The 111,827-nt window shown below is 73.4% G+C and carries 108 protein-coding genes and 1 tRNA gene (2 of these 109 cut by a window edge); 67 read left to right on the top strand and 42 right to left on the bottom strand.

Annotated features, from left to right (window positions below; genetic code table 11):
* The 3 genes from ACQ1X7_RS17015 to ACQ1X7_RS17025 form a co-directional block, all read left to right on the top strand.
* Positions 1-25, top strand: partial view of a hypothetical protein gene (locus ACQ1X7_RS17015; protein ID WP_432479419.1) — the final stretch only. The gene continues 881 nt to the left of window position 1, outside the view; 25 of the gene's 906 nt are visible here — the last part of the coding sequence; its start codon lies beyond the left edge, outside the window; it ends in the stop codon at positions 23-25.
* Positions 26-105: 80 nt separating this feature from the next.
* Complete coding sequence (locus ACQ1X7_RS17020; protein WP_432479420.1) at positions 106-960, top strand: hypothetical protein; 855 nt, start codon at positions 106-108, stop codon at positions 958-960.
* 4 nt (positions 961-964) lie between these two features.
* Positions 965-1,303: an MGMT family protein gene (locus ACQ1X7_RS17025; protein ID WP_432479421.1), complete on the top strand. Its 339-nt coding sequence runs from the start codon at positions 965-967 to the stop codon at positions 1,301-1,303.
* Positions 1,304-1,345: 42 nt separating this feature from the next.
* Here ACQ1X7_RS17025 and ACQ1X7_RS17030 read toward each other — a convergent pair whose 3' ends face one another.
* From ACQ1X7_RS17030 to ACQ1X7_RS17040, 3 genes are read right to left on the bottom strand one after another with little or no spacing between them, the layout of a single operon-like run.
* Positions 1,346-2,749 carry a DUF1116 domain-containing protein gene (locus ACQ1X7_RS17030; RefSeq protein WP_432479422.1) on the bottom strand — a complete coding sequence of 468 codons (1,404 nt, stop codon included), beginning with the start codon at positions 2,747-2,749 and terminating at the stop codon, positions 1,346-1,348.
* Positions 2,746-4,155 carry an FdrA family protein gene (locus tag ACQ1X7_RS17035; protein ID WP_432479423.1) on the bottom strand — a complete coding sequence of 470 codons (1,410 nt, stop codon included), beginning with the start codon at positions 4,153-4,155 and terminating at the stop codon, positions 2,746-2,748. Before ACQ1X7_RS17035 ends, ACQ1X7_RS17030 begins: the two co-directional genes overlap by 4 nt.
* On the bottom strand, positions 4,152-4,901 hold the full coding sequence (locus ACQ1X7_RS17040) for a DUF2877 domain-containing protein (RefSeq protein WP_432479424.1): 750 nt from the start codon (positions 4,899-4,901) through the stop codon (positions 4,152-4,154). The genes ACQ1X7_RS17035 and ACQ1X7_RS17040 overlap by 4 nt, the downstream gene beginning before the upstream one ends.
* Positions 4,902-4,977: 76 nt before the next feature.
* Here ACQ1X7_RS17040 and ACQ1X7_RS17045 point away from each other — a divergent pair, with 76 nt between their 5' ends.
* The gene (locus tag ACQ1X7_RS17045; protein ID WP_432479425.1) at positions 4,978-6,240 is read left to right on the top strand and encodes a PucR family transcriptional regulator; all 1,263 of its coding nucleotides are present in this window, start codon (positions 4,978-4,980) and stop codon (positions 6,238-6,240) included.
* A 47-nt stretch (positions 6,241-6,287) separates the two neighbouring features.
* Positions 6,288-6,764: a hypothetical protein gene (locus ACQ1X7_RS17050; RefSeq protein WP_432479426.1), complete on the top strand. Its 477-nt coding sequence runs from the start codon at positions 6,288-6,290 to the stop codon at positions 6,762-6,764.
* 13 nt (positions 6,765-6,777) lie between these two features.
* Here ACQ1X7_RS17050 and ACQ1X7_RS17055 read toward each other — a convergent pair whose 3' ends face one another.
* Positions 6,778-7,800, bottom strand: a complete 1,023-nt coding sequence (locus ACQ1X7_RS17055; RefSeq protein ID WP_432479427.1) for an App1 family protein — start codon at positions 7,798-7,800, stop codon at positions 6,778-6,780.
* A gap of 90 nt (positions 7,801-7,890) precedes the next feature.
* Between ACQ1X7_RS17055 and ACQ1X7_RS17060 the strand changes: the two genes are divergently transcribed.
* The 10 genes from ACQ1X7_RS17060 (at position 7,891) to ACQ1X7_RS17105 (ending at position 18,351) form a co-directional block, all read left to right on the top strand.
* Entirely contained in the window at positions 7,891-9,012 is a 1,122-nt protein-coding gene (locus ACQ1X7_RS17060; RefSeq protein ID WP_432479428.1) for an aminotransferase class V-fold PLP-dependent enzyme, read from the top strand.
* Positions 9,013-9,063: 51 nt separating this feature from the next.
* Positions 9,064-9,573, top strand: a complete 510-nt coding sequence (locus ACQ1X7_RS17065) for a hypothetical protein (protein ID WP_432479429.1) — start codon at positions 9,064-9,066, stop codon at positions 9,571-9,573.
* 126 nt (positions 9,574-9,699) lie between these two features.
* Complete coding sequence (locus ACQ1X7_RS17070) at positions 9,700-11,070, top strand: uracil-xanthine permease family protein (protein ID WP_432479430.1); 1,371 nt, start codon at positions 9,700-9,702, stop codon at positions 11,068-11,070.
* 9 nt (positions 11,071-11,079) lie between these two features.
* Positions 11,080-11,925 (top strand): FAD binding domain-containing protein, encoded by an 846-nt coding sequence (locus tag ACQ1X7_RS17075; RefSeq protein WP_432479431.1) that lies wholly within the window; start codon positions 11,080-11,082, stop codon positions 11,923-11,925.
* Complete coding sequence (locus tag ACQ1X7_RS17080) at positions 11,918-12,406, top strand: (2Fe-2S)-binding protein (RefSeq protein ID WP_432479432.1); 489 nt, start codon at positions 11,918-11,920, stop codon at positions 12,404-12,406. Before ACQ1X7_RS17075 ends, ACQ1X7_RS17080 begins: the two co-directional genes overlap by 8 nt.
* A complete protein-coding gene (gene cutA, locus ACQ1X7_RS17085) occupies positions 12,403-14,793 on the top strand; it encodes an aerobic carbon-monoxide dehydrogenase large subunit (protein ID WP_432479433.1) in 2,391 nt (796 codons plus the stop codon). The genes ACQ1X7_RS17080 and cutA overlap by 4 nt, the downstream gene beginning before the upstream one ends.
* Complete coding sequence (locus tag ACQ1X7_RS17090; protein WP_432479434.1) at positions 14,790-15,395, top strand: SRPBCC family protein; 606 nt, start codon at positions 14,790-14,792, stop codon at positions 15,393-15,395. Before cutA ends, ACQ1X7_RS17090 begins: the two co-directional genes overlap by 4 nt.
* A gap of 7 nt (positions 15,396-15,402) precedes the next feature.
* Positions 15,403-16,797, top strand: a complete 1,395-nt coding sequence (locus ACQ1X7_RS17095) for an amidase (protein ID WP_432479435.1) — start codon at positions 15,403-15,405, stop codon at positions 16,795-16,797.
* A 572-nt stretch (positions 16,798-17,369) separates the two neighbouring features.
* A complete protein-coding gene (locus ACQ1X7_RS17100) occupies positions 17,370-17,615 on the top strand; it encodes a hypothetical protein (RefSeq protein ID WP_432479436.1) in 246 nt (81 codons plus the stop codon).
* Positions 17,616-17,670: 55 nt separating this feature from the next.
* Positions 17,671-18,351 (top strand): lysophospholipid acyltransferase family protein, encoded by a 681-nt coding sequence (locus ACQ1X7_RS17105; protein ID WP_432479437.1) that lies wholly within the window; start codon positions 17,671-17,673, stop codon positions 18,349-18,351.
* Here the strand turns inward: ACQ1X7_RS17105 and ACQ1X7_RS17110 are convergent.
* Positions 18,324-18,860, bottom strand: coding sequence for a 2'-5' RNA ligase family protein (locus tag ACQ1X7_RS17110; RefSeq protein WP_432479438.1), 537 nt, complete (start codon positions 18,858-18,860; stop codon positions 18,324-18,326). The two genes, ACQ1X7_RS17105 and ACQ1X7_RS17110, sit on opposite strands and share 28 nt — an antisense overlap.
* Before the next feature lie 114 nt (positions 18,861-18,974).
* On the opposite strand from ACQ1X7_RS17110, the gene ACQ1X7_RS17115 reads away from it, so the two are divergent.
* Positions 18,975-21,107 carry a hydantoinase/oxoprolinase family protein gene (locus tag ACQ1X7_RS17115; RefSeq protein WP_432479439.1) on the top strand — a complete coding sequence of 711 codons (2,133 nt, stop codon included), beginning with the start codon at positions 18,975-18,977 and terminating at the stop codon, positions 21,105-21,107.
* Positions 21,104-23,047, top strand: a complete 1,944-nt coding sequence (locus tag ACQ1X7_RS17120) for a hydantoinase B/oxoprolinase family protein (RefSeq protein WP_432479440.1) — start codon at positions 21,104-21,106, stop codon at positions 23,045-23,047. Before ACQ1X7_RS17115 ends, ACQ1X7_RS17120 begins: the two co-directional genes overlap by 4 nt.
* On the opposite strand, the gene ACQ1X7_RS17125 is transcribed toward ACQ1X7_RS17120, so the two are convergent.
* Positions 23,048-24,166 carry a 5-methyltetrahydropteroyltriglutamate--homocysteine S-methyltransferase gene (locus tag ACQ1X7_RS17125; RefSeq protein ID WP_432479441.1) on the bottom strand — a complete coding sequence of 373 codons (1,119 nt, stop codon included), beginning with the start codon at positions 24,164-24,166 and terminating at the stop codon, positions 23,048-23,050.
* A 156-nt stretch (positions 24,167-24,322) separates the two neighbouring features.
* Between ACQ1X7_RS17125 and ACQ1X7_RS17130 the strand changes: the two genes are divergently transcribed.
* A complete protein-coding gene (locus ACQ1X7_RS17130; RefSeq protein WP_432479442.1) occupies positions 24,323-27,004 on the top strand; it encodes a M14 family zinc carboxypeptidase in 2,682 nt (893 codons plus the stop codon).
* A 17-nt stretch (positions 27,005-27,021) separates the two neighbouring features.
* Complete coding sequence (locus ACQ1X7_RS17135; RefSeq protein ID WP_432479578.1) at positions 27,022-27,483, top strand: nucleoside deaminase; 462 nt, start codon at positions 27,022-27,024, stop codon at positions 27,481-27,483.
* A 15-nt stretch (positions 27,484-27,498) separates the two neighbouring features.
* Here ACQ1X7_RS17135 and ACQ1X7_RS17140 read toward each other — a convergent pair whose 3' ends face one another.
* The gene (locus ACQ1X7_RS17140; protein WP_432479443.1) at positions 27,499-28,143 is read right to left on the bottom strand and encodes a response regulator; all 645 of its coding nucleotides are present in this window, start codon (positions 28,141-28,143) and stop codon (positions 27,499-27,501) included.
* Positions 28,140-29,105: a sensor histidine kinase gene (locus ACQ1X7_RS17145; RefSeq protein ID WP_432479579.1), complete on the bottom strand. Its 966-nt coding sequence runs from the start codon at positions 29,103-29,105 to the stop codon at positions 28,140-28,142. The genes ACQ1X7_RS17140 and ACQ1X7_RS17145 overlap by 4 nt, the downstream gene beginning before the upstream one ends.
* Positions 29,106-29,354: 249 nt before the next feature.
* Here ACQ1X7_RS17145 and ACQ1X7_RS17150 point away from each other — a divergent pair, with 249 nt between their 5' ends.
* From ACQ1X7_RS17150 to ACQ1X7_RS17160, 3 genes are all read left to right on the top strand, one after another.
* On the top strand, positions 29,355-30,863 hold the full coding sequence (locus ACQ1X7_RS17150) for a potassium/proton antiporter (protein ID WP_432479444.1): 1,509 nt from the start codon (positions 29,355-29,357) through the stop codon (positions 30,861-30,863).
* Between the two features lie 69 nt (positions 30,864-30,932).
* Positions 30,933-31,865 carry a carbamate kinase gene (locus ACQ1X7_RS17155; RefSeq protein WP_432479445.1) on the top strand — a complete coding sequence of 311 codons (933 nt, stop codon included), beginning with the start codon at positions 30,933-30,935 and terminating at the stop codon, positions 31,863-31,865.
* Between the two features lie 22 nt (positions 31,866-31,887).
* Positions 31,888-32,982: a ring-opening amidohydrolase gene (locus tag ACQ1X7_RS17160; protein ID WP_432479446.1), complete on the top strand. Its 1,095-nt coding sequence runs from the start codon at positions 31,888-31,890 to the stop codon at positions 32,980-32,982.
* 103 nt (positions 32,983-33,085) lie between these two features.
* Here ACQ1X7_RS17160 and ACQ1X7_RS17165 read toward each other — a convergent pair whose 3' ends face one another.
* Both ACQ1X7_RS17165 and ACQ1X7_RS17170 read right to left on the bottom strand, forming a co-directional pair.
* The gene (locus ACQ1X7_RS17165; RefSeq protein ID WP_432479447.1) at positions 33,086-33,619 is read right to left on the bottom strand and encodes a TIGR03086 family metal-binding protein; all 534 of its coding nucleotides are present in this window, start codon (positions 33,617-33,619) and stop codon (positions 33,086-33,088) included.
* Between the two features lie 18 nt (positions 33,620-33,637).
* A complete protein-coding gene (locus tag ACQ1X7_RS17170; protein ID WP_432479448.1) occupies positions 33,638-34,801 on the bottom strand; it encodes a CaiB/BaiF CoA transferase family protein in 1,164 nt (387 codons plus the stop codon).
* A 49-nt stretch (positions 34,802-34,850) separates the two neighbouring features.
* On the opposite strand from ACQ1X7_RS17170, the gene ACQ1X7_RS17175 reads away from it, so the two are divergent.
* Together ACQ1X7_RS17175 and ACQ1X7_RS17180 are read left to right on the top strand one after the other, a co-directional pair.
* Positions 34,851-38,105 (top strand): ATP-dependent helicase, encoded by a 3,255-nt coding sequence (locus ACQ1X7_RS17175; RefSeq protein WP_432479449.1) that lies wholly within the window; start codon positions 34,851-34,853, stop codon positions 38,103-38,105.
* Positions 38,102-41,290 carry an ATP-dependent DNA helicase gene (locus ACQ1X7_RS17180; protein ID WP_432479450.1) on the top strand — a complete coding sequence of 1,063 codons (3,189 nt, stop codon included), beginning with the start codon at positions 38,102-38,104 and terminating at the stop codon, positions 41,288-41,290. Before ACQ1X7_RS17175 ends, ACQ1X7_RS17180 begins: the two co-directional genes overlap by 4 nt.
* Here the strand turns inward: ACQ1X7_RS17180 and deoD are convergent.
* On the bottom strand, positions 41,268-41,963 hold the full coding sequence (gene deoD, locus ACQ1X7_RS17185) for a purine-nucleoside phosphorylase (RefSeq protein WP_432479451.1): 696 nt from the start codon (positions 41,961-41,963) through the stop codon (positions 41,268-41,270). The two genes, ACQ1X7_RS17180 and deoD, sit on opposite strands and share 23 nt — an antisense overlap.
* Positions 41,964-42,006: 43 nt before the next feature.
* On the opposite strand from deoD, the gene nudC reads away from it, so the two are divergent.
* Complete coding sequence (gene nudC / locus ACQ1X7_RS17190; protein WP_432479452.1) at positions 42,007-42,909, top strand: NAD(+) diphosphatase; 903 nt, start codon at positions 42,007-42,009, stop codon at positions 42,907-42,909.
* A gap of 22 nt (positions 42,910-42,931) precedes the next feature.
* On the opposite strand, the gene ACQ1X7_RS17195 is transcribed toward nudC, so the two are convergent.
* Positions 42,932-43,177, bottom strand: a complete 246-nt coding sequence (locus tag ACQ1X7_RS17195; RefSeq protein ID WP_432479453.1) for a mycoredoxin — start codon at positions 43,175-43,177, stop codon at positions 42,932-42,934.
* 78 nt (positions 43,178-43,255) lie between these two features.
* Between ACQ1X7_RS17195 and ACQ1X7_RS17200 the strand changes: the two genes are divergently transcribed.
* The 5 genes from ACQ1X7_RS17200 to ACQ1X7_RS17220 all read left to right on the top strand — a co-directional run bounded on the left by ACQ1X7_RS17200 (position 43,256) and on the right by ACQ1X7_RS17220 (position 46,730).
* Positions 43,256-45,292 (top strand): UvrD-helicase domain-containing protein, encoded by a 2,037-nt coding sequence (locus ACQ1X7_RS17200; protein WP_432479454.1) that lies wholly within the window; start codon positions 43,256-43,258, stop codon positions 45,290-45,292.
* A gap of 187 nt (positions 45,293-45,479) precedes the next feature.
* Entirely contained in the window at positions 45,480-45,707 is a 228-nt protein-coding gene (locus tag ACQ1X7_RS17205) for a hypothetical protein (RefSeq protein WP_432479455.1), read from the top strand.
* Between the two features lie 111 nt (positions 45,708-45,818).
* Positions 45,819-46,148, top strand: coding sequence for a WhiB family transcriptional regulator (locus ACQ1X7_RS17210; RefSeq protein WP_432479456.1), 330 nt, complete (start codon positions 45,819-45,821; stop codon positions 46,146-46,148).
* A gap of 97 nt (positions 46,149-46,245) precedes the next feature.
* Entirely contained in the window at positions 46,246-46,410 is a 165-nt protein-coding gene (locus ACQ1X7_RS17215) for a hypothetical protein (protein WP_432479457.1), read from the top strand.
* 158 nt (positions 46,411-46,568) lie between these two features.
* Positions 46,569-46,730, top strand: a complete 162-nt coding sequence (locus ACQ1X7_RS17220; protein ID WP_432479458.1) for a hypothetical protein — start codon at positions 46,569-46,571, stop codon at positions 46,728-46,730.
* Between the two features lie 16 nt (positions 46,731-46,746).
* On the opposite strand, the gene ACQ1X7_RS17225 is transcribed toward ACQ1X7_RS17220, so the two are convergent.
* Together ACQ1X7_RS17225 and ACQ1X7_RS17230 are read right to left on the bottom strand one after the other, a co-directional pair.
* Positions 46,747-47,547: a hypothetical protein gene (locus tag ACQ1X7_RS17225; RefSeq protein ID WP_432479459.1), complete on the bottom strand. Its 801-nt coding sequence runs from the start codon at positions 47,545-47,547 to the stop codon at positions 46,747-46,749.
* 132 nt (positions 47,548-47,679) lie between these two features.
* On the bottom strand, positions 47,680-47,838 hold the full coding sequence (locus tag ACQ1X7_RS17230; protein WP_089503918.1) for a DUF5679 domain-containing protein: 159 nt from the start codon (positions 47,836-47,838) through the stop codon (positions 47,680-47,682).
* A 232-nt stretch (positions 47,839-48,070) separates the two neighbouring features.
* On the opposite strand from ACQ1X7_RS17230, the gene ACQ1X7_RS17235 reads away from it, so the two are divergent.
* The 3 genes from ACQ1X7_RS17235 (at position 48,071) to ACQ1X7_RS17245 (ending at position 50,857) form a co-directional block, all read left to right on the top strand.
* Positions 48,071-48,865: an enoyl-CoA hydratase/isomerase family protein gene (locus ACQ1X7_RS17235; RefSeq protein WP_432479460.1), complete on the top strand. Its 795-nt coding sequence runs from the start codon at positions 48,071-48,073 to the stop codon at positions 48,863-48,865.
* A gap of 390 nt (positions 48,866-49,255) precedes the next feature.
* Positions 49,256-50,302, top strand: coding sequence for a PHP domain-containing protein (locus ACQ1X7_RS17240; protein ID WP_432479461.1), 1,047 nt, complete (start codon positions 49,256-49,258; stop codon positions 50,300-50,302).
* 24 nt (positions 50,303-50,326) lie between these two features.
* Positions 50,327-50,857 carry a M48 metallopeptidase family protein gene (locus ACQ1X7_RS17245; protein ID WP_432479462.1) on the top strand — a complete coding sequence of 177 codons (531 nt, stop codon included), beginning with the start codon at positions 50,327-50,329 and terminating at the stop codon, positions 50,855-50,857.
* Between the two features lie 6 nt (positions 50,858-50,863).
* On the opposite strand, the gene ACQ1X7_RS17250 is transcribed toward ACQ1X7_RS17245, so the two are convergent.
* Together ACQ1X7_RS17250 and ACQ1X7_RS17255 are read right to left on the bottom strand one after the other, a co-directional pair.
* Complete coding sequence (locus tag ACQ1X7_RS17250; protein ID WP_432479463.1) at positions 50,864-51,424, bottom strand: NUDIX hydrolase; 561 nt, start codon at positions 51,422-51,424, stop codon at positions 50,864-50,866.
* Positions 51,421-52,713 (bottom strand): zinc-dependent metalloprotease, encoded by a 1,293-nt coding sequence (locus ACQ1X7_RS17255; RefSeq protein ID WP_432479464.1) that lies wholly within the window; start codon positions 52,711-52,713, stop codon positions 51,421-51,423. Before ACQ1X7_RS17255 ends, ACQ1X7_RS17250 begins: the two co-directional genes overlap by 4 nt.
* A 57-nt stretch (positions 52,714-52,770) precedes the next feature.
* Between ACQ1X7_RS17255 and ACQ1X7_RS17260 the strand changes: the two genes are divergently transcribed.
* From ACQ1X7_RS17260 to ACQ1X7_RS17285, 6 genes are all read left to right on the top strand, one after another.
* Complete coding sequence (locus ACQ1X7_RS17260) at positions 52,771-53,211, top strand: molybdenum cofactor biosynthesis protein MoaE (protein ID WP_432479465.1); 441 nt, start codon at positions 52,771-52,773, stop codon at positions 53,209-53,211.
* A gap of 36 nt (positions 53,212-53,247) precedes the next feature.
* Complete coding sequence (locus ACQ1X7_RS17265; protein ID WP_432479466.1) at positions 53,248-53,529, top strand: hypothetical protein; 282 nt, start codon at positions 53,248-53,250, stop codon at positions 53,527-53,529.
* A 37-nt stretch (positions 53,530-53,566) separates the two neighbouring features.
* Positions 53,567-54,631 (top strand): YlbL family protein, encoded by a 1,065-nt coding sequence (locus ACQ1X7_RS17270; protein WP_432479467.1) that lies wholly within the window; start codon positions 53,567-53,569, stop codon positions 54,629-54,631.
* The gene (locus ACQ1X7_RS17275; protein WP_432479468.1) at positions 54,624-55,169 is read left to right on the top strand and encodes a PPA1309 family protein; all 546 of its coding nucleotides are present in this window, start codon (positions 54,624-54,626) and stop codon (positions 55,167-55,169) included. Before ACQ1X7_RS17270 ends, ACQ1X7_RS17275 begins: the two co-directional genes overlap by 8 nt.
* The gene (locus ACQ1X7_RS17280; protein ID WP_432479469.1) at positions 55,166-58,171 is read left to right on the top strand and encodes a UPF0182 family membrane protein; all 3,006 of its coding nucleotides are present in this window, start codon (positions 55,166-55,168) and stop codon (positions 58,169-58,171) included. Before ACQ1X7_RS17275 ends, ACQ1X7_RS17280 begins: the two co-directional genes overlap by 4 nt.
* A gap of 71 nt (positions 58,172-58,242) precedes the next feature.
* Positions 58,243-58,319, top strand: a tRNA-Met gene (locus ACQ1X7_RS17285).
* Between the two features lie 70 nt (positions 58,320-58,389).
* On the opposite strand, the gene ACQ1X7_RS17290 is transcribed toward ACQ1X7_RS17285, so the two are convergent.
* From ACQ1X7_RS17290 to ACQ1X7_RS17325, 8 genes are all read right to left on the bottom strand, one after another.
* A complete protein-coding gene (locus tag ACQ1X7_RS17290; protein WP_432479470.1) occupies positions 58,390-58,692 on the bottom strand; it encodes a hypothetical protein in 303 nt (100 codons plus the stop codon).
* A 54-nt stretch (positions 58,693-58,746) separates the two neighbouring features.
* Positions 58,747-59,178 carry a DUF1641 domain-containing protein gene (locus ACQ1X7_RS17295; protein WP_432479471.1) on the bottom strand — a complete coding sequence of 144 codons (432 nt, stop codon included), beginning with the start codon at positions 59,176-59,178 and terminating at the stop codon, positions 58,747-58,749.
* Positions 59,178-62,279, bottom strand: coding sequence for a formate dehydrogenase subunit alpha (gene fdhF, locus ACQ1X7_RS17300; protein ID WP_432479472.1), 3,102 nt, complete (start codon positions 62,277-62,279; stop codon positions 59,178-59,180). The genes ACQ1X7_RS17295 and fdhF overlap by 1 nt, the downstream gene beginning before the upstream one ends.
* Positions 62,280-62,499: 220 nt before the next feature.
* The gene (locus ACQ1X7_RS17305) at positions 62,500-62,835 is read right to left on the bottom strand and encodes a CinA family protein (RefSeq protein ID WP_432479473.1); all 336 of its coding nucleotides are present in this window, start codon (positions 62,833-62,835) and stop codon (positions 62,500-62,502) included.
* A gap of 136 nt (positions 62,836-62,971) precedes the next feature.
* Complete coding sequence (locus ACQ1X7_RS17310; protein WP_432479474.1) at positions 62,972-63,562, bottom strand: response regulator transcription factor; 591 nt, start codon at positions 63,560-63,562, stop codon at positions 62,972-62,974.
* A 181-nt stretch (positions 63,563-63,743) separates the two neighbouring features.
* Positions 63,744-64,784, bottom strand: a complete 1,041-nt coding sequence (locus ACQ1X7_RS17315; protein WP_432479475.1) for a 1-aminocyclopropane-1-carboxylate deaminase — start codon at positions 64,782-64,784, stop codon at positions 63,744-63,746.
* Positions 64,775-65,458 (bottom strand): GntR family transcriptional regulator, encoded by a 684-nt coding sequence (locus tag ACQ1X7_RS17320; protein ID WP_432479476.1) that lies wholly within the window; start codon positions 65,456-65,458, stop codon positions 64,775-64,777. The genes ACQ1X7_RS17315 and ACQ1X7_RS17320 overlap by 10 nt, the downstream gene beginning before the upstream one ends.
* A 108-nt stretch (positions 65,459-65,566) precedes the next feature.
* On the bottom strand, positions 65,567-67,714 hold the full coding sequence (locus ACQ1X7_RS17325) for an MMPL family transporter (RefSeq protein WP_432479477.1): 2,148 nt from the start codon (positions 67,712-67,714) through the stop codon (positions 65,567-65,569).
* Between the two features lie 131 nt (positions 67,715-67,845).
* Between ACQ1X7_RS17325 and ACQ1X7_RS17330 the strand changes: the two genes are divergently transcribed.
* The 6 genes from ACQ1X7_RS17330 to ACQ1X7_RS17355 all read left to right on the top strand — a co-directional run bounded on the left by ACQ1X7_RS17330 (position 67,846) and on the right by ACQ1X7_RS17355 (position 77,670).
* Positions 67,846-68,991: a sensor histidine kinase gene (locus tag ACQ1X7_RS17330; RefSeq protein ID WP_432479478.1), complete on the top strand. Its 1,146-nt coding sequence runs from the start codon at positions 67,846-67,848 to the stop codon at positions 68,989-68,991.
* Positions 68,988-69,638 carry a response regulator gene (locus ACQ1X7_RS17335; protein WP_432479479.1) on the top strand — a complete coding sequence of 217 codons (651 nt, stop codon included), beginning with the start codon at positions 68,988-68,990 and terminating at the stop codon, positions 69,636-69,638. Before ACQ1X7_RS17330 ends, ACQ1X7_RS17335 begins: the two co-directional genes overlap by 4 nt.
* Before the next feature lie 24 nt (positions 69,639-69,662).
* Positions 69,663-70,826 carry a YibE/F family protein gene (locus ACQ1X7_RS17340; protein ID WP_432479480.1) on the top strand — a complete coding sequence of 388 codons (1,164 nt, stop codon included), beginning with the start codon at positions 69,663-69,665 and terminating at the stop codon, positions 70,824-70,826.
* Positions 70,827-71,189: 363 nt separating this feature from the next.
* The gene (locus ACQ1X7_RS17345; protein WP_432479481.1) at positions 71,190-74,735 is read left to right on the top strand and encodes a BTAD domain-containing putative transcriptional regulator; all 3,546 of its coding nucleotides are present in this window, start codon (positions 71,190-71,192) and stop codon (positions 74,733-74,735) included.
* Positions 74,736-74,811: 76 nt separating this feature from the next.
* Positions 74,812-76,200: an FAD-binding oxidoreductase gene (locus ACQ1X7_RS17350; RefSeq protein ID WP_432479482.1), complete on the top strand. Its 1,389-nt coding sequence runs from the start codon at positions 74,812-74,814 to the stop codon at positions 76,198-76,200.
* An 87-nt stretch (positions 76,201-76,287) separates the two neighbouring features.
* Positions 76,288-77,670 carry an FAD-binding oxidoreductase gene (locus ACQ1X7_RS17355; protein ID WP_432479483.1) on the top strand — a complete coding sequence of 461 codons (1,383 nt, stop codon included), beginning with the start codon at positions 76,288-76,290 and terminating at the stop codon, positions 77,668-77,670.
* Positions 77,671-77,727: 57 nt separating this feature from the next.
* On the opposite strand, the gene helR is transcribed toward ACQ1X7_RS17355, so the two are convergent.
* Entirely contained in the window at positions 77,728-79,878 is a 2,151-nt protein-coding gene (gene helR, locus ACQ1X7_RS17360; protein WP_432479484.1) for an RNA polymerase recycling motor ATPase HelR, read from the bottom strand.
* 215 nt (positions 79,879-80,093) lie between these two features.
* On the opposite strand from helR, the gene ACQ1X7_RS17365 reads away from it, so the two are divergent.
* Entirely contained in the window at positions 80,094-80,252 is a 159-nt protein-coding gene (locus ACQ1X7_RS17365; protein ID WP_432479485.1) for a hypothetical protein, read from the top strand.
* Between the two features lie 25 nt (positions 80,253-80,277).
* Here the strand turns inward: ACQ1X7_RS17365 and paaZ are convergent, their stop codons facing one another.
* The gene (gene paaZ, locus ACQ1X7_RS17370) at positions 80,278-82,323 is read right to left on the bottom strand and encodes a phenylacetic acid degradation bifunctional protein PaaZ (RefSeq protein WP_432479486.1); all 2,046 of its coding nucleotides are present in this window, start codon (positions 82,321-82,323) and stop codon (positions 80,278-80,280) included.
* A 132-nt stretch (positions 82,324-82,455) separates the two neighbouring features.
* Between paaZ and paaA the strand changes: the two genes are divergently transcribed.
* From paaA to paaE, 5 genes are read left to right on the top strand one after another with little or no spacing between them, the layout of a single operon-like run.
* The gene (paaA, locus tag ACQ1X7_RS17375) at positions 82,456-83,496 is read left to right on the top strand and encodes a 1,2-phenylacetyl-CoA epoxidase subunit PaaA (protein WP_432479487.1); all 1,041 of its coding nucleotides are present in this window, start codon (positions 82,456-82,458) and stop codon (positions 83,494-83,496) included.
* A 14-nt stretch (positions 83,497-83,510) separates the two neighbouring features.
* The gene (paaB, locus tag ACQ1X7_RS17380; RefSeq protein WP_432479488.1) at positions 83,511-83,807 is read left to right on the top strand and encodes a 1,2-phenylacetyl-CoA epoxidase subunit PaaB; all 297 of its coding nucleotides are present in this window, start codon (positions 83,511-83,513) and stop codon (positions 83,805-83,807) included.
* Positions 83,808-83,825: 18 nt separating this feature from the next.
* Positions 83,826-84,779 (top strand): 1,2-phenylacetyl-CoA epoxidase subunit PaaC, encoded by a 954-nt coding sequence (gene paaC, locus ACQ1X7_RS17385; RefSeq protein WP_432479489.1) that lies wholly within the window; start codon positions 83,826-83,828, stop codon positions 84,777-84,779.
* Positions 84,776-85,294 (top strand): 1,2-phenylacetyl-CoA epoxidase subunit PaaD, encoded by a 519-nt coding sequence (paaD, locus tag ACQ1X7_RS17390; protein WP_432479490.1) that lies wholly within the window; start codon positions 84,776-84,778, stop codon positions 85,292-85,294. The genes paaC and paaD overlap by 4 nt, the downstream gene beginning before the upstream one ends.
* A gap of 2 nt (positions 85,295-85,296) precedes the next feature.
* Positions 85,297-86,361 (top strand): 1,2-phenylacetyl-CoA epoxidase subunit PaaE, encoded by a 1,065-nt coding sequence (paaE, locus tag ACQ1X7_RS17395; protein ID WP_432479491.1) that lies wholly within the window; start codon positions 85,297-85,299, stop codon positions 86,359-86,361.
* 30 nt (positions 86,362-86,391) lie between these two features.
* Here paaE and ACQ1X7_RS17400 read toward each other — a convergent pair whose 3' ends face one another.
* Positions 86,392-87,042 carry a TetR family transcriptional regulator gene (locus ACQ1X7_RS17400; protein ID WP_432479492.1) on the bottom strand — a complete coding sequence of 217 codons (651 nt, stop codon included), beginning with the start codon at positions 87,040-87,042 and terminating at the stop codon, positions 86,392-86,394.
* A gap of 156 nt (positions 87,043-87,198) precedes the next feature.
* On the opposite strand from ACQ1X7_RS17400, the gene ACQ1X7_RS17405 reads away from it, so the two are divergent.
* On the top strand, positions 87,199-88,656 hold the full coding sequence (locus tag ACQ1X7_RS17405; RefSeq protein WP_432479493.1) for a sodium:solute symporter family protein: 1,458 nt from the start codon (positions 87,199-87,201) through the stop codon (positions 88,654-88,656).
* A gap of 55 nt (positions 88,657-88,711) precedes the next feature.
* The gene (locus tag ACQ1X7_RS17410) at positions 88,712-89,122 is read left to right on the top strand and encodes a hypothetical protein (RefSeq protein ID WP_432479494.1); all 411 of its coding nucleotides are present in this window, start codon (positions 88,712-88,714) and stop codon (positions 89,120-89,122) included.
* Here ACQ1X7_RS17410 and ACQ1X7_RS17415 read toward each other — a convergent pair.
* The gene (locus ACQ1X7_RS17415) at positions 89,109-90,059 is read right to left on the bottom strand and encodes an NAD(P)/FAD-dependent oxidoreductase (protein WP_432479495.1); all 951 of its coding nucleotides are present in this window, start codon (positions 90,057-90,059) and stop codon (positions 89,109-89,111) included. The genes ACQ1X7_RS17410 and ACQ1X7_RS17415 overlap by 14 nt on opposite strands.
* Before the next feature lie 66 nt (positions 90,060-90,125).
* Between ACQ1X7_RS17415 and ACQ1X7_RS17420 the strand changes: the two genes are divergently transcribed.
* Positions 90,126-90,719 carry a helix-turn-helix domain-containing protein gene (locus tag ACQ1X7_RS17420; protein ID WP_432479496.1) on the top strand — a complete coding sequence of 198 codons (594 nt, stop codon included), beginning with the start codon at positions 90,126-90,128 and terminating at the stop codon, positions 90,717-90,719.
* A gap of 67 nt (positions 90,720-90,786) precedes the next feature.
* Positions 90,787-92,001 carry an endonuclease/exonuclease/phosphatase family protein gene (locus ACQ1X7_RS17425; protein WP_432479497.1) on the top strand — a complete coding sequence of 405 codons (1,215 nt, stop codon included), beginning with the start codon at positions 90,787-90,789 and terminating at the stop codon, positions 91,999-92,001.
* 9 nt (positions 92,002-92,010) lie between these two features.
* Here the strand turns inward: ACQ1X7_RS17425 and ACQ1X7_RS17430 are convergent, their stop codons facing one another.
* Positions 92,011-92,409, bottom strand: a complete 399-nt coding sequence (locus ACQ1X7_RS17430) for an adenylyltransferase/cytidyltransferase family protein (protein ID WP_432479498.1) — start codon at positions 92,407-92,409, stop codon at positions 92,011-92,013.
* A gap of 48 nt (positions 92,410-92,457) precedes the next feature.
* Between ACQ1X7_RS17430 and ACQ1X7_RS17435 the strand changes: the two genes are divergently transcribed.
* The 3 genes from ACQ1X7_RS17435 (at position 92,458) to ACQ1X7_RS17445 (ending at position 95,923) form a co-directional block, all read left to right on the top strand.
* Entirely contained in the window at positions 92,458-93,744 is a 1,287-nt protein-coding gene (locus ACQ1X7_RS17435) for a DUF445 domain-containing protein (protein WP_432479499.1), read from the top strand.
* Positions 93,745-93,764: 20 nt separating this feature from the next.
* The gene (locus tag ACQ1X7_RS17440) at positions 93,765-93,989 is read left to right on the top strand and encodes an RNA-binding S4 domain-containing protein (RefSeq protein ID WP_432479580.1); all 225 of its coding nucleotides are present in this window, start codon (positions 93,765-93,767) and stop codon (positions 93,987-93,989) included.
* 89 nt (positions 93,990-94,078) lie between these two features.
* Positions 94,079-95,923: a bifunctional metallophosphatase/5'-nucleotidase gene (locus tag ACQ1X7_RS17445; protein WP_432479500.1), complete on the top strand. Its 1,845-nt coding sequence runs from the start codon at positions 94,079-94,081 to the stop codon at positions 95,921-95,923.
* Between the two features lie 75 nt (positions 95,924-95,998).
* Here ACQ1X7_RS17445 and ACQ1X7_RS17450 read toward each other — a convergent pair whose 3' ends face one another.
* From ACQ1X7_RS17450 to ACQ1X7_RS17465, 4 genes are read right to left on the bottom strand one after another with little or no spacing between them, the layout of a single operon-like run.
* Complete coding sequence (locus ACQ1X7_RS17450; protein ID WP_432479501.1) at positions 95,999-96,367, bottom strand: FKBP-type peptidyl-prolyl cis-trans isomerase; 369 nt, start codon at positions 96,365-96,367, stop codon at positions 95,999-96,001.
* Between the two features lie 27 nt (positions 96,368-96,394).
* The gene (locus ACQ1X7_RS17455; protein WP_432479502.1) at positions 96,395-97,147 is read right to left on the bottom strand and encodes a ZIP family metal transporter; all 753 of its coding nucleotides are present in this window, start codon (positions 97,145-97,147) and stop codon (positions 96,395-96,397) included.
* A gap of 35 nt (positions 97,148-97,182) precedes the next feature.
* Positions 97,183-97,614 carry a CBS domain-containing protein gene (locus ACQ1X7_RS17460; RefSeq protein WP_432479503.1) on the bottom strand — a complete coding sequence of 144 codons (432 nt, stop codon included), beginning with the start codon at positions 97,612-97,614 and terminating at the stop codon, positions 97,183-97,185.
* A 44-nt stretch (positions 97,615-97,658) separates the two neighbouring features.
* On the bottom strand, positions 97,659-98,522 hold the full coding sequence (locus ACQ1X7_RS17465; RefSeq protein ID WP_432479504.1) for an inositol monophosphatase family protein: 864 nt from the start codon (positions 98,520-98,522) through the stop codon (positions 97,659-97,661).
* A 104-nt stretch (positions 98,523-98,626) separates the two neighbouring features.
* Between ACQ1X7_RS17465 and ACQ1X7_RS17470 the strand changes: the two genes are divergently transcribed.
* Complete coding sequence (locus tag ACQ1X7_RS17470; RefSeq protein ID WP_432479505.1) at positions 98,627-99,079, top strand: hypothetical protein; 453 nt, start codon at positions 98,627-98,629, stop codon at positions 99,077-99,079.
* Positions 99,080-99,086: 7 nt separating this feature from the next.
* Here the strand turns inward: ACQ1X7_RS17470 and rsgA are convergent, their stop codons facing one another.
* The 3 genes from rsgA to ACQ1X7_RS17485 form a co-directional block, all read right to left on the bottom strand.
* Positions 99,087-100,088 carry a ribosome small subunit-dependent GTPase A gene (rsgA, locus tag ACQ1X7_RS17475; protein ID WP_432479581.1) on the bottom strand — a complete coding sequence of 334 codons (1,002 nt, stop codon included), beginning with the start codon at positions 100,086-100,088 and terminating at the stop codon, positions 99,087-99,089.
* Positions 100,089-100,173: 85 nt separating this feature from the next.
* Positions 100,174-101,445, bottom strand: a complete 1,272-nt coding sequence (gene aroA, locus ACQ1X7_RS17480; protein ID WP_432479506.1) for a 3-phosphoshikimate 1-carboxyvinyltransferase — start codon at positions 101,443-101,445, stop codon at positions 100,174-100,176.
* A 164-nt stretch (positions 101,446-101,609) separates the two neighbouring features.
* On the bottom strand, positions 101,610-102,140 hold the full coding sequence (locus ACQ1X7_RS17485) for a DoxX family protein (protein WP_432479507.1): 531 nt from the start codon (positions 102,138-102,140) through the stop codon (positions 101,610-101,612).
* An 80-nt stretch (positions 102,141-102,220) separates the two neighbouring features.
* Here ACQ1X7_RS17485 and ACQ1X7_RS17490 point away from each other — a divergent pair, with 80 nt between their 5' ends.
* From ACQ1X7_RS17490 to mmuM, 6 genes are all read left to right on the top strand, one after another.
* Positions 102,221-102,976 (top strand): SOS response-associated peptidase, encoded by a 756-nt coding sequence (locus tag ACQ1X7_RS17490; protein ID WP_432479508.1) that lies wholly within the window; start codon positions 102,221-102,223, stop codon positions 102,974-102,976.
* A complete protein-coding gene (locus ACQ1X7_RS17495) occupies positions 102,973-103,626 on the top strand; it encodes an alpha/beta hydrolase family protein (protein WP_432479509.1) in 654 nt (217 codons plus the stop codon). Before ACQ1X7_RS17490 ends, ACQ1X7_RS17495 begins: the two co-directional genes overlap by 4 nt.
* A 63-nt stretch (positions 103,627-103,689) precedes the next feature.
* Positions 103,690-104,340, top strand: a complete 651-nt coding sequence (locus tag ACQ1X7_RS17500; protein WP_432479510.1) for a sigma-70 family RNA polymerase sigma factor — start codon at positions 103,690-103,692, stop codon at positions 104,338-104,340.
* Positions 104,337-104,606 (top strand): mycothiol system anti-sigma-R factor, encoded by a 270-nt coding sequence (gene rsrA / locus ACQ1X7_RS17505; RefSeq protein WP_432479511.1) that lies wholly within the window; start codon positions 104,337-104,339, stop codon positions 104,604-104,606. Before ACQ1X7_RS17500 ends, rsrA begins: the two co-directional genes overlap by 4 nt.
* A gap of 59 nt (positions 104,607-104,665) precedes the next feature.
* Positions 104,666-104,740 (top strand): 50S ribosomal protein bL37, encoded by a 75-nt coding sequence (locus ACQ1X7_RS17510; protein WP_432479582.1) that lies wholly within the window; start codon positions 104,666-104,668, stop codon positions 104,738-104,740.
* Between the two features lie 38 nt (positions 104,741-104,778).
* Entirely contained in the window at positions 104,779-105,729 is a 951-nt protein-coding gene (mmuM, locus tag ACQ1X7_RS17515; RefSeq protein WP_432479512.1) for a homocysteine S-methyltransferase, read from the top strand.
* On the opposite strand, the gene ACQ1X7_RS17520 is transcribed toward mmuM, so the two are convergent.
* From ACQ1X7_RS17520 to ACQ1X7_RS17535, 4 genes are read right to left on the bottom strand one after another with little or no spacing between them, the layout of a single operon-like run.
* Positions 105,677-106,057: a thioesterase family protein gene (locus tag ACQ1X7_RS17520; protein ID WP_432479513.1), complete on the bottom strand. Its 381-nt coding sequence runs from the start codon at positions 106,055-106,057 to the stop codon at positions 105,677-105,679. The two genes, mmuM and ACQ1X7_RS17520, sit on opposite strands and share 53 nt — an antisense overlap.
* Positions 106,054-106,536, bottom strand: coding sequence for a GNAT family N-acetyltransferase (locus ACQ1X7_RS17525; protein WP_432479514.1), 483 nt, complete (start codon positions 106,534-106,536; stop codon positions 106,054-106,056). Before ACQ1X7_RS17525 ends, ACQ1X7_RS17520 begins: the two co-directional genes overlap by 4 nt.
* The gene (locus ACQ1X7_RS17530) at positions 106,536-108,239 is read right to left on the bottom strand and encodes an acetolactate synthase (protein ID WP_432479515.1); all 1,704 of its coding nucleotides are present in this window, start codon (positions 108,237-108,239) and stop codon (positions 106,536-106,538) included. The genes ACQ1X7_RS17525 and ACQ1X7_RS17530 overlap by 1 nt, the downstream gene beginning before the upstream one ends.
* Positions 108,240-108,281: 42 nt before the next feature.
* Positions 108,282-109,121: a DUF2785 domain-containing protein gene (locus tag ACQ1X7_RS17535; protein ID WP_432479516.1), complete on the bottom strand. Its 840-nt coding sequence runs from the start codon at positions 109,119-109,121 to the stop codon at positions 108,282-108,284.
* Positions 109,122-109,211: 90 nt separating this feature from the next.
* On the opposite strand from ACQ1X7_RS17535, the gene ACQ1X7_RS17540 reads away from it, so the two are divergent.
* A complete protein-coding gene (locus tag ACQ1X7_RS17540) occupies positions 109,212-110,681 on the top strand; it encodes a histidine kinase N-terminal domain-containing protein (RefSeq protein WP_432479517.1) in 1,470 nt (489 codons plus the stop codon).
* 3 nt (positions 110,682-110,684) lie between these two features.
* Here the strand turns inward: ACQ1X7_RS17540 and ACQ1X7_RS17545 are convergent, their stop codons facing one another.
* Positions 110,685-110,936 carry a WhiB family transcriptional regulator gene (locus ACQ1X7_RS17545; protein WP_135074688.1) on the bottom strand — a complete coding sequence of 84 codons (252 nt, stop codon included), beginning with the start codon at positions 110,934-110,936 and terminating at the stop codon, positions 110,685-110,687.
* 174 nt (positions 110,937-111,110) lie between these two features.
* Between ACQ1X7_RS17545 and ACQ1X7_RS17550 the strand changes: the two genes are divergently transcribed.
* Positions 111,111-111,491: a hypothetical protein gene (locus ACQ1X7_RS17550; protein ID WP_432479518.1), complete on the top strand. Its 381-nt coding sequence runs from the start codon at positions 111,111-111,113 to the stop codon at positions 111,489-111,491.
* Here ACQ1X7_RS17550 and ACQ1X7_RS17555 read toward each other — a convergent pair whose 3' ends face one another.
* Positions 111,492-111,827 carry the 3' portion of an ATP-binding protein gene (locus tag ACQ1X7_RS17555; RefSeq protein ID WP_432479519.1) on the bottom strand. Its footprint extends 66 nt past the window's final position, so only the last 336 of its 402 coding nucleotides appear in the window; its start codon lies beyond the right edge, outside the window; its stop codon occupies positions 111,492-111,494.

The following is a 111,827-nucleotide window of genomic DNA, read 5'->3' on the forward strand; positions in this document are numbered from 1 at the left end:
CGAGCCGTTCGAGCCCATCCTCTGATCGATCGACCGGACGACCGCGCGACTGCACCGGGAGCCGCTCCATCCGTGACCGGATGGGGCGGTTCTCGTTGTGCCGGCATGAAGACCACGGCTCCCGGAGTCCTCGCCGCCCTCGCCCTCGCGCTGGCCTCCGCCACCGCACCGGTCGCCGCCGCGTCCGCGCCACGCGGGGCCGGCTGGGCCCCGGCGGGCTCGGCGACGATCACGCCCGGCGTCCAGATGTTCACCCGGGGAGCACAGTGCACCGGCAACTTCGTGTTCCGTGACGGCGCCGGCCGGACCTACGTCGGGTACGCCGCCCACTGCGCCGGTCGGGGCGCCGCCACCGACACCGACGGGTGCCGCACCCGGTCGGTCCCGCTGGGCACCTCGGTCCGGTTCGCCCACGGCGCCACCGCCGCGACCGGTGGCGACACGGTCGGACAGGGCTCGCTCGCCTACAGCTCCTGGCGGACCATGCGGTCCCGTGGAGGCGGCAGCGGCCCGGCCTGCGCCGCCAACGACTTCGCGCTGGTGCGGGTCGACGCCGGCGACGTCCGCAAGGTCAACCCGTCGGTGCCCTTCTGGGGCGGGCCGACGGGCGTGTCCCGCAGCGCCCCCACGGGCACCCGGGTCCACTCCTACGGCAGCTCCAGCCTGCGTCCGACCGAGCTGCTCTCGCCGAGGACCGGCGCCTCCCTCGGTCGCACCCACGGCGGCTGGGGGTTCGACGCGTTCACCGCGACCCCGGGGATCCCGGGCGACTCCGGCTCGGGCTTCCTCGACGCCCGGGGCCGCGCCGTCGGCACCCTGTCGACCGTCGCGGTCGCGCCGGTGGCCGGCTCCAACGGCCTCGGCAGCCTCGCCCGCGAGCTCGACTACGCCCAGGCGCACTCCGGCCTCGCCGGCCTCCGCCTGGTCCGCGGCACCCGGGACTTCTCCCCGCTACCGTGACCGCGTGCCGCGCGTCGACCCCGAGGAGTACGTCGAGCTGGTGCTGCGGTGCGTCGAGCAGGTGCCCCGCGGGCGGGTGACGACGTACGGCGCGGTGGCCGAGGCCGTCGGCGTGCTCGTCGGTGGCGGCGGGCCCCGTCAGGTCGGCTCGGTGATGGCGGCGTACGGCGGTCCGGTGCCGTGGTGGCGGGTCGTGCGCGCCGACGGGTCGCTGCCGCCGAGCCACCAGGGCGAGGCGCGCCAGGCCTACCTCGAGGAGGCCACGCCGCTGCGGCCCTCCGGCAACGTGGACCTCAGGCGAGCGTTCTGGCAGCCGCAGGCGCTCGACCCGCCCGACGGCTGATCGCCCCAGGGCGGCGAGCGGTCGTGCGTGCGCGGGACGACCTCATCGCTCCTGACGGGCGAGCTGGGCGAGCCGCGTCAGCGCCTGCGGGAAGATCTCGGCCGGGGGAGTGACCAGCCCGGCGCCGACCTGGCCGACGCCGGCGACCCGGCCCGCCATGCCGGTGTTGATCTGGGGCAGGATCCCGGTCCGGCACACCTTCGTCACGTCGATGCCGGTCGGCACGCCACGGAAGTCGAGCACCGGCACCGACCAGCGCGGGTTGTCGCCCAGGGTGATCTCGTGCATCCGCTGGGTGGTGGCCAGCGCGTCGGGCACGGTGCCACCGACGAACCGGACGATCGCGGGCGCGGTCGCCATCGCGAAGCCGCCAAGGCCCGCAGTCTCGGTGATCGCGGAGTCGCCGATGTCGGGGTTGGCGTCGTCGGGGCCGTAGTCGCCGAGGTAGAGCCCGTCGGCGACCTGGGCCGGGCCGGTGAACCACTCGTCGCCGGTGCCGGCGACCTGGATGCCGAAGTCGGTGCCGTTGCGGGCCATCGCGACGACCATCGTCGAGCCCTCGGTGCCGCGCGCGGCGTCGAGCGCGAGCTTGCACGCCGGCATCGCGAGGTTGAGGAAGAAGTGGTCGTTGCCGCCGACGAACCGGAGCGCCTCCGCGACGTCGTCGGCGTCGTACCCGCTGCCGACCATGGCGGGCGAGAGGTCGCGCAGCAGCATCAGGGTGCCCGCCCGGTTGCGGTTGTGGGCCTCGTCGCCCATCTGCAGCATCTGGGTCAGGATGCCGGTGACGTCGACGGGTCCGGCGGTGTCGCGGACGGTCCGCACCGCGCGCTGCAGCAGCGGCCCCAGCACCCCGCCCAGCCAGCGGAGCCGGGCGAGCACGTCGGGGGAGTAGGCGCCGTAGCGCAGCACCTTGCCGAGCCCCTCGTTGAGCGTGCAGTGGGTACGCCGACCGGTCGCGGGGTCCTCGAGCACGAACATCCACATCGACGGTGTCACCACGCCCGCCATCGGGCCGACGGCGCCCCGGTGGTGGCACGGCTCCAGGGAGACCGAGCGACCGTCCTCGAACAGCGCGACCGCGTCGTCGGGGTCGTCCACCAGTCCCTCGAGGGCCGCGCCCCCCAGCAGCGCGCCGCGCAGCGGCCCGGAGGCCCGCTCCCATGCGATCGGGGGACCCGCGTGCAGGAACTCGCCACGCTGGAGGCCGAGCAGCTCCGAGGCGGGTGCGACGTCGACCAGGTGGGCGGTGACGTCGAGCACGGCCGCCAGCGCGCGGGCGTTGGCGTCCCGGCGGCGCGGGTCGGCCGCCACGGCGACCAGGTCGTCCTCGGTGCCGGGCATCGGCGGTCGCCAGTCGACCCGCGTCACCTCGACGGCCTGCGCGGCGAGCGCGTCGGCCAGCAGGTCGGCACCGGCCGTCACCACCCGTTCGGGGGTCCTCATCGGGCACCTCCGGCGAGCTCGACCGCACGACGGGTCGCGGTCGCGTTGGACAGGTGGACCTCGGCGCCCGCGTCGACCAGGGCGGCCACCTGCCGGTCGCGGTCCTGCGGGTCGAGGACGGTGCCGACCACGGTGACCACGGAGGGCACGTCGACCTCGGCCAGCGCCGGCGCGAGGGTCGCCGCGGGGTCGGCGTCGGCGCCGTGGCCGAGCACGACGTCGAGCAGCACCACGCCGGTGGTCGGGTCGGCGGCGAGCCGGCCCAGCTCCTCGAGCCGCAACGTCGGGTCGATCATCGGGTGGGCGCGGCCGGCGGTGTAGTCGTCGTCGCCGAAGTCGGTGAACGAGCTCCCTTCGGAGGGGACCCCGGCGCCGGCCGCGATCAGCCGAGCCTCCTCACACAGCGTGCCGCCGGCGAACAGCCCGTGCAGCCGTCCGCCCGACCCGGGCCGGGCGGTGCCCGCGACCGGCCACGTGGGCGGCGTGACTCCGAGCGCTCGCAGGGTCGCCTCGGCGGCCGCGGTGAGGTCGGGACGTCCGGGTCCGAGCAGCGCGGTCTCGACCGGGGTGGCCAGCCCGCCGGTGTACGCCTCGACGCGGGTGGCGACCTCGGGGGCCGGTGGCTTGGAGACCAGCAGGACCAGCTCCACGGAGTCGTCGGCGTCGAGACGGCGGAGCGCCTGCATCGTGGCCAGGCCCCCCACGTCGTCCGACAGGTCGCGGCCGCCGACGCCGAGGGCGTGGGTCACGCCGACGCCGGCGTGGTCGAGGAGCGCGAGCAGCTGTTGGCAGCCGGTGCCGGAGGCGGCGACCAGGCCGACCGGGCCGGGCCGGGTCACGTTGGCGAAGCCGAGCCCGAGACCGCCCACGACCGCCGTTCCGCAGTCGGGGCCCATCACCAGCAGGTCGCGCTCGTGGGCGACCTGCTTGAGCGTGACCTCCTGGGCCAGGGGGACGTGGTCGCTGAAGACCATCACGTCGCAGCCCGCGTCCAGCGCGTCCATCGCCTCCACGAAGGCGCTCGGTCCGGGCACCGACACGAGCACGGCCGCCTCGCCCCCGCCCAGCGCGGACCCGGTGGTGCGTGGCGCGACCGCAGGAGCCCCCGCGGTGTCGCTCGGCGCCGGCTGCGGGGCGAGCGCCCGGTCGACGGCGGCCAGTGCGGTGTCGAGGTCGCCGTCGGGCCCCGTGCGGATCGCGACGACCATGTCGTGGGGCGAGGCGCTCCCCGGGACGTCGAAGCCCAGGCCCGTGATCACCTCGAGGTTGAGGGGCGTGGCCATCGCCACCTGCGCGGTGACCACCCCCGGGACCGCCTGCACGTCGCGGCTCACCTGCAGCAGCGCCACCGAGTCGGCGTAGGCCGCGCGCAGCTCGACGTGGTCGGTGGGGTCGGACGAGATCACGCGGCCTCCCGGAGCTGGTTCAGGGCGAGCACCCCACCGACGTGGAGCCCGGCGCCGGACGTGGCCCCGACGGCGTGCAGCGCCCGGACCGCGGCGGGTTCGCGGTCGGTGCCGACCGTCCGCACCCAGTCGGCGAACTCGGGCAGCACCTCGCCGTGCCGTGCGCAGTCGAGCAGCGTCGCCGACAGCAGGGTGGTGCGGTCGCGGGCCTGCCCGGCCACCTCGTCGACCGCGGGCGTGGGCGCGCCGGCGGCCCGGTGCATCGCCAGCCACCCCGCGAGCACGTCGTCGCCGAGCGGCGTCAGCCCCTCGCCGCGGCCCACGAGCCGGGCGGCGGCGGCCGCATCGATCCCCCCTCGCGGCACGAGCTCCACGACGAGCCCGGCCACCGTGGCCGGGGGGGTGGCCTGGACGGTGACCGGACCCGTCTTGCGGGTCGCTCCGTCACCGAGAGGCGGTACGTACGCTCCCACCAACCGGCCGATCGACAGCGTGCCGCTGCCGACGTGGAGCTTCCCGTACCCAAGGTACGCGGTCGACGGCGGGACCGTACCGCCGATGTCCCGCATGTCGGTCACTCGCAGCGCGCACGGCACCTGGGCCGCGCCGGGTCCGACCACGCCGACGCACCACCCGCCGACCTCGACGTACAGGGCGTGGACCCCGGCGTGGAGCACCCTCACCGGCCCGTCGGGTGCGGTGCGCAACCGGTCGCGCACGCGGGGTGGGGCGCTGGCCGGGGTCACGGCACTCGACGCTATCCGCACCCCGCTACCTTGTGCGATGTGAGGTTGTGCCAAGGACGGCGAGGATCCGGGACACATGGTGACAAGGCCCGCTGACGGTCGCGATGCCGGCGCGGCGCTCGCCCGCGCCGACGCGCTCCACACCGCCCTCACCGAGATGGTGCTCGAGGGTGGCGACCTCGCTCGCATCGCCGGCGAGGCGTCGGGCGTCCTGGGGTGCGGCGTCGCCGTGACCTCCACGGACGGCCGGGAGCGTGCGGCCGCCCTGTCGTCGGAGGACCGCGAGGCGCTGGCGGGCGCCGACCTGCTGGATCCCACCGGTCGGGTCCGGGTGGAGCGGGTGCCGGCCGACGGGGTGGCCCTGCGCGGCTCCACCGACGGCGAGGTGCGTGCGCTCCGGGTCGCGGCCGGCGGCACGGACCTGGCGCGGCTGGTCGCGGTGCGCCGGGGCAGCCCGATCCCTGCGGACGACGTCCACGCCCTCGAGCGGGCCGCGACCGTGGCCGCGCTCCTCATCACCCGCGAGGAGGCGATCACCGCGGTCGAGAACAAGTACCAGGGCGACTTCCTGCGGGAGGTGTTCTCCGGCCGGGTCCGCGACGAGCAGTACGTCGACGAGCACACCGCCGCCTTCGGCTGGGACCTCCACCGGCCGCTCGTGGTGGTGGTCGCCGAGCTGGACCCCTCCGGCACCGAGGAGGACCCGTCGCGGGCGCGGCGGCGCAGCTGGCAGGAGCGGTTCTCCGCGGCCTGGCGACAGGTCTGCGCGACCGTCGACCCCGGCGTCCCGGCCGTGGACTTCTCCTCCGAGGTCGTCGCGCTGCTCCCCGTGGACCGTCTCGGCGACGGTGACGGTGTCGTGGCCCGGGTGGTGGCCGACGTGCGCGGCGACCGCGGAGGCGGCCGGCGGCCGTTCTCCGTGGGCGTCAGCCGGGTGTCCCACGGGCTGGGGGACCTGCCCGACGGCTACGCCCAGGCACGGCGGGCCGTCGAGGTGGGTCGGCGTGTGGGCGGCGGCGGGTCGACGACGTACTTCGACCAGCTCGGGCTGCACCGGCTGATCGCGCTGGTGCCCGACCCGGCCGAGCTGCGCGCCTTCGCCCACGACGTCCTCGGCCCGCTCGCCGCTCCCGAGGGCGCGGAGCTGCGGGAGACGCTGCAGGTGCTGCTCGACGCCAACTTCAACCTCGCCGAGGCCGCGCGGCAGCAGTTCTTCCACTACAACACGATGCGCTACCGGGTGGCGAAGCTCGAGCGGATGCTCGGTCCGCTCACGTCCGACCCGCACCTGCGGCTGGACGTCGCGGTCGCGCTGCGGGTGCTGGAGGTCAGTGGGTGAGTACCCGTCCTCAGGCGGGCGACGACCGGCGCTGCCACGCTGAGGTCATGACCGACGCTCCCGAGCTCAGCTCCTCCGTCCCCGAGCGCCGAACGGCCTCTCGCCCCCGGCCGTGGCTGCCGTTCCTGTCGCTGGCCGCGCAGGTCGCCGTCGTCGGTGTGGGCGCGCAGGCACTCGACTCCTCGGACCTCTACCAGTCCACCGACTCGTGGGGGTTCGTCTTCGCCTTCGCCATCCTGGCCATCTTCTACGCGAGCTGGCCGCTGCTGGCCACGCTCGTCTGCGGCGTGGTCGCCACGGTCACCCGCGGCGAGACCGTCGAGCGTCGTGCCGCGCTGGTCGGCGCCTGGGTGGCAGGAGGGTTCGGGGCCATCGGGATCGTGACGGGCACCGTGGCCATGGCGACGGGCGACCACGCCGCGGACCAGGCCTTCGGCGTGGTCCTGGCGGCCGCGAGCGTGCTGCCGCTGCTCCTGTTGGTCCGCATGGTGGTCCCCCGCCAGGGCTCACCGGCGCACCCGTGACGGCGGCTCGACCTCAGAGCAGGCCGGCGCCGGCCGCGTGCCGGCGGACGCCGTCGCTGTCGGCGGCCAGCACGAACGGCACGTCGTCGTGGTCCCAGCCGCCCGACACCTTCTCGACCCGGCCGTCGCCGGGATCGAGCCGGACCTCGCGGATGTAGACCGCACGGATCCGGCCGGGGTGCGCCCGCACCACCTGCGCGTAGACCTGCGGGTCCTTCTCGCCGGAGTCGCCGATGAGCACGAAAGGCAGCTCCGGGTGGAGCTCGAGGACCTCGTCGATGCGGCCACCCTTCTGCTCACGTCCCTGCGCGGTCCCGAGCAGGTCGCGCAGCAGCACGGGGCCGAGCGGGAAGTCGCGGTGCCTCAGGAAGGCGACGAGGAAGGAGTGGAGGTTCCACGGGCTGGAGGACACGTAGAAGAACGGGTTGGTACCGGCCGCGAGGTCGCGGTAGAGCTCGGCCGCGCCCTCGAACGGCGTGCGGGTCAGCGCCGAGCCGGTGAAGGTCCGCCGGATCATCTGGCCGACCCGCTGCACGCCGGTCTCGAGGATGGTGTCGTCGACGTCCGAGACCACCCCGAACCGTGCGCCCGGTCCCGGCACGAGCACGTCGACCGGTGTCGTGTGGGCACTCCGGACGCCGCGGTAGTCGCCCGCGAGCTCGACGGTCCCGCTGGTCCAGGGACTGGTGAGGGACGCGGGGTCGGGCCGGAGCCGGACCTTGAAGTACCCGTCGTGGTCGGTCGCGGTCTCGGCCGTGACGTCGCCGACGGTCACCCGCAGCGGCACGCCGGGCAGGTCGTCGGTCGCGAAGTGGCGCAGCACGCGGCCGACGGCCGCGCGGACACCTTCGTCCTCGACCGCCTCGCTCGGCTCCGGGTCGTCCACGACGCGGCCGCGCACCACGACCCCTACCGGTCCGCCGTGGCCGACGTAGCACTCGATCCGGAAGTGCGCCGGCGGCCGGTCACCCGCGCGGCGGCGACGCCACCCGTCGTACGCCCGCTCCAGCCGGACCAGCCAGGAACCCAGATCCATGGGTGCACCCTAGGTGGCCGGACCCCGCCTTCCTGCCGTCCTCGGCGACCACGAGGTCCCGAGCTCCCGCGGTTGTGGCAACCTGCGGACGTGACCCTTCCTCGCCCGGACGTCGATCCCGAGGGGCTGCTCGAGTACTCGGTGGTCTTCACCGACCGGTCCCTGAACCACATGTCCCAGCGGTTCGTCGGCGTGATGGCGGACATCCGCGACGTCCTCCTCGAGACCTACGGCGCCGAGACGGTCGCGGTGGTCCCGGGTGGCGGCACCTACGCCATGGAGGCCGTGGCCCGGCAGCTCGCCACGGGGCGTCGCTGCCTCGTCGTCCGCAACGGGCTGTTCTCCTACCGGTGGTCGCAGATCTTCGACGCCGGGTCCGTCCCGGCCGAGGCCACGGTCTGTCGTGCCCGCCCGGTGTCCGACGCGCGGCACGCACCCTGGAGCCCGCCTCCGGTCGAGGAGGTGGTCGAGACGATCGAGCGGGTTCGTCCGGAGGTCGTGTTCGCAGCCCACGTCGAGACCGCCGCCGGCATCGTGCTGCCCGACGACTACGTCCGCGCGGTCGCCGCGGCGACGCACTCGGTCGGCGGGCTCGTCGTCCTCGACTGCATCGCGTCGGGGGCGCTCTGGGTGGACATGACCGAGCTCGGTGTCGACGTGCTGCTGAGCGCCCCGCAGAAGGGGTGGAGCGGCTCCCCGTGCGCCGGCTACGTGATGCTCGGCGACGCCGGGCGGGAGGCCGTCCTGTCGACCACCTCGACGAGCTTCGCGGTCGACCTCCAGAAGTGGTTGGCCATCTCGGAGGCATACACCCGGGGCCAGACGCCGTACCACGCCACGATGCCGACCGACACGCTCGCGCACGACGCCGCGCTCATGGTGGAGACCCGGGCCGCAGGGCTCGCCGAGCTGCGCCGGGCCCAGGTCGCGCTCGGCACGCGCGTGCGCGCGCTGCTCGCCGAGCGGGGGTTCCCGTCGGTCGCGGCCGAGGAGTGTTCCGCCCCCAGCGTCGTCGTGGCCTACACTGACGACCCCGACGTCCGGAGCGGCGCCACGTTCCGGCAACGGGGCCTCCAGGTGGCGGCCGGCGTACCGCTGATGTGCGGTGAGCCCGACGACTTCTCCACGTTCCGGGTCGGCCTCTTCGGCCTCGACAAGCTCGGCGACGTCGACGGCACCGTACGACGGCTCGAGGCGCACCTCCGGGACTGAGCACCACCGACGGCCCCTCCGCGGGAGCCCCGGCGGTCCTAGGGTGTGGCCATGGACGGCGACGCAGCGCCGGGGCCGCAGGAGCTCCAGGAGCAGGCGGACCAGCTCAAGGAGCGCGTCTACGTCACCTTCACGGCGCTCGCCGTGGTCCTGGCCCTGCGCGGTCACGAGGTCGAGGCCGCGCGGGCGCTCAGCCTGCTCGGGATCACGGTGCTGGGGACGGTGCTCGCCGTGTTCACCGCTGACGTCGTGTCGCACATCGCCGTGCACGCGCAGGTCCCGCACCGCGCGGCGCTGCGCCACATGGTGCGGGTCAGCTTCGGTGCCCTGGGTGCGGTCGCCCTGCCGTTCGGCTTCCTGCTCCTCGCCGCCCTCGAGGTGTGGGAGGTCGCGGTCGCGCTGCGCGCCTCGAGCATCGCGCTGGTGGCGGCCCTGGTGGCGATCGGCTACCTCGCGGCGCGCCGGGCCCGGCTGAGCGCCGTCCAGCGAGCGGTGGTGCTGCTCGCGGAGTTCCTGCTCGGGGTCGCCGTGATCGGCCTCGAGCTGCTGGCCCACGCCTGACGCGGAACCCGGGGCAAGGCTTGCCAGCGGGAGCGGCGTTCCTCCGGCACTTCTCGCCGTCGAGGGTGTCCAATGTGCGGAACTACCGTGTGCAGCCTCGGGCTGAGCAGCGCCAAGGAGGTCACCATGTCGATGTTCACGTGGGAGGTCGTCGATCCCGCACCGGGCGAGGCGGTCGCTCCTCACCAGCGCCTCGCGTGGGGCAAGACCATCGGGCTGGGCGCCCAGCACGTGGTCGCGATGTTCGGCGCGACCTTCGTCTTCCCGCTCGTGATGGGCCTGGACGCCAACCTCGCCATCATGTTCTCGGGCATCTGCACGATCCTGTTCCTGCTGATCTGTGCCAACAAGGTGCCGAGCTACCTCGGCACCAGTGCCTCGTTCGTCGCCAGCGTCGCGGCCATCCGCGCGCAGGGCGGCGACTCCGCCGACGTGACCGGGGCGATCCTGCTCGGCGGCGTCGTGCTCGCCCTGGTGGGCGTCCTGGTCCACGTCTCCGGGTCGGGGCTGATCCACCGGATCCTGCCACCGGCCGTCACGGGCGCCGTCGTGATGCTGATCGGCTTCAACCTCGCGCCGGTCGTCGCCGACATCTACTGGCCGCAGGACCAGTGGATCGCGCTCGCCACCGCCACCTTCATGGTGATGGCCGCGGTCATGCTCCCCGGCTTCTGGTCGCGCATCGCGGTGTTCCTGGCGCTGATCTTCGGCTACGCCGTCTCCTGGGCGGCCGACAACCTGTTCGGTCCGATCACCTCGGTGCTGCCCACCGGCCCGGACCCGGTGGAGCACGACCGGGTGTCCTGGGCCGCCGTCGAGGCCGCTGACTGGATCGGGCTGCCCAGCGGCACCCTCGCCGACGGTGTCTCCGCGGTGCACGCCCCGTCGTTCTCGCTCACCTTCTTCCTGCTCGTGCTCCCGGGCGTGATCGCCCTCGTTGCCGAGAACACCGGTCACGTCAAGGCCGTCGCCGAGATGACCGGCGAGGACCTCGACCCCTACATGGGCCGCGCGATAGGTGCCGACGGGCTCGCGACCGCCCTGGCCTCGGCGTTCGGCGGCTCCCCGACCACGACGTACGCCGAGAACATCGGCGTCATGGGCGCGACCCGCGTCTACTCGACCGCCGCCTACTACGTCGCCGCCGCGGTCGCGATCCTGCTGGGGCTGTGCCCCAAGTTCGGCGCGATCGTGAACGCCACCCCCGGCGGGGTGCTCGGCGGGATCACCGTGGTCCTCTACGGCATGATCGGCCTGGTGGGGGCCAAGATCTGGGTCGAGAACGGCATCGACTTCGGCGACCCGGTCAACCTCGTCGGCCTCGCCGCCGGCATCATCGCCGGGGTCGGCGACGTCACGCTGCAGATCACCGACGACTTCTCGCTGACCGGCATCGCGCTGGGCACGATCCTGGTGATCGTCTACTACCACGTGGTCAACACCCGTCGTGGGCCCGGCACCGGCCACACCACCCAAGCCCTGTCGCACCGGGAATAGCGGGACCACGTGAAGCCCGCACCCTTCGCCTACCGTCGGCCGGAGACCCTCGAGGCGGCGCTCGAGGCCCTCGCCGGCGAGTCGGGGGCCAAGGTGCTGGCGGGCGGGCAGAGCCTGGTCCCGCTGCTCTCGATGCGGCTCGCCGCGCCGACGGTGCTGGTCGACGTCAACCGGCTCCCGGGCCTCGACGAGGTGTCGGTCACCGACGACGAGGTCCGGGTCGGGGCGCTGGTGCGCCACGCCGACCTGCTGGTGGACGAGCGGGCCCGCGCGGTCCAGCCGTTGCTGGCGATGGCGCTCGCCCACGTCGCCCACGCCACGATCCGCAACCGCGGCACCACGGTCGGCTCGATCGTGCACGCCGACGCGGCCGCCGAGATGCCGACGGTGCTCGCGCTCCTGGGCGGCTCGGTCGAGGTCGCGTCGCTGCGCGGCCGCCGGACGATCGCAGCCGGTGACCTGTTCGCCGGTCCGCTGGAGTCGACCCTGGCCGCCGACGAGCTCGCCCTCGCGGCGGCGTTCCCGGTGCTGAGGCCGGGGGAGGGGGTCGGCTTCGCCGAGATCGCGCGGCGGCACGGCGACTACGCGCTGTGCGGCGTCGCCGGCGTCGTCCGGCTCGAGGAGGGTCGCGCCGCCGAGGCCCGGCTCGGCTACCTCTCGGTGAACGACGTCCCGACGGTCGTCGACGTCACCGGCCTCGACGCCGAGGCCGCCGCGGAGCGGGCCCTCGAGCGGCTCGAACCCGCCGACGACGTCCACGCGACCGCGGCCTACCGCGCCCAGCTGGTGCGGGTGCTGACCAAGCGCGTGCTGGCCGCCGCGACCGACCACGCCCGCGGGAGGGCCGATGGCTGAGGAGCTCCACGACGTCCGCCTCCGGGTCAACGGCGCCACCCACGACGTATCGGTGCCGGCCCGACGGCTGCTCTCCGACGCGCTGCGCCACGACTGCGGGCTCACCGGCACCCACGTCGGCTGCGAGCACGGAGTGTGCGGCGCGTGCACGGTGCTGCTCGACGGACGCCCGGTGCGCTCCTGCCTGATGCTCGCGGTCACCGTGGACGACGCCGAGGTGACGACCGTCGAGGGGCTGACCGAGGCCGACGACTCGCTCTCGCCGGTCCAGCAGGCCTTCGCCGACACCCACGGCCTGCAGTGCGGCTTCTGCACCCCCGGCTTCCTCACCACCATCACGGCCGGGCTCGAGGAGAACTCCGACCCCACCGAGGACGAGGCGCGGGACATGGTCGCCGGCAACCTGTGCCGCTGCACCGGCTACCAGAACATCGTCAGGGCGGTGCTGCGCGCCGCCGAGCTCCGGAGGGAGCGCGGATGACCACGAAGCTGTTCGGGTCGAAGGTGCCGCGGGTCGAGGACCAGCGGCTGCTCCGGGGACGCGGGCGCTACGTCGACGACGTGCTCGTGGGCCAGCGGGTGCTGCACGCCGCCGTGCTGCGCTCGCCCCACGCCCACGCCCGGATCCTCGACATCGACGTCACCGACGTGCTCGACGTCGAGGGGGTCCACGTCGTGTGGACCTTCGAGGACCTGGCCGACCTCTCCGGGAGCATGGCCGAGCCGCTGCCGCTGCTGATCCCGCACCCGACGCTGACCCACGGCCGCACGCAGTACGCCCTGGCGAAGGACGAGGTCAACTACGCCGGCGAGGCGATCGCCTTCGTGGTGGCCGACGACCGCTACGTCGCCGAGGACGCGGTGTCGCGGATCCGGGTCGACTACGAGCTCCTCGAGCCGGTGGTCGGCATCCCGGCGGCGAGGGCCGCCGACCGGCTGGTGCACGACGACGTGCCCGGCAACGTCGGAGCCCGGATGGAGCAGGAGAACGGCGACGCCCGCGCCGCCATCGCCGCGGCGCCCCACACCCTGGAGCTCGACCTGACCATCGAGCGCTCGGCCTGCCAGCCGATGGAGGGCCGCGGCGTCGTCGCCCGCTGGGACCCCGACACCGGCCGGCTGACGGTGTGGTCGTCGACCCAGACCTCCACCGGCGTCCGGGGCTGCGTCGCCGCCAAGCTGGGGCTCGACCTCGGCCAGGTCGACGTCGTCACCCCCGACGTCGGCGGCGGCTTCGGGGTCAAGATCAACCACCCGTGGCCCGAGGAGCTGCTGGTGCCACTCGCCGCCCGCACCCTCGACGTACCCGTGAAGTTCACCGAGGACCGCCGCGAGCACTTCATCTCCTCCGCCCACGAGCGCGGGCAGGTCCACCACGTCACGGTGGGCTACGACGACGACGGGCGGGTGCTCGGGCTCGACGTGGAGTTCTGGCACGACCACGGCGCCTACACGCCCTACGGCCTGATCGTGCCGATCATCACCTCGACCCAGCTGCTGGGTCCCTACAAGCCCGGCGCCTACCGGGTGGTGTTCGAGAGCCTCTACACCAACACCGTGATGGTCACGCCCTACCGCGGCGCCGGGCGTCCCCAGGGGTGCTACGTCATGGAGCGCACCATGGACGCCATCGCCGCCGCGCTCGGCAAGGACCGCACCGAGGTGCGCGCCACCAACTTCATCCAGCCCGACGAGTTCCCCTACGACCACGGGCTGGTCTTCCAGGACGGCCGCGAGCTCGAGTACGACTCCGGCGACTACCCCGCCTCGCTCGCCAAGCTCAAGGAGCTCGTCGGCTGGGACGAGTTCCCGGCGTTCCGGGAGGAGATGGCGGCGCAGGGGCGGCGGGTCGGCATCGGCCTGGCCTGCTACGTCGAGGGCACGGGCGTCGGCCCCTACGAGGGCGCCCACGTGCACGTCGAGACCTCCGGCAAGGTCAAGGTCTCCACCGGCCTCACCACCCAGGGCCAGGGCCACCAGACGGTGCTCGCCCAGATCGTGGCCGACGAGCTCGGGGTGCGGTTCGAGCAGGTCGAGGTGACGACCGGCGACACCCGCCGGATGCCGTACGCCGTCGGCACCTTCGCGTCCCGCACGGCCGTGATGAGTGGTTCGGCCGTCCACCTCGCCGCGCAGCGGGCGAAGGAGAAGGCGCTGCGGATCGCCGCCGAGGCGCTGGAGGCGTCGGTCGACGACCTCGAGATCAGTGACGGCGTCGTCCGGGTGAGGGGCACCGAGTCGGCCATCGACCTCGGCACCGTCGCCGTCCTCTCCAACCCGCTGCGCTACGCCTTCGACGAGGCGTCCAAGGCCGCCACCCAGTTCTCGGTCGGCGACCCCGGGAAGCCGCCGGTCGCCGAGGACGACGAGCCGGGCCTCGAGGGCCGTGACTTCTACTCACCGGAGCGCTCGACCTTCGCCTCCGGCATGCACGCGGTCGTCGTCGAGACCGACCCCGACACCGCCGAGGTCCGGATCCTGAAGTACGCCGTGGTCCACGACTGCGGCCACCTGATCAACCCGATGATCGTCGAGGGCCAGATCCACGGCGGCGTGGCTCAGGGGGTCGGCGGCGCGCTGTACGAGCGGATGGCCTACGACGAGTCCGGCCAGCTGCTCAACGCGTCGTTCATGGACTTCCTGATGCCCTACGTCACCGAGGTGCCCGAGCGGATCGACATCGACCACCTCGAGACCCCGTCGCCGCTCAACCCGCTCGGCATCAAGGGCGCCGGCGAGGCGGGCGTGATCCCGTCGGCCGCCGTCTTCGCGGCCGCGATCGAGGACGCGGAGGGCATCCGGATCACCTCGATGCCGATCTCGCCGTCAGAGCTGTTCCACCTGCGCGACCAGAAGGAGCCGTCATGAAGTTCACCGGCGAGAACACCCTCGCGGCCCCCGTCGAGCAGGTCTGGGACGCCCTGCTCGACCCGGCGGTGCTGGTGCGCACCATCCCCGGTTGCGAGCGGCTCGAGGCGACCGGTGAGAACGCCTACGCGATGACCGTGACCGCCGGTGTCGCCGCGATCAAGGGCACCTACGCGGGCTCCTGCGAGCTCTCCGACCTGGTGCCCCACGAGTCCCTGACGATGCGTCTCGACGGTGCCGGCGCGCCGGGCACGGTCGGAGCGACGGTGCAGGTGCGGTTCGCCGAGGAGGGCGGGTCGACGGTGGTCACCTACGACGCCGACGCGGTCGTCGGCGGCATGGTCGGCGGGGTCGGCCAGCGGATGCTGACCTCGGTGTCCCGGCGGATGGCGGGGGAGTTCTTCGGCAACGTCGGCGGGGTGCTGAGCGGCGTGACGGCGCCCGGCGCGGCCGAGGCGCGGGAGCCCGGCGCGGTGGGGATGCCGCAGGTCTACACCGACGCCCGCCCGGCCCGGGTCGACTCCCAGCGCGACTTCCTCACCGGGATCGCCGTCGGCGCCGGACTGGTCCTGCTCGGCGTGCTGCTCGGCCGTCGGCGATGATGGCCGGGTGACGATCACTGTCGACTGGCCGGCCTGCGACCAGGCCGAGGCCGTACGCCGCCGCGAGATCTCCGCACGCGAGCTGCTCGACCTGCACCTGCAACGGATCGCCGCCCTCAACCCGCGGCTGAACGCGATCGTGTCCCTCGACGAGGAGCGCGCCCGGGCAGGGGCGGCCGCGGCCGACGACCACCTCGCGCGCGGCTACCCGGTCGGCCCGCTCCACGGTCTGCCGTTCGCGGTCAAGGACACCCATGATGTCGCGGGGTGGCGCACGACGTACGGGTCGCCGCTCTTCGCCGACCACGTGCCCGACCGCGACGACCTGGTCGTCGAGCGGATCCGGCGTGCCGGGGCGGTGCTGCTCGGGCGGACCAACGTGCCGGAGTTCGCGGCCGGGTCGCACACCTTCAACCGGGTCTTCGGCACGACCCGCAACCCGCGCGACCCCAGCCGTTCGGCGGGTGGGTCCAGCGGGGGTGCGGCCGCGGCGCTCGCCTCGGGGATGGTGCCGCTCGCCGACGGCTCCGACATGGGCGGCAGCCTGCGCAACCCGGCGTCGTTCTGCGGCGTCGTGGGGCTGCGGCCGTCGCTGGGCCGGGTGCCCTCGTGGCCGTCGACCAACCAGTGGGAGACCACGTCGGTCAGCGGGCCGCTCGCGCGCAACGTCCGCGACGTCGCGCTGCTGCTCTCGGTGATGGCCGGGCCCGACCCGCGGGTCCCGATGGCGCTCGGCGACCCGGGTGGGGCCTTCGGCCCGCCGCTGCGCGGCAACCTGGTGGGCCTCAGGGTCGGCTGGACCAGCGACCTGGGCGGGCTGCTGGAGGTCGACGAGCGGGTCGCGGCCGTCGTGGAGGAGGCGGGCCGGACCATGGTCCGCGCCGGCGCCCACGTCTACTCGGGCCACCCCGACCTCGGCCCGGCCGACGAGTGCTTCCGCACCCTCCGCGCCTGGCACTTCCAGGCTGCGCTGGGGCCGCTGCTGCGGGAGCACCCCGACGCCCTCAAGCAGAGCCTCGCGGACAACATCCGGGCGGGGGAGTCGCTCACCGGCGCCGACGTCGCCCACGCCTACGAGCAGCGCACGGCCCTCTCGGAGACGATGCGGCAGTTCTTCACCGACTACGACGTGCTCGCCATGCCGGTCTCGCAGGTGCCGCCCTTCCCGGCGGACGAGGAGTACCCCACCGAGATCAACGGCAAGCCGATGGACGACTACCTGGCGTGGATGCGGTCGGCGTACGTCGTCAGCGTCACCGGGTGTCCCGCCGTGTCGGTGCCGGCCGGCACCACTCCCGAGGGCTGGCCGGTCGGCGTCCAGCTGGTGGCCGCCCACGGCCAGGACCGGCGGCTGCTCGAGGTCGCCGCGGCGTTCGAGAACGCCCGGGCGGTGGGGGTCTGAGGCTCGTCCGTCGTCCACAGGCGGTGTGGAGAACGTGTGGAGGGGCGGGCCCGATCTGGGGACGATCCGGGGCGTGTCTGGGGACGACACGCCGGAACCCGGAGTATGTGAAGAAATGTCGCGTGAACCCCTTGCGACGTCCGGCCGACACGACATAGAACTTCTCCCACGCACTCCCCTCGGGGAGAGCGGGACGGCTCGGAGACGAGGGTCCGCACGACGGGAACTGGTTCGCCCAGGGAACGTCGCAGCCGCCGGGTGATGCGGAGGCTGGGACCGGGGTCGAGGGGCCGTCGACCGGGAGCATCACCAGTACCGGTCGCCGGTGAGCGGGCCGGCTTCGGCCGGACCGCGCACCACCCGGAGGGCCCTTGTAGCTCATACCTGCAAGGGCCCTTCACCTATTTCCGAGCCCGCGTGGCCCGGCGGAGCCGGGACACGCGAAGGGGCGAGGAGATTGAGGAGGGTCGGCTCGGGCCGTCGCGGCAGCGACGGAACGAGCGAGCCGTCTCGAAATCCACGCACGGCAATCCAGTGGCCGAGCTTGGCGCTCCTTCTCTACCGTCGCTCACATGCCCACCCTGACCGACCTGCTGCGCCGCTCGCTCCTCGACGCCCGCCGCGAGGGTGACCGGGCCGCGGCCGCGGCGTTACGACGTGAGCTCACCGCCGAGGAGCAGCGCGCGGTGGTGCACGAGGAGGTCGCCGACCTCGACGCCGCGGCCACGACGTACGACGGCGTCGACCCGGTCCGCGCGGACGCCGCCGTCGCCGGTGCGCGGGTGCTGCGCGAGCTGCTCGGGCAGCACACCGCCTGATGCCGCGCCCGCCGGGTTCGGACCTGCGTCCACGGCCGGTCGCGGACCCGGCATGATGGGCGCCGTGCTGTACGAGGTGATGCACGCCGTCATCCCACCCGTGACGCGTGCCCTGTGGCGCCCGACGGTGGAGGGGCTCGACCACGTACCGGCGACCGGGCCGGTGATCCTGGCGAGCAACCACCTGAGCTTCGTCGACAGCATCGTGATCCCGTGCATCGTGCCCCGCAAGGTGACCTACCTCGCCAAGTCCGACTACTTCACGGGCACCGGGCTCAAGGGGACCGCGCAGCGGATGTGGTTCGAGGGCCTCGGGATGCTGCCGATCGACCGCGACGACACGCGCGCCGCGCTGGCCAGCCTCGACACCGCACTGGAGGTGCTCGGGCGCGGCGAGGCGTTCGGCATCTACCCGGAGGGCACCCGGTCCCGCGACGGCCGGATCTACAAGGGCCGGACCGGGGTCGCCCACCTCGCGCTCACGGCCGGCTGCCCCGTGGTCCCCGTCGGCCTGATGGGGACCCAGGACATCCAGCCGGTCGGGTCCAACCGCCCCCGGCTGGCGGCCGACGTCACGGCCCGGTTCGGGGAGCCGCTCCACTTCACCAACCGGTTCGCCGGCGTCCCGTCCGGACGCGCACGCCGCGAGGTGACCGACGAGATCATGGCCGCGATCGGCCGGCTCTCCGGCCAGGAGCCCGCGGGCGTCTACAACGACCGGCCCGTCGAGGCCTGAGGGACCACGTCCCAGGCCTCACCGGCGGCCTGGTCCCAGCGCCGCAGCCGCAGCGCCCGCGCGGTGAACGGCGGCGACTCCGCCACCAGCTGCAGGGCGTCCGGCAGCTGGTCGTCGGTGACGCCGCGCGCCAGCGTCAGGTGCGGGACCCACCGTCCCGGCTCCGTGAGCGGCGAGCCGCCCGGGCCGAGCACGGCGGCGACGTGGGAGTGGAGGTCGAGCAGCGCACGGTCGACGACGACGTGCCGGGCGAGCACCCACCGCTGCTTGGCGTGGAAGAGCACCAGCGTCCCGACCCGTACGGCGAGCGGCAGCCGCCGGGCGACGGCCCCCAGCGCAGCCTCCGCCTGCGGCGACACCCGGTCCCGGCTGTCGAGCGTGAGGTGGGGCCGGTTCGTGGCCCCCGTGTGCCGGGCCAGGCTGGGCAGGCCGGCCCCGCGCAGCACCTCCCACTCGACGCGCACCCGGTCGTCGGTCGGCTGGTCGAAGGTCAGGTCGAGGGCCTGCACCGTGCGAGTGTCCCAGCACGCCACCCTCGGCTGGCACGTTGTGCCAACACCCTCGGGCCCGGTTGGCACGTGGTGCCCTCGCCGCGTGGGTGCCGGACCGGTTGAATCGTGGTCATGGCGCGGCGGATCCGGATCGGCATCGACACCGGCGGCACGTTCACCGACGTCGTGGCGCTCGACGAGGAGTCCGGCGAGGTGGTCACCACCAAGACCCCGTCGACGCCGGCCAACCCGGCCGACGGGTTCCTCGCCGGCATCGAGAAGGTCCTGACCACCCTCGGCGCCGAGGGGGACGCGATCGGCGCCGTCAGCCACGGCACGACCGTCGCCACCAACCAGCTGCTCGAGGGCAAGGTCGACCGGCTGGGGTTCATCACCACGGCCGGCTACGAGGCGATGCTCGAGATCGCCCGGCAGTCGGTCCCGGACGGCTACGGCAACTCCTACTTCTGGGTCAAGCCCGACCGGATCGTGCCGCGCGACCTGGTCCGCGGCGTCGAGGGCAGGCTGGACTTCACCGGCGCCGAGGTCCGCCCCTTCGACGAGGACGGCGCCCGCGAGGTGGCCCGCTGGTTCCGCGACCGCGGCATCGACACCCTCGGCGTCTGCTTCCTGCACGCGTACGCCGAGCCCGCCCACGAGGAGCGGATGCGCGCGATCCTGCGCGAGGAGCACCCCGACGCGGTCGTGTCGGTCTCCAGCGAGGTGCTGCGCGAGTACCGCGAGTACGAGCGCGCGATGACCACCCTGGTCGACGCGGCCGTCAAGCCGCGGCTCTCGGCGTACGTCACCAACATCGCGCAGCGGCTGACAGCGTTCGGCGACCGCCAGGTCCCGTTCTACGTCATGAAGTCCAACGGCGGCGTCCTCAGCGCCGACGAGGTCGTCCGCCAGCCGATCACCACGGTGCTCTCCGGCCCGGCCGCGGGAGCGCTCGGCGCGGCGCTGATCGCCGAGGTCGCGGGGTTCGACCGGGTCCTCACCTCCGACGGCGGCGGCACCTCGACCGACGTGTGCGTCGTCATCGACGGCGAGCCCACGCTGACGACCGAGGGGAGCGTCGGGGTCTACCCGTCGAAGATCCCGATGATCGACGTCGTCACCGTCGGCGCGGGCGGGGGCTCGATCGCCTGGCTGTCGCCCGAGGGGACGCTGAAGGTCGGACCGCAGTCGGCCGGTGCCGACCCGGGGCCGCTCTGCTACGGCCGTGGCGGTGCAGGTGGTGACGGCAGCGCGGTCACGATCACCGACGCCCACCTGTGCCTGGGCCGGATCCCCCCACACCTGCTCGGGGGCGAGATCCCGCTCGACGCCGGGGCCGCCCGCGCCGGCGTGGAGCAGCTCGCCGCCAAGCTCGGCATGACCCCCGAGGCCGCGGCTGCCGGGGTGCTCGAGATCTCCGCCTGGAACCAGGCCAACGCGCTGCGACAGGTCACCGTCAAGCGCGGGCTCGACGTCCGCGACTTCACCCTCGTCACCTTCGGCGGCTCCGGCTCCCTGCTGCTCTGCCGGCTGATGGACGTGCTCGGCATCCCGACCGTACTGGTGCCGCCCGACCCGGGCAACGTCTCGGCGTTCGGCCTGCTGACGGTCGACGTCAAGAACGACTACGTGCAGACCCACGTGACGCTCGCCGACGGGCTCGACCCGGCCGAGGTCGCGGCGACGTACGACGACCTGACCGGGCGGGCCCGCGACGCGCTGCTGCGCGAGGGCTTCGCCGAGGACGCACACGGCTTCGCCCGCACCGCCGACCTGCGCTACTTCGGCCAGGCGTTCGAGGTGCGGGTGCCGGTGCCCGAGGGCCCGTTCGACGCGGTGTGCGCGGCCACCGTCGCCGACGCGTTCCACGCCGAGCACCGCACGCTCTATGGCTACGACTTCGCCGACGACCCCAGCCAGCAGGTCGAGTGGGTCAACCTGCGGGTCTCCGGCATCGGACCGATCCAGCGGCCGGAGATCCGTTCGTCGGAGGTCGAGGTGGTTTCGAGGCTCGCTCCGCTCGCACCTCAACCTCGGGACCTCGAAACCCCGCACTCGACCCGCCTGGTCTGCTTCGACGCCGACGCCGGGTACGTCGAGGCCGCGGTGCTCTGGCGACCCGACCTCAGGGTGGGCGCCACGGTCACCGGGCCCGCGATCGTCGAGGAGTACGGATCGACGATTCCGATCCACCCCGGGTTCACCGCCCGGGTCGACCCATGGCGCAACCTGATCGTCACGAGGATCCAGGAGGGCGACTCGTGAGCCGGCGCGTCCCGACCGACTTCCCGTTCGGCTTCCTCACCGACGACGCCGGCGCGGTTGCCGATCCGGTGCTCACGGAGATCGTGCAGGGCACGCTGGCCAGCGTGGAGATGGAGGTCGAGACCGCCATCGCGCGCACGAGCCGCAGCCCGATGATCCGCGACGCCCACGACTTCCGGGCCGGGATCCACGACCGGCTGCTGCGCAAGCTGACCGGGCGCTCGTACTCCGCGCTGGTCCACCCCGTCGCCCGCGACTTCCCGATCGCGGAGATGCGCGAGGGCGACGTGTTCTTCCACAACGACGTCTACCGCTCCGAGGGCGGGATCGGGCACCTCCCCGACCTGTGCGTGACGGTGCCGGTCTTCGCGAAGCGCAGCGGAGCGAACCCTCAGGGGAGCGCGGACGGTCGCGTGGTGGCGTTCGTGCAGGCCTTCGGCCACCACGACGACATCGGCGGCGCCGTCCCGGGCTCGATGCCGAGCAGCGCCACCAGCGTCTTCGAGGAGGGGCTGATGGTGCCGCCGATCAGGCTCTGGGACGCTGGCAGCCCCAACCGGGCGGCCCTGGCGATCATGACCCGCAACTCCCGGATGCCCGAGTCGCTCGCCGCCGACCTCGACGCGGAGTGCTCGGCGTGCCTGATGGGCGCGCGGCGGCTGGGCGAGATGTTCGAGCGGTACGGCGTCGCCACGGTCGAGCAGTGCTTCGACGCGATCATCGGCCGCACCACCGACACCTACCGGCGCGAGATCCTCTCCCAGGTCCCGGTCGGCAGCTGGACCTGGGAGGACTACGCCGAGCACGACGGCGTCGACGAGCCGCAGCTCCACGCGCAGCGGATCACGCTGACCCGGACCCCACCCGACGACCCGGACGGCGAGCGACTGGTCCTCGACTTCGACGGCACCGGACCGCAGGCGAAGGGACCGATCAACCACTGCGGCGACTACTCCGACGGCGTCTTCCTCAAGAAGTGGCTGGCACCGATCCTGCGCAACCTTGCCGAGTCACCGGAGCGGATGGCCGAGCTCGACGTCAACGAGGGTGTCGTCCCCCTGATCGAGATGCGGTTCCCCGAGCCCGGGACGCTACTGACGCCGGTGTTCCCGGCGCCGACCAACGCCCGGACCTTCGTGATCCTGCGGCTGCTCGGCGTCCTCGCGGGGGTCGTCGCCAAGGCGGTCGACGGCGCGATGCCGGCCGACCAGGAGACGATCCGCTACACCGGCGTCTACGGCACCGACCGCGAGGGCCGCCCCTACCTGATGCGCGAGGTGCTGGGCGGCGGGTCGGGCGGCCGGCCCCACGGCGACGGCGAGGACACCATCCACGTCGTCCCCGACTCCCGGAACCTGCCCAGCGAGTTCACCGAGTCGCGCTTCCCGTTCCTCGTCGAGTCGCTGTCGCTGGCCGTCGACTCCGGCGGTGCGGGGGAGCACCGCGGCGGCCTGGGCTACGAGAAGCAGATCCGCATGTTGCGCGACGCCCACTTCATGTCCATCGCCGACCGGTCGATCCTGGCCTGCTGGGGCGTGCGCGGCGGCCGTGCCGGCCGGCCGTTCCAGGTGACGGTCGACCCCGGTGGACCCCACGAGCGTGAGGTCGACGCGCTGGCCGACGCCGAGCCGGTGCGGGCCGGTGAGCTGATCCGGATCCGGACGACGGGCGGTGGCGGCTGGGGTGACCCGCTGCGGCGCGACCCGGAGCTCGTCGTCCGCGACGTGGCGTGGCGCAAGGTGTCACCGGAGGCAGCGCTCGGCGACTACGGGGTGGTGCTCACCGGTTCGCTCGAGGGCGACGACCTGGCGTACGACGCGAGCGCCACCGACGCCGAGCGCGCGTCACGGCCCGCGCCGGACGCGGCCTTCTTCGACCGCGGCCCCGGCTACCGGACGCTGGCCGGAGGGGCGACCCACGCCGAGGTGGACACGCTCTGATCACCCCCAGACCTCGTCGGCGAGCTCGACCAGGAGCGCCAGCTTCGCCTTCTGCTGGTCCACGCTGAGCGAGTTGCCCTCGACGGTCGAGGAGAAGCCGCACTGGGGCGAGATGCAGACCTGGTCGAGGTCGACGAACCTCGCCGCCTCGTCCAGCCGTGCCCGCAGCGCGTCCTTCGACTCCAGCTCGCCCCGCTTGGTGGTGACCAGGCCGAGCACGACGAGCTTGTCGTCCGGGACGTGGCGCAGCGGCTCGAAGCCCCCGGACCGCTCGTCGTCGTACTCGAGGAAGAAGCCGTCGACCGTCAGCTCGTTGAACAGCGCCTCGGCGACGAAGTCGTAGCCGCCCTCGGCGACCCACGAGTCGCGGAAGTTGCCGCGACACATGTGGGTGGTCACGGTGAGCCCCTCCGGACGCCCGGCGAGCGCCTCGTTGAGGTGGCGGATGTAGGCCTCGTGGAGGTGCTCGGCGTCCTCGCCCCGGTCGGTCATCGCTCGCCGCTGGTCGGGGTCGTTGAGGTAGGCCAGCGAGGTGTCGTCGAGCTGGAGGTAGGTGCAGCCGAGCGCGTGGACCCGGCGTACCTGCTCGCGGTACGCCGCGGTCAGGTCGGCCCAGAACCCGTCCAGGTCGGGATAGACGCCGGTGTCGACGGCGGCCGCGCCACCGCGGTAGTGGACCATGCTCGGCGACGGGATGGAGAGCTTCGGGGTGACTCCCTCGGGCACGTGGTCGCGCAGGAACGCGAAGTCGTCGCCGAAGACCGGCTCGGACAGGCCGATCTCCCCGTCGACGCGGAGCGCCGCCGGGGTGAAGTCGATCTCGCCGGAGGCGTTCTTGAAGTGGACGGTCAGGCTGTCCTCGGCCCGGCTGATGCCCTCCAGGGCGTAGATGAAGTCCATGTGCCACGACGCCCGGCGGAACTCGCCGTCGGTCGCCGAGCGGAGGCCGGCCTCGTGCTGGAGCGCGACCACCTCCTCGATCGCGTGGTCCTCGGCGGCCCGGAGCTCGGCAGCCGAGATCGCTCCGGCCGCGTGGTCGTCGCGGGCCTGCAGCAGGTCGGGCGGCCGGAGCAGGCTCCCGACGTGGTCGGCGCGGAACGGTGGGGTGTCACGGAGCACGGGTCCTCCCGGAGTGGACGAAGTCCTCCCACCTTGGCACGCCTCCGGGTCGCCGATCCCGCGGCCCGTGGCGATGTCGACCTCAGTGAGGTCGGTCCGTTCGGACCTTCCCAACCTCCGGCTCCAGTGACATTCTCGGTTCCTCAGCGTCTCGGGATGTCGAAAGGTGCCGTGGTGCGACACATCCGCCCCCTCCTCGTCGGGTTCTCCTCCGTCCTGCTGGTCGCCGGCGGCGCCACCGTCGCCGTGGTCCCGGCGAACGCCGCACCGAGTGAGCCGCTGCGCGACGACGGTCGTGGCGCCGAGGCGCGCACCGGCGCCACCGACCTGCGGGCGACCACGCGCGCCCGGCCCCAGTCGCGCGGACCGCGCGCTGCCGGCGGCCTCGAGATGCCGACGTCGTACCCGTACCAGCCGGACCTGCGGGTCTACCCCGCCGTTCCCGACCAGTCGACGACCGGGGACCTGCTGGCGTACCACGACCTCGCCCCCCTGCTCAACGGGTGGATGGACCAGAGCGACCGGATCTCGGCCCAGGTGGTCGGCCAGTCCACGCAGGGCCGCGACCTCTACCTGGTCACCCTCACCGCGCCCGAGAGCAAGCGGGAGACCTCGCGGCAGACCGCCTGGCGCGAGGAGATCAGGAACGACCCCGACGGCGCTGCCGCCGACAGCAAGCTCGAGCGCGACTACAAGCAGCCGATCTGGTTCAGCTCCAACATCCACGGCAACGAGTGGGAGGGCACCGACGCCTCGATGCAGGTCATCGAGGACCTGGTCGAGGCCCCGTGGAGCGAGGTCGGTGACCTGCTCGAGGACCACCGGCTCTACTTCTCGCTGACGCTCAACCCCGACGGTCGCGTCGCCGGGACCCGTGCCACCGCGCTCGGGCTGAACGAGAACCGCGACATGATCACCAACACCACGCCCGAGTCGGTCTCGTTCGTCAAGACCGGCGCGGCGGTGCAGCCGTTCCTGGCGGCCGACCTGCACGGGTACACCGGCGTGCTCCAGGTCGAGCCCTGCGGCCCGCCGCACGGCGAGAACTACGAGTACGACCTGTTCATCCCGCACGGCTACGCGATGGCACGGCAGGTCGAGGACGACGTGGTCGCCGCCGACATCCCCGGCAACACCTACTACAACATCGAGACCGGCGACGTGGTCGACGAGAACACCGGTCCGGAGACCGCCCACATCGCGATCCCCTACCGCGACATCCCGTCGGGCTGGGACGACTACCCGCCCATCTTCACCGCGCAGTACGCCGCCTTCTTCGGCGCCATCACCAGCACCGTCGAGCTGCCGCTGTCGCGGCCGACCTCGACGACGCAGTCGCCCGAGAACGCCGGGGTCAACACCGCGGTGGCCAAGCGGACCATCGAGAGCATGGTCGACTACGTCGCCGACAACGGCGACGACCTGCTCGCCAACCAGATCGAGATGTTCCGCCGCGGCGTGGCCGGCGAGCCGAAGGACTCGCTGACCGAGGCCGACGTGGCCGGCGTCCCCGGGCCCGACGAGTGGAAGCCGCTGTGGGACGTCGTCGACGACCAGGACCCGGTCGAGGTGCCGCGGGCCTACGTGATCCCCGTCGGCGACGGCCAGCGCTCGACGAGCGACGCCGAGAACGTCGTCCGGCAGCTGCTGCTCCACGAGATCGAGGTCGGCGTGCTGCGCCAGGACGCGACGGTCGGCGGGACGACGTACCCCCGTGGGTCCTACGTCGTCGACATGCACCAGCCGCTGCGCGGACTCGCCAACTCGCTGCTCGACCTCGGCACCGACATCTCCCAGAAGGTGCCGACCATGTACGACATCTCGGCCTGGAGCTACTCCTACCTGTGGGGAGCCACGGTCGACAAGGTCGGCTCGACGGCCGACGGGCCGGTCGGCGCCACCAAGCCGATCGCGGCTCCGGTGCCGGACCGTGACGTGCCCCGCGGCCAGGGTCCGGTGACCTTCGACCTCGCCGGCATCGCCGACTACCAGGCGCTCAACGCGCTGCTGGAGCAGGGCGTGGCGGTGTCGATGCTGGCCGACGGCACGGCCGTCGCCGACCGCGCCGACAAGGACGCCGTGCGTGACGTGGCGCGCACCTTCGACATCGACCTCGACAAGGTCACCAAGGCCGAGCGGGACGCCCTCGACGACCCCACCACCAAGGGCCTCGACGACCTGACCGTCGCGGTCTCCGGCACCCAGGACGACACCCTGTCGCTCACCGAGCTCGGCTTCGACGACCTGGTGCCGGTCAGCTCGGCCACGCTGACCGCCGACCCGACGCTGCTCGACGACGTCGACGTGCTGTGGGTCGCCTCGGGGCTGAACTTCTCCGCCGCCCAGGAGGCAGGTCGTGCGGCGGTCCAGTCGTACGTCGACTCCGGGCGCTCGATCGTCGGGGCCGGCTCGGCCGGCTTCAACGCGGCGTCCGGCTTCGGGCTGGTCTCGGCCACCCGGGTCGCCGGGAACGGCGCCGGCAACGGCATCGTCGCCCTGGACACGCCGGCGGCGTCGGTGCTGGCGCCGTACGCGCAGGACCACTCGTTCATCTACCCCGCGAGTGCGTTCAGCGGACTCGGTGCGGGCACGACCACCCAGCAGTCCTACGAGGGCGACCCGTTCCTCGCCGGCCACTGGCTGCCCGGCAACGGCGGGGTCGGTCCGGAGGGCGTCGCCGGACTGGCCGCGGCCATCGCCGGTGAGAGCGCCTCGGGCGCGAAGGGCTTCGTGTTCGGGACGTCGGTGATGTTCCGCAACCACGTCAAGGGCGGGCAGAGCCAGGCGGCGCGGGCCCTGTTCTGGGCCGGACCCGAGGGCGACGGGGTGGTCCCCTGAGCCTGACGGAGTCCGACCTGGCTCACCTGCGGCGGTGCGTCGAGCTGGCCCGCGAGGCGCTGGACGACGGTGACGAGCCCTTCGGCTCGGTGCTGGTCGACCCGTCGGGCGTGGTGCGGTTCGAGGACCGCAACCGGGTCAAGGACGGCGACCAGACCCGCCACCCCGAGCTCGAGATCGCCCGGTGGGCGCCCGGCCACCTGACGCCGGAGGAGCGGGCGGCAGCGACGGTCTACACCTCCGGGGAGCACTGCCCGATGTGCGCGGCCGCGCACGCCTGGGTGGGCCTCGGCCGGATCGTGTACGCCGTGTCCTCCGCCCAGCTCACGGAGTGGCGGGCGGGGTGGGGTGCGGCGGGCTCACCGGTCCTCCCGCTGCCCATCCGTCAGGTGGCGCCGGGCGTCCCCGTCGAGGGCCCCGCACCCGAGCTGGAGGACGAGATGCGCGCGCTCCACCGGGCCGCCGCAGGGCTCGCGTGACGACCCGACCCGTGGCTACGGCTCGATCAGCCCCGCCCGGATGGCGTAGCGGGTCAGCTGGGTCCGGTCCCGCATGCCGAGCTTGGCGAGGATGTTCTCGCGGTGCCGCTCGACCGTGCGCAGGCTGATGGTGAGCGCTTCGCCGATCTCCTTCGACGACAGGCCCTCGGCGACGAGCTTCAGCACCTGGTCCTCCCGTTCGGTGAGCACCGTGTCGGGCACGCGTTCGCCACGACGCAGCCGGTCGAGGTAGTCGCGGGCCAACGCGCCCATCGCCCCCGGGTAGACGAACGCCTCCCCGCGCATGGCAGCGCGGACGGCGCCGACCAGGTCCTCGTCGGCGACCGACTTCAGGACGTAGCCGCTGGCGCCGGCCTTGAGCGCCGAGAAGAAGTACTGCTCGTTGTCGTGCATCGAGAGCATCAGCACCCGCGGCGGCTCGCGTCGGCGCGCGATCTCGCGGGCCGCCTGCAGCCCGGTCATGCGCGGCATCGCGATGTCGAGGACCACCAGGTCGGCCTCGGTGGTGCGCAGCACCTCGAGCGCCTCGGCGCCGTCACCGGCCTCGGCGACCACCTCCACGTCGGGCTCCTGCTCGAGGATCAGTCGTACGCCGCGGCGCACGAGCACGTGGTCGTCCGCCAGCAGCACCCGGATCACGATGCACCACCCCCGCCGGGCAGCGGGACGGTCAGCCGGACCGTGGTGCCGTGGCCCGAGGCCCCGTCGACGTCCAGCCGGGCGTCCACCAGCCGCGCCCGCTCCCGCATCCCGGTGACCCCGGCGCCGGGGACGATCCCGCCCGAGCGGCGGCCGTCGTCGCCCACCTCGAGGACCACGGCACCCGCCACCCGCACCAGTGACAGGCTGATCTCCGCCGCACCCGCGTGCCGGACGGCGTTGGTGAGCGCCTCCTGGGCCACCCGGTAGACCACCAGCTCCGCCTCCGGGCCCAGGTCGGGCAGACCGGGGGAGAGCCGGCGTCGCACCGGCGGCCCGCCGTGGGCGGTGATGTCGGAGCACAGCTGCGCGAGGGCGCTCGCCAGGCCGAGGTCGTCGAGCACGCCCGGTCGCAGCTCGCGCGCCACCCGGCGTACGTCGTCGAGGCTGTGGCGGGCACTCTCCCGCAGCAGCTCCAGCTCGGCCACGGCGTCCTCCGGGAGCCGCGTCGCGAGCTGCTTGAGCCCCAGCAGCACGACGGTGAGGTCCTGGCCGACCTGGTCGTGCAGCTCCTGTGCGATCCGGTGCCGCTCCGCCTCCTGGGCGGCGAGCGCGCGGGCGCTACTGGCGCTGCGCTCGGTCTCCAGCCGGTCGAGCATGGCGTTGTAGGAGCGGACCAGCCGCTCGCCCGGACCGCTGCCCCACGCCGTGAGCCGCTGTCCGTCGTGCAGCTCCACCACCTCCATCTCCCGGACGACCCGGTCGACGGGGGCGAGCCGGGCGCGGAGCAGGATCGCGTTCAGCAGCAGCATCGCCGCCAGGCCGACGAGGAGGACGACGGCCTCCGAGGGGACCAGCTCCGTCGAGACCGTCGCCGGGGAGACGGCGAGCACGGTGGTGGCGAGGACGAACACCGCGCCGTTGATGAGGCACACCTGCCAGTAGAGCGGGAGCCGGTTCATCGCGCGCACGCCGCCAGCGTCCCCGATCGGTCAACCGGGTGCCACCCCGACGGGGGTCACCGGGGAGAGATGGGTGGTGCTCCCCATTCGGTCGGGCCGTCCCGTGCCGAACACTGGAACCGGCCCGGCGAGCAGGTGCGGGGAGGTAAGGCGTGGACAGGATTCCCGCGACGAGCGGAGCCACGATCCGCGTCAGGCTGGGTGTGCCCTTCCCCGCCCCGCTCGCCGGCTCCAGAGCACCGGGGAGCGATGTCGCCCGGTGACCTCGACATCGTCGTCCTCGTGGGGGCGGCGGTACTGCTGGCGGCCGTCGCCGCCGTACGGATCTCGACGCGGGCCGGGCTGCCGAGCCTGCTGGTCTACCTGGCGATCGGACTCGCCCTGGGGGAGTCCGGCCTCGGACTCGGCTTCGAGGACGCCGAGCTCACCCAGGTGCTCGGCACCGTCGCCCTCGCGGTGATCCTGGCCGAGGGCGGGTTCACGACCCGGTGGCAGGACGTCCGCCCGGTGGCACCCCGGGCGGTCGTGCTGGCCACCCTCGGGGTGCTCGTGTCGGTGGGCGTCACCTCCACGCTGGCGTGGCTGGTGCTGGACGTCGACGCCCGGACGGCCATCGTGCTCGGCGCGGTGGCGTCCTCGACGGACGCCGCGGCGGTGTTCTCCGTGCTGCGGAGGCTGCCGATCCGACCGCGGCTGCGAGCCACGGTCGAGGCCGAGTCGGGCTTCAACGACCCCCCGGTCATCATCCTGGTCACGGTCGTCACCTCCGACGCTTGGGACCGGGGCGGGGTCCTGACGATCGCCGGGCAGATCGGCTACCAGCTGGCCGGCGGGGTGCTGGTCGGCCTCCTCGTCGCCCTCGCCGGTGCCCGCCTGCTGGCCCACAGCGCGCTGCCCGCGTCCGGGCTCTATCCCCTGGCCACGCTCGCCATCGTGTTCCTCGGGTTCGCGGTCGCCGGGATGGCCGGTGCCAGCCCGCTCATGGCCGTGTACGTCGCCGGGCTGGTGCTCGGCGACGCGCGGCTGCCCCACCGGGCCGCGACCGACAGCTTCGTGGAGGGCCTGGCCTGGCTGTCCCAGATCGGCCTGTTCGTGCTGCTGGGGCTGCTCGCCAGCCCGGACCGGCTGGCGGCGGCCCTCCCGACGGCGCTGATCGTCGGCGCCGCCCTGACCCTGGTGGCGCGCCCGCTGTCGGTCGTCGCCTGCCTCACGCCGTTCCGGGTCCCGTGGCGGGACCAAGCCTTCGTCAGCTGGGCGGGGCTGCGGGGCGCCGTCCCGATCGTGCTCGCCACCATCCCGATGAGCATGGGGCTGCCCGGGGCGGAGCGGGTCTTCGACGTGGTGTTCCTGCTCGTCGTGCTGTTCACGCTGGTGCAGGCTCCCACCCTGCCGTGGGTCGCGCGGGCGACGGGGGCGGCCGTGCCCCTCGACGCCCGGGACCTCGGGATCGACTCCGCTCCCCTGGAGGACCTCGACGCCATCCTGCTGCAGTTCTCGGTCCCTCCGGGGTCGCGGCTGGCGGGGGTCGAGGTCGGGGAGCTGCGGCTGCCGCCCGGCGCCGTGCTGTCCCTGCTCCTGCACGACGGCGACCTCGTCGTCCCCACCCACCGGACGGTGCTGCGGGCCGGCGACCACGCCCTGGTGGCCACCGACCGGGCCCACCACCACGAGATCGAGGCCCGCCTGCGGGCGGTGAGCCGGGCCGGACGGCTGGCCCGCTGGTACGCCGTACCGCAGCGACCCGTTGGCAACTCCTGACACCGGATCTCCCGCGCGTTGGTCGCAGTTGCTGGTGTTGCCGGGCGGTCCCCTCACTACCCTCGCGTCATGAGGGTCCTGCTCGCGCTTGGCGGCAACGCCATGACCGGCCCCGACGGGCGCGCGCGGGTGGAGGACCAGCAGGAGGCGGCCGCGGTCGCGATGCGCGCCGTCGCCGACCTGCTCGAGACCGCGGTCGACGTGGTCATCACCCACGGCAACGGCCCCCAGGTCGGCAACCTGCTGGTCAAGAACGAGATCGCGGCGACCGTGGTCCCTCCCGTGCCGCTCGACTGGTGCGGCGCGCAGACCCAGGCGACCCTGGGGCTGACGCTGACCAACGCCCTCGACGACGAGCTCGCCCGCCGTGGGCTCGAGCGACCCACCGTCACCGTCGTCACCCGGACGCGCGTCGACGCCGACGACCCCGGGCTGTTCCGGCCCACCAAGCCGATCGGCCGCCACCTGCCCGAGGAGGAGGCGCGGGCGCTGATGGACCACGGCCAGGTCTGGGAGGACCGCGGCGAGAAGGGATGGCGCCGCGTCGTGGCCTCGCCCGAGCCACGCGAGATCCTCGACGCCGGCGCCGTCCACACCCTCGTCGAGGCCGGGTACGTCGTGGTCGCCAACGGCGGCGGCGGGATCCCCGTGGTCCGCGAGCCCGACGGCCTGCGCGGGGTCGAGGCCGTCATCGACAAGGACCTCGGGGCAGCGCTGCTCGCGGGGACCGTCGACGCCGAGGTGCTGGTCATCGCCACCGACGTGCCCCACGCCGTCCTGCGCTTCGGGCGACCCGACGCCGAGCCCCTCGGCCGGGTCCCCGTGACGCAGATGCGCCGCTACCTGGCCGAGGGCCACTTCGCGAGCGGCTCGATGGGGCCCAAGGTGGAGGCCGCCTGCCGCTTCGTCGAGCAGGGCGGCCGGCACACCGCGATCACCCGGCTCGACCAGATCGTCGGCGCCGTCGCCGGCGAGACCGGCACCGTCGTCGTCCCCGACTGACCCACGAAGAGAGGAACCGCCCATGCCCAGCGCCATCGAGGTCCGCAAGGTCCCGATCCACTCCGTCGCCGACGCCTCGGAGCTGACCAGGCTGATCGACGACGGCGTGCTCGAGGCCGACCGCGTCGTCGCGATCATCGGCAAGACCGAGGGCAACGGGGGGGTCAACGACTACACGAGGATCATCGCCGACCGGGCGTTCCGCGAGGCCCTGGTCGAGAAGGGTGCGGACGCCGAGCGGGTGAAGGAGATCCCCATCGTCTGGTCGGGCGGCACCGACGGGGTGATCAGCCCGCACGCCACCATCTTCGCCACCACGGACGCCGAGCCCTCCGACGACCTCCGGATGACCGTGGGCTTCGCGATGAGCGAGGTGCTGCTGCCCGAGGACATCGGCCGCGCCGGCATGGTGACCAAGGTCGCCGACGCGGTCAAGGTCGCGATGGAGCGCGCCGGGATCGAGGACGCCTCCGACGTCCACTACGTCCAGACCAAGACGCCGTTGCTGACCCTCGGCACCATCGCCGACGCCAAGGGGCGCGGCGAGACCGTCTTCACCGAGGACACGCTCTACTCGATGGACGTCTCCAACGGTGGCACCGCCCTCGGCATCGCGGTCGCGCTCGGCGAGATCGACATGCCCACCGACGAGCAGGTGCTGAAGGACCGGTCGCTGTACTCCTCCGTGGCGTCCTGTTCCTCCGGCGTCGAGCTCGACCGGGCCCAGGTGGTCGTGGTCGGCAACGCCCGCGGCGTCGGCGGCCGCTACCGGATCGGTCACTCGGTCATGCAGGACGCGCTCGACCAGGACGGCCTGTGGGCCGCGATCCGCGACGCCGGTCTCGACCTGCCCGAACGGCCCCACCACACCGACCTCGACGGCCGGCTGGTCAACCTGTTCCTCAAGTGCGAGGCGTCCGGGGACGGCAAGGTCCGGGGGCGCCGCAACGCGATGCTCGACGACTCCGACGTCCACTGGCACCGGCAGATCAAGGCAGCCGTCGGCGGGGTCACCGCCGCGGTCACCGGCGACCCGGCGGTGTTCGTGTCCGTCTCGGCCGCCCACCAGGGCCCCGAGGGCGGCGGCCCGGTGGCCGCGATCGTCGACCTCGGCTGACCACATCGTCGAGTTGGGCCTCGCTCGGGGTCGAGTTGGGCACGGCTCACCCCGTCGGCGCGAGCGAGGCCCAACTCAACGCCGAGGCACGCCCAACTCGACGTCAGTCGACGTGGCGGCCGGCGTACGCGGCGATGGCCTCGTAGGGGTCGGCACCCTCGGGCGCCGGCTGCTCCGCACCGAACGCCCGGCCGCGGTTGTCGGGCGTGAGCGACCTCTGCATGAACGCCAGCCCCCGCTCGGCGGGCTCAGGGTCGAGCTTGTCGGTGGCCCGGCCGATCCCGCGGGCGAGGTCGAAGGAGTGGACGGCGAACTCGGCGGTGTGCCAGTCGGCCGACCCGGCGTCCTCGCCCTGCTGGTGCCAGTGGTGGATCAGGTCGTCGGCGTCCTCGCGGAACGCCTCGGCCCAGCCGGTCTCGGGCGGCGCCGGCGTGGTGTCCCAGTCGACCTCCTCGCCGCGTGCCATCGCCAGGAACCGGTGGGGGGCGGCGAGGACGTGCGTGACGAGCTGCTGGACGTTCCAGTCCGCGCAGGGGGTCGGGTTGCCCAGGTGGTCCTCGCGGACCGCGGCGACGAGGTCGCCGAGCTGGTCGAGGGCGCGGTTGAGCACGATCACGGAGTCGGTCGTCTCGGACATGTCCGGCACGCTACCCATTCACTCGTCAGTGTCCAGCCAGGCCCGGATCGCGGCGCCGTGCTGGTCCAGCGTCGGCGGCGGCAGGTGCGCCGCGCGGCCGCCGGAGTGGAGGTTGTCGTCGTAGCGCACCGGAGACCCGGGCAGCGAGACCGTCCCGGCGGTCGCATGGTCGACGTCCACGAGCAGCCCCTGCGAGCGGGTCTGCTCCCACCCGTAGACGTCGTCGAGCGACCGCACCTTCCCCGCCGGTACGCCGGCCTCGGACAGCCGGCCCAGCCAGTGCTCGGCGGGCGCCTCGGCGAAGTGCGACTCGATCAGGTCGACCAGCGCGTCGCGGTGGGCCACCCGGTCGCGGTTGGTCGCGAACCTCTGGTCCTCGGCGTCCCAGCCGAAGGCGCCGCACATCGCCCGCCACAGCCCCTCGGAGCCGCAGGCGATCTGCACGGGTGCGGTGGCGGTGGCGAAGAGGCCGTACGGCGCGATCGACGGGTGGTGGTCTCCGGCCAGCCGGGGCACCTCTCCGCCGACCGTCCACCGGGTGCCCTGGAAGGCGTGGACGCCGACCATCCCGGCGAGCAGCGAGGTGCGGACGAACCGGCCGCGGCCGGTCCGCTCCCGCTCGTGCAGCGCGGCCATCACGCCGAACGCGCCGTACATGCCGGCGCAGAGGTCGGCGATCGGCACCCCGACCTTCGTGGGGTGGTCACTGCCCGTCAGCGACATCAGGCCGCCCTCACCCTGCGCGATCTGGTCGTAGCCGGCCCGGGTGGCCTCGGGGCCGTCGTGCCCGAAGCCGGTGATCGAGAGGACCACCAGCCGCGGGTTGAGCTCACGCAGCCGTCCCTCCCCGAAGCCGAGCCGCTCCATGACGCCGGGCCGGAAGTTCTCCATCAGCACGTCGGCCCGCTCGACCAGCCGGGCCAGGACGTCGCGGTCGGCGTCGGTCTTGAGGTCGAGGACCAGCGACTCCTTGTTGCGGTTGGCCGACATGAAGTACGTCGACTCGCGGGCGTCCTCGGGCCCGACGAACGGCGGCCCCCAGCCGCGCGAGTCGTCCCCGGAGGGCGACTCCACCTTGATCACCCGGGCGCCCTGGTCGGCCAGCATCATCGCCGCGTGCGGGCCGGCCAGCGCGCGGGTCAGGTCGAGGACGAGCAGGTCGGCGAGGGGTCCGGCGTTCATGGGGGCACGGTAGCCCCCGATGTCGGAGGGCCATGATGAGGTGGACCCCGTGACGACCTACCGGCTGGTGACCGCGCGCGCGGCGACCGCACCGCCGGTGCTCGATCCCCACCAGCAGGCCGTCGTCGACCACCCGGGTGGCCCGCTGCTGGTGCTGGCCGGCCCCGGCACCGGCAAGACCACCACCCTGGTCGAGGCGATCGCCCAGCGGATCGAGGCGGGCGCCGACCCGTCGTCGGTGCTGGCCCTCACCTTCTCCCGCAAGGCCGCCGAGCAGCTCCGCGACCGGGTGGTGGCGCGGGTGGGGCGCACCGTCTCTACGGCGATGTGCTCGACGTTCCACTCCTTCGCCTACGGGCTGATCCGCCAGTGGTCGCCGCCCGAGCTCTACGACGAGCCGCTGCGGCTGCTGTCCGCGCCCGAGCAGGACGTCGTGCTCCAGCAGATCCTGACCCGCGAGGCCGAGTCGATCCGGTGGCCCGACACGGTGCGCGGAGCCGTCGGCACCCGCGGCTTCGCCGGCGAGGTGGCCCAGGTGCTGGCCCGCGCCCAGGAGAAGGGACTGGGCTTCGAGGCACTGCGCCGCTTCGGGGAGGCCGAGCAGGTCCCCGAGTTCGTCGCGGCGGCCGCCTTCATGGAGCAGTACGACGTCGTCTCCGGCAACCAGAACTTCCTCGACTACGCCAGCCTCATCGCCACCGCCGTCCGGATGCTCCAGGACCCCGACCAGGCGGTGCGCGACTCCCTGCGCCGTCAGCTGCGCCACGTCTTCGTCGACGAGTACCAGGACACCGACCCGGCCCAGGTCGCGCTGCTGCGCGCGATCGCCGGCGACGGTCGCGACCTCACCGTCGTCGGCGACCCCCACCAGGCGATCTACGCGTTCCGCGGGGCCGAGGTGCGCGGCATCCTCGAGTTCCCCGAGCGGTTCCGCCGGGTCGACGGGTCGCCCGCCGAGACCATCGCGCTCGGCACGACGCGCCGCTTCGGGTCGCGGCTGCTCCGCGCGTCCCGCCACGTCGCCGCACGGCTGCCGCTGCCGGGCGCGGTGCCCGAGGCCGCGCTCGAGCGGTTCCTCCGTCCCGACACCGCGTGCGACGACCCTGGCGCGGTCGAGCTGCTGACCTTCGACACCGACCGGGCCGAGGCCGAGCACCTCGCCGACCTGCTGCGTCGCGCCCACCTCGAGGACGGCGTGGCCTGGTCCGACATGGCCGTGCTGGTGCGGTCCGGCCGGCAGTCGATCCCCGGACTGCGACGCGCGCTGGTCGCCGCCGGCGTCCCGGTCGACGTGGCCTCCGACGACACGCCGCTGGTCCAGGAGCCGGCCGTCCAGCCGTTGCTCGCCGCGCTCTCCGTGGTCGTCGACGGCGGGGCCGACGACGCGGCCGACCCCGACCTTCCTGTCCTGGTCGACGCCCAGCGGGTGACCGACCTGCTTGCCACCCCGCTCGCGGGGATGGACGCCGCCGACGTCCGCGCCGTGGCGCGCACCCTCCGGGTGCGCGAGCGCGAGCGGGCGGGGGCAGACGGAAGGACGCCCCGGCCATCGCCCGAGCTGGTCCGCGAGGCCGTCCTCGACCCGACGGTCCTCGCCGCCGAGCCGGACCTGGGGACGGGGGAGCGCAAGGCCCTCGCGCTGGCCACGCTGCTCGCCCGGGCGCGGGCGCTCCTCGACGGCGGTGCCAGCGTCGAGCAGGTGCTGTGGGAGCTGTGGTCCGGGACCAGCTGGCCCGAGCGGCTCCGGGTGGCCACCGAGCGCGGAGGGCTGGGCGCCCGGCTCGCCCACCGTGACCTCGACGCCGTGTGCGCGCTGTTCGACGCCGCGGGTCGCGCCGAGGACCAGCGAGAGCACACCTCGGCCGGGGCGTTCCTCGACACGCTGCGCGCCCAGCAGATCCCGGCCGACACGCTGGCCGAGGCGGGCGTCCGCGACGACGCCGTACGACTGCTGACCGCCCACCGGTCCAAGGGCCTGGAGTGGGGGCTGGTCGTGGTGGCCCACGTCCAGGAGGACACCTGGCCCGACCTGCGGCGGCGCGCCACCCTGCTGCGGGCCGACCGGATCGGCGTGAGCGGGCTGGTGCCGCCGACCACCGCGCGCGAGCTGCTGGCCGACGAGCGCCGCCTGTTCTACGTCGCCTGCACGCGGGCGACCCGCAGGCTGGTCGTCACCGCCGTCGCGTCGACCGACGACGAGGGGGAGCAGCCCTCCCGGTTCCTCGAGGAGCTCTTCCCCGACGACGAGGGCCACCGCGTCCGCCACGTCACCGGGCGCCCGCGGCGCCCGTTGTCGCTGCCCGGCCTGGTGGCCGAGCTGCGGCGTACCCTCGCCGACCCCGGCCAGCCCGAGTCGCTCCGGCAGGCGGCCGCGCTCCGGCTGGCGGCCCTCGCCGACGACCACCGGGCGGGCCGGGTCCGGGTCCCGTCCGCCGACCCCGCGACGTGGTGGGGCACCCGCGCGTGGAGCGTGGGCGACGAGCCGCTGCGCCCCTCCGACGAGCCCGTCGTGATCTCGGCGTCGACCCTCACCAGCGTCGAGCAGTGTCCCGCGAAGTGGTTCCTCGAGCGCGAGGGCGGGGGCGAGCGGCCGGCCACCCAGGCGCAGGGCTTCGGCAACGTCGTCCACTCCCTGGCCGACCGGATCGGGCGGGGCGAGGTCGAGCTCGAGGGCCGCACCCTCGACGACGTCGTCGACGGGCTGATGTCCCACGTCGACGCCGTGTGGGGCCAGATCCCGTTCCGGACGCCGTGGTCGGCGGAGTCCGAACGGGCCGAGGTGCGGGCGGCCCTGCTGCGCTTCCTCGCGGTCCACCAGGCCCCCGGCGCCCGCGAGGTCATCGGCACCGAGCAGCCGATCCGGGCCGAGGTGACCCTGCCCGACGGGCAGCGCGTCCGGTTGCACGGCTACGCCGACCGGGTCGAGCTCGACGCCGAGGGCCGGGTCGTGGTCGTCGACCTCAAGACCGGCAAGGGCACGCCCACCCGCGACGAGATCGCCGCTCACCCCCAGCTCGGCCTCTACCAGCTCGCCGTCGAGCACGGCGCGGTCGCGGGTCACGACACCCCGGGCGGTGCGGAGCTCTGGCAGCTGCGACAGGAGCTCAGCTCCGGGATGCGGGTGCAGTCACAGCCGCCGCAGCAGCCCGACGACGAGGGCGTCCGCCCCGTCGAGCGGCAGCTGATGGGGGCGGTGGCGCGGCTCCGCGACGAGCAGTTCCCGGCGCGTCCCGGGAACCACTGCACCTACTGCGACTTCGACCGGTTCTGCCCGGCCTGGACCTCCGGGACGGTGCTCTCGTGACGACGCGCGCGCTCCGCACCCCCGCCGAGCTCCAGCAGGTGATGGGGACGTCGTGGCAGGCCAGCGCCCAGCAGTGGGCGGCGATCAGCGCCCCGCTCGAGCCGGCCGTCGTGGTCGCCGGCGCCGGGTCCGGGAAGACGACGCTCATGGCCGCCCGCGTCGTCTACCTCGTGGTCACCGGCCAGGTGCGTCCCGACCAGGTCCTGGGCCTGACCTTCACCACCAAGGCGGCCGCCGAGCTCCGGAGCCGGATCCGCGCGGCGCTGGAGGCCAGTGGCTTCGCGCGCGGTGTGGTCGGCGACGACAGTCCCGACGGGGAGGAGGTGCTCGAGCCGGTCGTCGAGACCTACAACGCCTACGCCGCCTCGCTCCTCACCGAGCACGGCCTCCGGATCGGCCACGAGCCCGACACCCGGGTCATCGCCGACGCCGCCCGCTACCAGCTCGCGGGGCGGGTCATCGACCGGCACACCCGGCCGGTCACCGAGCTGTCCGACAGCCCACCCCACGTGATCGCCTACCTGCTCGCCCTCGACAGCGCCCTCGCCGAGCACCTCGTCGAGCCGGCCGACCTGCGGGCCTTCGACGCCCGCGAGCGGCTGCTCTTCGAGGCCGAGCTGTCGGGCCGGACCGCCGAGCAGGTCCGCAGCGCGTTCGTACGCCGGGGCGAGGCGCTCGGCCTGGTCGACGACTACCGGGCGACCAAGCGCCGGCTCGGCCTGATGGACTTCTCCGACCAGATCGCCCTGGCCGCGCGGCTCGCCGACGCCCACCCCGACGTGGGAGCGCTCGAACGGGACAAGGCGCGAGTGGTGCTGCTCGACGAGTACCAGGACACCTCCGTCGCCCAGGCCCTGCTGCTCCGCCGGCTGTTCTCGGGCCTCGACGTCGCGACCGGCCGCGGTCACGCGGTCACCGCGGTGGGCGACCCCAACCAGGCGATCTACGGGTGGCGAGGAGCGTCGGTGTCCAACATCCTGCACTTCGGCGACGACTTCCCGGCCGCCGACGGCGGAGCGGTCCCGACCCACCCGCTCACCGTCAACCGGCGGTCCGACGTCCGGATCCTCGAGGTCGCCAACCGGCTGGCCGCCCCGCTCCACGACGCGTTCACCCAGGTCGAGCCGCTCGAGCCCGGGGGCGACGAGCCGGGGGAGGTGCAGACCGTGGTCCACGAGTCCTACGCCGGCGAGCTCGGCTGGCTCACCGACGCGGTCCGCGGGGCCCACGCCGCGGCGCCCGACCGGGGCTGGCGCGAGATCGGCGTCCTGGTGCGCGACAACGACCATGCGGCCGACGTCTTCGACGCCCTCACGGCGGCCGACGTCCCGGTCGAGATCGTGGGCCTCAAGGGACTGCTGCGGCTGCCCGAGGTCGCCGAGGTGCTGGCCATGCTGACCCTGGTCCACGAGCTGACCGCCAACAGCGAGCTGCTCGCGCTGCTCACCGGTCCCCGGTGGGCGATCGGGCCCCGCGACCTGGCCCTCCTGGGACGTCGCGCGCGCGAGCTGGCCGACGCCCGCCAGGGCCGGGTGACCGGTGGCACGGTCGACGAGGAGCTCGGGCGGGCGGTCGCCGGCGCCGACCCGACCGAGGTCACCGCGCTCTCCGACGCGCTCGACGACCCCGGCGACCTGCCCTACTCGGCTGCCGCGCGGGAGCGTTTCGGGCTGCTGGCCGGAGAGCTGCGCCACCTGCGCGCCCACTCGGCCGAGCCGCTGCTCGAGCTGGTCCGCCGGATCATCGACGTGTGCGGCATCGACGTCGAGCTGGCCGCGTCGGTGAGCGAGGCCGCCCGGGCACGCCGCGAGAACCTCGACCTGTTCGTCAAGGCGGTGGCGGAGTTCCAGGCGATCGACGGGGCGGTGACCCTGCCGGCGCTGCTGGCGTGGCTCGAGGCCGAGCAGGACGGCGAGGGGCTCGACGTCGCGACCCCCTCGACGGCCGACTCGGTCAAGCTGCTGACCGTCCACCGGGCCAAGGGGCTGGAGTGGGACACCGTCTTCCTGGTCGGGGTCTGCGAGGAGAAGTTCCCCCACACCCGCAGCCGCGGGCTCTGGCCGACGCGGGTGGAGCTGCTGCCGACGCCGCTGCGCGGGGACCGGCGCGACCTGCCCGCCCTGCTCGGCCACGACAAGGCCGCGCTCGACGACCTCAAGGAGCGGTCCAAGGCCCACGAGATGACCGAGGAGCTGCGGTTGGGCTACGTCGCGTTCACGCGTGCCCGGCACCGGCTGCTGGTGTCCTCCTACCTCTGGACCGAGGGCCGCAAGACCCCGCTGGGCCCGTCCCCGTTCCAGGAGACGGTGCGTCAGGTGCTCGAGACGTGGGGTGAGCAGCCACTGGCGTGGCACGACAAGCCCGAGAAGGGCGCCCCCAACCCGCTGCAGGCCGCGCCCCGCGAGCTGCCGTGGCCGGTCACCGAGCAGACCGCCGAGGCGCTGCGCCGGATCGACGCCGTCGAACGGGTGCTGGCCGCGACCGGCCGGCCCGAGCCCGAGCTCGACGTGGTCGACGCGGCGACGGTGGCGGAGTGGGACGACGAGCTGGAGCGGCTGCGCGCCGAGGCGGCCGCGGCCCGCGCGGACACCGTCGACGTACCACGACCCGCGAGCCTGTCCGCCACGGCCGTCGCCCGCCTGCGCGACGACCCTGACGGGTTCGCGGCCGACCTGGCCCGGCCGATGCCGCGACCACCGGCCCCGGCGGCCCGCTTCGGCACCCGCTTCCACGCCTGGGTCGAGAACCGGTTCGGACAGCAGGACCTGATCGACCCCGACGACCTGCCGGGTCGTGCCGATGCCGGGATCGACGACGCCGACGACCTGCGGGCGCTCACCGAGGCGTTCGAGAAGGGCCCGTTCGGCGACCGGGTGCCCCACCGGATCGAGGCGCCGTTCGCCCTCGTGCTCGCCGGCCAGGTGGTGCGCGGGCGGATCGACGCGGTCTACGCCGAGAACGACGGCGGCTACCTCGTCGTCGACTGGAAGACCAGCCGGCGGCACGACGCCGACCCGCTGCAGCTGGCCCTCTACCGCCTGGCCTGGGCCGAGCTCACCGGCACGCCCGTCGCGAAGGTCCGGGCCGGCTTCTGCTACGTCCGCTCCGGCGACCTGGTCGAGCCGCCCGACCTGCCCGACCGGGCCGAGCTCGAGCAGCTGCTCAGCTCGCCAGCCCCGCCGTGAGCGCGACCTCGACCATCCGGCCGAACGTCTGCTCGCGCTCCTGCGACGTCGTCTCCTCGCCGGTGACGATGTGGTCCGAGACCGTGCAGATCGCCAACGCACGCCGTCCGTGCCGGGCGGCGAGGGTGTAGAGCGCGCTGGCCTCCATCTCCACGGCGAGCACGCCGTGCTCCACCATCCGGGTCATCAGCTCGGGCCGGGCCGCGTAGAACGCGTCGCCCGAGAAGATCAGCCCGACGTGGGCCTCCGGTGCGGCGTCGGCCGCGGCCCGGAGCAGCCGGAAGTCGGCGACGGGGGCGTAGTCGAGCCCCTCGAAGGCGATCCGGTTCATCGCCGAGTCGGTGCACGCACCCGAGGCGATGACCAGGTCGCGGATCCCCACCCGCTCGGTGAGGGCGCCGCAGGAGCCGACCCGGATCACGGACTGCACGTCGTAGTCACCGAACAGCTCGGTGGCGTAGATCGCCAGAGAGGGCTGGCCCATGCCGGACCCCTGGACCGAGACGGGCGTGCCGTTCCAGGTTCCGGTGTAGCCGAGCATGCCCCGGACCTCGCTGTAGCAGCGCGCGTCGTCGAGGAAGGTCTCGGCGATCCACCGGGCACGCAGCGGGTCCCCGGGCAGCAGGACGGTGGGGGCGATCTCGCCGGGAGCGGCGCCGATGTGGGTGCTCACTCTCGGGAACCTACCGGCGTACGCCGTGGGTAGTGTCATCGGCGTGACGTCCGACGACCTGCTCCCGCACGTCGCCCTCTCCCGACACGCGCACAACCGCCTCGGGAACCAACGCACCGACGAGGCCTGGCTGGAGGGCCGGTGGTCGGACCCGGACTCCCGGGTCGTGGTCGTGGCCGGCACCCGGCTGCGCGTGGTCGACGGCGAGGTCCCGTGGCTGGCACCCGAGGCCGTCCCCGACGGGACCCGGGTGCTGCTCGGCGAGGAGGACGGCGCGACGTACTTCGCGGTGCTGGTGGCCCCGGCCGAGGCCTCCGGCGCCCCCGAGGAGTGGCTGCCCCTCCGGGCGCTGCTGCCGGCGCTCCCCGGCCGACCGGACCTCGCGCCCCTCCTCTTCCATGCGATCGGGCTCGCGGAGTGGCACTTCGCCACCCGGTTCTGCCCGCGGTGCGCCGGGCCGCTGGAGTCGCGCGCCGCCGGTCACGAGCTGCGCTGCCTGCGCTGCGACAAGCCGCAGTTCCCGCGGAGCGACCCCGCGGTGATCATGGCCGTGCGCCACGGCGACGACATCCTGCTGGGTCGGCAACCCCGCTGGCCTCCTGACCGGTGGTCGACGCTCGCCGGGTTCTGCGAGCCGGGGGAGACCCTGGAGGACGCCGTCCGTCGCGAGGTGGGTGAGGAGGTCGGGATCCGGGTGGGGGAGGTGACCTACTTCGGGAACCAGCCGTGGCCGCTGCCCGCGAGCCTGATGCTGGGGTTCGTGGCCCACGCCGAGACCCGCGAGATCGACGTCGACGGTGCCGAGATCGAGGCCGCCCGCTGGTTCTCGCGTGACGAGTTCGGCGCGGCCGTGGCGGCGGGGGACATGGCCGTGCCCCGCGGGGTCTCGATCAGCTCCTCGCTGCTCGCCGACTGGTACGGCGGCCCGCTCCCGGGCGACGCCTGACCGGACCCGCGTGCCCGCCCTCTCAGGCCAGCGCGGCCAGCTTTTCCTTGACCTGGGCCACCGACGGGTTGGTCTGGCTGCTGCCGTCCGGGAAGACCAGCGTCGGCACCGTCTGGTTGCCCTGGTTGGCCGCTTCGACGATGTCGGCTGCCTCCGGCTGCTGCTCGATGTCGACGATGTCGAAGGGGATCCCCTCGCGGTCCAGCTGGCCCTTCAGGCGCACGCAGTAGCCGCACCAGGGCGTGGTGTACATCGTGAACGAAGTCATCTGGGGGGTGTCCTCGGTCGCGTCTAGGGTTGTGTCCGTCGCATCGACAACCCCTGAGACCGCGGAGATGTTCCCGAGATGGCCCCAGCCGACGACCTGCTGGCCGCGCTCGACCCCGAGCAGCGGCAGGTGGCCGAGGCGCTGCGTGGTCCCGTGCGGGTGCTGGCCGGTGCGGGCACCGGCAAGACCCGGGCGATCACCCACCGGATCGCCCACGGCGTGGCCACCGGGATCTACCAGCCCACCGAGGTCCTCGCCGTCACGTTCACGACCCGGGCCGCAGGCGAGATGCGGGCCCGGCTGCGGCGCCTGGGAGCCCCGGGCGTGCAGGCCCGCACCTTCCACTCGGCGGCGCTGCGACAGCTGCGCTTCTTCTGGCCCCACGTCCACGGCACCGAGCTCCCCACCCTGACCGAGTCCAAGCTGGGGCTGGTCGCCGCCGCCGCCCGCCGCTGCCGGATCGCTGCCGACCAGGCGCTGCTCCGCGACCTGGCCTCCGAGGTCGAGTGGGCCAAGGTGAGCAACGTCCACCCCGACGACTACGCGCGGGTGGCACCCCGCCGGGGCCGGCAGGTGGCCGGCCACGAGCCCGAGGCGGTCGCCCAGGTCTTCTCCGCCTACGAGGACGGCAAGCGGAGCCAGGGCCGGATGGACATGGAGGACGTGCTGCTGTTCACCGCGGGGCTGCTGGCCGACGACGAGCGGGTCGCCGCCCAGGTCCGCGCCCAGTACAAGCGCTTCGTCGTCGACGAGTTCCAGGACGTCTCACCCCTCCAGTCGGCGCTGCTCGACCTGTGGCTCGGCGGCCGCGACGAGCTCTGCGTCGTCGGCGACCCCGCCCAGACCATCTACTCGTTCGCCGGGGCCCGCGCCGACTACCTGCGCGACTTCCCGCAGAAGTTCCCGGGCACCACGTCCGTCGAGCTGGTCCGCAACTACCGCTCGACGCCGCAGGTCGTCGCGCGCGCCAACCAGCTGCTGCAGGGCACCGCCAGCGAAGGGGTGGCGTTGCGGGCCCAGCGGCCGGCCGGTGCCGAGGTGACGTTCCGCTCCCACCGCGACGAGGTCGCCGAGGCGGGGGCGGTGGCCGACGCCTGCCGTCGGCTGGGCGCAGCCGGCACGCCGTGGTCCGAGATGGCCGTGCTGTTCCGCATCAACGCGCAGTCCGAGCACCACGAGGAGGCGCTCGCCGAGCACGGCATCCCCTACGTCGTCCGCGGTGCTGCCCGGTTCTTCGACCGGCCCGAGGTGCGCCAGGCCGTCACCCTGCTGCGCGGTACGGCGCGTGGCGGGCAGGCGACGGGGGACCTGCTGGAGGTCGTGCGGGCGACCCTCTCCGGGCTCGGCTGGAGCGTCGAGCCACCCGCGACCCGGGGCCAGGTCCGCGACCGCTGGGAGTCCTGGCAGGCGCTGGTCGACCAGGCCGTCGAGTTCGCGGCCGCGGCAGCAACGAGCGACCTCGGGGCGTTCGTCGACGAGCTCGACCGCCGCGCGGCCGAGCAGCACGCCCCGGTCGCCGACGGGGTCACCCTCGCCACCCTCCACGCCGCCAAGGGTCTGGAGTGGGACGCGGTGTTCGTCACCGGGGCCCAGGACGGCACGCTGCCGTTCAGCCACGCCGACACCGCGGACGAGGTCGAGGAGGAGCGGAGGCTCCTCTACGTCGGCATGACCCGGGCACGCTCGCACCTCGAGATCTCGTGGGCGCTCGCCCGCAACCCGGGCGGCCGGCCGGGGCGACGGCCCTCGCCGTTCCTGACCCCGATGCTGCCGGCCGAGGAGGCTCGCGCCACCACCGTGGCCCGGCGCCGCGCGGTCCACTGCCGCGAGTGCGGCAAGCCGCTCACCGGCGCCGCGCAGAAGAAGCTCGGCCGGTGCGCCGACTGCCCGGCGTCCTACGACGAGGAGCTCTTCGAGCGACTGCGCGAGTGGCGCCGGGACCGGGCCGGCGACGACGAGGTCCCCGCCTACGTCGTGTTCACCGACGCCACGCTCCAGCTGATCGCCGAGCACAAGCCGACCAGCGAGACCGCGCTGCTCGCGATCAGCGGCGTGGGACGCACCAAGCTCGAGCGCTACGGCACCGAGGTGCTCGACCTGCTCGGTGGTTCCTGAGGCCGGGCGCGGAAGGCGGGAGGGGGGCCCGCAAGCGGGATCCGGACGATCAGGGAAATTTCTGACGAAATACCCACAAAATCGTTTGCTCCTTACGCGGCCCAGCCGGTAACTTCTTCTCACCGACCCGTCCGCGCACAGGACCCCGCCAAGGTTTGCGCCCGACCCGCCGAAGGAGGTGGCCCGCATGACCAAGATCCAGATCCCGATGACGGCTCAGCTCCCGTCCGGCTTCGCCATGCCCACCTCCGCCCCGACGGCTGCCCTCTGCGGCACCGGCCTCGGCGCGGGCGCCGGCATGGCGACCGTTGCGGGTCGCACCGCCCCCGTCTACGTGACGCGTGAGCGCGTCGTGACCGGCGATGCCATCCAGCCGTTCCCGGGTCCCACCGCCTGGAGTCCACCGACCAGCTGACACCACTCAGCCACCGGCGACCTCCAGGCCGCGGACCCGAAACCCGGGATCCGCGGCCTTTCTGTTTTCCGCACACACCAGCGATCAGAACCAGGAGGAGGTGACCAAGACATGACCATCAGCGTTCTCGACCGCACTGATGGCAGGACCGGTGCCACATCGGACAACGGGCTCGGCGGGTTGCACGACACCGCCAGCGAGGTGGACGAGGAGCAGCTGCCGTGCCGGGTCAACGACCCGGAGCTGTGGTTCGCCGAGTCCCCGCAGGACGTGGAGTTCGCCAAGGCGCTCTGCACCGACTGCCCCGTACGGGACCTGTGCCTCACCGGTGCCCGACAGCGGCGTGAGCCGTGGGGCGTCTGGGGCGGCGAGCTTTTCCTGCAGGGCGTCGTCATCCCGCGCAAGCGGCCGCGAGGCCGTCCGCGCAAGGACGCCGCGTAGGGACAGCGCAGCACCACCCGACCGAGGCCGGCACCGACCGACCACCACCCACAGGGGTAACCACCACACCATGACCACACAGAACCGGAGAAAGCTCATGAACCTCTTGAACGAGGACCTGGCGCGGGCACAGATGTCCGCGCGCCTGGGAGAGGCGCAGCAGATGCGACGGGCCGCCCACGTGGCCCGGGCCCGTCGCGTGAGCCGCAAGGCCGAGAAGGCCGCACGGCAGGCACGCCTCGCCCTCGCTCGTGCGATCTGAGGGACGGGCGGCCACGGGGGAACCCGGGCCACCTCCACACCCTGATCGCTGGGTGAGAGATGCAGGAGCCGGGCACGGCGTCGAGGGAGACCTCCGACACCGTGTCCGGCTCTTGTCACGTCCGGGGCCGCGTCCGCGATCCGTCGTAGGGTGACCGCGTGACCACGTGCGACTTCTGCGGCCGGCACGAGCCAGACGAGGCCAACACCCTCACCTGGACGTTCGCCGTCGAGAACGGCCGCCCGCGCACGTTCTGCGAGGAGTGCTCGCGCGCGAACCTGCGGGCGATGGAGGGCAAGCTCGACAGCGAGTGGTGGTGACCGAGCCGCCGGTCGCTCACCCGGCCAGCAGGTCGCCCCACGCGCAGCCGCACCGGGGGTGACGCCGCCAGGCGTGGACGCCGGGATCGCCCGCTCCGACCTCGACGGTCGCCGACCAGGTCACCGGGTGCCGGCCGTCGGCCCAGCAGGCGAGGTCGCGCACGGCCCACGCGAGCGCGAGCTGCAGGTCCTCCGGGCGGACCGGGTCGCCGGGGTCGACCGCGTGGTGCTGCTCCAGGACCAGCGGGTGCCGCGGGTCGCGGTCGGTGGCGTGCTCGTCGACGCAGCGCAGGCACGCCGTACGTCCGGGCACGACGAAGGGTCCGAGCCGGGTCCGGCCGGCCAGCGAGGTGAGCGTCAGGTGGGGCAGGTCGTCGCGGACCCACTGGTCGAGGACCTCACGGCGCGGCTCGGCGCCGGTGGTGACGTGGAGCATCACGGCGGGGGCCGCGCCCCGCCCCGCGACCTGCAGGTCGGCCAGGGCGAGCAACCGGACGACCGTGGCACGCGCCGGGTCGTTCGCCACCACGCCGACCCTCGTCCCTGCTCGCCGCTCGGCCGGGCCTGAGGCCTCGTCGAGCCCGACCACCAGTCCGCGGCTGCGGAGCAGGTCGAGGACGGGTGCCACCCGGGCCGTCACCTGATCGGCGCTGACTCCGTGGGTGAGGTCGCGCAGGAGGCCGCGTACGTCGTCGGCGTCGGGGAGGACCGCGCGGTCATCGGGGTGCAGGCCGACCTGGAGCTGGCCGTCGCTGCGACGGGTCACCCGCAGGCCGTGGCGCAGCCGCAGCGTGGGTCCGCGGGCGTGGTGGGGCATGCCGGCACCCTCGCACAGCAGTGCGCGGGGTCGCGGTCGCTCTCCACAGGCCCGGACGTGCCGACGGCGGCACCCTCCCGGTCACCGGGTGGGTGCCGCCGTCACGTCGGCTCGCGGCGCGGTGGGCCGTGCTCAGGCCTTGCCGAGGATGCGGTTCAGGTTGGTGCCGCAGACCGGGCACACGGCCTTCGCCATGCGGGTGCCCTTGTCGTTGACCCTGACCTCTCCCTCCGCCTCGCGCTTCTCCTTGCACTTGACGCAGTAGAACTCGCCGCTCCAGGTCTCCGCCATGACGGCCTCCTTGCTTCTGTGGTGTTCGGGTCGTCGCGGCGGGAGGGTCCAGGGAAGCCCGCCGGAGCCCGGCAGGCTGCACCGGGCCGTTGCCGACCCTACGACAGACGTGGCCGCGCCCGTGGGCGGCGCGCTGGGGGGCAGAACCTGTCGTACGGCGTGATCGGCCGGTCTGGCGCCGATCCCGACCCTCCGGACCAGCCCCGGGACGTCGCCTCACTACCCTCGGGCCATGGCTGCGGACCCCCACCTGCGACTCGACCGGCCCGCCGACGGCGTCGCGGTGCTGACCCTCGACAACCCCGACCGGCGCAACGCGATGTCGGCGGAGATGACCGCCTCCTGGGTGGCCGCGATCGACGAGCTCGCGGCCGACCGGTCCCTCCGTGTGGCCGTCGTGACGGGCGCCGGGCCGGCGTTCTGCTCCGGTGGCGACACCTCGTGGATCGCGGGGGAGCCGGACGCGTCGGTGGACGACCTGCGGCACCGGATGTTGCCCTTCTACCGGGCCTGGCTCTCCGTCCGGCGGCTCGAGGTGCCGACCATCGCGGCGGTCAACGGCCATGCGGTCGGGGCCGGGCTCTGCCTCGCCCTGGCCTGCGACCTGCGGTTCGCCCGCCAGGGGGCCCAACTGGGAGCGCCGTTCGTGCGACTCGGGATGCACCCCGGCATGGCGGCCACCTGGCTGCTGCCCGACGTGGTCGGCCCTGCGCACGCTCGCGACCTGCTGCTCACCGGCCGCATCGTCGACGCGGACGAGGCGCTCCGGATCGGTCTGGTGTCCCGGGTGATCGACGCCGACGGTTTCCACGACGAGGTGCTCCGGGTGGCGTCCGAGGTGGCGGCCACCGCGCCGCTGCCCAGCCGGCTGACGACGCTGGCGCTGCGCGACGGCGGCCACGCGGACCTCGAGGCCGCCCTGCAGTGGGAGGCGCTCGCCCAGCCCGTCACCTTGGCGACCGAGGACCTCCAGGAGGGCATCGCAGCCGCGCGGGAGAGGCGGCCGGCACGGTTCTCCGGTCGGTGACCGGGCCCCGTCGCGTGTGCCCGAGGACGCCTTCCGGATCGTCTCCGGGCACACGCGGCGTCAGGGGGACTGAGAAGAGGCCCCTGGCCCGAGTCGACGACGCTTGCCTTCCCCTTGCGAACGTCGTGTCGGCGGGCCCGGGGCCTCATCTGCCGCCACGCTAGGAAACGGCTGGACCCGGGGTCAACGGATCCCGGCCGGCCACTGTCCCCGCCTGTGGAAAACCCTGTGGACAACTCTGTGGACGAGCCCGTTCCCGCGGTGGACGAGCAGGGGACGGGGCTGTGGACGCGAGGTCCCTGCGGTCGCCGTCCCCGCGTTGACCAGCCACAATGGCGTCCACGGCCTGTGGACGGAAGAAAAACCGAGACGCTCAGGAGGCGCGCCAGCGTGACCGAGACCTACGACGCGGGTCCGGTGGCGGCGCTGCGCCGGATCGCGTTCCTGATGGAGCGCGGCCGCGAGGAGACCCGGCGGATCGAGGCGTTCCGGACCGCTGCGGCGGCCATCCTCCCCCTCCCCGACGGCGAGGTCGCCGAGCGGGTCGGGGCCGGGACGATCACCGAGCTGCCCGGCATCGGCAAGAGCACCGGCGCGGTGATCACCGATGCCGTCCGGGGGGTCCTCCCCGAGCGGCTCGCCCGGCTGGAGGCCGAGCACGCCGGTCCGCTGGCGACGGGCGGACGCGCCCTTCGGGCGCGGCTCCGGGGTGACCTGCACTCCCACTCCGACTGGTCCGACGGCGGGTCGCCCCTGGAGGAGATGGCGTTCACCGCCATCGAGCTCGGACACGACTACCTCGTGCTGACCGACCACTCGCCCCGGCTCACGGTGGCCCGCGGGCTGAGCATCGAGCGGCTGACCCGGCAGCTCGGCGTGATCGAGGCGGTCAACGACCACCTCGGCGACAGCTTCACGCTGCTGAAGGGGATCGAGGTCGACATCCTCGACGACGGGGGACTCGACCAGACCGCGGAGATGCTCGGCCGGCTCGACCTGCGGGTGGCCAGCGTCCACTCCAAGCTGCGGATGGACGCCCCGGCGATGACCAGGCGGATGATCGGCGCGATCCGCAACCCGTTCACCAACGTGCTGGGCCACTGCACCGGCCGGATGGTCATGGGCAACCGCGGCACGCGGCCACCCAGCCAGTTCGACGCGAAGGCCGTCTTCGAGGCGTGCGTCGAGCACGACGTCGCCGTCGAGATCAACTCCCGCCCCGAGCGCCGCGACCCGCCCACCGCCCTCCTCGAGCTGGCCCGCGACACCGGCTGCCTGTTCTCCATCGACAGCGACGCCCACGCGCCGGGCCAGCTCGACATGCTCGACTACGGCTGCGAGCGGGCCGAGGCGGCCGGCATCGATCCCGACCGGATCGTCAACACCTGGTCGCAGGACCAGCTGCTCGCGTGGGCCAACGACCGGCGCGCGGGCTGACGCACCGCAGGCTAGGTTGGGACCGTGGGCGATGCTCCCGAGGTCGAGGTACGCCGTTCCAAGCGACGCAGGCGTACGGTCTCGGCCCACCGTGACGGCGACCGGATCGTGGTGATGATCCCGTCGACGCTGACCCGCGCCGAGGAGCGCGAGTGGGTCGACACCATGGTGGCGCGGCTGGAGCGGGCCGAGCGGCGGCGTACGCCGACCGACGACGAGCTGCTGAAGCGGGCCCGCGGCCTCTCCGACCGGCACCTCGGGGGCCTCGCGGAGCCGGAGTCCGTGCGCTGGGTGGAGAACCAGAACTCTCGGTGGGGGTCGTGCACACCGGGCGACCGCACGATCCGGCTCTCGGCCCGGCTGAAGGGCATGCCGCCGTGGGTCGTCGACTACGTGCTGGTGCACGAGCTGGCGCACCTGCTGGAGCCGGGTCACGACGCGGCGTTCTGGGCGTGGGTCGACCGCTACCCGCAGGCCGAGCGGGCCAAGGGGTACCTGCTCGGCTGGTCGGCCGCCAGCCGGCTCGACCCGCCGCCGGGCGACGAGGTCGACTGACGACGGTCAGGGGGAGAGCCGCTCCCGGGCGAGAGCGAGGGCCGACGCCCACGCCTCGTCGCGACCGGGAAGCCCGTCGGCGGGCCACCAGCGGACGTCCAGCGACTCGTCACTGGCGGCGTGCTCGGCGTCGTCGGGAGCGACCGCCAGGAACCACACGTCGAGGTGGTGGACCTCGCCGGTCGTCCCGCAGAACGGCACCGCGTGCTCGTCGAGCCGCAACGGCACCGGGTCGAAGGCGAGCCCGGTCAGGCCGGACTCCTCGACCGCCTCCCGCCGTGCCGCGCCGAGGAGAGTGGCGTCGCCCGGCTCGCAGTGGCCGCCGAACTGGAACCACTGGCCGGCCTTGGCGTGCAGCGTCAGCAGCACCAGCCGGGCGTCGGGGGAGACGACCAGCGTGCTGGCTGTGAGGTGGTCGGGGTGACACCCCCGCTCCATGCCGTCGGGCCTCCGCTCGAGGTGCGCGACGTACCGGTCCCGCAGCGCCGCCTGGTCGGCGTCGGGCGGCTCCCAGGACCGCAGCACCGTGAGCGCGTCGGCGTGGAGCGCGGTGGTCCGCGGGGTCACTCGGCGGGGCGGTCGTCCTGCGGGCCGTCGAGCAGGTCGCGCAGGCCGGCCTCGAACTCCTCGTCGCTGAGCTCGCCGGGCGCGCCGGCGTCCTCGCGGAAGCCGAGCGGGTCGTCGAGGTCGGCGTCGGTCGGCAGCAGGTGGGGGCTCATCCACACGCCGTCGCGGGCCTCCGTGCCCTGGCGCGTGCGCAGCGACCCCCAGAGGGTCGAGGCGTCGCGCAGCCGGCGCGGCCGGAGCTCGAGCCCCACGAGCGAGGCAAAGGTCTGCTCGGCGGGTCCGCCGGAGGCGCGGCGGCGGCGTACGGCCTCCTGGAGCCGCGCGGCGGTCGGCATCCGCTCGGCGGTGGCCTGGCCGACCACCTCGTCGACCCAGCCCTCGACGAGCGCGAGGGTGACCTCGAGCCGCTGCAGGGCGGCCTGCTGCTCGGGGGTCTGGTCGAGCTCGAACATGCCGCCCTCCATCAGCTGCTGGAGGGTCTCGGGGTTGCTGGGGTCGATGCCGCGGACCTGCTCCTCGATCTTCCCCTGGAGGTTGGCGGTGTTGACCTCGAGGCCGCGCGCGTAGTCGATCACCGCGCCGATCAGGTGGTCGCGGAGCCACGGCACGTGCGCGAACAGCCGCTGGTGGGCCGCCTCCCGGAGCGCGAGGTAGAGGAGCACGTCCTCCTGGGGCACGTCGAGCCCCTCGGCGAAGGCGGCAACGTTGGTCGGCACCAGGGCCGCGCGTCCGGGCTCGGTCAGTGGCAGGCCGATGTCGGACCCGGTGAGCACCTCGCCGGCGAGGGCGCCGAGGCCCTGCCCGATCTGGCTCGCGAGCATGGCGCCCACGGCCCGCTGCAGCATCCCGAGGAGCGGCCCGCCCATGGCCTGCGCCTGCTCCGGCATCGCCTGGCCGAGCGCATTGACGGACGAGGCCGCGATCGGCTCGACCAGGCCCTTCCACACGTCGGTGGTGCCGACGATCCACTCCGCCCGGCTCCAGGCGGCGGTCGAGGTGACGCCGGAGGGGAAGTCGGTGGTCTCGTCGAGCCAGTGGTCGGCGAGCGTCAGGGCGTCGGCGACGGCGTCGCGCTGCTTCTGGGAGGGTGTCGGGTCGGACTCCGAAGCCGCCTGCCGGCGGGCCATGTCGAGCGCCAGGTCCCAGTTCAGCGGGCCGTCGTGGGGCTGCATCATCGCCTGCAGCTGGCTGAAGAGCTGGTTGAGGTCGGGGGCGCCCCCGCCACCGAAGAACTGCTCGAACGGTGTCCCCTTGAAGGGGTTCTGGCCGTCGTCGGGGTCGGAGCTCATGCCCCCACGGTACGCGGACTCTCGAAACCTCAGGAGGGCCACGGATACGGTGGCCCGGTGACCGAGAGCGAGGCACGTCAGGTGGTCCGGCTCGTCGAGCTGCGCGAGGAGCCGCTCGACGTCTCGGAGGTGGTGGCTGCACTCGACGACGACACCTCCGGCGGGCTGACCCTGTTCGTCGGCCGGGTCCGCGACCACGACCACGGCCAGGGGGTCGACGGGCTGGACTACTCGGCCCACCCCAGCGCCCTCGACCGGATGAGGGACGTGTGTCGGCGGGTCGCCGAGGACCACGACGTCACCGGGGTCGCCGCCGTGCACCGGGTCGGCACGCTCGCGATCGGCGACGTGGCCGTGGTCGTCGCGACCACCGCGGCCCACCGGGCCGAGGCGTTCGTGGCGTCCCGCGCGCTCATCGACACCCTCAAGGCCGAGGTGCCCATCTGGAAGCACCAGCGGTTCACCGACGGTACCGAGGAGTGGGTCGGCGCGCCCTGACGCCCACGCTCCCGTACGGCGCCTACGCTGCTGCCCGTGGAGATCCTGCTCTGGCTGGTGCCGTCGGCCGTCGTCACGCTCGTGGCGATGGCCTGGGTGGCCTGGCTGGGTCGCGAGGGTCGGGGCGAGGTCGACCGCGACGTCGCCGTCACCCGCCTGGCGGCCGCGCTGCAGCGCGAGCACGCCGCCACCCGGCGGCAGCGGCCCGAGGCGCCGCGCGACCGCAGCACCGGCATCGCCGTCCGCCCCTCACGGGTGCCCCGTCCCGGGGGCCCGGCGGGGTCGCCCGGCCCCGGTGACACCCGCCGCAGCGCCTGACGTGCCGCCGATTTCCCCCGGGTGAGAGGCTTTCGCCATGACGCAGCGCACCCTCGCCGGCCTGCTGGCCGTGCCGTTGCTGGTGGCGCTGTGGGTCGTGGCCCTGCTGGTGCCGCTGCCGTTCGTCGTGTACAGCCCCGGTTACACCATCGACGTCCTCGGCAAGGTCGACGGCAAGGAGATGATCGAGGTCACCGGTGCGCCGTCCTTCCACGACCAGGACGGCCAGCTGAGGTTCACGACGGTGTTCGTCACCCAGCCGGACACCCACATCGGGCTGATCCAGGCGATGGGGGCGTGGTTGGACCCCGACTCCGCGGTCTACCCCTACGACACGGTCTACACGCCGGGGGAGACCGACGCCACCAACCGGCGCGAGGGCGCCCAGCAGATGTCCTCCTCCCAGGACACCGCGGTCGCGGTGGCCCTCACCGAGCTGGGCTACGAGGTCGAGACCCCGGTGGTGGCCGGCGTCCGCAACGGGTCGCCGAGCGACGGCGTGCTGGAGGAGGGCGACGAGCTCCTGGCCGTCGACGGCGACCCGGTCGGCTCGATCGACGAGGTCGTCTCGGCCGTGGCCGACGGCCCCGCGGGCCAGCCGCTCGACGTCCGGCTGCTCCGCGACGGTGACAAGCAGACGGTGACGGTCGACCGTGAGGAGGTCGACGGCGAGCAGCGGATCGGCATCGAGCTCGGTGTGAGCTACGACTTCCCGTTCGCGGTGGACTTCAACATCGACTCCGAGATCGGCGGGCCGAGCGCCGGGCTGATGCTCTCGCTGGCGACCTACGACGTGCTGACCGAGGGACCGCTCACCGACGGCGCGATCGTCGCCGGCACCGGCACCCTTGACCCCGACGGGAGCGTGGGCCCCATCGGCGGCATCGACCAGAAGATCGCCGCCGCCCGCGACGCCGGCGCGTCGCTCTTCCTGGTCCCGCCCGAGAACTGCGGCGACGCGATCGACGCCCCCCGCGGCAGCATGCGGCTGGTGCGCGCGGAGACCATGCCCGAGGCGCTCGACGCGGTCGAGACGTGGACCGCCGACCACGACGCCGACCTCCCGCAGTGCTCCGACGACGACGGGAGCTCCGGTGCCTGACGAGCTCGACGTCGACCCCGCCCTCGCCGCCGCCGTCCTGGAGATCGAGGGCCACGTCGCCGGGACCGGCTGGGACCAGCCGGCCCGCTTGTACTCGCTCGTCGAGACGGCCCGCATCGTCGACCGCGAGCCGGCGCTCGCCCGTGCGATGGGCCTCGACGAGGCCGCCGCGGCCGGCTCGCTGACGCCGGTCGAGCAGGACCAGCTGCGCCCGGACCAGCCGCTCGAGCAGGTCCTGGAGACGATCAGCTGGCCGGACGGGGTGTCCGGGTGCGCCGCGGTGGTCGAGCGGCTGGTGCTGCCGCCCGACGCCGACGGCCAGGTGCCCGACGACGCCGTCGAGGCCGAACGCTTCGCCCGGGAGCACCCCGGGCGGCACGAGGTGCGGATCGTGGCTGGGGCCACCCGTGCCGGGTCGACGTACTGTGCGCTGCGGCTGCGCGCGCACGACGACGACCAGTCGGTGGTGGCCGGGGTCGACCTGGTGCCGGCGCTGCTGCAGCTGTTGAGGGTGACCCTGGAGGAGGACCAAGAGTGAGCGACCTGTTCGACGGAGGCAACGGGCGTGGCGGCGGACGGCCGCAGCCGCGACCGACGTCCGACGTGGCTCCGCCCCGCCGGTCCCGTGCGCTGCTGATCACCGCCGCGGTGCTGATCGTCGGCTTCTTCGTCCTCACCACCTTCGCGGCGATCTGGACCGACCGGCAGTGGTTCGAGTCCGTCGACTACCCCGAGGTCTTCACCACGATGTTCTGGACCCGCGTCGGCCTGTTCGTGGCGTTCGCGGCCCTGATGGCGGCCTTTGTCGGCGTCAACATGGCCCTCGCCTACCGGTTCCGACCGATGTTCCGGATGCCCTCGCCGGAGCAGAGCGGCCTGGAGCGCTACCGGGCCGCCATCACCCCGATCCGGATCTGGCTGCTGGTGGGCGTCTCGATCCTGCTGGGCCTGTTCGCCGGCACCTCGGCGTCCGGGCAGTGGCGCTCCTTCATGCTGTGGCGCAACGGCGGCACCTACGGCGACCGCGACCCCTACTTCGAGCGCGACATCGGCTTCTACCTCTTCGACCTCGGCTGGTACCACTACCTCGTCGACTCGCTGATGGCGTTCGCGGTGGTGGCGCTGCTGATGGCGGCGCTCGTGCACTACCTGTACGGCGGCATCCAGCTGCAGACCCAGCACGACCGGCTGACGGGAGCCGCCCAGATCCAGCTGTCGGTGCTGCTCGGACTGTTCGTGCTGGCCAAGGCCGTCGACTACTGGCTGGACCGCTTCGACCTGGTGACCGACACCGGGGGGCTGATCACCGGCATGAAGTACACCGGCGAGCACGCTGTGCTCCCCGGCAAGAGCATCCTGATGGGGATCGCCCTGATCTGCGCGGTGCTGTTCTTCCTCAACGTGTGGCGGCGCACCTGGATGCTGCCGTCGGTGGGGCTCGCGCTGCTGGTGCTCAGCGCGGTGCTGATCGGCATGATCTGGCCGACGATCGTGCAGCAGTTCCAGGTCAACCCGAGCGAGGCCGACCGCGAGGCGCCGTACATCGAGGACAACATCGAGGCCACCCGGGCGGCGTACGACCTGAAGGACATCGAGGTCGAACCGTTCTCGAGCAACCTCGCCGCCGGCAACGGGAACCTGAACGAGCTGGAGCAGCAGACCGAGTCGGTGCCGCTGGTCGACCCGAAGGTGGTCAACCAGACCTTCGAGCAGGTCCAACAGGTCCGCGCCTACTACTCGGTGGCCGACGTGCTCGACGTCGACCGCTACGAGATGGACGACACCGACCGGGCCCTGGTCCTCGGGGTGCGCGAGCTCGACCAGTCCGGGATCGCGGAGAGCGACCGCAACTGGAACAACCTGCACACCGTCTACACCCACGGCAACGGCATGATCGCTGCCTACGCCAACCAGCGCAGCGAGGACGGCACCGCGGAGACGGGCGACCTGGTGTGGGCCGAGGGGCAGCAGGCCAACCAGAACGCGCTCAGCGAGCTCTACCCCGACGGCTACGAGTCGCGCGTCTACTTCGGCGAGCTGAGCCCCAGCTACTCGGTCGTGGGCAAGGCCAGCGAGGGCTCCTCCGACGTCGAGCTCGACCTCGGCAACGCGGCCAGCGCCGACGAGGGGCAGACCACGACGTACGACGGCGAGGGCGGCGTGCCGGTGGGCAACCTGTTCTCCGAGCTGATGTACGCCGTGCGCTTCGGCGAGCCGAACTTCCTGCTGTCGGGCCGGGTCCACGAGAACAGCAAGGTGCTCTACCACCGCACCCCCATCGAGCGGGTGGAGCGGGTGGCGCCGTGGCTGACCGTCGACCGCGACCCCTACCCGGCCGTGGTCGACGGCCGGATCGTCTGGATCCTCGACGGGTACACCACCACCGACCGCTTCCCGCAGGCCCAGGCGGAGTCGCTGGAGACGATGACCGACGACGCGCTGAGCCAGGACAACCCGTTCGGCACGCTGCCGACCGACGAGATCAACTACATGCGCAACGCGGTGAAGGCGACCGTCGACGCCTACCACGGGACCGTCGACCTGTACGCCTGGGACGAGAACGACCCGATGCTCGAGGCGTGGCGCAATGCCTTCCCCGGCACCGTCAAGGACAAGGAGGAGATGTCCGACGAGCTGCTGGAGCACGTCCGCTACCCCGAGGACCTGTTCAAGGTGCAGCGCTACCAGTTCGCGCGCTACCACGTCACCGACGCGGGCGACTTCTACCAGGGCAACGACCGGTGGGAGGTTCCCGAGGACCCGTACGCGGAGGACACCTACCAGCCTCCCTACCGGCTGTTCGTCGACGACCCGACCATCTCCTCCGACGAGACCTGGTCCCTCACCTCGAACTTCACACCGCGCAACAAGAACAACCTGGCGGCGTTCATGTCGGTCAACTCCGACGCGACGTCGGAGGAGTACGGCCGGATGCGGGCGTTGCAGCTGTCCAATGAGCAGACCGACGGGCCGGGCCTGATCGCCAACGAGATGGCGAACAGCGACAACGTCCGGCGCGAGCTGCAGGCGTTCAACCTCGGCGAGATCGAGCCGACGTTCGGCAACCTCCTGACGCTGCCGGTCGACGATGGACTGATGTACGTCCAACCGGTCTACGCGACCCGTGAGCTCTCCGAGGCGAGCTATCCGATCCTGCAGTTCGTGATCGTGTCGTACGGCGACCAGGTCGGCATCGGCGACTCCCTGGTCGAGGCGCTCGCCGACGTGCTCGGCGTCGATCCGGAGTCGGTGACCGAGCCGATCCCCAGCGAGGGGGGCGGAGACGGCAACAACCAGCCGCCGCCCAACCAGAGCACCGAGGAGCAGATCGCCCTCCTCCTGCGGCAGGCCCAGGCGGCGTTCGACGCCGCCGACGCGGCGTACCGCGACGGCGACCCGGTCGAGGCTGCGGAGCAACAGCAGAAGGCCCGGCGGCTCATCGACGAAGCGGTCACGCTCTACAACGAGGCCGGCGGCGGCTCGGGCGGCGACACCGCCTCCCAGGGCGGAGACGCCGCATCGCAGGGAGGCGGCGGCTGACCTGCGTGACCGACGCCACCCGGTCCCGATTTGGGATCGTCCGCCACCGTCCCGTAGGGTTGCGTTCACAACGCGGGGTGGAGCAGTTCGGTAGCTCGCTGGGCTCATAACCCAGAGGTCGCGGGTTCAAATCCCGCCCCCGCTACCACGTGACAGGCCCTCACCGGCACAGATGCCAGGTCGGGGCCTGTCGGCATTTCAGGACCGGTCGACGTCCCTCAACGGCGGGCGGCGTACAGCTCGCGCGCGGCGGCACCGTCGACGAAGGTCAGGCCGGTCAGGCCCGCTGCGGCGAGGGCACCTCGGGGACCACGACCCACGACGAGCCCCGCCTGGACGAGGTTGAGCACCGTCCGGGTCGTCGCCCACGGCCACCGCGGTCGACCGGCGAGCAGGCCGACCGCGCAGGTGACGTCAGCCAGGGCCCCGACGGGTCCCGGAGCCAGCAGCAGTGCCGTCCCGACGGCCAGGGTCGCCACCCCGGCCACCTGGGTCGATCTCACGGCGGCGGTCGGGTCCACCGCTTCACACTACGACGGCGTGGCCCGTCTTCCCTCGTGGCCGGGGGTCTGCGTTCAACGGCGTTCGGCGTCCTGACCGCTCGGTTCCAGCGCGGTCCCGAGCGCAGCCAAGGCAGCCAGGACGGCGGAGATGCCGCGACGGGTGTCGGGGTCACGCAGGCGTCGGAACAGGGCCCTGATGCCCTCCGGCTCACCGGTGGCGGCGGTGGCGGCCGCCGCTCGCGCGCGCCGTACGCCGGCGGCGACCTGCTCGGACCGGTCGGGATCGAGGCCGCGCAGCGATCCGCTGAGGGCGACGAAAGACCGCACCGTGCCGGCGTCGACGGCATGGAGCACACCGCGCAGCAGCTGGGGGTAGGAGCGGGCCCCTCCTGCAGCCGCCCGCAGGAGGCCGCTCTCGTGGAGTGCCTTCACCAGGTCGTCGAGGTCGTCGTGGGCCGCGGTGTCCGGCGGCGACGGCGGGGTGTAGCCGAGCGAGGTGGCCATCAGGAGGTGCTCCTCTCGTCGTGGTGGGCGGGGTGCACGTAGTCGTCGCGAGCCCACTTGCGCTCGACCTGCACGCCGAGCTGGGGCGTCGGGCTGCCGTAGCGGTGATGGTGGCGGGGCAGAGGGGAGCCGTGGGGGTCGCCCTTCTGGTCCCGGTCTCCCTTGCGGGCCCGGTCGGCCCCCTTGCGTTCCCCTCCTCGCCGCTCCTGCGGCCCGTCGGTCCGTTCGATCCGCACCGCGATCTCCTTGAAGGCCGGCGTGTGCGAGTCCGGGTCGACGGTGTTGGAGGTCATCAGGTTGATCTCGGCTGCCTGCATCGGCACCCAGAGCTCGCCGTCGGCGACCTCCTCCGACAGCAGCACCCGTACGGTGGCTTGCCCGTGCGGGGAGATCAGCGTGACCCAGTCGCCGGTGGACAACCCCCCGTGGTCCTCGGCGGTACGCCGGGTCATCTCTGCCCAGGTGTCCGGCACGAGGTGGGTCAGGCCGGACGAGCGGAGGGTGAGGTTGCCCTCGTGGAAGTGCTCGAGGCTGCGTCCGTTGTTGACGTGCAGCGGGTACTCGTCGTCCGGCTGGTCCGCGGGCTCCCGGAACTGCAGTGGATACAGCCGGGCCAGGCCGTCGTCGAAGTGGAAGTCGTCGGTGTAGAGGAGCGGGGTGTCGGTCCCGTCCTCGGAGACCGGCCACTGCAGCGAGTCGTAGCCCTCGAGACGGTCGTAGCTCACGCCCGCGAAGAGAGGCGTCACGTCGGCGATCTCGTCCATGATCTGGCTGGGGTGCGTGAACCCCCACTGGTGGCCCATGTGGGCGGCGATGTCCTGCAGGATCTGCCAGTCCGGGCGGGCGTCGCCGATCGGCGGCATCGCGCGGTACAGCCGCTGGATGCGGCGCTCGGTGTTGGTGAAGGTGCCGTCCTTCTCGAGCGATGCGGCCGCCGGGAGGATGACGTCGGCGAACTCACAGGTACGGGAGAAGAAGAGCTCGGAGACGACCGTGAAGTCGAGATTCTCGAGCGCCTCCTGGACGTAGTGGACGTTGGCATCGACCAGCGAGAGCTCCTCTCCCACGATGATCAGGGCGCGCAGCGAACCGTCGTGGGCAGCGTCGACCATCTCGTGGTTGTCCAGTCCGGGCTCCAACGAGAGCTCGCGACCCCACGCCTCCGCGAACTTGTCGCGGACGGACTCGTCCTCCACCGGCTGGTAGCCGGGGTAGAAGGAGTTGATGGTGCCGAAGTCGCTGCATCCCTGGACGTTGTTGTGTCCTCGCAGCGGGTACGCGCCGGTGCCCGGGCGGCCGAAGTTGCCGGTGACCAGCAGCAGGTTGGAGACCGCTGTCGAGGTGTCGGAGCCCATGTGGTGCTGAGTCACCCCCATGGCCCACAGACCCACCACCGTGTCGGCCTCGGAGACTCGGCGGGCGACGTCGCGCAGGGTGTCGGCGGGGATGCCGCAGCGCTCCTCGGCGTACTCGAGCGTGAAGGGCTCGAGGGAGCCGCGGTACTCCTCCAGGCCGGCGACCCGCTCGCGCAGGAACTCCTCGTCGGCCCACCCCTGCTCGAGCACGTGCCGGGTGACGGCGGAGAGCCACACCAGGTCGGTGCCCGGCTTGGGGCGGAGGAACACCTCGGCCCGGGCGGCCATCTCGTGCTCGCGGAGGTCGGCGACGATCAGTTGTTGGCCGTTCAGCTTCTGCGCCCGCTTGAGACGGGCGGCGATGACCGGATGGGACTCGGAGGTGTTCGAGCCGACGACCAGCGCCAGCTCGGCTCGCTCCATGTCGCTGATCGAACCGGCGTCACCGCCGTACCCGACCGTGCGCCACAGCCCCTCGGTGGCGGGTGCCTGGCAGTAGCGCGAGCAGTTGTCGGTGTTGTGGGTGCCGAGCACCTGCCGGGCCAGCTTCTGGGTCAGGTACGACTCCTCGTTGGTGGCCTTGGAGGAGCCGATGACGGCGACGGCGTCCGGGCCGTCGTCATCGATGATCTCCTTGAGCCTGACCGCGATCTCGTCCAGCGCCTCCTCCCAGGGGACCTCGACGAATCGCGAGCCGCGGCGAACCAGAGGGCGCGTGAGCCGGTCCTCGGCGTTGACGAAGTCCCAGCCGAACTTCCCCTTGACGCACGTCGAGATGGAGTTGGCCGGAGCCTCGTACTGCGGCTGGATCCGCAGGATCTCCCGGCCGCGGGTCTCCACGTCGAAGGAGCAGCCGACGCCGCAGTAGGTGCAGACGGTCTTGGTGCGCGTCGTGGCCGCCTGGCGCGCCGTCGCCTCGGCCTTCGAGAGGCCGTACAGCGGCCCGTACCCCGTGGTCGGCTCCACGTCCTTCACCAGGTCGATCGAGGCGTGCCAGGTGTCCTCGGGCCAGTCGGTGAACAGGCCTGCTCGCCCGAGCATGGTCTTCTCCATCAGAGCGTTGCAGGGGCACACGGTGACGCAGTGTCCGCAGCCGACGCAGGAGGACTCGCCGATCGGCGACCCCCCGTCCCACAGGACGCGGGGGTCCTCGGACTCCCAGTCGATCGACAGCGTCTCGGTGACCTGCACGTCCTGGCAGGCCTCCACGCAGCGTCCGCACAGGATGCACTGGTCCGGGTCGTACCGGTAGAAGGGGTGGCTGTCGTCCACGTCGTACGGCTTGGGTGCGAAGGGGATCCGCTCGTGCTCCAGGCCGGAGGCCTCGATGCTCCCCTTCAGCGTGCAGGCGCCGTCGTTGTGGTCGCAGACCGAGCAGTAGAGGACGTGGTTGCGCAGGAGCCGTTGGGCCGCCTGCTCCCGGGCGTCGGCGGCGGCACCGGACAGCCGCACCTGCAGACCGTCCTCGGCCTCGGTGGCGCACGCGCGCACGATCTCACCGTCGACCTCGACCATGCAGGTGTCGCAGGTCTGCAGCGGCCCCAGGGCGGGGTGGTAGCAGGCGCGCGGGAACTCGCCGGAGTGGTCGCCCAGGGCCTCCAGCACCGGGCGCCCGGCGATCGCACTCACCGGCCGGCCCTCGACGTCCACCCGGCACTCGCGTGGCTGCGGTGCCGCCGCGTCCTGGCTGAGCGGACGGAACGCCGCCCGCCGGTCGACGTCGTGCTGCTCGCCGGTGTCTGTCATGCGTCTCCTTCGGTGTCTCGGTCGCCACCCCGGCCGGGGTCCATGGCCGGAGCCGGGGTGGGAGGCCTCGCGGCGCCCTCCCACCCCGCGGTCGCGTCGTCGTCCCGACCCGTCGTACCACCCACGTGTACACCGAGAGCCGAGGAGAGCAACCGCAGGGTCCGATCGTGCACGACGGCGGCCACCCGGTCGGGCTCGGCCGGCACGTCGTAGGTGGCGCTCACCGTGAGCGGTCCGACGTGCACCGCCAGGGTGACCGTGGGGGCCACGTGCTCCCCGAGGCCATGGCGACCCCGACGTCGGCGGCCGTCGTCCCCGCGACCGAGACCGCCAACCGCTCCACGTCCCGCTCGGTCCTCCCCGACTGACCTCCGAGGTCGCGGGGCTCCCCGTCGAGGCGCACCCCGCCACGGAACCACCGCTCGGCGTCCGGGCCGCTCTCGAGGCTGTGGGCCAGCCGACCCCCGGTGACGGAGTCGGCCACGGCGAGGGTCAGACGGTGGCGGGTCAGCCGCCGTGCGAGGTCCTCCACCAGCTCCCCGGCGTGCATGCTCATGCCGCACACCACGGGCAGGCCCGCGGCGCGGCGCGAATTCGGCGGGGCGGGCCGAGAGGGGGGAGGTCCACGCTTCAGGCGGTACCCGATGCTCGTCGAAGCATGCCCGCGCAGGGTTCGGGGCACCACGCAGGCGTCAGCCCGTCAGTCCCCGCGCAGCCGGCGACACGTCGGCCGGGTCGAGGTAGCCGTTCCGCACCCCCCACAGGACGGCCTGCGAGCGGGAGCCGACGCCCATCTTCTGGTAGGCGGTGCGGATGTAGGTCTTGACGGAGTTGATGCTCAGGCAGAGATCGCGGGCGATGGTGAAGTTGTCCAGCCCCTGCGTGATGAGCGAGATGATCTCTGCCTCCCTGGGAGTCAACGGGACGCCCTGGGTCCCGGTGCGGCGCGGGCTGCCGCACTCCACCACCACCTCTCCGCGGTGGACGGCTTCCAGGGCGGCGATCAGGGCGCCCGTCGGGAGAGACTTGGACAGGCAGCCGCGAACCCCGTGCGACAGGACGATCTCGGCCAGCCTCGGCCTCGCGTTCCACGTCCACGTCACCAGCTCCCCGCCGTGGGAGCGAGGAAGCCGGAGCCGGTCGACGAAGCCGGAGGAGAGGTCCGCCAGCGAATCATGGAGGGTGATGTCGACGTCGACGTTCGGGCTGCCGTTGGGATGTGGTGGGACGTACTCGACTCGCGTGGAGTGACCCGCGAACATGCTGGTCAGTCCCCGGGTCACGAGCTCGCTCTCGCCGGCGAGGGTGACTCGGAGAGGGCGAGCCGTCGGGCTCGCAGGGCTGTGGGCCATGATCGCCCTGTACCCGCGGCGCGACCTCGGCATTCCTCTCCCGGTCGGTCAGGTCCTCGCCCGGCCCACGACCCGACGTGCACCGCGGCCGCGGAGACCGCTCCGTGGATGATCAGAGCGGGACCGGCTGGGTGTGGGTGAACAGCGCGCTGTAGGCGTTGAGGGCGGGCTGCCCGCCGAGGTGGGCGTAGAGGACCGTCGCGTCCTTCGGGATGTCGCCGCGCGAGACCAGGTCGACCAGGCCGGCCATCGACTTGCCCTCGTAGACGGGGTCGAGGATCACGCCCTCGAGCTGGGCGGTGAGCCGGATCGCGTCGAGGGTCGACTCGACCGGGATCCCGTAGAGGTCGCCGGCCCAGCCCTCGAGCACGGTCACCTCGTCGTCGCGCAGCGGGCGGTCGAGTCCGATCAGCTCGGCGGTGTTGCGGGCGATCCGGCCCACCTGCTCGCGGGTCTCCTCGAGCCTGGCGCTGGCGTCGATGCCGAGGACGCGGCGTGGCCGACCGCCGGCGTCCTCGAGGGCCGCGAAGCCGGCGATCATCCCGGCGTGGGTCGAGCCGGTGACCGCGCAGACGACGATCGTGTCGAAGAAGACGCCCAGCTCCCGCTCCTGCTCGGCGACCTCGTACGCCCAGTGGGCGAAGCCGAGGCCGCCGAGGCGGTGGTCGGAGGCGCCCGCGGGGATGGGGTACGGCGTCCCGCCGGCCGCCTCGACGTCGGCGACGGCCTGCTTCCAGGAGTCCTTGAAGCCGATCCCGAAGCCGGTCGGGTCCAGCCGGACCTCGGCCCCGAGCACCCGGCTCAGCAGGATGTTGCCGACGCGGTCGTTGACCGCGTCGGGCCAGTCCACCCACTTCTCCTGGACGAGCACGGCCTTGAGCCCCAGCTTGGCGGCCACGGCGGCGACCTGGCGGGTGTGGTTGGACTGGTACCCGCCGATCGAGACGAGCGTGTCGGCACCGCGGGCGAGCACGTCGGGGACGATGTACTCCAGCTTGCGCGTCTTGTTGCCGCCGTAGGCGAGGCCGGAGCTGCAGTCCTCGCGCTTCATCCACAGCCGGGCGCCGCCGAGGTGCTCGGTGAGGCGGGGGAGCGGGTGGACCGGGCTCGGCCCGAAGGTGAGCGGGTACCGGTCGAAGTCGGTCAGGGCCATGGTCGTTCCTCGGTGTCGTCGGAGTCGGTGGGCGGGGCGGGCAGGGAGTGCCAGGTGTCGAAGGCGACGGCCGCGGCGTCGTCGGTCGCCCCGGCCTCGCACAGCCGGATCAGGTCGTCGTGGCGGCGTACCGATGCGCGACCGTCGAGGGTGGAGAAGCGCAGCCGCTCGGCGCGACGCAACACCGGGGTGTACTGCTCCAGGACCGAGGCGAGCGCGGTGTTGCCGGCGACCGCGACCGGGACGGCGTGCAGCTCGTCGTCGGCGCGGAGCGCGGCGTCGACGTCGCCCTCGCCGAGGGCGCGCCCGAAGCGCCGGTTGGCCTCGCGCATGCGCCGCAGGTCGGCCGGGGTCAGGTTCGCAACCGCCTCGCGCACCGCGAGCTCGTGGAGGGCGGCGACCACGTCGCGCGCCTCGCGCACCGCGCGGACGTCGACGGCGCTGACCACTGTGGACCTGCCCGGGGTGGCGACGACGAGCCCGGAGTCGGCCAGCCGCAGCAGGGCCTCGCGCACCGGCGTCCGGCTCACCCCGAGCCAGGCGGCCAGCTCGAGGTCCCTCAGCTGCTCCTCCGGGGCGAAGGTGCCGTCGACGATCGCGTCCCGGAGCTGGCCGAAGACCTCCTCGCGGAGGGGCCGCCGGGGGAGCGGAGGGGTGTCGGTCGGGATGGGCATGCAATATATTGCACATCGCACGGTGCCCGCGTCAACCCTCCGCGGATGCCCGAGCCCGGTCGGGAGCCCCCGGAGCGCTGCCGACCGGGGCGGCCGACCATCCGTCCGTCACGACGGCAGCAGCTCCGGGGCCGGTTCCTCGGGCGCGGGCTGCGCGCCACCGGGCCCGCGACCCGGGGTCCGGCGCAGCCGGCGCGGCAGCCACCAGGCGGCGCGTCCGAGCAGCGCCATCACCGACGGCACCAGCACCAGCCGGACCAGGGTCGCGTCGATCGCGATCGCGGTCGCCAGCCCGAGCCCGAACATCTTCGTGAACGGGTCGCTGCCGCCGGCGACGAACCCGAGGAACACCGCCACCATGATCAGGGCCGCGCTGGTGATCACGCGGGCCGTGCTGGCGATGCCGTGCACCACCGAGCGGACCGGCTCGCCCGTCTCGTCGTACCGCTCCCGGATCCGGGACAGCAGGAACACCTCGTAGTCCATCGAGAGCCCGAACAGGATCGCGAACATGAACATCGGGATGAACGAGACGACCGGGACCGTGGACTCCAGCCCGATCAGGTCGGCGCCCCAGCCCCACTGGAAGACCATCACCATCACGCCGTACGCCGCGCCGATCCCGAGCAGGTTGAAGAGAGCCGCCTTCAGCGGCACGACGACCGACCGGAACACCAGGCTCAGCAGCGCGCACGACAGCACGATCACGGCGGCGACGAACCACGGGAGCCGGTCGCCGATCTGGTCGCCGAGGTCGGCGAAGGCCGCGGTCTGTCCGCCGATGTGCGCGGTGGCGGGGCTGTCGTCGAGCGCCGTGGGCAGCACGTCCTCGCGGAGCCGGTGCAGGGTGTCGACGGTGGCCTCCGCCTGCGGCCCGGTGGTCGGGATGGCGACCATCGAGGCGATGCCGCTGGCCTCGTCCAGCTCCGGCGGGGCGACGCGGGCGATGCCGACGTCGTCGGCGACGGCGTCCTGCAGCGGCCCGAGCGCGCCGGGGTCGCCCGCGGTGTCGACCGCGATCACGAGCGGACCGTTCACGCCGGGCCCGAAGCCCTCGGCGATCAGGTCGTAGGCGCGTCGCTCGGTCCGGTCGGTCGGGAAGCTGCCGTCGTCGGGGTTGCCCATGCGCAGGTCGAGCACCGGCGCGGCCAGCGCGAGCAGCAGCACGGTCCCGCCGAGCGCGTAGGGCCACGGGTGGCGCGAGACGTGCTCACCCCAGCGCCACCAGCGCCGCGACTCCCTCGCCGACCGCCGCGAACGCCGGTTGATCCGGAGCCCGGCCAGGCCCAGCAGCGCCGGGACCAGGGTCAGCGACGCAGTCATCATCACGAGCACAATGAGCGACACCGCGATCGCGCCCGCGGTCACGAACGGCACCCCGGCGACGATCAGGCCGAGGATCGAGACGACGACGGTGCCGCCGGCGAGCGCCACCGCCCGCCCGGCCGTCGCCATCGCGCGGCCCGCCGCCACGACCACGCCGTTCCCCTCGGCGAGGTGCTCCCGGTGGCGCGTCACCAGGAACAGCGCGTAGTCGATGCCGACGCCCAGGCCGACCATGCTGCCGATCACCGGCGCCCAGGTCGGGACGTCGATGACGTGGGCGACCAGGGACAGGGCGGTCGCGCCCACCCCGAGGCCGACCAGCGCACTGACGATCGGCAGGCCCATCGCGACCAGCGAGCCGAACGCGAGCGCCAGGATCACCACGGCGGCCGCGATCCCGATCAGCTCGCCACCTCCGCTGCCGGACTCCTCGAAGGCGAAGAACAGCGGGCCGCCCGTCTCGAGCTGCAGCGAGGACCCGGCCCGCGCCTCGGCGACCGTCTCCTTGAACCGGTCGAGGTCGGCCGGCGAGAGCTGCTCCAGGGCGGGGTACTGCACGTCGAGCACGGCGATCCGCTCGTCCGGCGAGATCCGTTCGCCGACGTGCCGGACGTTCGGCAGCGCCTCGAGCTCGGCCTTCAGGTCGGCCATCTCCGCGCGGGCCGGCCCGGCGGCGATCGAGGCGTCGGCGTCGTACGGCGACAGGGCGACGTGGGCGGGAACGCCGCCCTCGTCCGCGCCGGACGACGCGAGCAGGTCAGCGGCCCGCTGCGAGTCGAGCCCGGGTGCGCCGAACGAGTCCTCGTAGTCGGCCCCGAACCCGAGGGAGGCACCGGCGACGACCAGGGCCGTCACGAGCCAGCCGCCGATCACGGTCCACGGGTGGCGCGCGGCGAACCGGCCCCATCGGGTCAGGATGTCTGTGGTCATGGCGTCAGCGTCGTGGAGCCGGCGCGACGGCCACATCGGTCCGCGGGCCGGACCCCGGTCGTCCCTCCGGCCGGGTCGGGGTCGCACCTTCGGCCGATCCGGTGGGAGCGCCGACTGTCTACGCTGAACCGGTGATCCGTGACGCCGGCCGGACGTGGTGGGAGGAGCAGCGCGCGCCCGGGGCTCCGGCCCGGGTGTGGTGGGACTGGCTGCTCACCGGGGGGCTCGCGGTCACGGCGGTGCTCGAGGCCCTCCTGCGGGCGGACGTGCCGTGGCGCGGGGCGTCCCTGGCCCTCGCGCTCGGCCACGCGGTCCTGCTGCTGTGGCGCCGGACCCACCCGCTCCTGGTCGTGCTCCTCGCCTTCGGCTCGTCCACCGTGCTCACCCTCGTCGCGGCCGCGGCGGGAGCGGGCCCGATCGGCCTCTACAGCTCGGCGATGGTGCTCCTGCTCCCGTACGCGCTGTTCCGCTGGGGCGCCGGTCGCGAGATGGTGATCGGCCTGGCGGTGATGCTGGTCGCGGCCGTCACCGGGATCGCCGCCGACTGGACCGGGCCGGGCGAGGCCGTGGGCGGCATGGTGGTGCTGCTGTTCCCGGCCGCCCTCGGCGCCATGGTCCGCTACCGCGACCACGCCTTCCGGAGGGAGATCGAGCAGGTGACGCTGCGGGAGCGTGGCCAGCTCGCCCGGGAGCTGCACGACGTCGTCGCCCACCACGTGTCGGCGATCGCCGTCCGTGCCCAGGCCGGACAGCTGCTGGCCGCCACCGAGCCGGACGCCGCGGTGGAGGCGCTGCGCGTCGTCGAGAGCGAGGCCTCGCGGGCGCTCGCCGAGATGCGTGCCATGGTCGGCGTGCTGCGAGAGGGGCTGCCGGCGGAGCTCGCCCCCCAGAGCGGGCTGGCCGACATCCGGCGGCTCGGGAGGGAGGAGCCCGCGCCCCGGGTCACCGTCGAGGTCGGCCCCCACCTGGACGACCTGACCCAGCCCGTCGCCTCGGCCCTGTTCCGGATCGCCCAGGAGTCGGTCACCAACGCGGTCCGGCACGCGCGCGACGCGAGCCGGGTCGACGTCGACGTACGCAGGGAGGCGAGCGGTGTGCGGATCCGGGTGCGGGACGACGGAGCCGGCGCGCCCGAGGGCTGGGGCACGTCCGGCTACGGGCTGGTCGGCATGAACGAGCGGGCCACCCTGCTCGGTGGCGTGCTCCGCGCGGGCCCGCAGCCGGACGGAGGATGGCTGGTGGAGGCCACCCTTCCCGCGGACGGACGACCCCGGTGACGATCCGGGTGCTGGTGGCCGACGACCAGGAGATCGTCCGCACCGGGCTGCGGATGATCCTGGACGCCCAGCCCGGCATCGAGGTCGTCGGCGAGGCGGCCGACGGGCGGGCCGCCGTACGACGGGCGGGCGAGCTGGGTCCCGACGTGTGCCTCCTCGACATCCGGATGCCGGACCTGGACGGCATCGAGGCGACCCGGCAGATCACGGCGTTGCCGGACCCGCCGGCCGTCGTGGTGATCACGACGTTCGACCTCGACGAGTACGTCCACGGCGCCCTCCGGGCGGGAGCGCGCGGCTTCCTCCTCAAGGACGCCGGCCCCGAGCTGCTGACGCAGGCGGTGCACGCCGCCGCCGAGGGCGACGCCCTGATCGCGCCGAAGGTCACCGCCCGGCTGCTCGCGGCCTTCTCCCGGCCGGACCCCGCCGCGGCCGCGCAGCCGCTCGACCCGCTTACCGACCGCGAGGAGGAGGTCCTGCTGCAGGTCGCCCGGGGCCGCACCAACGCCGAGATCGCGGAGGAGATGCACATCAGCCTCAGCACCGTGAAGTCCCACCTGACCAGCCTGCTGGCCAAGCTGGGGGCCCGGAACCGGGTGGAGGTCGCGATGTGGGCCCACGAGACCGGCCGCGTGACCGGCGAGTGACGCGTCGGGGGAGAATCCCCGTCCATGGGTGCCCACGCCAAGCACGCAGCGGCGGAGTCGACCTCGATGCGTCGGACGGCGCTCGCGGTCATCGTGCCGATCGCCGTGCTCACGCTCGTCGGCATGGTCTGGCTGTGGCCCTCCCAGGGCGTGCCGGCTCCCGGGTCCTCGGGATCGGCCCCCCAGGTGGACGGCGAGGTGCTCGCCCTCCAGCGTGAGACGTGCGAGGAGGAGCTGCCCGACGAGGTCAACGGCTGCGGCACCGCCCGGGTGCGGGTGACCTCCGGGGCCGACGAGGGCGCCGAGGCCGTCGTCCCGCTGCCCAACGGCCCCGGCGCGCCCCTGATCGCCGCGGGGGACGAGGTGGTGCTCATCGAGAGCAGCTCGCCGGACGGCACGACGTACTCGGTCGTCGACCACCAGCGCGCCACCGAGCTCTGGGTCCTCCTGGGAGCGTTCGCCCTCGCGCTGGTGGCCTTCGGGCGGTGGCGGGGCGTCTCGGCGCTCGCCGGCCTCGCGGTCACCTTCGCGATCCTGCTGTTCTTCGTGGTGCCGGCGATCCTGGCCGGTGAGCCGCCGCTGCTGGTGGCCATCGTGGGGGCGGCCGCCATCACCCTCACGGTGCTGTACCTCACCCACGGGTTCGCGTCCTCGACCACCATCGCCGTGCTCGGCACGCTGCTCAGCCTCGCCCTCACGGGAGTGCTGTCCGCGGTCGCGGTGTCGGCGCTCCACCTGACCGGGATCACCGACGACATCTCCACGTCGGTGAACGTGTCCTACACCGTCAACATGCAGGGACTGCTGCTGGCGGGCATCGTGATCGGGTCACTGGGCGTGCTCGACGACGTCACGGTCACCCAGGCCGCCACCGTCACCGAGCTCGGCCGCGCCAACCCCGGCTACGGCGTGGTCGAGCTCTACCGGGCCGCGACCCGGGTCGGGCGCTCCCACATCGCGTCGGTGGTCAACACCATCATCCTGGCGTACGCCGGCTCGTCGTTGCCGCTGCTGATCCTGATCGTCGCGAACGAGGACTCGCTCGGGATGGTCCTCACCGACCAGATCATCGCGCAGGAGATCGTCCGCAGCGTGGTCGCCACCCTGGGCCTGGTCGCGGCCGTCCCGATCACCACCGGGCTGGCGGCGGTCACCGTGCGCCGGGCGGGACGGCCCGCGGACCGGTAGCCCGGCTCAGGAGTCGAAGACCTCGACGTCGGCGCGGCCCGTGGGTCACGACGTACGTCGCGTCGGGCCAGGTGCCGCAGACCTCGCCGACGGCGGCCAGGGCCAGGTGCTTGCTCCGGGCCGGTGACCTCCACCGTGGCGGCGGTGGGCTCGCAGCTGCCGGTCACCATCCCGGCCAGCCGGGCGGCGCCGGCGTCGTCGGCGACGAAGGAGCTGGTGGGCTCCTCCGGTGTGGTGATGCGGTCCCGGAACGGTGTCCGACGGGACTCGGAGCCGCCTTGCGATCCGCTTGAGGCACCGGATCTGGGGGATTCACACGGTCGGTGATCGCCGTATCCTCGTCGCAGCGGCAAGGGGGGTGAGGTGGAGGGGGAGTCGACGCTGCGCCTGCGGGTCCTCGGCGGGCTCGAGGCCACCCGCGAGGGGGTGGCCCTCGACCTCGGCGGGCGTCGCCAGCGCGCGGTCCTGGCCGCCCTGGTCGTGATGCGGGACCAGGTCGTCACCACCGAGCGGCTCGCCGGGTGGGTCTGGGGCGACCGTGCCCCGGCCAACAGCGCCGGAGCGGTCCAGGCGTACGTCAGCCACCTGCGCCGCCGCCTGCAGCCGGAGGCCGGGGCCCGTCGCCGCGACGGCGTGATCGCCAGCAGCGGGGGCGGCTACCTGCTCCGGCTCGGACCCGAGACCGTGGACGCGTGGTGCTTCGAGGCGGCCGTCGACGGCGCGCGGGGAATGGCCCCGGCCGAGGCGGTCGAGACCCTCGACGACGCCCTGCGGTTGTGGCGCGGACCGCCGTACGCCGAGTACGCAGGGGAGTCCTGGGTCGAGGCCGAGACGATCCGGCTCACCGAGCTGCGCGACGTCGCCCGGGAACGGCTCCTCGAGGCGCGGCTCCAGCTGGGAGACGCGGCGCTGCTTGTGGGCGAGCTCGAGGCGCTGGTCACCGACGACCCGCTCCGCGAGGAGCGGTGGCGGCTGCTGGTCCTGGCCCTCTACCGCGCCCAGCGGCAGGCGGACGCGTTGTCGGCGCTCCGCCGGGCGCGCACCACCCTGGCCGACGAGCTCGGGGTCGACCCGGGGCCGGCCCTGCGCTCGCTCGAGGCCGAGGTGCTCGCGCAGTCGCCCTCGCTCGACGCCCCACCAGCCCCGGTGGCGGCGGCGCCCGTCGCCGCCTCCGGTTCGGCGGCCCCGCCCACCGACCTCGTGGACCGCGACCGGGAGACCGCGGTGCTCGGTCGCGCGGTCGCCGACCTGGCTGCAGGGACCTCGGGCTGCCTGCTCGTCGAGGGCCCCGCCGGCATCGGCAAGACCCGGCTGCTGCTCGAGGCCGTGCGGCTCGCCACCGCGGCCGGCTCCCGGGTGCTCTCGGCGCGGGGCAGCCAGCTGGAGCGTTCCTTCGGCTTCGGGGCGGTACGCCAGCTCTTCGAGCCGTGCACCCACGACCCGGTACGACGCGAGAAGCTGCTCGGCGGCGCCGCCGCCGGAGCCCGGACGGTGTTCGAGGAGGTCGCCGACGGTCCGGTGCACGACGGCAGCTTCGCCGTCCTGCACGGCCTCTACTGGTTGACGGTCAACCTCGCCGACGACGGGCCGCTGGTGATCTGCGTCGACGACGTCCAGTGGTGCGACAGCGCCTCGCTCCGGTTCCTGGCCTACCTGGTCCGGCGGCTCGAGGGCGTCCCCGTCCTGCTGGTGCTCACCCTGCGCACCGGCGAGTCGCACCCCGACGACGCGCTGCTGGCCGAGATCGCGCTGGACCCGTCGGTCACCGTGCTGCGTCCCGCCCCGCTCTCGCCCGGCGCCGCCGGGCTGCTGGTCCGGGAGCGCCTCGGCGAGGGCGTCGAGGCCTTCGTCGAGGCCTGTCACCGGATGACGGCGGGCAACCCGCTGCTGCTGCGCCAGCTGCTCCGCGCCCTGGAGGACGCGGGGATCCGGCCCGACGTGACCCACGTCGACACCGTGCGCGCGGTGGGGTCGCGGGCCGTGTCGGCGCTCGTGACGATGCGGCTGCGCCGGATGCCGATCGCGGTCACGGCAGTGGCGCGGGCGGTCGCCGTCCTCGGCGACGCCGCGGGCCTCCACACGGTCGCCACGCTCGCGCAGCTCCCCGAGGAGCAGGTGGCCGCCGGACTGGACTCGCTCAGCCGGAGCGAGATCCTGACCGACGCGCAGCCCCCGGGCTTCGTCCACCCGCTCGTCCGGGAGGCGGTGTACGACGACCTGCCGGCCGCCGAGTGCGCGCTGCACCACGAGCGGGCGGCCGGCATCCTCCACCGACAGGGTGCACCTCCCGAGCAGGTGGCCGCCCACCTGCTGCTCGCACCCCGGCGGGGGAGCGCCGAGACCGTGAACCTGCTGCGGGCGGCCGGCCGCGCGGCGACGTCCCGTGGCGCCTCGGACTCCGCGGTGCTGCTGCTCCGCAGGGCGCTGGAGGAGCCGGTCGGCAACGACGACCGTGCGGGCCTGCTCGTCGAGCTCGGCATGGTGGAGACCCTGGTCGACGGCCCGGCCGGAGCAGCCCACCTGGTCGAGGCCCTCGACCTGGTCGACGACCCGCACGAACGGGCCCTGCTCGCGATGGTCGTCGCCCGCGTGCAGGTGTTCGTGTCGCCGCCCGGGGTGGCGACCGCGTTCGCGGGGGAGGCCGCCGCCGCCCTGCCCGACGGGCTGGACGACGACCGGCAGGGCCTGGTGGCGCTGCACCGGATCACGGGCTTCATGCACGGCCTCCCGACCCCGCTCTACCGGTCGGGGCCCACACCCGTGGTGAGCGGGGAGGGCGACGGCGCGCGGATGCTCGCGGCCACGCTCTGCTACGAGCTGCTCCGCGACGGTGAGGACCGGGCCCGGGCCGTCGAGCTGGCCCGGTTCTCGCTCGAGCGCGACCGGCTGCTGGAGATCGACAACGGACTGCTCTGGATCGTGTCGGCCAACGTGCTGCTGCTCGCCGACGAGGACCTCGGCGACTTCTGGGACCGGGCCCTGGCCCGGGCCCACGCGACCGGGGGGCTCTTCGCCGCCCTCGCGGTGAACCTGTGGCGAGGGTTCACCCAGTGGCGCCACGGGCTGATCGACGACGCCCTGCAGTCACTGGCCGATGCCACCGAGCAGCAGCGGATGTGGGGCATCTCGCCGGTGTCCGCGACGTACGGCGCGGCGTTCACGCTCGGCGCCCTCGTGGACACCGGCGACCTCGAGGCGGCCGCCCTCAGCCTCGAGCAGGCGCGCGAGCTGCCGTGGATCGGCGAGGGGGGCCGACTGCTCCGCGAGGGTGCGGCCCGGCTGCTCCTCGAGGAGGATCGGCCGGCGGCCGCCCTGGAGCAGCTCACCGCCCCCGTCGACTATCCGGAGGTCGTCAACCCCGCGTGGGCGCCGTGGCGCGGCCTGAAGGCCCGGGCGCTCGCCGGGCTGGGCCGGCTCGACGAGGCGCTCGCCCTCGCCGACGAGGAGGTCGCGCTGCTCCGCCGCTGGGGCGCGCCGTCGTCGCTGGGCCCCACGCTCCGGTTGCGGGGCGAGCTGCGCGGCGCCGACGGGCTGGACGACCTGCGCGAGGCGGTCACGGTGCTGACCGGCACCCGGGCCCTCGTCGAGACCGCGCGCGCCCGGGTGTCCCTCGGCCGGTCGGCCGGGCTCGACGACGCCGAGGCCGGGGCGCTGCTCCGGTCGGCCCTGGAGACCGCCCGCGGCTCCGGGGCCCGCGGCGTGGCGGACGACGCGGTGTCCGCCCTGGCGTCGCGCGGCCTGCCGCACGCCGACCCCGGCGACCTACCGGCGCGGCTCACCAGCAGGCAGCGCCGCGTCAGCGAGCTGGCGGCGTCCGGGCTCGACGTCAACGAGGTGGCGCAGCGGCTCTTCCTCACCCCGGGGACGGTGCGTGCGGTGCTGGAGTCCATCCGGGACGGCGACCGGTGACCCGTGGCGCCGGGCGGCTCAAGTCGTCCTCAAGTCGTCCCTGCGATGCTCGTGCACCCCGATCGTGAGGAATGCGATGGTCCCCGACCCGGCCTCCCTGGCCACCCCCGGAGCCGAGGTCCTGCGCGGGCTCTGCGGCGGCGCCGTGCACCTGGCCGGCGACGCCGCCTACGACGAGGTCCGGCTCCCGTGGAACCTGCAGGCCGACTCGCGGCCGGCAGCCGTGGCCTATCCCGCGTTCCCGTCCGAGGTCGCCGACGTGGTCCGGGCCGCGGCGTCGGTGGGCCTCCGGGTCGCCCCGCAGGGCACCGGCCACGGGGCGCCGCCGCTCGCCGGACGGCTCGACGACGCCGTGCTGCTCCGCACGTCCGCCATGACCGAGCTGCAGGTCGACGCGGACCGGCGTACCGCCCGGGTGGGCGCCGGCGTGCGCTGGGGCGACGTCATCGACCGGGCCGCCTCCCACGGGCTCGCCGCACTCCACACCACGAGCCCGGGCGTGGGGGTCGCCGGGTCCTCGCTCGGCGGCGGCCTGAGCTGGTACGCCCGCCACGCGGGGCTCCAGTGCAGCATGCTCACCGCGGTCGAGCTGGTGCTGGCCGACGGCACCTTCGTCCGCGCCACCGACTCCGACGACAGCGAGCTGCTCTGGGCCGCCCGCGGCGGGAGCGGCGGGTTCGGCGTCGTGACGGCGCTCGAGTTCGACCTGCTGCCGGTCCCGCAGGCGTTCGCGGGGATGCTCGCCTGGGACTGGACGCACGCCCACCAGGTGTTGTGCGCCTGGGGCGAGTGGGCCGGCGAGGCCCCGGAGTCCGTCACCAGCATCGCCAGGCTCCTGCAGGCACCCGACGACCCCTGGCTCCCGGCCGACGTCCGCGGGCGGAGCCTCGTCGTCATCGACGCCGTCTCGGTCGGCGACCCCGCCCGGTCCGAGGAGGTCCTCGCGCCCCTGCGGGCGCTGCGACCCGAGCTCGACACCTTCGACGTCGTCCCCGCCTCCGCCGTCGCCCGCCTCCACATCGACCCGGAGGCGCCGACCGCGGTCTACGCCAGCAGCGTCCTCCTCGACGACCTGCCGGACCGGGCCGTCGAGGCACTGCTGGCCGCCGCCGGCCCCGGCTCGGGGTCCGAGCTGTTGTTCGTCGAGCTGCGCCAGCTCGGCGGCGCCCTCTCCCGGCCGGCCCCCCGTAGGGGGGCCCTGGACCGGATGGACGGCGCCTTCCTGGCCCTCGGTGTCGGCGTCGACACCGGCGCCGGGTGGGGAGCGGTCCGCGAGGACGCCCACCGGGTGCTGGGCGTGCTGGACCCGTGGGCCACCGGCTCGGCGTACCTGCTCATGGACGACGAGCCGGCCGACGAGTCGGCCGGCTGGCCGACCGCGTCGTGGGAGCGCCTCACCAGCCTGCGCGCGACCGCCGACCCGGGCGGGCTGTTCGTCCCGCCCCACGCCGCGCGCGAGCGCTGACCGCCCGGCTCAAGTCGGATCCAAGGTCCTCTCAAGGACCCCGGCCCACCGTGGTGCCCTCAGCAACCACGAGACCCGGAGGAACCCATGACCCTCGTCGAGACCCGCACCGAGCTGATCTCGCCGTCCCAGGCACCCCACGCGGAGCTGGACGCCCTCACGACCGGCACGGTCGTCGTCCCCGGAGACCCCGGGTACGACGCGATCGTCTCGCCCTGGAACGTCGCGATCCCCGTGCGTCCCGCCGTCGCCGTCGCCGCGGAGACCGCCCAGGACGTCGTCGAGGCGGTCCGCTACGCCGCCCGCCACGGGATGCACGTCACCCCGCAGGCCACCGGCCACGGCCCGATGGCCGAGCTCACGACCGAGCTGCTCGTCACCACCGCCGGCCTCGACGAGTGCGTCGTCCACCCCGAGGGCTGGGCGCGGGTCGGCGCCGGCGTCAAGTGGCTCCGCGTCGTCGAGGCGGCGGCGCCCCACGGCCTCGCCCCGCTCTCGGGGTCGATCACCGACGTCGGCATCGTCGGCTACACCACCGGCGGCGGCCTGGGTCCGATGGCGCGCACCTACGGCATGGCCATCGACCGGGTGCGGGCGATCGAGGTCGTCACCGGTGACGGAGAGCTGCGCCGGGTGACGCCGACCGAGCACCCCGAGCTGTTCTTCGGGCTGCGCGGGGCCAAGGGGATGCTCGGCATCGTCACCGCGATCGAGTTCGACCTCGTGCACCAGCCCACGTTCTACGGCGGCTCCCTGTGGTTCGACGGCGAGGACGCCGCGACCGTCATCGAGCGGTGGCTGCACTGGTCCGAGGACCTGCCCGAGCTCGCGACGACGTCCGTCGCGCTGTTCCAGCTCCCGCCGATGCCCGGGGTCCCGACCCAGCTCGCCGAGAAGCTGACGCTGTCGGTGCGGTACGTCTGGACCGGCGACGCCGCCGAGGGTGAGCGCAGGTTCGCGGAGATCCGCGGAGCGGCGCCGGTGCTGCTCGACGACGTGGCGCTCAAGCCCTACACCGCCATCGACTCGGTGCACACCGACCCGCTGGACCCGGTGCCGGCCCACGAGGCGGCCGCGGTGCTCACGGACTTCCCGGCGGAGGCGGCCGAGGCGCTGCTGGCGCTCACCGGTCCGGGCTCGGCGTCGCCGCAGGTGCTGGTCGAGATCCGGCAGATGGGTGGCGCGATCGCCCGCGAGGGCGAGCACGAGAGCGCGTTCTGCTCGCGCGACGCGGCGTACTCGCTGCTCACCGTCGGCATCGCCGGCACCCCGGGGGTCGAGGAGCACGCGTCGGCGATCCTGGACGCCGTCGAGCCGTGGACCGGCGGTCACCGGCTGCCGAACTTCACCTTCACGCCCGGCGAGTACGTCGACGCCTACGACGAGCCGACGCTGGCGCGGCTGCGGCAGGCGATCCGCACCTACGACCCGCACGGCGTGATGGCGATCGGCCGGGTGCTCGCCACCTGATCACCGCAACGACCCGACGGGGGCCCGCGTAGCCCGGACTGCGCGGGCCCTCGCACGTCACCGGCCGGTCAGCACCACCAGCTGCTGGGTGGCGCGGGTCATGGCGACGTACCGGTCGACGGCGCCCTCGATGCCCTCACCGAAGCGCTGCGGGTCGACGAGGACCACCAGGTCGAACTCGAGCCCCTTCGTGAGCTCGGGGGCCAGCGACCGGACCCGGCCGCGTGCCCGGAACGTCGGGGAGCCGACGACGCAGGCGGTCCCGTCCGGGTGCGTCGCGAGCCAGTCGTCGACGACCCTGTCCAGGTCGCTGACGGAGCCGTGGACCACCGGCAGCCCGCCGGTGCGGATCGAGGTCGGGACGTTGGCGTCGGGGATGGCGGCCCGGATGACCGGCTCCGCCTCCGCCATCACCTCCTCCGGCGTCCGGTAGTTCAGGGTGAGCGAGGCCTGGGTGACGTGGCGCAGCCCGACCCGCTCGAGGTGCTCCTCCCACGCGTCGGTGAACCCGTGCCGCGCCTGGGCGCGGTCGCCGACGACGGTGAAGCTGCGCGACGGGCAGCGCCGGAGCAGCATCTGCCACTCGGCGTCGGTCAGCTCCTGGGCCTCGTCGACGACGACGTGGGCGAACGGGCCGGCCAGCACGTCGGGGCCGGGGGCGGGGACTCCGCCGCCGTCGGCCAGCGCGCCCTGGAGGTCGTGGACCCGGAGCATCGACATCACCTGCATGTCGGAGTCGTCGGTGGCGACCAGGTGGTCGATGACGTGCGACATCTCCTCGGCCTCCGCCGCCAGCGCCGCGCGCTTCCGCCGGGCGTGACGGGAGGCGTCGGGATCCCCGAGCCGCTGCCGCGCCGCGTCGAGGAGCGGGAGGTCCGCCAGGGTCCAGGCGTGCGGCTCCTCGCGCTGCAGGGTGCGCACCTCCTCGGGGCTCAGCCACGGGGCGCAGCGGCGCAGGTACGCCGGCACCGACCACAGGTCGCCGACCAGGTCGAGCGGGTCGACCACGGTCCAGGCCCGGTCGAAGGCCTCCACCAGGTCCGCGTTCGCGGCCAGGGCACGCCTGACGTCGTCCTCGGACACGTCCTCGTCGACCTCGTGCTTGTCGACCAGGATCGCCAGCAGCTCGTCCCAGACCGGCTCGCGACCGTCGTTGTGCGGCGTGCCGGGCTCCAGCGAGCCGAACGCCTCGGCCCAGTCGGCGGGGTCGAGCCGGACGTCGCCCCACGGCGTCTCCACGTCCATGCCCTCGGTCGGCGGCTCCTCGTAGAGGCTCACCGCGGGCTCGATCGCCCCCACCATCCGCGCCGTCGACTTCAGCCTCGTCACCTCCGGGTCGGGCTCGTCCGGGAGAGCGGCGCCGTGGGGGACGAGGTCCCGCAGGGTGCAGGTCCGGACGCCCTCCTCGCCCAGGCTCGGCAGCACGTCGGCGACGTAGGCGAGGTAGGGCTGGTGCGGCCCCACGAACAGCACGCCGCCGCGGCCCTCGCCGAGGCGCGGGTCGGAGTAGAGGAGGTAGGCGGCCCGGTGCAGCGCGACGACGGTCTTGCCGGTGCCCGGGCCGCCGTCGACGACCAGGGTGCCGCGCGACCCCGCGCGGACGATGGCGTCCTGGTCGGCCTGGAGGGTGGCGAGCACGTCCCGCATCCGGGGGGAGCGGGCACTCCCCAGGCTCGCGATGAACGCCGACTGGTCGTCGAGCGCGGCCCGGCCGGCGACGTCGCCCGAGAAGACCTCGTCCCAGTAGTCGCTGATCCGGCCGTTGGTCCACCGGTAGCGCCGCCGGCTGGTGAGGCCCATCGGGTTGCCGTGGGTCGCCCCGAAGAACGGTTCCGCCGCGGGGGAGCGCCAGTCGACCAGCAGCCGGCGACCGGTGCGGTCGGTGAGCCCGAGCCGCCCGACGTACGTCGGGGCCCGTCCGTCCGCGTGGACCATGTGGCCGAGGCAGAGGTCGAGACCGAACCGCCGCAGCGTCCGCAGCCGCGCGCTGAGCCGATGCACCTCGAGGTCGCGGTCCATCGCCTCCTGGCCGGTGCCGCCCGGCGCGCGGCGCGCGACGTCGAGCCGCTCGGTGAGGTCGGCCGCGGTCTGCTCGAGGGACTCCGCGATCGCGGCGAAGTGCTCCTCGTCGCCGGTGACGAGGGCCGGGTCTGCCTTGGCGGCGAGGTGGTCGGGGAGGTCGAACGCGCTGGACGTGCGGAGTGCCACGGGCACCTGCCTTCTCGGGGAGCGAGGGGGTCGGGCGGCGATTCTGAGCCACCACCGGGGCCTTGCCGCAAGCCCCCTGCTGCGCTATACGTTGGTAGTGGCGAGGGGTTCCCCTCGCCGTCGTGTCCCGGAGGGCACGGACCCCCGAAAACGGGTGACGCCAACCTCGGCCGAACCCGCCACACTGGTCTCGACCAGCAACGGAGGGGGAGCCGATGCAGTCCACGTCCCACGAACTGTCCAGCCAGGCGTCACCGTGGCGCGCCGTCGTCGGCGGCGTGGTCGCGGTCATCCTCCTGGTGTCGCTCTTCGGCGGGCTCGCCGCGGCGGCCACCCTGGGCGTGCTGCGCGCGTTCAGCCTGCTGATGCCCTGACCGGCTCTGCGGGGAGGCTCCCCGGTCAGTCCTCCTCGGGGGGCCAGGTCTTGGCGACCAGGGTCAGCACGTCGTACGTCGCCGCCGGCTCGTCGTCCTGGTTGAGGACGACGGCGTCCCAGCGCACCTCGCCGTAGTCGGCGGAGGAGCGCGGGGTGATCTGCTTGACCGTCAGCAGCACCCGGATCGTGTCCCCGGCCTTGACGGGGGTGAGGAACCGCAGGTGGTCGACGCCGAAGTTGGCCAGCACCGGGCCGGGGTCCGGGTCGACGAACAGCCCGGCGGCCAGCGAGACCACGAGGTAGCCGTGGGCGACGATGCCGCCGAAGAGCGGGTTGCGCGCGGCCGCGTCGGGGTCGGTGTGGGCGTAGAAGGTGTCGCCGGTGAACTCCGCGAAGTGGTCGATGTCCTCGAGGGACACGGTCCGCTCCGGGGTCTGGATGGTGTCGCCGACGGCGAGCTGGGCGAGGCTGCTGCGGAAGGCGTGGGTCGACCCGACCGCGCGTCGCGAGCCGGTCGTCCAGCGTCCGGTGATCGCGGTCATCATGTCCGGTGAGGCCTGCAGCGAGGTGCGCTGCATGTGGTGGACCACGGCCCGGACGCCGCCCAGCTCCTCGCCGCCGCCGGCCCGCCCGGGGCCGCCGTGCACCAGCATCGGCAGCGGTGAGCCGTGTCCGGTCGACTCCTTCGCGTCGTCGCGGTCGAGAACGAGGATCCGGCCGTGCCAGGGTGCGACACCGAGCACGACCGTGCGGACGACCTCGGGGTCGTGGGTGACCAGCGAGCCGACCAGGGACCCCTTGCCGCGCGCGGCGAGCTCGACCGCCTCGCCGACCGACTCGTAGCCGAGCACGGTCGACACGGGGCCGAAGGCCTCGACGTCGTGGGGCTCCACGGCACCCCGGGTGGCGCGCAGGAGGACGGGGGACATGAAGGCGCCGCGCTCGGCGTCGGCGTCGAACACCTCGACCCGGTCGGGATCGCCGAAGACCAGGTCGGCCGAGGACCGCAGCGCCTGGACCGCCTTCCGGACCTCCTCGCGCTGCTCGAGGCTCACCAGCGCACCCATCCGGACCTCCTCGCTGGCCGGGTTGCCGACGGTGACCTTCGCGAGCCGCTCCGCGATCGCCTCGGTCACCGGCCCGACCATGGCGGTCGGGACGAGGGCGCGCCGGATGGCGGTGCACTTCTGGCCCGCCTTGACGGTCATCTCGGCGACCACGCCCTTGACGAACAGGTCGAGCTCCGGGTCGTCGGCGGTGACGTCGGGACCCAGGATCGAGCAGTTGAGCGAGTCGGCCTCGACGCCCAGGGACACGCCGCCGTGCAGCACGTTGGTGTGGTTGCGCAGCAACCCGGCGGTGTGCGCGGAGCCGGTGAACGCGACGGAGTCCTGGACGGTGAGCTCGTCGAGCAGTCCGCGGGGGCTGCCGCAGAGCAGCTGCAGCGTGCCCTCGGGGAGGATGCCGGACTCCACGACGCGACGTACGACGAGCTCGGTGAGGAACGCCGTCTGGCCGGCCGGCTTGACGATCGACGGGAGACCGGCGAGGAACGCCGGCGCCAGCTTCTCGAGCATCCCCCACACGGGGAAGTTGAACGCGTTGATCTGTACTGCGACCCCCGGACGTGAGGTCCAGACGTGCTGGCCGACGAAGGTGCCGGCCCGACCGAGCTGCTCGAGCGCCCCGTCGAGCACGACGGTGTCGTTGGGCAGCTCGCGCTTGCCCTTGCTGGCGAACGAGAACACGGTGCCGATGCCGCCGTCGATGTCGACGAGGGAGTCCCGGTGGGTGGCGCCGGTGCGGGTCGAGAGGGCGTACATCTCGTCCTTGAGCCCGGTCAGGTGGGTGGCCAGCTCCTTGAGCAGCGTGGCCCGCTCGTGGAAGGTCAGCGCCCGGAGCGCCGGCCCTCCCACCTCGCGCGCGTGGGTGACCATGGCCGCCAGGTCGAGCCCGGTGCTGGAGAGCCGCGCGACCACCTCGCCCGTCGCGGCGTCGAGCAGGGGCGTGCCCTCGTCGTCGGCACGGAACCAGCGTCCAGCGGCGTAGCTCTCGAGCAGGTCGGTCACGGGGTCCTCCTGGGCGGTGGGTGCGGTCGACGCGAGATGTTACGGGACTTGGCGTGGGTGGCGTCAGCGTGTAACACTCTAGGTGAGCACCGAGACGAGCGTAGACCGCCCGCCCGACCCACTGGAGGAGACGTGACGACGTCCCCGACGACACCCGCCACCCACGCACCCGACGACGAGCGGCTGCAGGCCGGGTTCGACGCGACGATCGGCCGCAACGACCGGATCGAGCCGCGCGACTGGATGCCCGACGGCTACCGGAAGACGCTGGTGCGCCAGATCGCCCAGCACGCCCACTCCGAGATCATCGGCATGCAGCCCGAGGGCAACTGGATCACCCGGGCGCCGTCGTTGCGTCGCAAGGCGATCCTGCTGGCCAAGGTGCAGGACGAGGCCGGCCACGGGCTCTACCTCTACTCCGCGTGCGAGACCCTGGGGGTCTCCCGCGGCGAGCTCACCGAGATGCTCGTCGAGGGCCGCCAGAAGTACTCCTCGATCTTCAACTACCCGACCCTGTCGTACGCCGACGTCGGCACCATCGGCTGGCTGGTCGACGGCGCCGCCATCTGCAACCAGGTGCCGCTGTGCCGGACCTCGTTCGGCCCCTACGGGCGGGCGATGATCCGGATCTGCAAGGAGGAGTCCTTCCACCAGCGCCAGGGGTATGAGCTGCTGTCCACGATGATGCGCGGGACCGACGAGCAGCGGGCGATGGTCCAGGAGTCGGTCGACCGGTTCTGGTGGCCCTCGCTCATGATGTTCGGTCCACCCGACGCCGACTCGCCCAACACGGCCCAGTCGATGGCCTGGGGGATCAAGCGCAACACCAACGACGAGCTCCGGCAGCGGTTCGTCGACATGACGGTGCCGCAGGCCGAGGCGCTCGGGGTCACCCTGCCCGACCCGGACCTCCGCTGGAACGAGGAGCGGGGCCACCACGACTTCGGTGAGCCCGACTGGTCGGAGTTCCTGCAGGTGGTCAAGGGCAACGGCCCGTGCAACGCCCAGCGGATGGCCCACCGCAGGGCCGCCCACGAGGACGGCGCCTGGGTGCGTGAGGCGGCAAGCGCGTTCGCGCGTGCGACGCAGGAGCGCGGGCGAGACCGCGCGCAGGTTGAGCGAGCGTCGGGGCCGAGCGTGCGAGGCACCGAACCGCGGGTCGAAACCCAGTGAGCGAGGAAGCAGCCGTGACCACCCCACCCCGCGCCGAGTGGCCGCTCTACGAGGTGTTCGTCCGCGGCAAGCGCGGCCTCAACCACGTGCACGTGGGGTCGCTGCACGCGGCCGACGACGAGATGGCGGTGCGCCACGCCCGCGACGTCTACACCCGCCGCAACGAGGGCGTCTCGATCTGGGTGGTCCGGGCCGACGCGATCACGGCCTCCAGTCCCGACGAGAAGGACCCGTTGTTCGCGCCCAGCGGCGACAAGGTCTACCGCCACCCGACCTTCTACGCCATCCCCGACGACGTCCCCCACATGTGACGCAGGCCGATGATGAGCATGGACAGCCCTTCCCACTCGGCCCCCGACCCGTCGGCGGTCGGTGACCACGAGTCGGTCTACGACGGCCTGCTCGGGGGCGACGCCTCCCACTGGGCCTTCGGCACCGCCTTCGAGGACCCGCTCGCCGGCGTCGACACGACCGTTCCCGAGGGGGTCGACGGCGGCGACCTCGCGGCGTACTGCCTGATGCTCGGTGACGACGCCCTCGTGATGTCCCACCGGCTCTCGGAGTGGTGCAGCCGCGCCCCCGACCTCGAGGACGACATCGCGCTCGCCAACGTCGCCCTCGACCTGCTCGGCCAGGCGCGACTGCTGCTGGCGAGGGCGGCGGCGGCCGACCCGGGCGCCGTCCCCGTGCTGCCCGAGGGCTCGCCGGTCCCCGCCGAGGACGCGCTCGCGTTCTTCCGCGAGGCGCAGGAGCTGCGCAACGTCCGCCTGACCGAGGTGCCCCACGGCGACTTCGCCCACGTCGTGTGCCGGCTGCTGCTGTTCACGACGGCCCGGCTCGAGGTGTTCCTCCTGCTCGCGGGGAGCCGCGACCCGGTGTTGGCCGCGGTCGCCGCCAAGGGCGTCAAGGAGCTGACCTACCACCGCGACTACGCCGGCCGCTGGTTCGTGACCCTCGCCCGGGGCACCGAGGAGTCGCGTCGTCGGCTGCTCGCCGCGCTCGAGGAGCTGTGGCCGTTGCACTCCGAGCTGGTCGCCACCCACCCGGTCGAGGCCCGGATGGCCGCGGCCGGGGTCGGGGTCGACCCCGCGGCTACCGCCGCGGCGGTCGACGGGGTGCTCGACCAGGTGTTCGCGACGAGCGACGTGGAACGGCCCGCCGACCGGTCCCTCGCCGGCGTCGACGGGCGCACCGGCCGCGACGGGCTGCACACCGAGGCACTCAGCCGGGTGCTGGCCGAGATGCAGGTCGTCGCGCGCGCCCACCCGCAGGGGCGCTGGTGATCGCCCAGGCGGTGAGGGCCGCCGACGAGGTCCGCGCCCGCGAGGTCGCGGCAACCGTCACCGACCCCGAGATGCCGATGCTGACGCTGGAGGACCTGGGGGTGCTGCGCGACGTGAGCCTCACCGACGGCGCGGTCGTCGTGGCGATCACGCCGACCTACTCCGGGTGCCCGGCGATGGCCACGATGCGCGACGACCTGGTCCGCCGGCTGGGCGACGCGGGCTTCGCCGACGTACGGGTCCGGGTCGAGCTGCAGCCCGCGTGGTCGAGCGACTGGATCACCGAGCGTGGCCGGGCGGCCCTGGCCGCCCACGGGATCTCACCGCCGGGAGCGGCGCCACCACCCGACGGGCCGATCCCGCTCACCCTGCTGCCGACCCGCCGCGCGATCGGCTGCCCGCGATGCGGCTCGTCCGAGGTCGAGCTGACCTCGGAGTTCGGCCCGACCGCGTGCAAGGCGCTCTACCGCTGCACCGACTGCCGGGAGCCCTTCGAGCACGTCAAGGAGATCTGAGCGTGGCCGCCCCCGCCTTCCACACCCTGACCGTCGCCGACGTCGAGCGGCTCACCGACGACGCGGTCGCAGTCACCTTCGACGTGCCGGACGAGCTCGCCGACGCCTACGCCTTCGCCGCCGGTCAGAACCTCGCCCTCCGCCGGTACGTCGACGGGCAGGAGCAGCGGCGCCAGTACTCCATCTGCGCGCCGGTCGGCGCCCGGCCGCGGATCGGCGTCCGCGCGATCCCCGAGGGCGTGTTCTCCCGGTGGCTCGTCGAGGAGGTCGGGCCCGGCAGCGAGCTCGAGGTGCAGACGCCGGGCGGCTCCTTCTGCACCGACCCGGCGCTGCTGGAGGGCGGGCGGCACCTCTGCATCGCCGCCGGCTCCGGCATCACCCCGATGCTGTCCGTGGCCGGCACGGCGCTCGCGTCCTCCGAGGCGGAGGTCACGCTCCTCTACGGCAACCGCACCAGCGGGTCGGTGATGTTCGCCGAGGACCTCGGCGACCTCAAGAACCGCTACGGCCCGCGCCTCCAGACGGTGCACGTGCTCAGTCGCGAGCCGCGCGACGTCGAGCTGTTCTCGGGCCGTCTCGACGCCGACCGGATCCGCCGGTTGCTGCAGGTGCTGGTCCCGCTCGACACCATCGACCACGTCTGGCTCTGCGGCCCGTTCGCGATGATCCAGGACGCCCGGGAGGTGCTGGCCGAGCTCGGCTTCCCGGCCGACCGGGTGCACTTCGAGCTGTTCTACGTCGACGAGCCGCCGCCCGAGCTGCACCGCGCCGACCCGGTGGTGGAGGGCCGGACGTCCGAGGTGACGGTGGTGCTCGACGGGCTCTCCTCGACCGCGCCGATGCCGCGCGGCCAGACCATCCTGGACGGGGCGCAGGCGACCCGGTCGGACCTCCCGTTCGCCTGCAAGGGCGGCGTGTGCGGCACCTGCCGCGCGCTCGTGCGCGAGGGTGAGGTCGACATGCGTCGCAACTACGCGCTCGAGGCCGCCGAGGTGGACGCCGGCTTCGTGCTCACCTGCCAGACCCATCCGGTCAGCGACGAGGTCACGGTCGACTTCGACGCGTGAGCCGTCCGTCCCCGCCGCGTCCCGCTGTGCTCACGCCGGCGACCGTGCGAGGCCGTCGATCATCAGGCCGGCCACCGCCTGCGCCAGTGCCTCCAGCTCCGCGAGCGGCTGCCCGTCGATGCGTCGGTACCAGAGGTCGACGCCGTTGAGACTGCTCAGCAGGACGCGGGCGGCCAGCCGGGGATCGACCGCGCGCAGTGAACCGTCCGCGACGCCGGCATCGATCACGCGCCGGAACATGTCCTCGTAGTCCTGGCGCAGCTCGTTGAGCGCGATCAGGGCATCTCGCTGGCGGACCCTCAGGTCTGCGGAGTCCTGGGCCCGGACGCCCTGGTGGACCGTGTGGTGGTAGGCCAGGTCGGTCATCAGGTTGAGCAGGTGGGCGACCGACATCGCGGTGAGGCGCTCCCGTCCTGCTCCGCCGGTTCCGGCGTGGGGCTCGACCCGCCCACGCACCCGGCGCATGGCCTCGGCGTACACGGCGAGGAACAGGTCGAACTTCGACCGGAAGTGGTAGTAGACGAGCCCCTTGGTCGCACCGAGCTGGTCGGCGATGTCGTCGATCGTGGTCGCGTCGAAGCCGCGTCTCATGAACGCCTCCGCGGCCGCGTCCAGGATGCGCTGCTTGGCGGCGGCGCCCCGTGCGGCGCCCGGTGCAGGACCCTCGACCTGCGCGCTCACGGCGCCTCCCTCCTGACCCTGACCGGTCGGGTGCTCATGGTTCCACCTGCCGGATCCAGGTCGAGGAGCCGGTTGACAACGGTGGTCCGCGTCACATCATACTACGTAGTATCACCACACCGGCCCGCTCGGGCGTGCCGGAGGAGGAGTCGCCAGATGTCGTCGGTCATCGCCATCATGCTCGTCTACTTCGCCGTGATGCTCGCCATCGGCTTGTGGGCACGGTCCCGGGTCAGCAGCTCTCGCGACTTCCTCGTGGCCGGGCAGTCGTTGGGCTTCCTGGTGATGGCCATCGGCACCTTCTCCTCGATCCAGAGCGGCTTCGGCATGATCGGCCACACCGCCAACACCAACGCGTGGGGCGTCCAGGCGATGGTGGCGGCAGCACTGTTCGTGCCGTTGGCCTTCGCACTGTCGTGGTTCCTGCTCGGCTCCCGGCTCTACCGCCTCGCCCGGCGCTACGACGTGTACTCCGTCCCCGACGTCATCCACCTGCGCTATGCCGACCGGTCGGCACGCTTGTGGATGTCGGTCGCCATGTTCGTCGGGTCCGTCGCGTACATGACGGCGCAGGTGACTGCGACCGGCGTGATCATGGCGCTCATGCTCGGGGTCTCCGTGACGACCGGCGCGATCATCGGCTCCGTCGTCGTGGCCCTCTACACGATCATCGGCGGCATGCTCGCGGGTGCCTGGACCGACTTCATCCAGGGCCTGCTGATGATCGTGATCTCCCTCGGGACCTTCGTCGTGGCGACCAACACGCTCGGCGGCTGGAGCGGCGTGCTGGAGACGGTCGCCGAGGGCGACCCGACCTTCCTGCGGCTCGACGCGAGCCAGCCGCTCACCTACGTCTACGCGTTCGTGCTGATGGCGATCCTCGGTGCCGTCGCGCAGCCCCACCTGGTCTCGAAGTTCCTGATGCTGCGCTCGCCGTCGGAGCTCAAGTGGGGCGCGCTCGTCGCGGCGGTGGCGTACGCCGTGACCACCCTGTTCTCGCTCGGCGTCGGGCTGACCGTGCGTGGCCTGACCTTCGAGGGTCGTGCCCCGGAGTTCGACAACGTCGACAACACGACCACCTGGTTCCTGGACACGATGACCTCGCCGTTGTTCGCCGGCTTCGTGCTCTCGGGCCTGCTGGCCGCGATCATGTCCAGCGCGAACTCCTTCATCGCGGTGGGTGCCTCCGCGCTCATGCGCGACCTCACGGGCTCACTGGGCATCACCGTCCGTCGGGAGCTGCTGTGGGCGAGGATCGCGAGCGCCGTGGTGGTGGGTTGCTCGATGGTCTTCGCGCTCTACCTCTCGCAGGTCGTCTTCCTGCTCGGTGCGATCGGGTGGGCGGCATTCGCCGCGGCGATCTTCGGTCCCCTCGTGCTCGGGCTGTACTGGAGGCGCGCCACCGGACTCGCGGCCACGGTCGCGGTCGTCTTCGGGCTGGTCTCGAACCTGGGACTGACGGTGCTGGCCAACGAGGAGGTCATCACGGTCCCCACCTACCTGCAGACCGGAGGCCTCGTCACCTGTCTCGGTGTCCTCGTCTTCATCGCCGTCTCCCTGGCGCGCCCGTCGCCGACCTCGGCGCAGAAGTACGAGGAGCTGGCGGAGGCGTGAGAGTGCGGACCTGCGCGAGGTGCCCGGACCCGACGAGCCCGAGGGTGTGATCGAGATGGATCGGATGGACAAGCTGGTCGCGGTGGTTGCCGGTGCCAGCGCGGTGGCGGTGGTCGGGATGTTCTTCGACCGGTGGACCCTGGTCTACTACGCAGTTCCCGTGCTCACCACGGTGCTCCTGCTGATGGGCGCTCTCGACCGGCGCGACCAGTGGTCGCGACAGGGACTCGTGGGGGTGTCGGCGTTCGGCGCCCTGCTCGTCGTGCTCTTCGTGGCCTCGCACCTGACGCTGGACCGGGAGGGATCCTTCGGGGGGCTCCCCACCGCGACCGCCATCTTCGTGTACCTGATCTGGCCGGTGACGAGCGTGGTGGCGCCGCTGCTCTACGCGGTCGTGTACCAGACCTGGCTGCGCAGGGACCTCGAGGAGCCGACGTCCGTGGCCGTGGGCCTCACCGACGACTGACCGGGCGCGCGGCGTCGGCCATCACCAGGTCGGCGTTGATGTGGGCGCCGGCCATGGCGCCGGCGGCGGCCGAGGCGCCGACCTGGGCGGAGAGGTCGACGACGTTGCCCGCCGCCCAGACGCCGGGGACGTCGGTCCGTCCGGTGACGGGCTCCGCGGGCAGGTGCACCCCCATGCCGGAGGGGTGCTCGACCGGGTGCAGCCCGAGGTCGCCCAGGAACCCGGCCCGCGCCACCATCCGGGTCGCGACGGCGACGACCTCGCGCTCGACGAGGGTGCCGTCGGAGAGCCGCAACCCCGTCAGCCGGTCGTCGGCCACCTCGACGCCGGTCACCTCGCCGCTGACGACCCGGACCCCGCGGGCGGCCACCAACCCCGCCTGCTCGTCGTCGAGCGGGGGAGCGGCGTGGGTGACGAGCACGACGTCGTCGCTGAGCTGGCTGAACAGCAGGGCCTGGTGGACCGACGTCGGACCGGTGCCCAGGACGCCGATCGCGCGGTCCCGCACCTCCCAGCCGTGGCAGTAGGGGCAGTGCAGCACGTCCCGGCCCCACCGCTCGCTCAGGCCGGGGACGTCGGGCAGCTCGTCCGCCAGGCCCGTCGTCACCAGCAGCCGTCGGGCCCGGACGGTCCGTCCTCCCTCGATCGACACCACGAAGCCGTCGTCGAGCCGGGCGGCGCCGGTCGCCGCGCCGTCGACCAGGTGGCCGCCGTACCGGCGCACCTCGGCACGGCCGCGCTCGCGCAGCTCTGCGGGCGGGGTGCCGTCGTGGCCCAGCAGGCCGTGCACGGCGTCGGCGGTGGCGTTGCGGGGGTCGCCCGCGTCCACCACCAGCACCGACCGCCGGGAGCGCCCCAGCATCATCGCGCCGTTCAGCCCGGCCGGGCCGCCGCCGACCACCACCACGTCGTACTCGTCCAGGATCTGCTCGCTCATGCCTCCAGCGTGCGGGCACCCGGGGCGCAGGAGCAAACTCCCTTGCCGATCTGGCAAACTGGAGCCATGGACGACGAGCTCGACACCTCTCTTGCCGGCGTCGGTCCGCGGCTGCGGGCGCTGAGGCAGGGCCGCGACACCACCCTCGCCGACCTGTCGTCGGCGACCGGGATCTCGGTCAGCACGCTGTCCCGGCTCGAGTCCGGGCAGCGTCGCCCCACCCTGGAGCTGTTGCTGCCGCTGGCCCGCGCCCACGGCGTGACCCTCGACGAGCTGGTCGACGCTCCGGCGACCGGCGACCCGCGGGTGCACATGCGACCGGTGCAGGCCCGCGGCATGACGATGGTGCCGCTCACCCGCCGCGCCGGTGGTATCCAGGCCTACAAGCTCGTGCTGCCTGCCCGGACGGGGCACGCCGAGCCCGACCCGCAGACCCACGAGGGGTACGAGTGGCTCTACGTGATGGACGGGCGGCTCCGGCTGGTGCTCGGCGAGCACGACGTGGTGCTCGCCCCGGGCGAGGCCGCCGAGTTCGACACCCGGGTGCCGCACTGGTTCGCGGCCGCCGACGACCGTCCGGTCGAGCTGCTCAGCCTGTTCGGGCGTCAGGGTGAGCGCGCCCACCTGCGGGCCCGGCCGAAGTCACGCGCCGGCGGCTGACGGAGTTCACCGGGAGGCCACCTCGCGACAGGTGACGGGACGCGCCGGTCGGCCTAGGTTGGCTTCCATGGTCCGGAATCGCACGCCGCTCGCTGCCGCCGTCCTCGCCCTCACCGCCGGGTTGCTGCCCGCGGTGGGAGCCGCGCCGGCCTCGGCCGGCGCCGACCGACCCGGTCCGGTCCGGTTCATGACCTACAACGCCTCGCTCAACCGCGGCGCCGAGGGTCAGCTGGTGAGCGACCTGTCGACGCCCGGCAACGCGCAGGCCCAGCAGGTCGCCGAGATCGTGCAGCGGACCGCGCCCGACGTGCTGCTGATCAACGAGTTCGACTTCGACGAGCAGGGCCGGGCGGTCGACCTGTTCCGCGACAACTACCTCGAGGTCTCCCAGAACGGCGCGGCGCCGGTGGAGTACCCGTACGCGTTCACCGCGCCCTCCAACACCGGGATCCCGAGCGGGCACGACCTCGACAACAGCGGCGGCCCGGCCGGTGGCCCGGGCGACGCCTACGGCTTCGGGTTCTTCCCCGGCCAGTTCGGCATGGTCGTCTACTCGAGGTACCCCATCGACACCCACGAGGTCCGCACCTTCCAGAACTTCCTCTGGAAGGACATGCCCGGTGCGCTGCTGCCGGACGACCCGGCGACCGCCGCACCCGCCGACTGGTACTCGCCGGAGGAGCTCGAGGACGTCCGGCTCTCCAGCAAGTCGCACTGGGACGTCCCGATCCGGGTCGGCCGCCGCACGGTGCACTTCCTCGTGTCCCACCCGACGCCGCCGGTGTTCGACGGTCCCGAGGACCGCAACGGCACCCGCAACCACGACGAGATCAGGTTCTGGGCCGACTACGTCGGCGGCCGCCGGGCGTCGTACATCTACGACGACGAGGGCGTCCGCGGCGGGCTGCGGGGTGGACACTTCGTGATCGCGGGTGACCAGAACTCCGACCCGCTCGACGGTGACTCGATCCCCGGGTCGGCGCAGCTGCTGCTCGACCACCCGAAGGTGCAGGACCAGCCGGTCCCCGCCAGCGCCGGCGCGGTCGAGGCCTCGGCGACCCAGCCGGGCAACGAGACCCACCAGTCACCGCCGCAGTTCGACACCGCCGACTTCGATGAGCCCCCGGGGAACCTGCGCGCCGACTACGTCCTGCCCGGACGGGGCCTGCAGATCCTCGGGTCCGGGGTGTTCTGGCCGACGTCCACCCAGCCGTTCGCGGACCTGATCGCGGCCTCCGACCACCGCCCGGTCTGGGTCGACGTCCGGGTGCGGCGCCGCTGACGACGGCGGTCAGCTGCCGGTCGAGATCTTCTCGATCAGGGCGGTGGTGGACACCGCGGGGGTCCGCGGCAGGTAGACGACCTCGCAGACGTCGCCGAGCTCGTCGAACTTGCCCTCCCAGTCGTCGCCCATCACCAGGACGTCGGCGGCGTAGCGCAACACGTACTCGCGCTTCAGCTCGAGGCTCTCCTCGACGAACACCTCGGCGACGCACTTGAGGGCCGCGACGATCTCGACCCGCTCGGCCTCGGTGAAGATCGGCTCCCGGCCCTTCTTGCGGAGGTTGAGCTCGTCGGCCGACACCCCGACGACCAGGCGGTCGCCCAGAGCGGCAGCCCGCTCGATCATCCGGAGGTGCCCGACGTGGAAGACGTCGAACGTTCCGAAGGTGATCACCGTGCGTTCCATGGGGCGACATTCTAGGAAGCGCCCGGACGTGGGGGAGAATCGTCGTCGATGAGTGCCACTTCGACTGCCACGACGACCGGGCCGGTCCCGATGATCACCCCCAACCCGGCCGCCGACGCCGTACGACGCCGCGGGCTGCGCCGGATGCGGACCGTCGCGGTGGGCCTGCTGCTGCTGGCCGCGGTGGTCTACCTGCTCACCCGGGGCCAGGACGGCTTCCTGGGCTTCGTCAACGCCGGTGCGGAGGCGTCGATGGTCGGCGCGATCGCCGACTGGTTCGCCGTGACGGCGCTGTTCAAGCACCCGCTGGGCGTGCCGATCCCGCACACCGCGCTGGTGCCGAAGCGGAAGGACGACCTCGGGCGGAGCCTCCAGGAGTTCTTCGGCGAGAACTTCCTGCAGGAGTCCATCATCCGCGAGCGGGTCGCGGCCGCCGAGGTCTCGCGCCGCGTGGGTGAGTGGCTCGTGCGGCCGGAGCACGCCCGTCGCGTCGTCGACGAGGTCAGCGAGGTGGTCGGGCTCGGCCTGGCGAAGGTGACCGACGACCACGTGGCCGACCTCGTGGAGTCCGTGCTCGTGCCCCGCTTCCGGGAGGAGCCGATCGCGCCGCTGCTCGGCAGCTTCGTCGTCGAGGCGGTGCGCGACGACCTCCACCACGGTGTCGTCGACCTGGCGCTGGAGGAGCTGCACCGCTGGCTGGTCGCCAACCCCGACACCGTGCAGGAGGTGCTGAGCGAGCGGGCGCCGTGGTGGGCGCCGCCCCGCCTCAACGACGCGGTGACCGGGCGGATCCACCTCGAGGCGGTGCGCTGGATCGCCGACATCCGCGACGACCCGCTCCACCACGCGCGCACCGCCCTGGACTCGATGCTGGCCCAGCTCGGGCAGGACCTGCTCTTCGACCCCGACACCCAGTCCCGCGCCGAGGCGATGAAGAACCGGCTCCTGGACCACCCGCAGTTCACCGCCACGGGGGTCTCGCTCTGGAAGGCGCTGCGCTCGGCCATGGTCGGAGCGCTGCGCGACCCCGACGGCGCCCTCCGGTCGCGGTTCGAGGACGAGCTCGTCCGGTTCGCCGAGCGGCTGGTGGCCGACGCCGACCTGCGTCGGCGCCTCGACGGGCTCGCGGCCGACGGCGCGGTCTTCGTGGTCGACCGGTACGGCGAGGAGATCACCACCGTGATCACCCACACGATCGAGCGGTGGGACGGCCAGGAGGCGGCGCGGCGGATCGAGCTCCACGTCGGCCGGGACCTCCAGTTCATCCGGATCAACGGCACCATCGTCGGTGGACTGGTCGGCGTCCTGATCCACGCGGTGTCGGTGCTGCTGTGAGCGCCCCCGTCGACGTCCCGATCCACGACGAGTCGATCCGGCTCGGCCAGTTCCTCAAGCTGGCCAACCTGGTCGAGAGCGGGGCCGACGCGAAGCCCGCCGTCCAGTCCGGACTGGTCCGGGTCAACGGCGAGGTCGAGACGCGCCGCGGGCGACAGCTGGGCCGGGGTGACGTGGTGGAGCTGGGCGGCGTCGCGGCTCGGGTGGCCGGCCCGTCGGACGCGCTGGACGACCTGCCCTGGTGACCGACACCAAACCGTCACCCGGAAATGGTGGCGCCGGCGTGGTCCACCGATTACGTTGCGCGCGTCAACCACTTCTGAAGGGACTGCTCATGCCGTTCAGCTCACGTCGGGCGAAGGGCGGTGCGCTCGCGATCATCGCGGCCGCCTCGCTGGCCGCCGGATCGCTTGCCGCCGCCACGGCGGACCAGGGCCGCGACGCCCGTCGCACCTACACCGCCAAGGCCGCAGCGGACAAGTACGTCAAGCTCGACCTGCTCGCCCTCAACGACTTCCACGGCAACCTCGAGGTCGTGCCGTCCAGCAGCTCCAGCGGCCGGATCAACAACACCCCGGCCGGCGGTGCCGCCTACCTGGCCGCCCTGCTGAACGAGGAGCGCGCCAAGTCGCGTGCCGCGGGCGCCACGCCCATCACCGTCGCTGCCGGCGACCTGATCGGTGCCAGCCCGCTGCTGTCGGCCGCGTTCCACGACGAGCCGACGATCGAGGCGATGAACAAGATGGGGCTCCAGGTCGCCTCGGTCGGCAACCACGAGTTCGACGAGGGCTGGCGCGAGCTGAAGCGGATGCAGAAGGGCGGCTGCCTCGACGACGGCGACGGCGAGAACGGCGCCGACTCCTGCCCCGGAGGCAAGGACTTCGAGGGTGCCGACTTCCGCTACCTCGGCGCCAACGTGGTCTGGAAGGAGCAGGGCGACCGCACGAGCCCGACCGTCTTCCCGGAGTACAGCATCAAGCAGGTGCAGGGCGAGAGGGTCGCCTTCATCGGCATGACGCTGGAGGCCACCGACACGATCGTGTCGCCCTCCGGGATCGAGGAGATCGACTTCGACGACGAGGTCAAGACGGCCAACGCCCTGGTGCCGGAGCTGCGTCAGAGGGGCGTCAGGTCGATCATCGTGCTGCTCCACGAGGGGGTGCAGCCGGGCGACGCCACGGCGTACAACGACTGCACCGGGGTCTCCGGACCCGGCCTGGAGATCGCCGAGAACCTCAAGCCCGCGATCGACGCCGTGGTCAGCGGCCACACCCACCAGCCGTACAACTGCGTGGTCGAGGACCCGAAGGGGAACCCGCGTCTGCTCACGAGCGCCTCGTCCTTCGGACGCATGGTCTCGAAGCTGCACTTCCTGATCGACCCGAAGTCCGGTGACATCGTGCGGCCGGCGGCGTACGCCCAGAACATGATCGTCGAGAACGGCGAGGGCGAGCCGCAGGCCAAGGGCATCCTGAATCTGATCGCGCGCTACACCGAGCTGGTGGCGCCGATCCGTGACGAGGTCATCGGCCACATCGCTCCCGAGGGGACGCCCGACCAGTCGATCACCCGGACGGCCGACGCCGACGGCGGCGACTCCCCGCTCGGCAACCTGATCGCCGACGCGCAGAAGGCCGACGCCACGCTCGGGGGAGACAACGCGCCGGTGATCGCGCTGATGAACCCCGGTGGCATCCGGGCCGATCTGCTCGAGAACAGCGACGGCGACATCACGTACGGCGCCGCGTTCTCGGTGCAGCCGTTCAACAACCTGGTCGCAGCGACCACTCTCTCCGGCACCGAGATCAAGGCGATCCTCAACCAGCAGTGGAACGGCGGCAACGAGGGCACCAACCGCAAGATCCTGCAGGTGTCCGGCCTCGAGTACACCTGGGACCTTTCCACAGCGCTCGAGACGGGTGCGGACGCCCTCGTGGGTGACGTGATGGTCGACGACGACGGCGACCCGGCGACCGACATGGTGCCGTTGGAGGACAACACGGAGTACCGCGTGGCCGCCAACAACTTCATCATGGACGGCGGCGACAACTTCTCCGGCTTCGCGGCCGGCGCGGACCGCGTCAACGGCGGCCTCGACATCGACTCGCTGCGCGAGTACCTGCTCGCCAACGACCCGGTCGAGCCGACCCCGACCGACCGGATCTCGCAGCAGCCCTGATCCGGGGCAGGACGGGAACGACGACGGGGCCGGCGCACAGCGCCGGCCCCGTTGCCGTCCGTGCGGCGGGTCCCCTCAACCGACGTCGACGAGGTCGACCACGAAGACCAGGGTCTCGCCGGGCTTGATCACGCCCCCGGCCCCGCGGTCGCCGTACGCGAGGTGGGGCGGGATGACGAGCTGGCGTCGGCCGCCGACCTTCATGCCCTGCACGCCCTGGTCCCAGCCGGCGATGACCTGGCCGACGCCCAGCCGGAATTGGAGCGGGGTGCCGCGGTTGTAGGACGCGTCGAACTCCTCGCCGGTCGAGTGGGCCACCCCGACGTAGTGGACCGACACGGTCGCGCCGGAGGTGGCCTCCGCGCCGTCCCCCTCGCTGAGCTCGACGACGACGAGGTCGGTGGGCGGTTCGGGGTCGACGAAGTCGATCTCGGGCTTCTCCATGCCGGCCACGCTAGCCGACCGCCCTGCTCACGCCGCACGGGAGAGGGTGAAGGAGACCACGAAGCCGAGGGAGGCGATCAGCCCCGTGTAGAGGTGGGTGCGCTCGAAGGCCTCCGGGATCATCGTGTCGGCCACCATCGCGAGGATCGCCCCTGCGGCCACCGCGGTGATCAGGGCCACCGTCGCGGCGGACGCACCGTCGAGCAGCAGCACGCCCGTCGCCCCGGCGAGCCCGCTGGCGACCGCGATCCCGCCCCAGACGCCGAACACGTACGCCGCGCTGCGGCCGCTGCGCCGCATGCCGGCAGCGCTGGAGAGGCCCTCGGGGAGGTTCGACACCGCGATCGAGACGAGGACCGCGACCCCGACGCCGCCACCGGGCAGGAGCGAGAGCCCGAGCACGACCGACTCGGGAACCCCGTCGAGCAGCGCGCCGATCGCGATGGCGGTGCCGCTGCCGCGCTGGTCCTCCTCCGAGGGCTGCTGGTCGCCCGACCGCTTGCGGTGCCGGGCGCCGTGCCGGGCGAGCACCACGTTGGCGGCGACGTAGACCACGGCTCCGCCGAGCATGCCGACGACGGTCGGGACCAGGCCCGCGCTCCGCTCGGCCTCGTCGACCAGCTCGAAGGCGAGGGCCGACAGCAGCACGCCGGAGCCGAAGGCCATGACCGAGGCCACCAGGGTCCGCGGCAGGTCGACCAGCCACGCGATCGCGGCACCGACCACGAGGGCACTGCCCGCCAGCAGGCCCCACAACCCGGCCTCGACCCAGTCAGGCACGCCGGGCCTCGCCGTTCACGGCCGGCACGGCCGGGTCAGGACTGGTGCACGTAGCTGTCGAGCTGGTCCCGCTCGAACTGGAGCTGGTCGATCCGGTGCTTGACGATGTCGCCGATCGACACGACGCCGACCAGCTGGCCGTCGTCGACGACGGGCACGTGCCTGATCCGCCGGTCGGTCATCGTCTTCATCAGGTCGTCGAGCAGCGTGTCGGAGTCGCACGTCTCGACGTCGGTGGTCATGATCGCACCGACGGTGTTGTTGATGACGGTCCCGTCGTGGTGGAGGTGGCGGACGACGTCACGCTCGCTCACGATGCCGTCGACGGTCGCGCCGTCGGTGCTGACGATGAGCGCGCCGACGTTGTGCTCGGCGAGCAGTGCGATCAGGTCTCGTACCCCCGCGTCCGGGGTGATCGTGACGACGTCCTGGCTGGCCTTCGACCCGAGCACTTCGCGGATGCGCATGTGTCCACGCTAGCCCGTGCCCGGGCCCACCGGAACCTCGATTCTCACTCCGGTGGAGGTCGCCGCAGCTCCGAGACCGAACCGTGACGTCGGGGCGGCGCGTCCGGGTCGTCCTCGTCGTCGGGCAGCGACCCCAGGAACGCCAGCGCGGCGTCGTGGAGGTGGCCGTTGGAGGCCAGGGCGTTGCCCCCGAACGGGCCGTCGGTCCCGTCGAGGGAGGAGAACCGGCCGCCGGCCTCCCGGACGATCACGTCGAGCGCGGCCATGTCGTAGAGCTCCAGCTCGGGCTCGGCGGCCAGGTCCACGGCGCCCTCGGCGAGCAGCATGTAGGACCAGAAGTCGCCGTACGCACGTGTGCGCCAGCACCGGCGCGCCAGCGACAGGAAGTCGTCGAGCCGGTCGCGCTCGTCCCAGCCCGACAGGTTCGAGTACGACAGCGACGCGTCGTCGAGGCGGCGTACGTCGGAGACCTGGCAGCGGGTCGCCTTGAGCAGGGACCGGCCGGTCCACGCACCGTGGCCGGCGGAGGCCCACCAGCGGCGCTGCAGCTGGGGCGCCGAGACGACGCCCAGGACCACCTCGTCGTCGACGACGAGCGCGACCAGGGTGGCCCAGACCGGGACGCCGCGCACGAAGTTCTTGGTGCCGTCGATCGGGTCGACCACCCACCGCCGCTGGCTGTGCCCGGAGGAGCCGCCCTCCTCGCCGACGACGGCGTCGCGCGAGCGCACCCGCGAGAGGGTGCGACGGATGCTGTCCTCGACGGCCTGGTCGGCGTCGGTCACGGGCGTGAGGTCCGGCTTGCTCATCACGTGCAGGTCGAGTGCCTTGAAGCGTCCCGTCGTCAGCGAGTCGGCGTCGTCGGCCAGCACGTGGGCCAGTCGGAGGTCGTCGGTGTAGTCGGGCACGGCGCTCACACTATGCCGAACCGGCCTCGGGGCCGCCGCACGCACCCGGGACGGGTTCTCCCGTTTCGGCCTCGCCGGCGCCCCCGGCCGGTTACCTTTCCAGCATGGACCTCGACCCGGACTCGATGCACGTCGCGGCGGCGTACGCCGCGGTGGCGCTCGGCGTCCTCGGGCCGGTCCTCGGCATCCTCTACGCGGTGCTGGTCGACCGCCGCGACCTGTGGCGCAAGCCGATGCTCGGCGGGGCGACGCTGACCCTGGCCGCCGTCCTCGGCGCCTACCTGAGCGGGCGCCGCCTCGTGGAGGCCCACCCCAGCCTGGCCGACGACCCGATCGTCGCGCCCCACCTCGAGTACGCCGACCGGCTGCTCCTGCCGGGCGTCGGCTTCTTCGTGGTGGCCGTGCTCACCGGGCTGCTCAACCCGCGTACCGGCGCGCTGCGCACCGTCCTGCCCTTGCTGCTCACCGGGTTCTCGGTCGTGGTGCTGGTGCTCGTGGTGCTCAGCAGCGACTCAGGCGCCCGGGTGCTGCTGGACCAGATCCTCGAGCTGTTCTAGACCTCCGCTAGTAGGCCGGCTCGCTCCGCGCCGCCAGAAGCCTCCGGAACGACTCGACCCGCTCCGCGTCCGCCTCGCCCGCGGCGACCGCCGCGTCGAGCCCGCACTCGGGCTCGTCGGCGCCGTGGGTGCAGCCGCGTGGGCAGTCCTCGGTCATCTCGTCGAGGTCCGGGAACGCCTCGATCAGCGACTCCGGCTCGACGTGGGCCAGGCCGAACGACCGGATGCCGGGGGTGTCGACGATCCAGCCACCGTCCTCGGGGAGCGCCAGCATCAGCGCCGAGGTGGAGGTGTGCCGACCGCGGCCGGTGACGGCGTTGACGTGCCCGATCGCGCGGTCCGCGTCGGGCACCAGCGCGTTGACCAGCGTCGACTTGCCCACGCCGCTGTGGCCGATCAGCACGCTGGTGCGGCCGCGCAGCGCGTCGCGGAGCTCGCCCAGGTCGCCGCCCTTGTGGGTGACCACCCACGGGACTCCCAGGGAGCGGTAGGTCGAGAGCAGCGTCTCGGGGTCGGCGAGGTCGGCCTTGGTCAGGCACAGCAGCGGCCGCATGCCGGCGTCGTACGCCGCCACGAGCGCCCGGTCGATCAGCCGCGGCCGTGGCTCGGGGTCGGCGAGCGCGGTGACGACGACGAGCTGGTCGGCGTTGGCGACGATCACGCGCTCCACCGGGTCGTCGTCGTCGGCGGTGCGGCGCAGCACCGTGGTGCGCTCGGCGACCTCGACGATCCGGGCCAGCGCCCCGTCGGCCCCCGACACGTCGCCGACCACCCGGACCCGGTCGCCGACGACCACGCCCTTGCGCCCCAACGGACGGGCCTTCATCGCGGTGACCGTGCTGTGGCCGACCAGGAGCGTGTAGCGGCCGCGGTCGACGGTCACCACGGTCCCGTCGACGGCGTCGTCGTAGGTCGGGCGCTCCTTGGTCCGGGGGCGGGTGCGCCGGCGGGGGCGCTCGTAGTGCTCGTGATCGTGCTCGGTGTAACGACCTGATTTCGACGCGCCCATCACGACCTCGTTCCTCGGTCGTGGGGCTTGCTCAATCTGGCTCGCGACGAGCCCCGCGCGTTCCGCGCCTGCCTCGGCTCGCACATCACAGCAGGGCCGCCCAGAAGCCGGGGAAGTCGGTGAAGGTCTTGGAGGTGGTCCCGACGTCGGCCACCGCCACGTCGTCGACCGCGGCGCCGACGATGACGCCGGCATGGGCCATCCGGTGGTCGGCGTAGGTCCCGAAGGTGCCGCCGTGGAGGCGGGCCGGCCGGAACGACAGCCCGTCGGGGTGCTCGGTCACGTCGGCGCCGAGTCCGCCGAGCTCGCGGGCGAGGGCGGCGAGCCGGTCGGTCTCGTGGCCCCGGATGTGGCCGATGCCGCGCAGGTGCGAGGGGGAGTCGGCGAGCGCGCACAGCGCGGCCACGGCAGGGGTGAGCTCGCCGACGTCGTGCAGGTCGAGGTCGACGCCGTGGATCGCGCCGCTGCCGGTGACTCGGAGCCCCTCCTCGGTGAACCCCACCTCGCATCCCATCTCGGCGAGGATCGCGCGCAGGGCGTCGCCGGCCTGCGTGGTCGCGCGAGGCCAGTCGCGGACCGTCACGGTGCCGCCGCTGACCGCGGCCAGGGCCAGGAAGGGGGCGGCGTTCGACAGGTCCGGCTCGATGGTCCGGTCCTGGGCCGCGATCGGGCCGGGGGACACCCGCCAGCGGTCGGCCTCGCGGTCGTCGACGTCCACCCCGTGCTCGCGGAGCAGTGCGACGGTCATGGCGACGTGGGGGAGCGACGGGACGGGCGGGCCGGCGTGGCGGACGTCGACGCCGGAGTCGAACCGGGCGCCGGCGAGCAGCAGCGCGGAGACGAACTGCGAGGACGCGCTGGCGTCGATGGTGACGGCGCCGCCAGGGACGGCGCCGTCCCCGAGGACCCCGAACGGCAGCGCGTCGCCCTCCACGGACACACCCAGAGTCCGCAGCGCCGACAGCACCTCACCGACCGGGCGTCGGCGCATGTGGGCGTCGCCGTCGAAGTCGACACGTCCGGCCGCCAGGCCCGCCACGGGCGGCAGGAAGCGCATCACGGTGCCCGCGAGGCCGCAGTCGACGGTGGCCGGGCCGCGCAGGGACGTGGGCGTCACAGTCCAGTCGTCACGCCCGGTGTCGACCTCGCAGCCCATCGCGCGGAGTCCGCCGACCATGAGGGTGGAGTCACGCGAGACCAGCGGACGGCGTACGACGGACGGGCCGTCGGCGAGGGCGGCGAGCACCAGCGCCCGGTTGGTGAGCGACTTGCTGCCGGGCAGCGACACGTCCACGTCGACGGGCATCCGGGCGCGCGGCGCCGGCCAGGGGTCGGCGAGCCCGGTGCTGGTCGTCACCCGGGCAGGGTATCTGCGGCCGGGTCCGGCGGTCCCGATCGGCCGCGTCAGGGCCGCTGGGAGCTGGGTCGCTCAGCGGAGCAGGTCGGAGCTGGGTCGCTGAGCGGGGCAGGTCGGAGCTGGGTCGCTCAGCGGAGCAGGTCGCAGTGCGCCGGAGCCCGCGATCAGGAGAGCTGGGCGGCGGCCAACTTCGCCTCGCGACGGGCGGTCGCAGCGAGGTGCTTGGCCTCGCGGCGTGCGTCGCGCGCGGCGCGGCGGGTGCGCCACACCACGCCGGGCTTCCCCTCGGTGTCGCCGGCCGCGATGATCAGGCCGCCCAGCATCGACACGTTCTTGAAGAAGTGGACCTTCTGGTTGGCGCGCTGGGCGGGGTCGGTCTCCTCCCAGAAGCGGTGGCCGGCCGCCGTGGTCGGGACCAGCGACGCGGCCAGCACTGTCGCCGAGAGGCGCGGGGCGCGTCCGCTGGCGAGCAGCAGGCCGGCCCCGACCTGGGCGAGGGCGTTGATCCGGACCAGGGTGACCGGCTCGGTGGGGATCGGTGCCTGCGGCAGCACCCGCTCGGCCAGGGGGACCAGCTTCTCGGTCACCGGTGCCGCCGCTCGGGCGCGGCCCTCGGCGTCGCGCAGGGCGTTGACCCCACCCACCACGAACATGGAGGCGAGCATCGGCCGGGCGAGCAGTCGCGAGATCGTCATGGTCCCTTCCTACACGATGCGCGCGAGACGGACGTCGGCCGTCCGGCCCGGGCGTCCCGCGCTGCGCCTAGGGTGTCCCCATGTGCGGTCGCTACGCCTCGAGCCGGAAGCCCGAGGACCTGATCGAGGAGTTCGAGGTCGTCGACAGCCGGCTGGAGAGGCCGATCGAGGCCGACTACAACGTGGCCCCCACCAAGGAGGTCTACGCGGTGATGGAGCGCAAGCCCTCCCGCGACTCCGCCGACGACCCGCAACGTCAGCTCCGGGCGCTGCGCTGGGGCCTGGTCCCGTCGTGGGCCAAGGACCCCGCGATCGGCAACCGGATGATCAACGCGCGGATGGAGACGGTGGCCGAGAAGCCCGCCTTCAAGCGGGCCTTCGCCAGCCGCCGGTGCCTGCTGCCGGCCGACGGCTACTTCGAGTGGTACCCCACGAGCCAGAAGACGAAGGCCGGCAAGCCGCGCAAGCAGCCGTTCTTCATCCGGCCCGCCGACGGCGGGGTGCTGGCGATGGCGGGGCTCTACGAGATCTGGCGCGACCCCACCCGCGACGACGACGACCCGGAGCGGTTCCGGTGGACCTGCACGGTGCTCACCACCCAGGCCGAGGACTCCGTCGGCCATATCCACGACCGGATGCCGCTCATGGTGGAGCGAGAGCGGTGGGGCGCGTGGCTCGATCCCGCGACCGACACGACCGACGACCTGCTGTCGCTGCTGGTCCCGGCCGCCCCCGGTCGGCTCGAGGCGTTCCCCGTGTCCACGCTGGTCAGCAACGTGCGCAACAACGGCCCCGAGCTGGTCGAGCCGATCCCGCTCGAGGAGTCGCTGGCATGAGGGAGTCCAGGGTGGCGACCCCCCACGGGGACGGCCGCTCCTTCACGTTCCGGGCCCGTCGCCCGACGGCGACACTGCTGCTCAGCCACGGAGCCGGAGCCGGTGTCGGCAGCCGCGACCTGCAGGCCCTGGCCGCCGACCTCCCCCGCAACGGGATCACGGTCGTGCTGTTCGACCAGCCGTGGGTGGTGGCCGGACGCAAGGTCGCCACCCCGCCGCCGACGCTCGACGACGGGCTGCGGGCGGCCGCAGCCCGGTTGCGACCCACCGGCCCGCTGGTCGTGGGCGGACGCTCGGCCGGCGCCCGCTCCGCGTGCCGCACCGCGCAGGAGCTCGGTGCCGCCGGGTGCCTGGCCCTCTCCTTCCCGCTGCACCCGCCGGGCAAGCCCGAGAAGAGTCGCCTCGGCGAGCTCGCGAGCGCCGGCGTCCCGACCCTGGTGGTGCAGGGCGAGCGCGACACGTTCGGCGCGCCGGAGGAGTTTCCCGACGGCCTGGAGCACGTCGACATGGCGGTGGTGCCCGGCGGTGACCACGGGTTCAAGGTGCCGAGGAGCGGTGCCGTCAGCCAGGACGACGCCCTGGCGATCGTGGTCGAGGCGACGCTGGAGTGGATCGTCCGCGAGGTGGTCGGGGAATCAGCCGGGCTCTGAGGGCGTTGGTCGGGAGTGCTCGCAACGATGGATCGCCCCGACACCGCAGTAGGCTGGGGGACGATGACAGACGACCCCACCGCCACCGTCGAACCGGATCCCACGGAGATCGACGTCGAGACCGAGACCCACGACGAGCGCGCCGCGCGCTTCGAGCGTGACGCGATGCAGTACCTCGACCAGCTCTACTCGGCCGCGATGCGGATGACCCGCAACCCCACCGACGCCGAGGACCTGGTCCAGGAGACCTACACGAAGGCGTTCTCGTCCTTCCACCAGTTCCGGCCGGGCACGAACCTCAAGGCGTGGCTCTACCGGATCCTCACCAACACCTTCATCAACAGCTACCGCAAGAAGCAGCGCCAGCCCCAGCAGGCGATGACCGAGGACGTCGAGGACTGGCAGCTCGCGCGCGCCGAGTCCCACACCTCCTCCGGGCTGAAGTCGGCCGAGACCGAGGCGCTCGAGCGGCTCCCCGACAGCGAGGTCAAGGAGGCCCTGCAGCGGCTCCCGGAGGAGTTCCGGCTGGCCGTCTACCTCGCCGACGTGGAGGGATTCGCCTACAAGGAGATCGCCGAGATCATGGAGACCCCGATCGGCACCGTCATGTCTCGGCTCCACCGTGGCCGTCGCCAGCTGCGCGACATGCTGTCCGACTACGTCCGGACCCACGACCTGCTTCCCGTGGGCACGACGGGGGGAGAAGACCAGTGAGCGGCCACCAGCACGAGCCCGGCACGGACTGCGCCGACTACCTCGAGCGCATCGTGTACTTCCTCGACAACGAGCTCGACGAGGCCGACTGCACCGCCGTGCAGGCCCACCTCGACGAGTGCGGGCCCTGCCTCGAGCGGTTCGACCTGCAGCGGACCGTGAAGGCCGTGGTCGCCCGCTCGTGCTCCGAGGCCGCGCCGACCGACCTCCGGCAGCGGGTGATGGTCCAGATCCGCGAGGTGCAGGTCCGGATCACCGAGGCCTGATTGGCCTCCGGCCGCCCCGCTTTGGCACACTGCTCCGAGCACTCGACCAGGAGGACATCATGGGCAAGACCGGCCGCAAGCGCCGCGCTCGGCGCAAGAAGAACGCCAACCACGGCAAGCGCCCCAACAGCTGAGGGCACGCTCGACACCTCCGGAGCGGACGGTGACCGGCGTGACCGTGCTCGACGGCGGTCTCTCCACGGCGCTGGAGGCGCGGGGCGCTGACCTCGACGGCCCGCTGTGGACCGCCCGGCTGCTCGCGGAGGAGCCGGAGCGGCTCGCCCGGGCACACCGCGACTTCTACCTCGCCGGCGCGCAGGTCGCCACGACGGCCAGCTACCAGGTCAGTGTCGACGGACTCGTCGCCGTCGGCCACGAACCTGACGCTGCCGCGCGCCTGGTCGGGCGGAGCGTGGCCCTCGCACGTGAGGTGCGCGACGAGCTCGCCGACTCCCGCCCGGGCCTGCTGGTCGCGGCCTCCGTCGGCCCGTACGGCGCCTACCTCGCCGACGGGTCGGAGTACCGCGGCCGCTACGGCGTGACCGCCGCCGGGCTGCGCGACTTCCACGCCCCTCGGCTGGAGCTGCTCGCCGCGGCCGGCCCGGACCTGCTGGCCGTCGAGACGATCCCCGACGCCGACGAGGCCGAGGTGCTGGTCCCGTTGCTCGACGAGCTGGGCCTGCCGGCCTGGTTCAGCTACTCCGTGGCCGGGGCGGCCACGAACGCCGGGCAGTCGCTCTCCGACGCCTACGCCGTGGTGGCGGGCTCGACCAGCGTGGTCGCCGCCGGGGTCAACTGCTCGGCCGCTGCTGACGTGCTCGACGCGGTCCGCACGGCCGTGGCGGTGACCGGGCTCCCGGCCGTGGCCTACCCCAACCGCGGCGGCAGCTGGGACGCGGCCACGAAGCAGTGGGACTACGGCGCGCCCCTCGACCTCGGGCTCGTGGGGTCGTGGGTGGCCGCCGGCGCGGCGTACGTCGGCGGCTGCTGCGGCACCGGCCCCGACGACGTCGCGGCCCTCACCCGCCACGTGGAGCTGGGCTTTCCCCGCAGGGTGAGCCCACCCCGAATCACCGGGCCAGGCGGGAGAGGAAGCGCTCCGCGTCGACCACGACCCGAGTGACCTCGCCGGTGGCCACGACCCGGCCGTCGGCGGAGTGCCGGGCAGCCACGGCGAACCGGTGCAGCCGGCCGTCGACGTAGGTCGCGGAGGCGGTGACCTCGACCTCGGCCCCGACCGGCGACGCGGCCTGGTGCTCGAGGGTGACGCGGGTGCCGACCGACGTCGCGCCCTCGCCCAGCTCCGGCTCGATCGCGGCGCAGGTGGCCGCCTCGCACCAGGCGAGCAGCCGGGGGGTGGCGAGCACCGGCAACGAGCCGCTGCCCAGGGCCTGCGCCGTGTCGTCGTCGGCGACGCTGAAGGTCAGGGTGGCGGTGCGGTCGGCGGTCACGGCAGCTCCTTGGTGAAGGCGATGAGGTGCACGCCGACGACCGGGCTCCAGTCCCGCTCCGGCGCCCTGGCGTAGCCGTGGCGCAGGTAGACCCGGTGGGCGGCGGCCATCTCGGCGAGCGAGGAGAGCACCATCCCGGTCGCGCCGTGGTCGCGCGCCCGGCCCTCGCAGTGCGCCACCAGCGCGTGCCCGGCTCCGCGCTTCTGGTGAGCCGGGTCGACGGCGAGCATCCGGAACTCACCCTCGTCGTCGCCCCCGAGCTCGCGCCACGGCGAGCCCGGGGGACAGTACGTGACCGTGCCCAGGACGGCGTCCCCGTCGACCGCCACCCACAGCTCCGCCTCCCGGGCGCGGCGGGCCGCGTCGCGGAGGTGCTGCCGGTAGAAGTCCTCGGTCCCGGTCGTGAAGTCCTCGTAGGCGGCGAGCGTGATCTCCCCGACGGCGTCGAGCTCGTCGGACCGGGCCAGCCGCAGCTCCATCAGACCCCGAAGGTGGCGCGGGGGTACGCCGCGTCGACGTCGGTGATCACGTTCACGAGGTAGGGGACGCCGGACGCGAAGGCCCGGTCGATCGCGGGCCCGACCTCACGGGGATCGGTGACCGTCTCACCCGCACCGCCGAGCGCCTTGACCACCTCGTCGTAGCGGGTGCGCTGGGCGAGGTCGGCGGCCACGTCATAGCCGTAGATCATCTGCATCGGGCCCTTCTCCAGCCCCCACGCGGAGTTGTTGCCGCACACCATGACCACCGGCAGGTCGTGGCGGACCAGGCTGTCGACGTCCATCAGGGAGAAGCCGGCGGCGCCGTCGCCCAGCAGCAGCACCACCTGCGAGGAGGGCCGCGCGAGCCGGGCGGCCATCGCCGACCCCAGTCCGGCGCCGAGGCAGCCGTAGGGGCCGGGGTCCAGCCAGCCGCCGGGCCGCTTCGGCTCGACGAACTTGCCGGCGAAGCTGACGAAGTCGCCGCCGTCGCCGATCACCACGCTGTCGTCGGCCAGCCGCGGCACCAGCTCGCCGTAGATCCGCGCCGGGTGGATGGGGTCGGCCTCGGCGGCGAGCAGCCCGGCGTCCCGCTCGACCGCACTCCGGACGGTGTCCTGGAGGTCGGTGACCCACGCCGACCAGTCGGGCCGGCGTACGACCTGCTCGAGGGCCTGCTGCAGGTCGTCGAACACGCGGGTGAGGTCACCGGCGACCGAGGCGGCGAGGTCGGCGTGGCCCGAGAGCTGTCCGGCGGAGTCGGCGACGTGCACCACCTGCGCCGGCGTGCTGCCCTCCTTGCCGCCGAAGACGCCGTAGCCGAGCCGGAAGTCCAGCGGAGTGCCGACCACCACGACCAGGTCGGCGCCCCCGAAGGCGAGGCCCCGGGCCTTGGTCACCAGCAGCGGGTGGCCGCCCGGGACGACGCCACGCCCCATCCCGTTGGTGATCGTCGGGACGCCGGCGGCCTCGACGAAGCGCAAGGCCGCCTCCTCGGCGCCGTCGGCCCACACGTCGGTGCCCAGCACCAGGACCGGACGCCCCGCGGACGCGAGGAGCTCGGCGACCTCTCCGATCGAGTCGGGGTCGGGCTCCGCGCCGGGGCTCCGGTTCGCCTCGGGCAGCGTCCCGGAGGCCGAGTTGAAGAACTCGTCCATCGGGACGTCGACGAACACCGGCCCGCGGTGCGGTGAGGCGGCGGTGGTGAACGCGTCGTGGAACCCGTCGAGCACCCCGTCGGCGGTGTGGATGGTCCGCGCCGCCTTCGAGACGGGGCCGAGGACCGGCGGATGGTCGAGCTCCTGCAGGCTGCCGCTGCCCCACCTGTTGGCCGGGGCGCGGCCGCCGACCACGACCATCGGCGAGCCCGCGAACTGCGCCTGCGCGATCGCGCTGACCCCGTTGGTCACGCCGGGGCCGGCGGTCAGGACCGCGAGCCCGGGCACCCGGGTCAGCTTCCCGGTGGCCTCGGCCGCGAACGCCGCGGTCTGCTCGTGGCGTACGTCGACCAGCCGCATCGGCGGGTCGGCCTTCACCGCGCCGTCGTACATCGGGAAGACGTGGGCGCCGGACAGGGTGAACATGGTCTCGACCCCGTGGGCGCGGGCGACGGCGACCGCGAGCTCGCCTGCGTGGCCGCTCGTCGTGCCGTCCGCGGCGGTCTCGTCGACGGGGGAGGCGGCGGACTCGTCGAGGTCGGTCATGCCCGCAGGCTACTCAACGGTAGGGCGGGTCCGACAGCGGAGTCAGCGGGCCAGCGTGAAGGGGTTGGTCGCCCGCAGGGCGTCGACCGCTGCCAGCACCAGGTCGGCCTTGTCGGCCGGCGGACCGGGAGCGACCGCGAGGTGCAGGTAGAGCGAGCGCAACAGCTGCTGGGCGTTGTTGGTCGCGAGGTAGGGGTCGCGGTCCCCGCGCAGGACGTAGGGGTTGCCGCTCGCGGCGAGACGCGCGACCCAGGGCTCGACCACCTTGGTCGGGACCAGGTTGCGGCGCAGCACGGCCATCACGGCGGAGGCGACCCGGTCGGGCTCGCCGGACTCCAGCTGGGTGTCGGCGGACAGGATCCGGTCGGCCAGCACGTCGAGGAGCACGGTGAGCTCCGTCGCCCCGAAGTGGCGCGAGCCGGCCAGCGCGGCGATCGCGTCGGCGCCGTGGGCGACCGAGTGCGCCCAGCCCTTGCCGGGCACGTAGCCGCGCAGGTCCCGCTCCCGGAGCAGCCACGACACGATCCGGTCGCCCCAGCGGAGCACCTGGTCGCCGGGGAGCAGCTGCGCCGCGGTGTCGCGCTCGATGACCGCGGCCAGCACCAGCACGCTGAACGTGCGCCGGAACACCGAGTCGGTGCCCACCTCGCCGAGCCCGACGGTGAGTCCCGCGGCCATCCCGTCACCGAGTCCCACCAGGAGGTCGTCGTAGACGCCGCGGTCGACCCAGGTGGCGAGCGCGGGGTAGGCCGTGCCGTCGCGGAGCACCGGGTCGGCGGACCCGAGCATGCTGGTGAGCTCCGCGGTCAGGTCGTCCAGCGGCCGGTCGGTCGGTACCTGCAGGCCGTGATCGAGCACCTGCTTCCAGTACGACCGTGCCATGGGGGCCATCCTGCCAGCCACCCGGCCACGGCCCGTAGTCGGGAGCGACGGGCCGGCCCCGAGCCCGAGTCCACGTCCTAGGCTCGGGCCGTGCCGTCGTTGACCGAGCTCGTGCGCAGCCACACCGACCTCGACGACGACGACGTCGCGTGGCTGCAGCTGATCCAGGCCGACTGGCAGATCATCGCCGACCTGTCCTTCGCCGACCTGGTGCTGTGGCTGCCCGACCGCGAGGGACGGGGATTCTGGGCGGCCGGTCAGATGCGGCCCACCACCGGCCCCACGGCGTACGTCGACGACGTGGTCGGCAGCTTCGTGCCGGGCGGCCGGCGGCCGATGCTCGACGAGGCACTCGCCCGCGGCCGGCTCATGCGCGAGGGCGATCCCGAGTGGCGCGACCACGTGCCGGTGCGGGTGGAGACGATCCCGGTACGGCGCGGCGGTCGGGTGATCGCCGTCATCGCCCGCAACACCAACCTGCTCGGGGTCCGCACGCCGAGCCGGCTGGAGCTGTCCTACCTGCAGACCGCGGCCGACCTGACCCAGATGATCGCCCGCGGCACCTTCCCGCTGCCCGGCCAGCGCAGCGACCACGCCGACTCGCCGCGGGTGGGCGACGGCTTCGTGCGCGTCGACGCCGACGGCCGGGTCGGCTACGCCAGCCCCAACGCGCTCTCGGTGTTCCGTCGGCTCGGCCTGTCCGGCGACCTCGAGGGGTTGGTGCTCGCCGACGTGGCCCGCGAGCTGGTACCGGTGCGCCAGCGGCCCGACGAGGAACGGCTGTCCGCCGTGCTCTCCGGACGGGTGCACGGCGACACCGAGCTCGCCGCCGACGAGATGGCCGTGATCTTCCGGTCGGTGCCGCTGCAGCCGACGGGGGAGCGGATCGGTGCCCTGGTGCTGCTGCGTGACGTCACCGAGCTGCGTAGCCGCGACCGGGAGCTGGTGACCAAGGACGCCACCATCCGGGAGATCCACCACCGGGTCAAGAACAACCTGCAGACCGTCGCCGCGCTGCTCCGGATGCAGGCGCGGCGCATCGACTCGGCCGAGGCCCGGGCCGCGCTGGAGGAGGCCGTCCGCCGGGTCGGGTCCATCGCGGTGGTGCACGAGACGCTGAGCACCGCCGTGGAGGAGCAGGTGGCCTTCGACGACATCGCCGACCGGCTGGGCCGGATGGTCACCGACGTCGGCCTCGCGGGGGAGCACGTCCGCGTCGAGCGGAGCGGCTCCTTCGGCGAGCTCGGCTCCGACGTGGCCACCGCGCTCGCGATGGTGCTCACCGAGGTGGTGCAGAACGCCGTCGAGCACGGCTACGGCGAGGGCGCCACCGACGGGCTGATCCGGGTGACCGCGGGCCGGCTGGTCGGCCGGCTGCACGTCACGGTGGAGGACGATGGTTCAGGGCTGCCGGCCGGGTTCGACCCGGCGGCCTCGACCCAGCTCGGGCTCTCGATCGTGCGCACGCTGGTCGAGTCCGAGCTGGGCGGCCAGCTGGAGATCGGCCCGCGGCCGGATGCGCGGGGGACCAGGGTCGCGATCGACGTACCGCTGGAGTGAGCCTCAGGCGGTCCGGACCCGCGCCCGGGCGTTGCGACGCTTCAGGGCGCGGCGCTCGTCCTCGCTCAGACCGCCCCAGACGCCGTGGTCCTGCCCTGCCTCCAGCGCCCACTGCAGGCACTGCTCGCGCACCTCACAGCGCCGGCAGACCTGCTTGGCCTCCTCGATCTGGAGGATGGCCGGCCCGGTGTTGCCGATCGGGAAGAACAGCTCCGGGTCCTCGTCGAGGCACGCGGAACGGTCGCGCCAATCCATGGCTGGGCTTTCCTCTTTCTCTCGGGTCGCTGGGGGCGTTGCTCACGGCACGCAAAGTGAACGCTTTCACGAGCGATCACCTAGCGTGACAAGAGTTCGATCGGTAAACAAGCCCCCCACGCACTCGATTCCGTGATGCCCGACACCTCGTGGCCACCTTCTAGGCTGACCGGCGTGACCGGCGTCCGTCCCGACCGTCCCGCCCCCCTCACCGTGGCCGCCTCCCTGGTGGCGGTGGAGGGTGTGGTGGTGGTCGTGCTCGCCCTGGTCGAGATCTTCAGCCTCACCTCGACGCGGCTGACCATGGGCCTGACGACCACCGCCTTCTTCGCCGCCTACGGGGCCCTGCTGGTCGGGTGCGGACTGCTGCTCGTACGGCGGGTGTCGTGGGCGCGCGGGCCGGCGGTGCTGGCCCAGCTGATCCAGCTCGGCCTCGCATGGAGCTTCCGGGGGAGCCCCACCACGCTGGTGGCGATCGCCCTGGCGGTGGTCGCGGCTGTGGTGCTGGCCGGGATCTTCCACCCGGCCAGCATCGATGCGCTCGCCGAGGAGTGATCAGCCCGGCAGCGACTCGCCCCCCACGCCGAGCACGATCGCCAGCAGGCCACCGTCGACCTCGGTCGTCGCCCCGGAGGCTAGCGTGTCGAGCACCTGCCAGGCGAAGCTCTCGCGGTCGGGCGCCTGCACCTCGGTGCCGGTCACCGAGACCCTGACCGTCAGGTGGCGCGGGGCGAGGTGGAACTCGGCCCGCAGGCTGCTCCCCTCGTCGGCCTGCGGCAGCGCCAGGGCGCAGGCCTCTCCCACCGCCACCCGGAGGTCCTCGATGGTGCTGAGGTCGAAGTCCAGCCGCGAGGCCACGCCGGCCGCGGTCGAGCGCAGCACCGACACGAA

This window comes from Nocardioides sp. GXQ0305 (assembly GCF_050880345.1).
Lineage (GTDB): Bacteria > Actinomycetota > Actinomycetes > Propionibacteriales > Nocardioidaceae > Nocardioides.

Coding starts and splice junctions, on each gene's coding strand:
- ACQ1X7_RS17470 (WP_432479505.1), top strand. CDS start 98,627: ATGGACCTCGACCCGGACTCGATGCACGTCGCGGCGGCGTACGCCGCG.
- fdhF (WP_432479472.1), bottom strand. CDS start 62,279: ATGACAGACACCGGCGAGCAGCACGACGTCGACCGGCGGGCGGCGTTC.
- ACQ1X7_RS17050 (WP_432479426.1), top strand. CDS start 6,288: ATGACCGACGCTCCCGAGCTCAGCTCCTCCGTCCCCGAGCGCCGAACG.
- ACQ1X7_RS17320 (WP_432479476.1), bottom strand. CDS start 65,458: ATGCCCATCCCGACCGACACCCCTCCGCTCCCCCGGCGGCCCCTCCGC.
- ACQ1X7_RS17115 (WP_432479439.1), top strand. CDS start 18,975: ATGGCGCGGCGGATCCGGATCGGCATCGACACCGGCGGCACGTTCACC.
- ACQ1X7_RS17045 (WP_432479425.1), top strand. CDS start 4,978: ATGGTGACAAGGCCCGCTGACGGTCGCGATGCCGGCGCGGCGCTCGCC.
- ACQ1X7_RS17450 (WP_432479501.1), bottom strand. CDS start 96,367: ATGGAGAAGCCCGAGATCGACTTCGTCGACCCCGAACCGCCCACCGAC.
- ACQ1X7_RS17020 (WP_432479420.1), top strand. CDS start 106: ATGAAGACCACGGCTCCCGGAGTCCTCGCCGCCCTCGCCCTCGCGCTG.
- ACQ1X7_RS17195 (WP_432479453.1), bottom strand. CDS start 43,177: ATGACTTCGTTCACGATGTACACCACGCCCTGGTGCGGCTACTGCGTG.
- ACQ1X7_RS17325 (WP_432479477.1), bottom strand. CDS start 67,714: ATGACCACAGACATCCTGACCCGATGGGGCCGGTTCGCCGCGCGCCAC.
- ACQ1X7_RS17145 (WP_432479579.1), bottom strand. CDS start 29,105: ATGAACCGGCTCCCGCTCTACTGGCAGGTGTGCCTCATCAACGGCGCG.
- ACQ1X7_RS17070 (WP_432479430.1), top strand. CDS start 9,700: ATGTCGATGTTCACGTGGGAGGTCGTCGATCCCGCACCGGGCGAGGCG.
- ACQ1X7_RS17525 (WP_432479514.1), bottom strand. CDS start 106,536: ATGGAGCTGCGGCTGGCCCGGTCCGACGAGCTCGACGCCGTCGGGGAG.
- ACQ1X7_RS17435 (WP_432479499.1), top strand. CDS start 92,458: ATGAGTGCCACTTCGACTGCCACGACGACCGGGCCGGTCCCGATGATC.
- ACQ1X7_RS17235 (WP_432479460.1), top strand. CDS start 48,071: ATGGCTGCGGACCCCCACCTGCGACTCGACCGGCCCGCCGACGGCGTC.
- ACQ1X7_RS17420 (WP_432479496.1), top strand. CDS start 90,126: ATGGACGACGAGCTCGACACCTCTCTTGCCGGCGTCGGTCCGCGGCTG.
- rsgA (WP_432479581.1), bottom strand. CDS start 100,088: ATGGGCGCGTCGAAATCAGGTCGTTACACCGAGCACGATCACGAGCAC.
- paaC (WP_432479489.1), top strand. CDS start 83,826: ATGGACAGCCCTTCCCACTCGGCCCCCGACCCGTCGGCGGTCGGTGAC.
- ACQ1X7_RS17530 (WP_432479515.1), bottom strand. CDS start 108,239: ATGACCGACCTCGACGAGTCCGCCGCCTCCCCCGTCGACGAGACCGCC.
- ACQ1X7_RS17065 (WP_432479429.1), top strand. CDS start 9,064: ATGGACGGCGACGCAGCGCCGGGGCCGCAGGAGCTCCAGGAGCAGGCG.
- ACQ1X7_RS17100 (WP_432479436.1), top strand. CDS start 17,370: ATGCCCACCCTGACCGACCTGCTGCGCCGCTCGCTCCTCGACGCCCGC.
- ACQ1X7_RS17305 (WP_432479473.1), bottom strand. CDS start 62,835: ATGAGCATGCACGCCGGGGAGCTGGTGGAGGACCTCGCACGGCGGCTG.
- ACQ1X7_RS17485 (WP_432479507.1), bottom strand. CDS start 102,140: ATGACGATCTCGCGACTGCTCGCCCGGCCGATGCTCGCCTCCATGTTC.
- ACQ1X7_RS17105 (WP_432479437.1), top strand. CDS start 17,671: ATGGGCGCCGTGCTGTACGAGGTGATGCACGCCGTCATCCCACCCGTG.
- ACQ1X7_RS17090 (WP_432479434.1), top strand. CDS start 14,790: ATGAAGTTCACCGGCGAGAACACCCTCGCGGCCCCCGTCGAGCAGGTC.
- ACQ1X7_RS17030 (WP_432479422.1), bottom strand. CDS start 2,749: ATGAGGACCCCCGAACGGGTGGTGACGGCCGGTGCCGACCTGCTGGCC.
- ACQ1X7_RS17315 (WP_432479475.1), bottom strand. CDS start 64,784: ATGGCCCTGACCGACTTCGACCGGTACCCGCTCACCTTCGGGCCGAGC.
- ACQ1X7_RS17170 (WP_432479448.1), bottom strand. CDS start 34,801: ATGAACGCCGGACCCCTCGCCGACCTGCTCGTCCTCGACCTGACCCGC.
- ACQ1X7_RS17225 (WP_432479459.1), bottom strand. CDS start 47,547: ATGCCCCACCACGCCCGCGGACCCACGCTGCGGCTGCGCCACGGCCTG.
- ACQ1X7_RS17080 (WP_432479432.1), top strand. CDS start 11,918: ATGGCTGAGGAGCTCCACGACGTCCGCCTCCGGGTCAACGGCGCCACC.
- ACQ1X7_RS17295 (WP_432479471.1), bottom strand. CDS start 59,178: ATGGCCACCTCGCTCGGCTACACCCCGCCGTCGCCGCCGGACACCGCG.
- ACQ1X7_RS17200 (WP_432479454.1), top strand. CDS start 43,256: ATGGCCCCAGCCGACGACCTGCTGGCCGCGCTCGACCCCGAGCAGCGG.
- ACQ1X7_RS17215 (WP_432479457.1), top strand. CDS start 46,246: ATGAACCTCTTGAACGAGGACCTGGCGCGGGCACAGATGTCCGCGCGC.
- ACQ1X7_RS17500 (WP_432479510.1), top strand. CDS start 103,690: ATGACAGACGACCCCACCGCCACCGTCGAACCGGATCCCACGGAGATC.
- ACQ1X7_RS17535 (WP_432479516.1), bottom strand. CDS start 109,121: ATGGCACGGTCGTACTGGAAGCAGGTGCTCGATCACGGCCTGCAGGTA.
- ACQ1X7_RS17150 (WP_432479444.1), top strand. CDS start 29,355: ATGTCGCCCGGTGACCTCGACATCGTCGTCCTCGTGGGGGCGGCGGTA.
- ACQ1X7_RS17230 (WP_089503918.1), bottom strand. CDS start 47,838: ATGGCGGAGACCTGGAGCGGCGAGTTCTACTGCGTCAAGTGCAAGGAG.
- ACQ1X7_RS17130 (WP_432479442.1), top strand. CDS start 24,323: ATGTCGAAAGGTGCCGTGGTGCGACACATCCGCCCCCTCCTCGTCGGG.
- ACQ1X7_RS17205 (WP_432479455.1), top strand. CDS start 45,480: ATGACCAAGATCCAGATCCCGATGACGGCTCAGCTCCCGTCCGGCTTC.
- ACQ1X7_RS17445 (WP_432479500.1), top strand. CDS start 94,079: ATGCCGTTCAGCTCACGTCGGGCGAAGGGCGGTGCGCTCGCGATCATC.
- ACQ1X7_RS17460 (WP_432479503.1), bottom strand. CDS start 97,614: ATGCGCATCCGCGAAGTGCTCGGGTCGAAGGCCAGCCAGGACGTCGTC.
- ACQ1X7_RS17495 (WP_432479509.1), top strand. CDS start 102,973: ATGAGGGAGTCCAGGGTGGCGACCCCCCACGGGGACGGCCGCTCCTTC.
- ACQ1X7_RS17055 (WP_432479427.1), bottom strand. CDS start 7,800: ATGGATCTGGGTTCCTGGCTGGTCCGGCTGGAGCGGGCGTACGACGGG.
- ACQ1X7_RS17430 (WP_432479498.1), bottom strand. CDS start 92,409: ATGGAACGCACGGTGATCACCTTCGGAACGTTCGACGTCTTCCACGTC.
- ACQ1X7_RS17415 (WP_432479495.1), bottom strand. CDS start 90,059: ATGAGCGAGCAGATCCTGGACGAGTACGACGTGGTGGTGGTCGGCGGC.
- ACQ1X7_RS17255 (WP_432479464.1), bottom strand. CDS start 52,713: ATGAGCTCCGACCCCGACGACGGCCAGAACCCCTTCAAGGGGACACCG.
- ACQ1X7_RS17350 (WP_432479482.1), top strand. CDS start 74,812: ATGGTCCCCGACCCGGCCTCCCTGGCCACCCCCGGAGCCGAGGTCCTG.
- ACQ1X7_RS17490 (WP_432479508.1), top strand. CDS start 102,221: ATGTGCGGTCGCTACGCCTCGAGCCGGAAGCCCGAGGACCTGATCGAG.
- ACQ1X7_RS17160 (WP_432479446.1), top strand. CDS start 31,888: ATGCCCAGCGCCATCGAGGTCCGCAAGGTCCCGATCCACTCCGTCGCC.
- ACQ1X7_RS17340 (WP_432479480.1), top strand. CDS start 69,663: ATGGGTGCCCACGCCAAGCACGCAGCGGCGGAGTCGACCTCGATGCGT.
- ACQ1X7_RS17155 (WP_432479445.1), top strand. CDS start 30,933: ATGAGGGTCCTGCTCGCGCTTGGCGGCAACGCCATGACCGGCCCCGAC.
- cutA (WP_432479433.1), top strand. CDS start 12,403: ATGACCACGAAGCTGTTCGGGTCGAAGGTGCCGCGGGTCGAGGACCAG.
- ACQ1X7_RS17425 (WP_432479497.1), top strand. CDS start 90,787: ATGGTCCGGAATCGCACGCCGCTCGCTGCCGCCGTCCTCGCCCTCACC.
- ACQ1X7_RS17405 (WP_432479493.1), top strand. CDS start 87,199: ATGTCGTCGGTCATCGCCATCATGCTCGTCTACTTCGCCGTGATGCTC.
- ACQ1X7_RS17165 (WP_432479447.1), bottom strand. CDS start 33,619: ATGTCCGAGACGACCGACTCCGTGATCGTGCTCAACCGCGCCCTCGAC.
- ACQ1X7_RS17355 (WP_432479483.1), top strand. CDS start 76,288: ATGACCCTCGTCGAGACCCGCACCGAGCTGATCTCGCCGTCCCAGGCA.
- ACQ1X7_RS17545 (WP_135074688.1), bottom strand. CDS start 110,936: ATGGATTGGCGCGACCGTTCCGCGTGCCTCGACGAGGACCCGGAGCTG.
- ACQ1X7_RS17410 (WP_432479494.1), top strand. CDS start 88,712: ATGGATCGGATGGACAAGCTGGTCGCGGTGGTTGCCGGTGCCAGCGCG.
- ACQ1X7_RS17365 (WP_432479485.1), top strand. CDS start 80,094: ATGCAGTCCACGTCCCACGAACTGTCCAGCCAGGCGTCACCGTGGCGC.
- ACQ1X7_RS17210 (WP_432479456.1), top strand. CDS start 45,819: ATGACCATCAGCGTTCTCGACCGCACTGATGGCAGGACCGGTGCCACA.
- ACQ1X7_RS17270 (WP_432479467.1), top strand. CDS start 53,567: ATGACGCAGCGCACCCTCGCCGGCCTGCTGGCCGTGCCGTTGCTGGTG.